The organism is Pseudoalteromonas sp. SG45-2 (genome assembly GCF_014164115.1).
Taxonomy (GTDB): domain Bacteria; phylum Pseudomonadota; class Gammaproteobacteria; order Enterobacterales; family Alteromonadaceae; genus Pseudoalteromonas; species Pseudoalteromonas distincta.
Genome location: NZ_JACJEO010000012.1, coordinates 57672 through 142591 on the forward strand (window position 1 = coordinate 57672; position 84920 = coordinate 142591).

An 84920-nucleotide genomic window follows, 5' to 3' on the forward strand; every position below is an offset into this window, starting at 1 on the left:
GAGGCGATTGTTGTAGGTGCTATAGGCTTAGTCTTTATTATGTTATTTAATTTACTGAGGCCGGGTGAGATTAGCATACTTGAAATATTTTTAGTGAGCTTGTGCCTTGTGGCTATTTTTATTGGATTTTTAAAATCTCAAGAACCATACCATAGCCTTATATTAAGCGAATCTGAGCTCGTTTATTGCCACAAGTACGGAGCTTGGTGTATGCCTCATAGTAACTTTCATCACAGTGGAATACCCAAAGTAGAAGATGGCTTTGACTATTTAGAATTAAATGCGGTTGGCGTTAAGGTAAATGATATAGACGACTTTTTATCAAGCATAGCGCCTAGAATTGCAGGGAAATTATTAATAGAGCAGCGTAATTTATTTATGCAAGTCGTTCAAAAACATTGCAAAAATGGCAATTGCCCATCAGAATGGTTAATAGAAGATACACATTACACATCCCATAAAGGGATAAGCTATACTGGGCTTATAGCCATGTTTGCTAATAGAACTAAGCACCTTCAGCAGCTAACAGGTTACGATTTATTATTGCCTGCCAGCGTGTTAGATAGAGATATTTGGGCATTTAGTGCTAACTTAAATAAGTGGAAGCGCGAGCCTAGTCAGTTTATAGCGTCGCAGCTTAGTAATTAAGCTACGACTGTAGGAAAGAAAAATGAGTCAAGAGAGAGCCTTTTTAAAAAGTGGTCGAAACACCATAATACATAAAGATAAAAAGCATGATTTAGTGATTGTAAACTCTGAAATTCATCCTCGAATTAAAGTAACGCAACATGGTCTGGAGCCATTTAAAGAAGAATTACCTAAAAACCGCCGTGATGCAAAAGAGCGTTATTTAGAAATGGTTTATGTAAGTAGCGCTGATGTATTTGGCGAAGAAAAGCAGTTGCTGTTTATTCAAGCTCTAGACGGGCGTGAATACAAAATAGATTACAGTAAAATCGGTACGAAGTTGTTTGTACGTATTCATCAAGACACATATATGTAGTACTTTAATGGCATCTTTATTGCTAGTGATTACACTATAGTAATTATTTGACATAATAAGGTGCTGCGTATGAAAGCGTTTGCTTTAATCCCCCTCATTTCTTGTAGTTTACTGAGTGCGTGTGGAGGCGGTGGCGGTGATAGCGATAATACAGTTGTTGAAACGTCTGTTAATGCTGGAGCCGATTTACAAATTATCGAAAAATCTGAATTTACCATCACAGCACAAGGTTCCCCCGCTGATGGTACGTTTTCATGGCAACAAGTTAGTGGCCCAAGCATAGAAGGTTTCCCCCTTGAAGGCGCTGAGCAAACACTTACTGCACCTGACGTAAAAACTGATAGTGAAATAATATTAAGAGTGAGCTATCAAAGTACAGGTAGTAGCGCTGTTAGTGACGACATTTCTATTTCAGTGAGCTCTAATAACCAACTACCTCTTGCTGTTGTTACACAAACATCTCCTGAAACACTTCCCTCTGTATACAAAGATACAGTGACTTTGAGTGCCCTAGAGTCGAGCGATCCTGATGATAATGGCCAAATTGATAGTTATTTGTGGCAATTGCTATCGGGTCCTGATTTAGATATTGAGAGTTTTAATGAATCAACTCTTAGTTTTTCTCATCCATTACTTGAAAGTAACGTGAATTTATCTTGGCAGCTAACTGTCACTGATGATGAAGGTGGCGAGGCGAGCACTCAATATTCAATGACACTCAACAAAACAAATGAGTTAGTGGATGCAAATGCAGGCGCTGATCAAAATGTCGAAGAGTTTGAGCAAGTAACGCTTGATGCTACAAATAGCGAAACAGTTACCGATACCTATAAGTGTGAATGGCAACAACTTACCGGTAATAGCGAAACATTAAGCAATAGCGACCAATGTACAACGACATTTTTTGCCTCAGATGTTGATACTGAGTCTACATTGAGCTTTGAAGTCACGGTAACCGACTCAAAAGGACGCACAGATACAGACTCCTTATTTGTTGATGTATCACCCAAAGCACTTGGATTCATCAACGATAGTGGTGTTGGTGAGTGTTATAACAATACTCAACGTATTAATTGTGAGAGTGATGACTTTCCAGCGCAAGATGCAGAGCTTGGACGCGATAGCTATGCAAACCGCTTAGATAAAGTTGGCAAAGGTAATTTAGCGTTTGATTACACTAAACTTAATCAGTTTGCTGATGAAGTTGGTGATGATAGTAGTGACTTTACCTGTATACGCGATAATGTTACTGGGCTTGTATGGGAGGTGAAAAGTGTGGCATCTGGCACGGTACCAAATACTTCGCTACGTGATGGTCAAAATCATTACTTTTGGGATGTAGGGAATACGACTTTTACCGATACCAGTACAGCCAATTCAACGTGTCCGGACAAAACAAGTTGTGGAGTACAAAGTTATATAAACGAAGTTAATGATTTAGATTTTTGTGGTGGTACTAACTGGCGATTACCTACATATACAGAGCTTTTGGGCTTAATTGATTACGGTAAACAAGGGCAAAGCATATTAATTGATGAGGCATTTTTTCCTAATATGCCAAGTGAAAGTGCATTAAGCCATTTACGTTACTGGACCTCACAAACAGCAGCTGATGGTACCAGTTTATCTCAAGCGTATATCATTGATATGAGTGATGGTAACGACCTTGCTTATCCAAAAGAAAATACTGCTTATGTACGTTTAGTTAGAAGTCGTTAGGAGAAAATAATGAAATTTAAATTACTCTATGCACTAGCAACTATAAGTTTGAGCTTTAATATTGCAGCGGCGCAAACGTGTTACGACGGTGCAGATACCACAACACCGACAGATAGATTTACCATAAATGCAGATGGCACAGTGTCTGATAGTGAAACAGGCCTTATGTGGCAACGCTGTAGTTATGGGCAAACTTACAATACAGAGACACAACTTTGTGAAGGCTCAACACCTTCTCTTACTTGGCAAGAAGCACTTCGTGGTGCTAAAAATGATACAACCGCAGATTACGATGATTGGCAAATGCCTAACATTAAAGAATTGGCGAGTATTTTAGAGCACAGTTGCACAGAGCCGAGTATTAATGAAGACGTATTTTTGGGCACTAAGCTTCAAAACTATTGGTCAAATACATCGGGTGTAAGCACAATGAGCTCAGCGTGGGTTTATCAATTTGATAGTGGGTTGAATAGCTTACATGCTAAAACCAGTAATGTGTATTTACGGTTAGTGCGCTACGAAGAGTAAAATGCATACTAAGATTAGACAGACAAAAGTGCAGCCTTAAAACAGCTGCACTTTTTTTGTTTTACATAAATTTACGTTATTTCAATAATAAAGCGCTTACAACGTTGTCACTCAGCGCATTTTTTTGCCATTATAGGCCGTGATTTAATTACGAAGGAACATCACGGTGTATTTAAGCTATTTTGGCCTGAACGAAAAACCTTTTTCGATCTCGCCCAACCCTCATTACTTATTTTTAAGTGAACGACATAAAGAAGCCTTAGCACACCTTACCTATGGATTAGGTGAAGACGGTGGTTTTGTATTATTAACAGGTGAAGTAGGTACAGGTAAAACTACAATTACCCGCAGTATGTTAGAGCAGCTTCCTGAAAACACTCAAGTAGCGATGATCCATAATCCAGCGCTTTCAGAGCTGGAGTTATTAGCCAGTATTTGTGATGAGCTCAACATTAGTTACGATGTTCATAATGCGACGCTTAAAAGTCTTACCGATATTATAAAAAAGCATTTAGAGACTAATAATAAATCGGGCGGGCACACTATACTTATTATTGACGAAGCACAATTACTTGCCCCTAACGTGCTTGAGCAATTACGTTTGCTGACAAATATAGAAACCGATCATAAAAAATTATTACAAATAGTATTGGTTGGTCAACCAGAGCTGCAAGAACTTTTGAAGCGCAACGAATTAAGGCAACTTGCCCAGAGGATAACGGCTCGTTACCATTTATTACCACTTACGCAAGGCCAAACAGTCGCTTACATAAAGCATCGGTTACATATTGCAGGGTGTGATAAAGGAATCTTTTCGATGGATGCCATGCAAGCTGTTCATCAATTAACTGGCGGTGTGCCACGATTAATGAACTTGGTCTGTGAGCGTGCTTTAGTTGGGACTTTTGCAAAGCAGCAGTTGATAGTTGATAGCGATATAATAAAAAAATCAGCCCATGAGTCATTACCCATGGATTTTGTCGCACCGGTTAACGAAGCTAACAAAGCAACGTCATTTGTACCCTATAGCCTTGCATTCGCTGCTTTATTTGCCGTAGGCATTGGGCTTTCATTTATTTTATAGTTAGGTAAGTTATGTCTTATTTATTAGATGCGCTAAAGCAGTCGCAGCAATCAGATATGAGTGCTGAACAGTACGACTTACAATCTGAGCAGTTAAAGCAACAGCAAGCACTTAAGCGTTATAGACGATTAGCATTAGTATTTGGTACAAGCTTAGCTGCTTTTATTGCGGTAGCGGGTGGCTTTACCGCCGGAAAGTGGTTTCAAAGTACGACTTTATTAAACGCAGCGGAACCCGCTGTAATTAAGGTGGTGGAAAGCGAAAAATCATCGCCTAACAAAGACGTTAAAGAGGAAGATGCTGAAGCTGAAGCTGAAAAACAGCAAGTAGCTAAGTTGGAGCCTGCTAAAGTAGCTCCAACAAATACTGCAACGATTGAAGGGCAACTTGTGCATGTGCAAACCCCCAATGGTGTACAGCAAATGTTATTAACCCCAAATGGTCAGTATATTCCTATGCCGTCGAGCCAGGTCACGAGCGCAGCAGGTTATAATCAGCAAAACATGCAACAAGTAATGCCTGTTCAAAATTATAATCAGCCAGCGTTTAACCCACAAAGTAATTACAATCCAAATAATGCACAAAACACTGCGGTATTTGGGCAAAATCAAAATACCGCATCGGCTCAACTTGATATGAGTAAATATAAAGTATTGGGTAAGCCAATTAATGGCAGCACCCAATCTCAACAGACGAGTGACCCTGAGCTTGATGCTGTGCCTACAACTCTTAAAAATGCATTTGCGCAAGCTATACAAGATGTCGAAAAAAACCAAGATTATGAAGTTACTCAAGCGTCAAAAACGTCATCACGTGTTGAGCCTGTTGAGTTATTACCTGATGGTTTGCAATCAATGTTACCTAGTATTAAATATCAAGCGCATATATATTCATCGAGTGCTGATAAACGTTGGATCAAGCTAAATGGCCGAGAATTACACGAAGGAGAAAGCATAGGAGCTCTAACAGTCACAGAAATTACACCTGAGCAAAGTGTGCTAGATTTTGATGGTTATGAGTTTAGCTTAAAAGCTTTGCAAGACTGGCCGCAGTAAGCGCTTAGTTATCATGTTGAGAGCTCGGTAGAATATTGAGCTCTCAATAGTGCTTAGGATAATATTGAATTTTTATAAAAGCGTTCTAAATCAATGTTATATTCTTTAGGTTTAATCGCTGACTCAAGAGTGTCTACAGTTTTTTTATTAGATAAATCAATATCTTTTACTTCGGTGTAGCGGCTATGCTTAGCGCTGTAAAATGTTTTAACGACAGGTTTTAGTGGTGCCCCCGGATTACTCTCGGTGACCAAACCCACTCTTTGACTCGATAACCTTACAAGCGTTCCTACCGGATGGATGCCAATACATTGAATAAATTTATTAAGCAGCACAGGATCAAAGCTATCAGGGCACCCGTCTTTTAATATTTTAAACGCCTTTATTGGCTCCATGCCTGCTTTATAAACACGTTCTGCGGTAAGTGCATCATAAACATCTACAATTGACGCCATACGCACATACTGACTTATCTCGTCACCTTTTTTACCAAACGGGTAGCCTTTACCATCGAGTCTTTCGTGGTGCATACCTGCAATATCTACCGCGATTCCTGTTAAGCCAGAGTCTTCTAATATCTCTTTACTGAAAAGCGAATGCATTTTCATTATTTTAAATTCGTCGTCTGTAAAGCGGCCAGGTTTGTTTAGCACTTCATCAGGGATTTTTATTTTACCAATGTCGTGTAATAGTGCGCCGGTAGTCAGCTCAACAATAGTGTCTTTCTCTATATTTAAGTGTTTTGCAAAAATACCCATTAATATTGATACATTAATTGAGTGCTCAAGTAGGTAGGCATCTTTTTGGCGCATTTGGGTAAGGCAGGCTAGGGCATCTTGATTTCTAAAAACAGAATCCATAAAGCCACTTGCCAGTTCTCTAAACGGCCCTATATCTATATCACGGCCAGCTTTTATATCTTTAAATGCTTTTATTTGCAGTGTTTTTGCTTCGTCATAAAGCTTTTTTGCTTTTCCCATTTCTTGCTCAGCGCTGTTTATTTTTTGCCAAGGATTACGCTTTATTTTTGTTGTAGGTGTAGCGATAGGATCTTTTTCAGGGACTGAATCAATGAGGGTTTTATCTGGGTCGATTTCTACTTCTAAAATACCTGCTTTTATCAGGTTATTAATACCAGCTTGAGTTTTAACCCAGCCTTGGTTTTTAATTTTAATGCTGCCAGTTTGTTTGGTAACGCTTTGCACAAACATACCTGGGACTAAGTTAGTAATAGGAATGGTTTTCAATTTCACGGCTTCAGTTGTTAATCTACTTTTAAACTAACAAACTTATACGTAACGACCAAATAAAAAAGGCACTTTACAGTGCCTTTTTTTATTTTTTAGTGAAAAACTATTAGCTTAATTATTCATCATCTTCAACAAGCGTCATTAGCGAGGTATTACCGCCTGATGCTGTTGTATCAATACTAATTGTTTTTTCAGTAATTAAGCGCTTGATTAATGTATCGTAATACTCAGAGCTAATTACCGGTAAAATTGCGCCTTTACGCTGTGCAAGCTGTTGGCTGAAGTAGCCTAAACGAGACGAGCGAGCGGCAACTACCGCACCAGCTAAATGAGGGTGAGCTAAGATAGCTTGTAACTGATTAGGTTTAGCTACTTGGAAAACACCTTCAGCAACACCTGTAGAGATAAATTTATCTTTAAAGGCAACAGCTTCATCGTAAAACAGCTCAGACGCTACAGTAATTACCGTATTACCTGCGGCAATAGCGGTAATGATAGACAATGCCCAGAAGTTAAATGATGTGCTCTTATCTGCATAACACACTACACAACCACGCGCTTCTAGATGAAGTGTATTAGACTCACCCGTTGGCCCTGGCAGGGTAGTAAATTTACGCATGTGCTTTTCAAGGCGGTTAAGCTGTGCACGAGCTTCTGATAATGTTAATGCTAAATCGTCTGCTAAATCGTCGATAATTTCTACCGTCGCGATTTTAGCAAGCAACTGACGTACAGCCGAAACTCGGTCGTTTAGTGGTGTTGCACGCCAGATTTTTTCATCGCGCATTGAGTTAGCCATTAGCTTTTTAACTTGCTCATTTGCACCGCTGTAGTGGTGTAAATCAAGCTCATCTGGCGTCAGGTTTGTCATTTGCACGTTATCTGGTGATGCCTTTTCTTTTACTAAACGTTGAAGGTAGTTAGGGCCACCGGCTTTAGGGCCAGTACCTGATAAACCACGGCCACCAAATGGTTGCACACCAACAATAGCACCAATCATGTTTCGGTTAATGTAAACATTACCCGCACGTGACATTTTAGCAAGGTACTCACAGCGCTCTTCAATACGTGAATGTACACCCATTGTTAAGCCATAACCTGTGTTGTTAATTTGATCCATCACATCATCAAGTTCGCTCGATTTAAAGCGAACAATATGAACACATGGGCCAAATACTTCACGCTTAAGTACTGATAAGTCTTTGATTTCGTATAAACGAGGAGCAAAAAAGTATGCGCCATTTTGCGTGTTATCCGGAATTTTACACTCGTAATGAAGTATAGAATTACCTTTTAAGTACTCAACGTGCTCGTTTAAGTTTTTAAGTGCTTTTTCATCAATTACAGGACCAACATCAGTTGATAGTAACGATGGATCGCCAATGTGTAACTCAGCTAGCGCACCTTTAAGCATTTCGATAATGCCATCTGCTACGTCATCTTGAATGAATAAAACACGAAGAGCAGAACAACGTTGCCCAGCACTTTGAAAACCAGAACTGATCACATCGTCAACTACTTGCTCAGGAAGCGCCGTTGAGTCAACAATCATACAGTTTTGGCCACCTGTTTCTGCAATTAACGGTACTTGAATATCGTTACGTGCAGCAAGTGTTTGAGAAATTAATGTGCCTGTTTCAGTAGAGCCTGTAAACATAACCGCTTGAATGCGTTCATCAGGAACAATTGTTTTGCCTACTTCAGAACCACGAGCAATAACCGGTTGAACAACATGCTCAGGTAAACCAACAGACAGCATTAGTTCAATAGCACGAAGGGCGATTAAACTTGTTTGCTCAGCAGGCTTTGCAATTACAGTGTTACCTGTAACAATCGCAGCGGCAACTTGGCCTAAGAATATTGCAAGCGGGAAGTTCCACGGGCTAATACATAAAATAACGCCACGGGCTTCAAAACGCTCATCTTGCGATAGCTCCTCAGCGCGCGCCGCGTAGTAACGGCAAAAATCAACCGCTTCACGTACTTCATCAATACCATCTTGAGCTACTTTACCTGCTTCTTTAATACAGATGGCAACAAGTTCGTCGTGATGACGTTCTAATATGTCAGCAACTCGACGCAGTAAGTTAGCTCGCTCTCTTACTGGTGTTTGTGACCATGATTCAAGTGCAGCTTCAGCGTTAGCTAGTAATACTTTCATCTCTTCGCCAGTTTGCAATTTAACGTGGCCGATGATTTCTTTGTGATTTGCTGGGTTTTTAACAGCTAATGAGCCTTCAGGTACTTGGCTTTGCTCAATTAAGTGCTCGTTAAACCATGTTTCAAGATTCTCTTTGAAAGGGGTAATAACGTTAATGTCGGTTAAATCCATGCCTTTAGAGTTAGCACGTTCTTCACCGTATAAATCAATTGGCATTTTGATTTGCGTATTGTACTTGTTACGCAAGCCTTGCAATGTTTCTACAGGGTCTGGAAGTAATGATTCAACAGGTTTTGTTGTATCAACAATTGCGTTTACAAATGATGAGTTAGCACCATTTTCTAATAAACGACGAACAAGGTACGCAAGGAGGTCTTCATGTTGACCAACTGGGGCATACACGCGGCATTGAATTTTTTCTTCGTTAACGATTTGGTCGAATAATGACTCACCCATACCGTGCAAACGTTGAAATTCGAAACCTGTGTTGTCGCCTTTGGCTACTTCTAAAATAGTCGCGGCAGTGTAAGCGTTATGTGTAGCAAATTGCGGATAAAGCACATCGCGCGCTTCAAGCATTTTAATAGCACACGCTTTGTAAGAAACGTCTGTTGTTGCTTTACGGGTAAATACTGGGTAGTGATCTAAACCATCTTGCTGTGTGGTTTTGATTTCAGTATCCCAGTATGCGCCTTTAACTAGACGTACCATCATCTTGCGACCAACGCGGGTTGCAAGGTCAGTAAGCCATTCAATTACAAAAATAGCACGTTTTTGATACGCTTGAACTGCTAAGCCAAATCCTTGCCAATCACCAAGATCTTCATCACTGAATACCGCTTCAATTACATCTAATGAAATATCTAAACGGTCTGCTTCTTCTGCATCAACGGTAAAGCCGATATCGTATTTTTTAGCGGCAAGAGCAAGTTCTTTTAACTTAGGGACTATTTCTTCCATCACACGGTCTTTATGAGTGAACTCATAGCGCGGATGAATAGCAGAAAGCTTAACTGAAATACCAGGGCTCTTAATTGGACCACGACCATTGGCCGCTTTACCAATTGAGTGTATAGCATTCATGTAGCTGTCAAAGTAACGCTTCGCATCTTTCATTGTGCGCGCGCCTTCGCCTAGCATATCGTAAGAATACACATAACCTTTTTGCTCTGTTTCGGCAGCACGTTCAATTGCTTCGTCAATGGTACGACCCATTACGAATTGCTTGCCCATAATTTTCATAGCAAAGTTTACAGACTTACGAATAACTGGCTCACCTAAACGACCAATGGTCTTTTTAAGCATGCCGAACTGTTGTTCTTTAGTTTTGTCTGTGTAGTTAACCATTTTACCAGTAACTAATAATCCCCAAGAAGATGCGTTTACAAATAAAGAATCGCTGCTTCCTAAATGAGAGCTCCAATCACCTTTGGCTAATTTGTCACGAATAAGTACATCTTGAGTTGCTTTATCTGGTACGCGAAGCAGTGCTTCGGCCAAACACATTAATACAACGCCTTCTTCACTAGAGAGTGAAAATTCATTTAAAAGCGCATCAACACCGCCTTGCCCATCTTGCTCTTTACGAATGTTCAAAACAATCTGGCGGGCTCTTTCCCAGGCACGACTTCGTGCTTTTACGCCTACTTCTGCAAGCGGTAAAATATGATCAATAACTGCATTTTCATCTATGCGGTAAAAGTCACGGATTCTTTGTCTGATAGGACAAGTAGTAGTTAAATCGCCGTTGAATAACATAAGCAACCCTCAGGATGTTAAGAATTAAAGTAAAATTAATTACCAATAAATTACCAGTGATATTGTGAGTGCATTCTAATTAAAATTCAGCAGAATATGCTGGTTAAATTTCGCGATTTACGATAATTTACAGGGTATAAATTTAACTTATCCGCATAAAATTCTGTTATGACAATTCCAAATAGATTACGCATGCTAGATCGCATTGATTTAGCCATACTAGACGTTCTTCAAAAGAACGGCAGAATTTCTAATGTTAACCTCGCAAAACAGGTTAATTTGAGTGCCAGCCCGTGCCTAGATCGGGTTAAACGATTAGAGCAAGAAGGGTATATTGAAGGCTATTATGCCAAGCTTAGCGAAGCTAAACTTAATCAGAGCTTAGTAGCGCATGTTCAAGTATCGCTTGTTGCTTCAAATACAGCTGTATTTAAAGTATTTAGAGAGCACATATTAAGGATAGAACAAGTAGTCGAATGTGACATGGTTGCTGGTGGTTATGATTACTTATTAAAAATTCGCGTTTCTAATATGGAAGAATATAGACAAGTTCTTGGCGACTTAGTAGATATTCCCGGCGTGGGTACTCATCATACTTATATGGTGATCGAAAAGATTAAAAAGGATGAAGGATTGTTAATCGATATTTAAGCTTTTCTCAAGTCATAAAAAAACCGCAATTGCGGTTTTTTTATTTTAGTAGATAAATGCTATACCAAATAGTTAGTACATCACCTTATACATAATTTATTACGACCTTCCGACTTCGCTCTGTATAAGGCAGTATCCGCCGCGCATATTAATGCCTCAGATGTTCTGTATTGATTATTGTATTCACACGCTAAACCCTGACTTACACTTATTTTTACATTCGCTGGTAAACCGAGATCTCTAAAATTAATGTTGAGTATTTTTTCTTGAATACGCTTAGCAATCATTTGTGCATTTGAAATGTGCGAACGAGGCAGCACAACAGCAAACTCCTCACCACCATAGCGTGCTACTAAACTGTCTTTAGATGGTAAGCACTCTTCAATTGTACGAGCGACTTTTTGAAGGCACTTATCACCTTTTACATGGCCAAAGTTATCGTTAAATAATTTAAAGTAATCAATATCAATAAGTATAAAGCTAAGAGGCTGCTTGTTAACTATGCACTCTTGCCAATTTTTAATGATGGTTTTTTCTAAAGTACAGCGATTAGCAATACCAGTGAGATGATCAAGTCTGGCTACGTTTTCCAGTACTTTGTATTTTTTAACGTGCTTTGAAATATCATGCATTATACAAATAAAAAGTGGGGTACTTGCGACTACCGATTCGGGTAAACATGATATAGATAACTCAACATCTAAACAGTTACCATTGTTTTTTCTTATTTTAACTTCTTTCGGACCATGATTGAGTGGTGTTTGATAGTTGTTTTTCCAACTTTCAAACATGTATTTATAGTCATCGCGATACTGTTCTTGTAAACAATCTTGCCATTTTTTACCTATTAATGAATCAGACGTTACATTGAAAAAACGTGCTGCTACGGGATTTACTGATTCAAACACCCCATCTGCATTAACAATAAAAATAGCATCGGCCATGACATTAGTGACATTAATAATTGCGCTTATTTTTTCATTGTTAACGGTATTAGAAATGCTGCTGATTAATGCAGATACAGCGCTGTCGGTGTTGTTTGCTTTGCTATTTTCATTATTGTTAGACATGGTGTTGCTCATTTTTATTGTTAATGAAACTTTATGTCTAGCAGTTTATTCAATTTATCGTTTTTAAACCTTTCGGTAACCTTCTGATTTAAGTTGTTGTTATTTAAGTTTATTTAAGGGGCGTTTTTAAATAAATTACACCGCAATTAATATGCCTGTGCAATTTAAAAATAAGCATTACTAATTAGAGTTCTTTTTCATTCTTAACTTGAGGATCAGCGCTTTCATATTTATTGCCATTACACTCAACGTTAAAGATTAAGCATACAGAGCCATTATTTTCATCTGTGTCGGTAATGATAATTGTGTGGCCGTTGTCACTTACTTTATAGCTGAAGTCTTGGGCGCATGGTTTTTGTGTGTCGATATCGGTGATAGTAGCGCCAGTAAATACGAAACCATTTTGAATTGTGGCATCGTCTAAATTGTAGTTGCCAGCGGTTTCAGTTCTTACAACACCACCGCCAGTAGCGGGTTCGCCATTTTTTGTATAGCTAAAAATAGCTTCACCGTTGTTAAGTTCAATATTTACTTGAAAGTCGACATTTTCTAGGGTGTTATTCATATCATTTCCTTTATGAGTAATTATAGTTGGAAGTTCGTAATGCCTAATTTAACTAGGCTTGTTTTTATTTCTGATATCTCGTCTTCTCTGTTTAAACAGGTATAAGCTTGTACTAGTGGGTATGTTATTTTTACGCTCTGACTTATTTTTGCAGCTTCAGAAATTGCTTTGATAGCACTTAAGCAAAATTGCTCTCGCTGTTTATTAGTTGTAGCTAAGTTTGCTTTGATTAAGTTTATTCTTGTATATACTAAGTAATCACCAGTTTTAGTTAGGCTGGCTAATTGATGTTTGTAGTTTTCATTATTCTCAAGCTCAGTTAATAACTCCTGCGCTTTGAGTGGTGATTGTCTATTTATAAAATATTGAATCAGTGTAATTTGTGTATTAATAGTGCTGGTATTTTTAAAATTTTGAGATTTTAAAAAATTAATTATTTTTTCAATTGTTGAGTCAGTAGCTTCATCAGTAGATAGCATTAGTGAATGTGCTAAAGAGCGATAATACATAAGCTGAAATTTATTGTTTTTTGGATCTTGTACTAAAGCTTCATTGATAACTTGATTAGCCAAGCTGGCTTTTTTATGGGCCATCCGTTTATCACTCAAATAGCTCAGTAAATAACTTTGTTGCATATATAGGTTTGCTGACGTGTAAAAAAGGCTTGCATCACTAGGGTAGTCAGCAATCAATTTTGTGATTACGTCAACTGCACCTTCCAATATATTAACTGCTTCATTAAAGTTACTTAGCTTCTCTTCTGTTTTTGCAAGCCAACTAATCGTATCGGATTTATCTCGAAGTAAATCTTTGTTATTGGGTTTCAGTTCAAGCGCTTTATTTTTAAGTAAAAGTGACTCTGCAAAGTTCTTTTTTGCAGCGCTGTAGTTGGATTTTTCTATGTATAAAGAACCTAAAGAATTAGATGAATACGATAATTCCATAATGGAGTTAAAATCATTGGCTGCCAGCGCATACATTTTTTTACTGTAAGCGTGGTATTTTTTAAACATTTGCTCAGTAGCTTGATGATCATTTTGATCATAAGCTAATTGACCAAGCCAAAAGGCATTGGCACCTGCAAGCGTTAGTAGTTCTAAGTTATTAGGCTGTATTTTTAATAATGCCTCAAGGCGGGTGCGGGCGTTTTCAAAGGCGGTAAAGGCTTCATCAGTTTTACCTCGGGAATAAGCTACTTCACCCATTGCTTCGAGGGTTTGTGCGTACTGAAAACGGTTGTTAAATTGTGCTTTATTATCGCTAAAGCTAAAAAGTGAACTTGAATCGTCAGTTTGATTAGTAAAATACTCAAGTGCTTTATTACTAATACCATCAAGTAAGTCCATACGTTCAACGCTACGTAATTTATCGGCAAAGTCGCCGACCATAAACCCTAGTAAGCTTTCGGCCTCAAGCTGCTTGTTTTGCGCATGCTGTTGGGCTTTAAAACTAATGAAGCTCATCAATAACGCGGTAAATGTAAGTAAGCACAATAAAGTAACGGTCACTCGTTTTGCTCTTATTTTTGTTTTTATTTTGTTTACAGAGCTTTTGATAAGAGCATGCTCGTTATCATCTAATTTAAACAGTTTGTCGTTAAGTAATAGCTGCGCTTCTTGTAGTGGTTTACCTGGCGCTAGGAGGTAAGCACTACTTTTGCCTTCATCTACCCAATTTCGTGTTTGATGTTGTAAACGACTTTTTATTGCTAAGGCATCTTTATGGTCATTAATCCATTGTTTTGCGCGCGGCCATTGACGCAATAATGCCTCGTGAGCAAGACTAAAACAGGCTTCTTGGTTTTGTAAATGCGATACAAATAAACGGCTATCGACCATGGCTTGCACAAGCTCTTTTTGACTTGTGTTGGTTAATGTTTGCCAGCGGGCAGCGCGGCTCGTAATGGTTTTACCATCTGGGTTTAAAGTGATCAGTTGTGATAATACGCTTTTTAGTTGCTGCTGTTGCTCATTACTAAGGTCAATAAATATATCTTCTGCTTTTTTGCCTATGGCGCCCTCAATACCCCCGAGTTTTGTGTAAACACTGTGCAGTAGCTCGTTATTATCACTGCGCTGTAAGTACAGCTCTTGCAATGTGTATTGCAGCATGGGCAATGCATCGGGGTTATTGGCGGTATCGGCGCACAATATTTCATCCAGTGGTGTTTGGGTTTGTGGGTCATTGGAGAACGTTAAATTAGCGGTTAACGCTGGCAGGCGAATAATTTGTTGGAGTTCTTGGCGGTTTGGCGGTGTTAAATCGTAGTGCGCGCCATGAGCTTTGCCTGCCATTAAACTTGGTTGTTCAACCACTAAAGGATAAAAGTCGTTACGACACGCACTAAATACAATCACAGCTTTAGAGATTGCTAAGCGTTCAATAACCGATAAAAAATGGCTGCGTGTTTCGCTACTAAATATAGGAGAAGAAAGCAGTACTTCTAAGCGGTCAATAAATAAAAATAACTGGGGTGTTTTAAGTTTTGTAGAGGCTTTACTAAGTGCAGCTTGTATGGCGTTAATTACGCCATCTATTGCCAATTCTAGTTGCTCTGCAAGTGTTTGCGCGCTTAATCCTTCAAACACAGGCTGGTCGTTTATATCCCAATCAAGTAATGCAGAAGCTAAGTCTAGAAAAAGTCTATTTTTATGCACATCTGCAAAGTCGATCTGGGTGTAGGAAATAACACCGATGCCATTATAGCCTCGCTCATCTAGCAGTTTTGGTAAAATTCCAGCATTAACAAGCGAGGATTTACCTGTACCACTAGGGCCAAGTATTAAGCAAAAAGCACGACCGTAATTTACCTGGCTAGATATCCTTTCCAGCAGGGTAGCTATAGATTGGGTACGGCCAAAAAAAACGTGGGTATCATTTGGGTTATATGCACGCAGGCCTAAGAAAGGGGATCCTCCCTGCCATGTACTTTTAGTGCTTGGGATAGGATCTGCTAACGGAAAAGATAATTTTGCAATAATGCGGTAGCCACGTTTACGGATAGTTTCAATATAATGTGGTTCATTGGCTTTATCACCGAGCGCTTTTCTTAGCTGAGTGATAGTTTTATGTAATGGATTATCGCCAATATCAGTATTTTTCCAGCATTTATTGAGCAATTCATCGCTGCTTACAATGTCGCCATTTTGTTGACACAAATGCAATAAAACCTCCATCGCTTTGGGCTCTAACTGTTTGGCTTTACCAGTGAGTTGAATTGAGTTAGTTGAGGGTGTTACTTGCCAATCGCCTAGGTAGAAGGGGTTGCGCATCATCATTACTCATTATTGTTTTTTTATTATTAAAATTAAGTGCGTATTGATATTTATTAACACTATTTATATGGCAAATAAATCTATAACACAACTATTTGAGTTTATTCTGAGCAGAGGGGGGTAGTAAAGAATGAGCTTGCAGATATGCAAGCTCACTATAAAAATAAATTAGCTTTCTAGGTCGGCTTTGTTAATTGTAATGACGCGTTGAGGGAATGGAATTTCAATATCAGCGTTATTAATTGCTTTATAAACACCACCGTTAATAGCCAGTTTGGTTTCGATAATTTTAGTAGTAGGCACCCAATATCGGTAGCTTATTGTAACACCGCTATCGGCGAAGCGTTCAATACCCACTTGTGATAACGGATTTTGTGCGACTAATTCATGTGCTTTAAGTACGTCTTCAATGAGGCTAATCGCGTTATCAGAGCAAGCACTATAGGCTATGTCTATTTCACCTTTGACCAATGAGTAACTAAATGAGTTATGAAGTATTTCACCCACTATGTGCTTATTTGGAATGGTGATTTCTACTTTTTCTTCATTGATTAAAATAGTGTAGCCAAGCTCAATTGTTTTAACTTGGCCGCTTACATTTTTAACTTCAATAGTATCACCAACAACAAAAGGTCGAGTGGCTATAATGGCAAGGCCTGCACCATAATTAGAAAGCATTCCTTGCAGCGCTAAACCAGCACCTAAAGATGCAGCACCAATGGCTGCTACAAATGGCGTAACGCTAATACCTATTTTGCCAAGTGCAATAATTATAACCATTACAATGAGCAGTACTTTTACCACGCTACTGACAAAGTTTGTGAGCGTAATATCAACGTTATGACGGGTCATTAACGCGGCTACAAATTTGGCAAGCTTTTGTGCTATCCACAAACCAATGAGGACGATAAAAATAGCGCCAACAATTTGCATACTGTAGGTAACCATATACTCAGTAAGCATGGTGTAATATTTTTCAAACTGTTCGATTTCAGAACTGATCATAAAGCGCTCTAAGTTAGGGCTATGTTGTATTTTTCCAACTATAGCAAAATGTTGACTAAAAATGGATATAACAGCGGCACTATAATCGCTGTTAATAAAGCACTTAGTGCCATTGCAACTGATGAGTAAGCGCCTACTTTTGGATGCTCAGCAATAGCAGCAGCTGTCCCAATTGCATGGCAAGCTGTGCCCATGGCAACGCCTTGAGATTCGTGATTAAAAATATTAATGAGTTTAAAAAGCATAAAACCAAATAAAGCGCCTAGTAAACCAATAAAAATAACTAAAGCCGCAGCAAGTGAGCTAATCCCTCCTAACGAGTCGGTAACAATTAAAGATATTGGGGTCGTCACACTGAGTGCGGCAACAGATGCACTTAGCTGCGCTGGCGAATTAAATAATATGCTTAGCAAAAATGCCACAACGGTTGCGTTAACAATGCCTAAGCTACATGTTGCGACTATAAGTAATAGATTTTTTCGTACGTGTGTAAACTGCTGATATAAAGGAAGCGCTAGAGCCACAATTGCGGGCTCTAATAACCAGCTTAGTAATTTGCTGTGCGTGGCAAATTGCGTATAAGGCAAATTTAGATTAACGAGTAATAAAGCAATAATACTAATACTTAAAAATACGGGGTTGGTGAGCGATTTAAATACGCTGCTTTTTATACTTTGGTTTACGGCCCTTAGCGCTAAAAATAATACAATAATAAAAGGAATACTTAGCCACCATAAATTAGGTTGTAGCTCTGAAATAGCGGAAAAAGTAAGATTAGTCATTATTTTCTTTTCCCTTAAAGTACGCAATTACACTGCTAACAAGCAATAAGGTAGTTATAGGAACAAGCACCACAACTGAGGCTAAAAATGCCCAGTGCGATTTTATAAGACCGAGATGCTCAATAAATCCCACACCCGCTGGAATGAAAAAGATAGGCATAATATTTAAAATAGGGGAGGCGCATGGTTTTACATGTTGCTCTCTTACAATACCCGATAAGAGTAAAACTAATAAAATAACCATAGCGAGTAACGGCGCAGGAAAGCTTCCACCAATAAAATGCATAATGAGTTTAGCGCAGGCTAAACATAGTAAAATAATAGCGCTACTGAGCAGGTATTTCATCAAAGTGGCTCACAGAAAAGATAAGAGCTTAACTTTAACAAATCAAACTCTTTTATGCATTGTGCAATAGTCTACCAGTGCTTTGTATTTGCGTAGGTTATATCCGCTTTTCCTTTTGCTTTAGCAATTGCTTTTTTAGTGTTTGGGTTTAGCAGTAAGCGAATTTGGCTGAAAGTTTCTTTAGCGAGTATTTTTCGTTGGTTTGGTTTATAGCTAAGTTGTGTAACACGTTTAATAGCAGCAAGCGTATCGGGTGAGCGCTCAAGTAATGTATTGAGCATGTTTTGCGTGGCTTGTTGAGTATCATCGGTAAGCTGAGTAACTAAACCTAGCTCATTTGCTTGTTGTGCTGTGATTGGGTTTGCGTGGCTTGCAAGCCAAAGTGCTTGGTCACGCTTAACTAAACCGCTCATCATTACATTTGCGCCCATATCGGGGCACAAGCCCCAACGCGCTTCCATAATGGCAAGCTTGGCATCAATATGAACAATCCTGTAATCAGCACCCAGCGCTATTTGTAATCCTCCCCCTAAACAGTTGCCATCAATTTGTGCAATAACGGGCACACTCAGTGACTGCCAGCCTAATACTACTTTTTGCGCTAAATTTTGATTGCCAGGTAACCATTTAAGCAATAATTTTATAATATTCAATGGTGCCGCCATTACGGCTGATATATCAAGCCCTGCACAAAAATGCTCGCCATCGCCTTTTATTACTACAGCACGAATACTGCGATCTCTTTTTATGTTTTTAATGGCTTTGTTTAGCTCTACAAACATTTCAAAGCTTAATGCGTTTTGTTTTTTTGCTCTGCTAAGCGTGACGGTTGCAATGCCATTTTGTTTTTCTAGTTTTATCATTACACACTCCTCTGACCTGTTAGTTGAGCTTATGTTGTTATAAGAATTAAGTAAAGTGACGGTATTTTTTAAATAAATGGAATTTATTGCTAAAGCTGTAGTCTTAAAGGGTTAGATTTAGATGAGAAAAAGCTAAACAATTAGAACTTGAGATAATAAAATTTTTTACGTTGTTATTTTAAGCTTAAATTAAAAAAGTAATCTTGATATTCAATGGGTTAGTTAAATTGTTATTTATTGTTTGAGCTGTATGCTGAATAAAGCATGACTCAGTTACAAAAAAGTCAGTGTTTTACGCTTTTTTTTATCAAAATGATGATGAGATTTGATAATATAGCGCAACTTAAAAGCTTAAGGTTAAGCACATATGTCGGGTCCACGTTTATATACGGTAGAAGAAGCTACTCACCAAGCTTATGATATTTTTTTAGAGCTAGCGCCAAATAACTTGAGTGATAAAGATGTTGAAGACTTTAATGAGTTCAGAGAAGACCTAGGCTTTATCGAAGAAGACGAGCCAGACGATCAGTGGCAAGATTTTGTTGCCCTTGAGATTGAGCCAGAGCACTTTATTCAGGTGCTAGTTGGTTTAGAATTTGAAAATGATGATGTTTTGTTTGCTAAAATTTTGATTAGTCGTGATAAAGATGCTCCGTTTTGTCATATTTTATGGAAAGAGAGTGAATAAGCAATACCGCTTATTTTTATAATTGTGTGCAGAGAGAGTGTTGTGCGTAAGTATTTATTTTTAATTTTTTTAATAATTAGCTGCCCAAGTTGGGCTGTTGATCCATTTGAAGATTTTCATGAATATGGCAAGCTCTCTGATGAAGAAATTCATGAGTTACACAAAGGTGATATGCTTTACGGTGATACTGAATTTGGTTTTATTCTAAGTAAAGGTAACACCAATTCGACCAGTTTTAAGCTCAAAGGTAATTTATACCAAGATTTTGAAAAGTGGCGTAACCAATTTAAAATAGACTCTCTTTATAAGCGTGATGAAAACGATGAAAGCGGTGGCACTGATGTTACAGCTAATCGTATTTTTGTATCAGCGCAAGGTAACTATAAAGTAGGTGTTAAAAACTCCTCATTTTTTATTTACGGTGATTACGAAGAAGATGAATTTAGTGGACTTGATTTTAAAAGCACGGTGGCGACAGGCTATGGTGCGCGTGTATATCAAGGCTCTAAAAACAAAGTAGATATTGATATAGGACCTGGTTTATACCGTTCAGTCGCCGATGAAGATTCGGATGTGAGCGAAGATGAAATTGATAAAACCGGTTATTTAGTACGTGTTGCAATGCAGTGGGAACGCTTGGTTTCTAAGCGCACTCGTTTTAATCAAGATGTGAGTATAGAGCAGTCGCTTTCAGGTCTTAATTCTCGCTTAAAATCGGAAACCGCACTGATAAGCCAAGTGATTGGCGCGGTATCACTCAAATTTACCTACATGTATCGTTATAATTCAAAACCCGAAGATGATAAACTCAAGTTTGACTCAGAGCTGAGTGCTACATTGGTATACAGCTTTTAAGTATTTATTTAATTTAGAGAATATTATGTATCAGCATAAACAGTATGCGGTGTTTATCTTTTTTGTATTAGCGTGGATTGGCGGTTTTGTGGCGCTTGCGTGGAACTTGTTAGGCGCTGATGGACCTTTAATAATATTTACTGGGATTTTAGTGCTGGTGGGCTTTTTGTTCAATGGCCTAACAGTAAAAGTAGATGATAAAAATATTAGCTGGGCGTTTGGTCCAGGCGTTGCTGGGCAAAGTATTGAGCTTAGAGAAGTAGCAGAAGCAAAAGCAGTTCAAAACTCTTACAGGCACGGTATTGGTATGCGAATTACTCATGATGGTTGGGTGTATACAGTATCTGGCTTTAGTGCAATACAGTTAACGCTCAAAGATGGCACCTTGTATAGAGTTGGTACAAACGATCAAAAAGGTTTACTAGCTGCTTTAAAAGAAAAAAACGTATCAATCGCGCTGCCTAGTAAGCCAAAAGCTGAAACGGTTAAGCGTAACAATATGATATAAAAAAAGCGCCTTAGGCGCTTTTTTATTTGTTTAGCAGTACATTAGTGGTCGTGACCACACCCACCTTCGCCATGTACGTGGCCGTGAGTTAATTCATCTTCTGTAGCATCACGTACTTCTAGTATTTCTACATCAAAGTTAAGTGTTATACCTGCAAGTGGGTTATTACCATCTACAATCACTTCTTCATCTTGGATATCGATGATCATTACTGATTGGTCACCATCATCTGTTGATGCACGAAATTGCATGCCAACTTCAATTTCCATACCTTCAAACATTGATTTAGGTACTGTTTGCATTAGGTTTTCGTGGCGCTCGCCGTAACCTTCTTCAGGTTCAACCTTTACGCTAAGCGTGTCGCCTGGTTGCTTGCCCAGCAAAGCATTTTCTAGGCCTGAAATTAAATAGCCTGTGCCAATGATAAAGTGTAGTGGCTCACCACCGAACGAGTTATCAATGCTATTGCCATCATTATCCATTACTGAATAATGCATTTTTACCACTTTGTTTGCCGCAACGATCATAGTCATTCCTATTTATTCATCTTCAAGAGAGTAAGGTAGAGGCAGAATGCTTAGCTCCACCTGAGGTGTGTGTTTTGCACGAAGTACCTGAGTTACATCAGTATCGTTTGGCAACACAACGAGGCCTGTTAATTTATTTGTTTGCTCATCAAAGCTTTGTGCAATAAGTTTACCTGCACGGCGCCAATTTTCGCCTAATTGGGTTTCTAAATCAGGCTCTGAAAGAATCCCTTCGCTTTGCCCTGAAACGATATACATTGCACGTTTATTTTTACCAAGGTACTTCATACGGGCTACTGTTTCTTGACCGGTATAACACCCTTTTTTGAAACTTATACCGCCAATAGCATGTAGGTTTACCATTTGAGGAACGTACTCGCCAATTGCATCTGCACTTAGCTGAGGCTCACCGGCAAGCATCGCTGCTTGTTGCCAAGGGGCTTCGTTATCAAGTGTGGATACGTTATCAGGCATGCTAAATTGGTTATCAACCATTATTAAAACACGGTTATCAGCTAATTTTAGCGCTTTACCATTCGTAAAATCACACGCGCTTGCATCGCCTTCAAAGCTAATATCAAGTTGTGCCAGTACATCCGATAAATCATCACCAATTAAACCAATTAAACGCTTTGAGCATTCAGTAATATCAACTTTTGCAAATACAGCGTATTTTTTAAGTTCAGCTAATGATTTTTCAACTTCAGCTTGGCTACCCGCAAGGTAGTAGTTATCTTGGTAAGAAAATAATTTAAATACACCCCAAAGTTTACCTTTGGCGCTGCAATGGCCAGCCCACAAATAATTACTGCTGGTTAATTTATTTAGATCTTGAGTGATTTGTCCGTGCAAATAAGATAATTTATCAGCACCGCAGAGGCTAATAAGTTGATGAGATAACGGACATGCATAAACGCTCGACATAAAAACCTTCTTTGCAATATAAATGAAGTGACATAATAACGCAGTTGTTACGTATGGTACAGACAAGCGCTTATTGGTGCGGGTTTATTATTTAATGAGAGATTAATAGCTGCTAAATAGGCTTGTGTTTGTTAAACTCGAGTCAATTAAGTATGAGGTTTAAAATGGTTGAAATTCATAGTAAAGCACGTATTCGTTGGGCTTGTCGTCGTGGCATGTTAGAGCTAGATGTTTTGTTTATGCCGTTTGTAGAAGAAGCATACGACTCTTTGAGCGCAGAGCAACAGGCTATCTTTCAGCGTTTGCTAACAGAAGAAGACCCTGACTTATTTGCATGGTTTATGGGTCATGAAGAATGTAAAGACGAGCAGTTAAACGGTATGGTTTCGCTGATCTTAGACCGAGTTCGTGTATAGGTTTACGGTTACAAATAATAAAGCTGACCACAAACCAATTGTGGTCTTTTTTTGTATGCTCAGTTTTATATTATGTTTATTTTTAGATTCACTATTAGCCATGCTTTTTTGTTTAATACTAAATGCACTAGCTGGCTTGATAATGTGGCGCAAAGTATTAGCAATTCACCCAAATGAGGGAATTATAATATTAGAACCAAAGTTATTTAGATTTGAGGGCGAGAGCTTAAAAATTCAGGGTGAAATAAGTAACAAAAGCCGATTTTATGGTAATAATATATGGCTTCATATTAAAGGTTTTAGTAACAACCATTGGCTTATAATTTCAGCCAATGGTGTTAATGAGCAAAGTTATGCGCGTCTAAAACGTGCCACTGTCGGCGCAATTAATTGCGTTTTGGAGTCAAAATAGTCGGCGTTGGGTTTTCACTTTGTTCAGGGTAATCAATAGTGTAATGCAAGCCTCTGCTTTCTTTTCGCTCCATAGCACTTCTAATAATTAGCTCTGATACTTGCACTAAATTACGAAGCTCAAGTAAGTTGTTACTTACTCTAAAGTTTGCATAGTAATCGTGTATTTCTTGCTGTAGCAACTCAACTCTATGCAGTGCTCGTTCTAAGCGTTTAGTAGAGCGTACAATACCTACATAATCCCACATAAATAAACGTAGTTCATGCCAGTTATGGGTAATAACAATTTCTTCATCTGAGTTACTAACACGGCTCTCATCCCAATGAGGAAGCGCTATCGGCTCTGGTGCATGTTCAATTTTACTTAAAATATCTTTAGCTGCAGCGTGGGCAAATACAATGCACTCTAATAGTGAATTACTTGCCATACGGTTTGCACCATGTAAGCCTGTGTAAGCAACTTCACCTACAGCATATAAGTTATCGAGATCTGTTTTGCCGTTAAAGTCAGTCATTACACCACCACAGGTGTAATGCGCAGCAGGCACAACTGGGATTGCTTCTTTCGTTATATCGAGGCCTACACTTAAGCATTTTGCGTAAATAGTAGGAAAGTGCTCAATAATAAAGTCTTTATCTTTGTGGCTAATATCTAAATAAACACAATTGGCGCCTAAGCGCTTCATTTCAAAATCGATTGCGCGTGCCACTATATCGCGTGGAGCAAGCTCTTCACGGCTATCAAAGTCTTTCATAAACCGAGTTCCATCAGGGCGCTTTAAATAAGCCCCTTCACCGCGCATGGCTTCGGTAATTAAAAAGTTTTGTAGCTCTGGATGATAAAGACTTGTTGGATGAAATTGATTAAATTCCATGTTGGCAACTTTACAACCTGCACGCCAAGCCATTGCAATACCATCACCACTTGATACGTCTGGATTAGATGTATATAAATACACTTTACTTGCACCACCGGTTGCAAGAGCAACAAATTTAGCTGAAATGGTTTCTACCTTTTTAGCTTTTTTGTTCCACACATACATGCCTTCAATGTGTGAGCCTGTTTTACCGGCGCTTTTATCTGTGATTAAATCAATGGCGTTGTATTGCTCTAAAAGCGTTATATTTTTATGAATTTTAACTTGGCTGATAAGTGTTGTTTGCACCGCTTTGCCTGTTGCATCGGCTGCATGCAATATACGACGATGGCTGTGACCACCTTCACGTGTTAAGTGAAAACGCTCTTTTCCTTTGCTATCAAACTCCATATCAAAGGGTACGCCTTGGTCGATTAACCACTGTAGGCAATCGTGAGCATTGCTGGCGGTATAATGAACAGCGTCTCTATCGCATAAACCACCGCCTGCATCGAGAGTATCTTCAACATGAGATTCTATGCTGTCGTTTTGTTTATCAAATACAGCAGCTATACCGCCTTGGGCATACAAAGTAGAACCTTCGGTAAGCGCTCCTTTACTGATCACGGTAACGTTACAATAATTAGCTAGAGATAATGCAAGTGATAAGCCTGCTGCGCCGCTACCTATAATAGCGACATCTGCAATGTGATGTTTATTTTGGTTCATGTCAGAGGTACTTTGCGGTTACAATGCTCATATAGAGCAATATTTGTTTTTAATATCTGTAGTTGTATCATATTTGTCATACTACTACGTAGTGATTTTAAAGGCTTAGCGCCGTTATTATCATCTATTTTATAAAAAAATAATATTAAGCAGAACTTTTTATTCATAAAGAGGTCAGAGTATTTGTGAACAATGACGACAATATGAATAACAAGCAAAAATCAGACATAGGAGTACCGGCTCGAATGAGCGAGCAGGAATTAGATTTAGTGCTAGTAAAAAGGGTCCAGCAAGGAGATAAAAACGCCTTCAACCTATTAGTAAAGAAGTATCAAAACAAAATAGCAGGTTTGATCTCACGTTATGTATCTAACCAAGGCGATATTGCTGATGTAGCACAAGAAGCTTTTATTAAAGCTTACCGTGCACTTCCTAACTTTAGAGGTGACAGCGCCTTTTACACGTGGTTATACCGTATTGCCGTTAATTGTGCTAAAAATTACTTAGTAGCCCAGGGGCGTAAGCCGCCAGCAAATGATATAGACGCTGAAGATGCCGAGTTTTATGATTGTGCAGATTCAATGCGATCGAATGCATCTCCTGAAAACCTACTTTTAAGCGAAGAAGTACGCGCTGTTATTTTTAATACGATTGATAGTTTGCCTGAAGATCTTAAAACCGCAATCACCCTTAGAGAAATAGAAGGGATGAGCTATGAAGAAATAGCAGTGGTAATGGATTGCCCAGTCGGGACTGTGCGTTCGCGTATATTTCGTGCCCGTGAAGCAATAGATAACAAATTAAACCCATTAATAGGCGAGTCTTAGTATGACAAAAGCACACCTTAACAAGTTAGATAACGAAGCGTTATCGGCATTACTTGATGGCGAGCAACATCTAACTGATGCAAAAATTGCAGAGCAAGATGTAACTACGTTTGGCCGTTATGCGTTAATTGGTGATGCGATGCGTGCTCAAAAAAATAATAACGACATACATATTGATATTAGCGATCGCGTTGCATTAGCACTAGAAAGCGAGCCTGTTTATGCTGACTTTAGTCAGTCAAAAACACAGCCTCAAGCAATCACTGAAACAGTACAAGATAATAAAGTAGTCGCTTTTAATTGGCGCAAACCAGTTGCCCAATTAGCTATTGCAGCAAGTGTAGCGATGTTTGCTATTGTGGGCGTTAATACGCTTCCTCAAAGTAACAATGAGCAGCAAAGTGAAATTCCATTACTGCAAACCACACCGCTAGCAGGTATGGCCTCGCCAGTAAGTTATTCGTCTGAGCCTGCGCTTGAAAATGCTGAGCAAGGTTTACGTGAACTACAGCAACAGCGTATTGGTGCGTTAGTTCTTGAGCATCAACGCCAAGCACGAGTTGCGAATTCTTTAGAAACAGCGCAAACTAATACCAAAGCGTCTGAGGAAAAAAACTAATTAAATGAAAGTAATCACTTTTGTTCTGTCGTTGGTAGTAAGCTTTAATGCATTTGCCAACGACACAAATCCTGCCAAAGATTTATTACTCAAAATGGCTAATGCCGTTCACACCCGTAATTTTGACGCCTCGTTTGTGGTTGTCAAAGGTAAAACAATGGAACCCTACCGATGGGTGCATGCTTTACAAGGTGACACCGAACTTGAGCATTTAAGTTTACTTAACGGTGCTGGGCTTGAAATGGTCCGTATCGATAATCAAGTTACTTATTTTGAACCTCAGTCTGAACCATATTCTCTAAAAACAGATTCAATAGCAGGTCCAATCCCTGAAGTACTATTTAAAGATATAGATCGCTTAAGTGCGCACTATGATTTTGTACTAGGCGGCAAAGGGCGTATTGCAGGGCGCGCAGCGCAACTTGTTCGCATTGAATCTAAAGACGAGTATAAATATAATTATTGGATTTGGCTGGATATGGAATCGTCGTTGTTGCTAAAAGCCGCGTACGTTAACCATGAAGGTGAAGCCTTAGAGCAGTTACAGCTTACACATATTAGTGTGACAGAGCAGCCAGCCGGTATGCTAGTTGAAGTGCTCAATCGAAACTTTCCAACGCCTTTGCCAAACGATGCACTTATAAATGAAGATAGTACTGCCACTAATTGGAAAATTAGCTGGTTACCAGATGGCTTTGAGTTGCTAAAATCAGACAGACATAAGCTCGATTTAAATAACGAGTTAACTGATTATTACTTGTTCTCTGATGGTTTTGTTGAGGTTTCTGTATTTATTCAGCGCCCATTACCAGGTAAGCGTTTAAGTGGAGCACTCACTTCTGGTGCAACGACAGTATATGTGCATAATGGCGGTAATTTTGATGTTTCGGTTGTTGGTAATGTACCGAGTATGACCGCAAAAGCGATTGCAGAGTCAGTTACCCGCGCACTATAGACGATTCCGTAAGGATTGTTATGATTGAACAAACCCTCACTGTTGTGGCCCTCGATGGCCACATTGCTCATTTAGAAGCACAGCAAAAACAAGCTTGTGAAGGCTGCAATGGTCGTTGCGGCTCACAAGTGTTTAGTAAATTATTTGGCACTGCAAAAAAAACCTTTCCTTATAAATTTGAATCCTCTGTAGAAATAGGGCAAAAGGTCACTTTGTCACTAGATGATAGTCATGTTGTTAAGCATGCTTTTGCGGTTTACATGCTACCGCTCCTTTTGAGTCTTGTTTTTGCATTTGTTGCGGCGCAATTGTTTATAGCTTCCGAAGGCTGGCAGATTTTAGCTGCTGCTCTAGGTGGCGTTACTGGCTTTTTTATAGCTAAAACTCGCGTGAAATCTCTAAAGCACGATATAAAAGTTATAAAAATTCACCCAATTAGTATCCCTTTAACTCAAATAGATGGTGATTGACGCCAATTAAATGTAAAATTGCCGTTTTATACCAAAGTAACTTGGAAATACAGGGAACCGTGGTTTTTTAAATTATTTTATCTGGCTGAATTATTTAAGTTAAGTAAATATAACTTATTGTTATTCAATACATAAAATGGTTGTAACCCATCTTAAAAAGCGTAAGTACAGTTTGTTATATACAAATTTAGCTTATGGCATCCTAAAGCAAGTATTTTCAAGTCACTTAGGTATTCATATTTAGTCCATTAAAATAGAAGTATAGAATCCAGTTTATGAAGCATATCCGTAATTTTTCGATCATCGCCCATATTGACCATGGTAAATCGACCCTTTCAGATCGTTTGATCCAAGTTTGTGGCGGTTTAACCGACCGTGAAATGCAAAAACAAGTTTTGGATTCAATGGATATTGAGCGCGAACGTGGTATTACCATTAAAGCGCAAAGTGTAACGTTGAATTACAAAGCGAACGACGGCGAAACCTACCAACTTAATTTCATTGATACTCCAGGACACGTTGATTTTACGTATGAAGTTTCACGATCTTTAGCTGCTTGTGAAGGCGCGTTGCTTGTTGTTGATGCAGGCCAAGGCGTTGAAGCACAAACACTAGCTAACTGTTACACCGCTATTGAAATGGAATTAGAAGTAATTCCAGTACTTAATAAAATCGATTTACCGCAAGCGGATCCTTTACGTGTTGCAGAAGAAATTGAAGAGATTATTGGTATTGATGCCCTTGATGCAGTGCAGTGTAGCGCTAAAACAGGTGTAGGTATTGCCGAAGTTCTTGAAATGATTGTTAAAGATGTACCGCCGCCAGTAGGCGACAAAGATGCACCTTTACAAGCACTTATTATCGATTCTTGGTTTGACCCATACCAAGGCGTTGTATCACTAGTGCGTATTAAGCACGGTGAATTACGCACTGGCGACAAAATAAAAATAATGTCGAACGAGCATATACATACTGCCGACCAAGTAGGTGTGTTCACTCCTAAGCAAACCAACACCGGTATTTTAAGAACAGGTGAAGTAGGGTTTGTTATTGCTGGTATTAAAGAGATACATGGTGCGCCAGTAGGTGACACTATTACTCATCAAAAAAATGCAGCTCCACTTCGCTTACCTGGCTTTCAAAAAATTAAGCCTCAGGTTTATGCGGGTATGTTCCCAATTGCATCAGATGAGTATGAATCGTTCCGTGATGCACTTAATAAATTAAGCTTAAACGATGCGTCGTTATTCTTTGAACCAGAGAATTCAACTGCACTAGGCTTTGGTTTCCGCTGTGGCTTTTTAGGTATGCTACACATGGAAATCATTCAAGAGCGTTTAGAGCGTGAATACGATATTGATTTAATTACAACAGCACCTACGGTAATCTATGAGATAGTTACTAAAGAAGGTACATTTCAGATTGATAATCCATCTGATTTGCCTGCAGTAAACGATATTGTAGAGATTCGTGAGCCGATTGTTGAAGCTAATATTTTGGTACCACAAGAATACCTAGGTAACGTTATTACTTTGTGTATTGAAAAACGTGGTAGCCAAACAAAAATGACTTATCACGGAAAGCAAGTAGCTGTAACGTACGAGCTACCTATGGCTGAAGTGGTGATGGATTTCTTTGATAAATTAAAATCAACTAGCCGTGGTTTTGCGTCGCTTGATTATAACTTTAAACACTTTCAAACATCAGATATGGTGCGTGTTGATATTTTAATCAATGGTGAGCGCGTTGACGCACTTGCGATAATTGTTCACAGAGATGGTGCACAGTCTCGTGGTCGCCAGTTAGCTGATGCGTTAAAAGAGCTTATCCCACGTCAAATGTTTGATATAGCGATTCAAGCTGCTATCGGACAACATGTTATTGCCCGTACCACGGTAAAACAATTACGTAAAAACGTAATTGCTAAGTGTTACGGTGGTGATGTGAGCCGTAAGAAAAAGCTACTTAAAAAGCAAAAAGATGGTAAAAAACGTATGAAGCAAGTAGGTAATGTTGAAGTGCCTCAAGAAGCGTTTTTAGCTATTTTAAAAGTTGGCAAATAAAAACAAAGGATTATAAATGGCTGGTTATTTTTCAGTTTTATTGGTGTTATTAACTTTAGGCTCAGGCTTAATATGGTTAATAGATCACTTAATGTATGCACCTAAAAGACAGGAGCGCTTAGCGATAGCGCAAACGTCTGCTGGAGCGCCGTTAGATGAAGAAACGGCGGCATTAATTGCACCAGAACCAGTACTAACAGAAACAGCAAAGTCGATTTTCCCGATGATTGCAGCAATTACTATTTTTAGATCATTTATCTTTGAACCGTTTCAAATTCCATCCGGTTCAATGATGCCTACATTATTAGTAGGTGATTTTATTTTAGTACAAAAGTATTCATATGGAATAAAAGACCCTGTTTGGCGTACTCAATTAGTTGATATTGGGCAGCCTGAGCGTGGTGATATTGTTGTTTTTAAATACCCTTTAGATGAAAATGTTGACTATATTAAACGTACAATTGGTTTACCTGGCGATAAAATTGTTTATCGCGATAAACGTTTATATATTCAGCCAAATTGTAAAGAAGGCGAAACCCAGCAGGGTGAGCTTTTATGTAATGAATTCAATAAAATTGATTTTAAACTAATTAATGATAACGAATTTAAACAAGGCCCAATGCCTCTAGCTCGTGTAAATGAAAATTTAACAACAGTTACGCATGATATATTAATCAACCCACAAGCGCCTGAGAGAAAAGGGCGTTACTACCAGCAACCGGGCACGCCTTCTGATGAATGGACTGTTCCTGCTGATCATTATTTTATGATGGGTGATAACCGCGACAACAGCCAAGATGGTCGCTTTTGGGGCTTTGTACCAAAAGAAAACTTGGTGGGTAAAGCTGTCTTTATATGGATGAGTTTTGAATTTGAGAATGGCCCTGATGATATTTTACCAGGATGGGTTCCAACTGGTGTTCGCTTTGAGCGCCTAGGTAATATTCAGTAACGATGAAAAAAAATGTAACAGAATTATATAAAAAAATTGGCTATGAATTTGCCGATCAAGGTTTACTTGAGCAAGCAATGACGCACCGCAGCCACAAAGGCCAGCATAATGAGCGACTAGAATTTTTAGGCGACTCTATTTTAAGCTTTGTGATTGCCAATGCACTTTATGCCAAATTTCCTAAAGCGCGTGAAGGCGATTTAAGCCGCATGCGCTCAACGCTTGTGCGTGGTCAAACACTTGCCGAGTTTGGTCTTGAATTTGGCCTAGGCGATTATTTACGCTTAGGGCCGGGCGAGCTTAAAAGTGGCGGATTCCGTCGCGAGTCAACGCTTGCTGATGCAGTAGAAGCTATTATTGGCGCTGCATTTTTAGATTCAGGTATTGATAGCTGTGGCGATCTTATATTGTCATGGTACGAATCACGATTAGATGCTATTTCACCAGGGCTTAACCAAAAAGATCCGAAGACCCTGCTGCAAGAGTATTTACAAGCCCGTAAATTATCTTTACCGGGTTACACTGTGGTTGATACCAAAGGCCAAGCACACAATCAAACATTCACGGTCGAATGTATTGTTGATGGAATGGATAGCATAATTTCTGTAGGTAGCTCGCGCCGTAAAGCCGAACAAAAAGCTGCTGAAAAAGCATTGAAGATACTTAAAAATGAACCTTGATACCCTAATACAGCCTCATGAAGGTGATGTAGATACGTTTTGTGGAATGGTTGCTATTGTAGGGCGCCCAAACGTAGGTAAGTCGACTTTGCTTAATGAAATTATTGAGCAAAAAGTGAGTATTACCTCACGTAAACCACAAACCACGCGTCATCGTATTATGGGTATTCATACCGAAGATAAACACCAAGCGGTATACATAGATACACCAGGTCTACACGTTGAAGAAAAACGTGCGATTAACCGTTTAATGAACCGTGCCGCGTCTAGTTCTATCGGCGATGTTGAGCTTATTATTTTTGTAGTTGAGGGCACTCATTGGAATGCCGATGACGACATGGTACTTAATAAAGTATCGCAAAGTGGTAAGCCGGTATTATTGGTTATTAATAAAATAGACCAAGTTAAAGACCGTGACCTTGTGTTGCCTCATATGAAGTGGTTAAGTGACAAGTTTGATTTTGTTGGAATTATGCCAGTATCGGCAACGCAAGGTAAAAATGTTGATTTAATCAAAGCAGAAGTAACTAAACGCTTACCTCCTTGCGAATTTTACTTTCCGGAAGATTATGTAACTGACCGTTCAATGCGCTTTATGGCAGCTGAAGTAATTCGTGAAAAACTAATGCGTTTTATGGGCGAAGAATTGCCGTATTCTGTAACTGTTGAAATTGAGCAGTTTAAATGGCAAGACAACGGTATTTGGCATATCAACGGGTTGATTCTTGTTGAGCGCGAAACACAAAAACGCATGGTTATTGGTAATAAAGGCGAAAAGCTAAAAACCATTGGTCGTGAAGCCCGTAAAGACATAGAAGAAATGCTTGATAACAAAGTATTCTTAGAGCTTTGGGTTAAAGTTAAGTCGGGTTGGGCTGACGATGAACGTGCACTAAGAAGCTTAGGTTACAGTGAAGACTAGACCAAGCAGTAGCTTAGTGAATGGATAGCGACTTCTACACCGCGTATTTATTACATCGGCGTCCTTATAGTGACTCCCAAGTAATGTTAGATATGCTTGTAGAAGGCGTTGGTCAGTTAAGAATGCTGGCCCGAATTAGTGGTCGCCAGGCCACTAAACATAAAGCACAACTTCAGCCGTTTCAGGCACTGCTTGTTAATTACAGTGGCAAGTACGATTTAAAATATATCAATAAGTTTGAACTGCATGAGAACTCGCACTTTTTAAAAGGTGATGAGCTTTATTGTGGTTTTTATTTAAATGAGCTTACAAATCGTATCGTTCCTGTTAACGAGCCAATTGAACAAGTATTTGAGCTATATAAAACTCATCTATCAAACCTAAACAGCGGGGCTAATTTACAAGAGGTGCTTCGCTCATACGAGTTTCAACTATTGGAATTACTCGGTTATGGCGTGGATTTTAGTTTTGACGCCAGTGGTGAACCAATAGATGAAAAGCAGACGTATAGTTATTTCCCCGAACTTGGTTTTTTAGTACAAGAAGATACACGTTCTGGATTTAGTGGCAAACAACTCAACGCCATAGCAAATCATGACTTTAGCCAAAATGATGTGCTATATATGGCAAAGCAATTAAGTCGCTATTTATTAAAACCCTTATTAGGTAGTAAACCATTAAAAAGCCGCGAGCTATTTATGGCCTCTCAATAAACGTAATTTTACAGGTAAGAAAATGAAAGATATTCTTTTGGGTGTAAACGTAGATCATATTGCAACACTTCGCCAAGCGCGTGGAACAAGCTATCCAGATCCAGCTCATGCAGCCAGTGTAGCAGAGCATGCAGGCGCAGACGGTATTACGATTCACTTACGTGAAGACAGACGCCATATTCAAGATCGCGACGTTTATGTAATGGCTAAAACCATTCAAACTCGTATGAATCTTGAAACCGCTGTTACCGATGAAATGATAAAAATCGCGCTTGAAGTAAAACCTGAGTACGTGTGTTTAGTACCTGAAAAGCGCGAAGAATTAACAACCGAAGGTGGCTTAGACGTAGCCGGTAATATAGATAAAATTAAAGCAGCAACAAAAACGCTTACCGAAGCGGGTATTAAAGTATCGCTATTTATTGATGCAGATAAAGCACAGTTAGATGCAGCCAAAGAATGTGGTGCTCCTTATGTAGAAATACACACAGGCGCGTACGCTCATGCCACAAATGATACTGATTTACACAAAGAGTTAGAGCACATTCGTGAAGGTGTTAAATACGCAGCAAGCTTAGGTTTGATTGTTAACGCTGGCCATGGTCTTCATTATCATAACGTGAAACCAATCGCTGCAATGCCTGAGATTTATGAGCTAAATATTGGTCACGCTATTATTGCTCGTGCAGCGATAGATGGGCTCGATAAAGCCGTACGCGACATGAAACGATTAATGATTGAAGCAAGAATGTAAGATAAGCAAACATAAGTATTTAAAAAGCTTAATAAAAAAACGCGGTAAATACCGCGTTTTTGTATCTAAAATTCAAAGCTTATCTTTGCAGTTCGGTCACACTTGCATCTGCAAGTAGGTTTTCAAGCTCATCTTGTAACTCAAATAATTCAGGTTCAATATTCTCTAACAAGCATTTATTTTTAAGCGATGTTTCGATTGTTTCTGCGAGTGATTTAAGTTTTGGTACACCAGTGTAACAACATGCACCATGAAATTTATGAACAATACTTAACACTTGCTGGCAATCGTTACTCTCTATTGCTTTAGCAAGTAATGTAAGGGTCTCAGGGACACTTAAAAGTAGCATGTTAAGCATCTCTAGCGCTAACTCGCTCTTTCCGCCAGCACGCTGCAGGGCTTGTGCCCAATCAATTCTACTACTTTGAAATGGTGCAGGACTTTGTGGTATATCTGTTTTAGCTTTGTCACGATTAACAGGAGTCTGTGGACTATGGTCGCTAATAATTTGTTTAAGCATATCTTCATCAATAGGCTTAGTTAAATAGCCTTTAAAGCCATCTTTTAGTAGTTGCTCTTTTTCGCTTTGAAGGGCGTGTGCCGTTACAGCGATAATGGGTGTGTCTTCATTAAGTGATGATTCTTGTATAAGCTTACATGCGGTTATACCGTCCATAATTGGCATTTGTATATCCATAAAAATTATGTCGTATTTATGACTTTTACTTAAACTGTATGCCTGTGAACCATTATGAGCCGTTTCTATTACTTCAATCTGTTCACTTAACAAAGTATGGAGAAGTTTTAAATTAGCATCGTTATCATCAACAACCAATACTTTTAACGGCAGTAGAGCTTGATCGTTTTGTTCAATATTATGAGTCGGGTGGTCAAGTCTGTAAGGTGCTGCAAGTACTTCACATAACTTACGGTGATTAAGTGGCTTACTTAAACATGCATCAGCTCCGCTGCCTATAAAGGCTTCTCGCATATTGTGCGATACAGTATTAAGCATTAAATATAAGTAATCAGTAGATTCACGCACGGCTTTTACATAGCTTTTTAGTTGCTGCATATCATCAACTGATGCCATATGGCCAATTAAGCAAACGTCATATTTATGTTCAGTATTTTTTATAGCGTCTAAAAAGCTAGTTTCGTTAAAGCATGCCGTAACGTTTGATTCCCACTGGGTTAATAACGAAAGTACGGCATGGTGCGTATGCTCATGTGGCTCTAAATATAAGATACGCTTACCAATGAGCGATTTAGTCGGTAAGTCATTTGTAAATACGTGATTTGGCAAACTAAACACACTATTGAATGTAAAGCAGGTACCGTTACCAGGCGCAGAATTTAACGTTATACGACCACTCATTGCTTCAACAATATGCTTGGTAATAATAAGACCAAGGCCTGTACCACCAAACTTACGTGTAATGCTTGAGTCTGCTTGCCCAAATGGAGTGAATAAAGAGTCTTGCTTATCCATAGGTATACCCACGCCAGTATCTGTTACTGACACAAGTAAAGAAGTGCGTTCGTCGTCGAGTAACCGATGGCTTATGTCGACCTTAATAGAGCCTTTTTCGGTAAATTTAATCGCATTACTTAACAGGTTTATTAAGACTTGTTTAAAGCGAGTGGGATCGCCCGTTAAGTCATCCGGTACTTGTTGGTTAATGTAAATGGATAGCTCTAATTGCTTATCGTGTGCGCTAGGAGCGAGTAGCGTCATCACTTCATTTACAGCATCACGAAGTTGAAACTGAATCGACTCAAGTTCCATTGCACCCGCTTCTAGTTTGGAGAAGTCTAGAATATCGCTAATAATAGTCATTAAACTATTTGCTGAGAGCATAATAGTGTCGAGGTAATCTTTTTGATGTTTATTCAGCGGTGTTTTATAAAGCTGGCGTGTAAATCCAATAACACCGTTTAACGGAGTACGAAGCTCGTGACTCATTTTAGCTAAAAAGTCTGATTTTACACGGTTAGCATCTTGCGCTTCTTTTTTTGCAAACGAGAGCTCTATATTTGACGTTTCGTATTGCTCTAGTGTTTCGCGGTAGTCGCTTGTTGCTTGATCAATATTTTTTTGCATTTCATCTTTTTGCATCACCATAGTGTGAGCAATGGTGTTTAAGCCTTCTCGAAGTAACTCAAACTCACCAATCATGTTGTCGTTAAGGCCAGTACTTCTTTTACCTTCAACTAACTTGTCGGTTGCAAGTACTAACTTATTAAGCGGCGTCATAAACATGCGGCTTAACTTTAAAGCTAAAATAGCTGCAAACACCAATGATAAAATAATTACAATACCGCTAATTAATAAAGCTCGTTGTTGCCCTATAACAGCTTGGTCTTTATTTAGCTGTATAATAACGGTGCCCAGAGATGACTGAAAAGCCGACGGGTCCCATTTAGAATCGTGACTTGTATGGTTAATAATGGGTGTGAAAAATGTAACAAGCTCATCTGACTTTTGCACATGGGTGGTTTTTAAATTTATGAGCGTTTTTTGATTAATTAACTTTTCAAATGAGCGGTGATAATTACTGGTCATTAATAGCGCATTATTTTTATCAAAAATTGCAATCGACTTAATTGTAGGGGAGTGCTTGTTATGTGTGTAGCTTATAAGGCGATTCAATAGCTGTTTGTTTTTTTCGAGCATGGGTTGCTCAAGCGCAATAGCAAGGGGCTCAGAAATAGTAGTGCCTTGCTGATATAAAATTTCATCAAGCTCAATGTAACGATTTATTGTAAAATAGCCACCAAGTAGTAATCCTATGATCACCGTTGGGATCAGGGTCAGTGTTAAAACAGAATCGCGTAAGCCTAATTTGGTCATAATGAGAGCGTTTTATCGTTATTAGTATGACTTGAGTATATACGGTTCAACACGCATTCTAAAGCATCTAAATATAGGTGCTTCATAAATAAAGTTAAGGTAATGCCTAATGGCGCAAATTTTTAAAGCGAAAAAAAAACCGTTAAAGCAACAAACACTAGAATTGACTATAACGGGAATGGATCATCAAGGGCGTGGCATTGCTAAACATAACAATAAAGTATGTTTTGTAAGCGGTGCATTACCAAACGAAACAGTCAAAGCAACACTCGTCGAAGATAAAGCTAAATACAGTAGTGCAAAAGTAACTAAAGTTATTCAAGCGAGTGAATCAAGAGTAGATGCTTTTTGTGAGCACTATAATCAGTGTGGTGGTTGCCAATTACAGCATTTAGAAGTAAGCCAACAAGTTGTAGAAAAACAAACTGCAGTTACTCAGTTATTTAGTAAGTTTGCTAAATTAAACAGCTTAAACTGGCAAACCCCATTATTAAGTAAACCTGTGCATTACAGACGCAGCGCTCGTATAGCTGTTATGTTTGATAAAGCAGCTAAAAAAATGCGCGTGGGTTACAGAGCAAGTGGCTCAAAAAATATTGTGAGTATTAATAAATGTGCAGTACTTGATGAAGTATTTACAGATGTTTTCACACTTTTTGATGATTTAATTAATCAACACAAAGCACTGCACAGTATAAGCCATTTACAGTTATGCCAAAGTGATAAACAAAACTTTGTTGTTATTCGTCACACTAAAGCAATTAATGATGATACAAAGGCTTTGGTTGAGCACATAACAAAAAGCCAGCAGTTTAAAATTGTATGGCAAAGCGAGAGCGATGCAATAGAACATTCACACTTAGCCATGCCATTTTATTATCTTAAAGAATTTGATCTAAAATTTGAATTTGGTTTAGGTAATTTTATTCAGGTAAATGCGCAAGTTAACGAAGCTATGTTAAAGCAAGCTGCAAATTGGCTTGATTTAAAAGGTGATGAAAATTTATTGGATTTATTTTGTGGGATTGGTAATTTCTCATTAGTGTTAGCAAAACAAGCAAAATCTGTAATTGGTGTAGAAGGTGTGACTTCAGCGGTTGCAATGGCTGCTCAAAATGCGCAAACTAACTCTATTACCAATGCGCAGTTTCATTGCTTTGATTTAACCCAAAGCATACAGAGCGCCCCATGGTTTAGCAAAAACTTAGATGTGCTTGTACTCGATCCTTCGAGGACTGGTGCTATGGCTGTATTAGAGGAATTACCTTTAAAGCAGTTTAAAACTATTTTATATGTCTCTTGTGACCCTGTTACTTTAGCCCGTGACAGCGCAATTATTTCACAAGCTGGCTTTGATCTTAATAAAATTGGGCTAATGAATATGTTTCCTCATACAGGGCATATTGAAACTATGGCGTTATTTCAACGGAGGTAGAACGCATTATGGTAGCTACACGACAATCACATCAACAAGATGAGACAACAGATTTTAGCACTCGGCTTTCATTTCTTGCCTTGTCTGAAGAAAAAACAGAGCTACTTACTAAAGCCCAAGCGCTCTGCGTAAAATGTGATAGTGAAAGCAGGCAAACTACTGCAATCGAAATGGTTGAAATTTTAGCTGAGCTAAATCTCGACCCCGAATCGTTAGCTACTGCGTATTTAACCCCGTATTTTTTAAACGACTTAATATCGCTTGAAACCATCGAAGAGCAGCTTGGGAATAACATAGCCATGCTGTTAACTGGGGTTGCACAAATGGCCACTATTAGTACTTTATCGCATCAAGGTAAAGGCACTATGCAAGTTGATAATATTCGAAAAATGTTATTAACCATGGTTGAAGATGTGCGCGCCGTGGTCATTAAGCTTGCCGAGCAGGTATGTCATTTACGCAATGTAAAAAATGCGGATGAAGAAGACCGCGTCATTGCCGCTAAAGAAACGGCTGATATTTTTGCACCATTGGCAAACAGATTAGGAATAGGGCAATTAAAATGGGAACTGGAAGATTTATCGTTTAGATATTTGCACCCAGGCACCTATAAAAGCATAGCCAAACAACTTGACGACAAACGTCTTACACGCGAAGCCTACATGGAAGATATGGTTGAGCAAGTAAAAAATCGTTTAAGTGAAGCGGGCATAGAGGCCCAGGTTTATGGCCGTCCTAAGCACATTTACAGCATTTATAAAAAAATGCAGCAAAAAAACTACGAGTTTGATCAGCTTTTTGATATTCGGGCAATGCGTATCGTCGTTGAACGATTGCAAGACTGCTACGGTGCGCTGGGCATTGTGCACACCAATTGGCGTCATCTTAATAAAGAGTTTGACGACTATGTAGCAACCCCAAAACAAAACGGCTATCAGTCAATTCATACCGTGGTATTTGGACCTGAAGGTAAAACGGTAGAGATACAAATTCGTACCAGCGACATGCATCAAGATGCTGAGTTAGGGGTGGCTGCACACTGGATGTACAAAGAAGGTGCATTACCAGGGCGAGGCTCGGGTTATGAGCAAAAAATTAGCTGGTTGCGTAAACTACTCCAATGGCAAGAAGAAGTAGTCGATGGCGGCGATTTAGCAGAAGAGCTTAAAAACCAAGTAGTAGAAGACCGCGTATATATATTTACCCCAAGCGGCGATATTATCGATTTACCACTTGGCGCTACACCGCTTGATTTTGCTTACTACATCCACTCAAATGTGGGGCATCGTTGTATTGGTGCAAAAATATTCGGCAAAATAGTGCCGTTTACGCATCAACTTACAACAGGGGATCAGGTAGAAATACTCACCCAAAAACAACAAAATCCAAGTCGTGATTGGTTAAACCCGTCATTAGGATACATTAAGTCATCCCGTGCTAGAGCTAAAATCCACCACTGGTTTAAACAGCTCGACCGCGACAAAAACTTAAGTGCGGGGAAAGAAATTCTCGACAGCGAACTACAAAAGCTCAATTTAACATATAAAGATTTAGAGCCAGCCATTAAGCGTTTTAACTTTAAAGAGCTGGATGACTTAATGGTTGCGATTGGTGCGGGCGATGTTCGCCTCAATCAAATGCTTAACTTTGTAAGTGATCGGACAGAAGATGAGCCGGTTATTCGCATTAAAGCACCAAGTAAAGTAACTGGTGATAAAAACGGCATTGTGGTTGATGGTGTTGGCAGCTTAATGAGCCATGTAGCCAAGTGCTGTCGCCCAGTACCTGGCGATGAAATAATAGGTTATATAACCCAAGGTCGAGGAATAGGTGTTCATAAGGAAGACTGTGATTCGTTTAATAACTTAAAAAACCAGCATCCTGAGCGTGTTATTTCGGTAAGTTGGTCAGATGATATTAACGGCTCGTACGCACTAAGTATTAAAATAGAAGCCACCGATCGTTCAGGGTTGATACGCGATATAAGCTCAGTACTTGCTAACGAAAAAGTAAATGTTTTAAACATGAACGTAAATACGGTTGAAGATAATCAGTTAGCTATATTTACAATGCAAATAGAAGTACATGACTTATCGGGTACTAACCGTGTTCTTTCTAAATTACACCAAATTGAAGGTGTACATGATGCCAAGCGTGGTCATTAATCATGAGTGATAATACAGCGCTTACACAACTTCTTAGCATAATGAAAACACTGCGAGATCCCAAGGGCGGTTGTCCGTGGGATCTCAAGCAAGATTTTAAATCTATTGTGCCGCATACGCTAGAAGAAGCGTACGAAGTTGCCGACTGTATTGAATCAGGCAACTTAGATGAGCTTAAAGGTGAATTGGGTGATTTGCTATTTCAAATAGTTTTTTATGCGCAACTTGCACAAGAGCAAAATCTATTTGATTTTAATGATCTAGTAGAGCAATTAAACGATAAGCTTACCCGTCGTCACCCGCATGTGTTTGGTGAAAAAAAAGAGTTAACAGACGATCAATTATCGCAGCAGTGGCAAGCAATCAAAGCACAGGAGCGAAGTGCTAAAGCGCAAATCGAATCCCCTTCTTTTTGGCAAGATATCCCTGGCAATATGCCAAGCTTAAGCAAAGCCAAAAAAATTCAACAACGCGTGGCTTCCCTTGGCTTTGATTGGCCAACGTATCATGGTGCACTAGATAAAGTGAGTGAAGAAGTGCTTGAAGTAAAAGAAGCGATTGAGCAAGACCCGCTATCTGATCATACAGCGGAAGAGCTCGGCGACTTACTTTTTGCCACTGTTAATGTTGTACGCCATGTTAAACGAGATCCCGAACAACTGCTTCGTAGCGCTAATGATAAGTTTTCAGCGCGTTTTGAAAAGGTAAACGCTTATTTGCATGCGCAAGGTAAAAGCTTAGATACAGCAACCTTTGAAGAGATGGATAGTGCGTGGGATGCGATTAAAAAAGTAAAATAGGCTTAATGTTAAATAGTGCACATTTTTTGTGCGCGTATTAGCTAATTTTAGCTGGATTGATAAGCAGTGTTTTGGTACAATTTCGCCCCGTCTTGATGATATACCCTTAGGCTCTTCTTTGGGTGTTATATTCCTTTTAATTCCTGATATTCTAGGGTTCGCATGAGTACAAAATTTATCTTCGTTACTGGCGGAGTTGTTTCTTCGTTGGGTAAAGGTATTGCCGCAGCTTCACTGGCCGCTATTTTAGAAGCCCGTGGTTTAAATGTTACCATTTTAAAGCTGGATCCTTACATCAACGTTGACCCAGGCACAATGAGCCCAATTCAACACGGTGAAGTTTACGTTACAGAAGACGGCGCAGAAACTGACCTTGATTTAGGTCACTACGAGCGTTTTATCCGTACCAAAATGACTAGTCGTAATAACTTCACACAAGGCCGTGTATATGAAGACGTATTACGTCGTGAGCGCCGTGGTGAATACCTAGGTGCTACTATTCAGGTTATTCCACATATCACTAACGATATTAAGCAGCGTGTATACGACGGTGCTGAAGGTTATGATATTGCTATTGTAGAAATTGGCGGCACTGTAGGTGATATTGAATCACAACCGTTTATTGAAGCAATTCGTCAGATGGGAACTGAAATTGGCCGCGAACGCGCGCTATTTATTCACTTAACGCTAGTGCCATTTTTAGGCCCTGCCGGTGAAGTTAAAACAAAACCAACTCAGCACTCTGTTAAAGAGTTACGCTCAGTAGGTATTCAACCAGATATTCTTATTTGTCGTTCAGACCGTAAACTACCTAATAATGAGCGTGCAAAAATCTCATTATTCACAAACGTAGAAGAAAAAGCGGTTATTTCACTACCCGATGTAGACAGCATTTATAAAATTCCTGCGTTATTAAAAACACAAGAATTAGATAACTTTGTATGTCGTCGTTTTCACTTAGATCCACCAGAAGCTGATTTAGCTGAGTGGGAACAAGTACTTTATCAAGAGTCTAACCCAACGGGTGAAGTGACCATTGGTATGGTTGGTAAATATATTGAATTACCAGATGCGTACAAATCGGTTAACGAAGCATTAAAGCATGCGGGTCTTAAAAACCGCCTAACAATCAACATTGAATACGTAGATTCACAAGACTTAGAAAGCAAAGGTGTTGAATTACTTTCACACTTAGATGCTATTTTAGTACCGGGTGGATTTGGCGGACGTGGTGTTGAAGGTAAAATTTTAGCAGCTAAATATGCACGTGAAAATAAAGTACCATACTTAGGTATTTGTTTAGGGATGCAAGTAGCATTAATTGAATATGCACGTAATGTTGCAGGTTTAACAGATGCAAACTCTACAGAATTTAATGCAAATTCAGAAGCACCGGTAGTTGGCTTAATTACTGAATGGCTAGATGCTGAAGGTAATGTTGAAACACGTAGCGAAAAATCTGATTTAGGTGGCACTATGCGTTTAGGCGCACAAAAATGTCATTTAACGCCTGGTTCTAAAGTACATGGAGTATATGGCAGCGACGAAATTGTTGAACGTCATCGTCATCGCTACGAAGTAAATAATAACTTCGTAGAAATACTTGAAAAAGCAGGCTTAAGCTTTACTGGTTTATCAGAAGATAAAAAACTGGTAGAAATTATCGAAAATAAAGATCACCCATGGTTTATTGCCGCGCAGTTCCATCCGGAATTCACGTCAACGCCACGTGATGGTCATCCGTTATTTGAAGGGTTTGTAGCAGCTGCACACATCCACCAAAAAGCGAATTCGTAATTTTAAAAGCCGTGCATATTGCACGGCTTTTTTGTTTTAAGGGCTGACTAAGCTATATAAAACGTAGTAAAGTTAGCTGAACTCACCATTTTGGGAATATAGAGGAATCAAGATGTCAGAAATCGTAAAAGTAATCGGTCGCGAAATTATGGACTCGCGTGGTAACCCAACTGTTGAAGCAGACGTACATTTAGCAGATGGTTCTTGGGGTCGTGCAGCAGCACCTTCAGGCGCATCTACTGGTACTCGTGAAGCATTAGAGTTACGCGACGGTGATAAATCACGTTACTTAGGTAAAGGCGTATTAAAAGCAGTTGGTTATATTAATAAAGAAATTGCTGATGCTTTAGCTGGTCAAAATGCATTAGATCAAAACGCTGTTGATAAAGTGATGCTAGATTTAGATGGTACCGAAAATAAAGAAAAATTAGGTGCAAACGCAATCTTAGCTGTATCACTAGCAACTGCGAAAGCAGCTGCACAGTCTAAAAAAGTTGAGCTTTATGAACATATTGCTGACTTAAATGGCACACCAGGTGTTTACTCTATGCCACTTCCAATGATGAACATCATCAATGGTGGTGAGCACGCAGATAACTCTGTAGATATTCAAGAATTCATGATCCAACCTGTTGGCGCTAAAAACTTCCGCGAAGGCCTACGTATGGGCGCTGAAGTATTCCACAGCCTTGCTAAAGTGCTTAAAGCTGATGGTCATTCAACAGCGGTTGGCGATGAAGGTGGTTTTGCACCTAACCTTGCATCTAACGAAGCGGCTCTTGCTGCAATCAAAGTAGCTGTTGCAAACGCAGGTTACGAGCTAGGTAAAGATATTACTTTAGCGATGGATTGTGCTGCATCTGAGTTTTACGACAAAGAAGCAAACATCTACGATCTTAAAGGTGAAGGTAAAAAATTCACTTCTGAAGAATTTAACTTCTTCTTACAAGATCTTACTAATCAGTACCCAATCGTTTCTATTGAAGATGGTCTTGATGAGTCTGATTGGGATGGCTTTGCACACCAAACTAAACTAATGGGTGATAAAATCCAATTAGTAGGTGATGATTTATTTGTAACTAACACGAAGATTTTAAAACGTGGTATCGACAACGGTATTGCTAACTCAATCTTAATTAAGTTTAACCAAATCGGTTCTTTAACTGAAACTTTAGCTGCAATCAAAATGGCTAAAGATGCTGGTTTTACTGTTGTTATTTCTCACCGTTCTGGTGAAACTGAAGATTCAACAATTGCTGATTTAGCAGTGGGTACTGCTGCAGGTCAAATCAAAACAGGTTCACTGAGCCGTTCTGACCGTGTTGCAAAGTACAACCAATTGCTACGTATTGAAGAGCAATTAGGTGATAAAGCACCGTACAACGGTCTTAAAGAAGTTAAAGGTCAGTAATTCTATTTTACATAGAATATAACTTTTAATTTTAGATGATAAAATCCTCGCCTATGCGGGGATTTTTTATGCCTGATACTTTTTCCAAAGAGATGAAAATAAATTGTATGCTTTAAGCTTGTTGATGTACGCAGCACTAAAGAGTGGAGCACAAAAGTATAACGCTTTACTCATGCTTTAACTTCTTACGCACTCATAGCTGAAACTGCTGCTTTAAAATATCACCTGTAAAACTGGTTTTTAAATAAAAACCACGGGGTAGGGTTTTAATTATTTGCCCATTTGGGCCAATAGCATCAGTGACTATTTTACTATGAGCAGCTTTGGGGCGTATTTGCATAGCATCGCCTAAATGGCCTGATATTTCGTCGACTCTACCTAGCGCAATTAGCTCCATTTGCTCTTCCCAGTCGCGTTGTAACAAAGCGTCTTGTTCAGGTGAAGGCTGCCACAAAAAGCCGCTGCCGATAGTTCTGTCAAACGGCGCAATATCACGTTCGCTTAAAATTGGCAGCCATAAAACATGATTTAGTTTTTTACGCACAGAGCTGGTATGCCACGTCATTCCCGTTACGTTCATTAAAGGTGTAACCGATACAAACGTAGTTTCCAGTGGCCTACCTTTATAAGAAATAGGCAGTGTTTTTAGCTCAATTCCTAAATCTTCAAAATCGGGGAGGGGTTTTGAGCCTGCAGTAGCGCCTAGTACGTATTCAATGAGTTGCCCAGTCCAGCCTTTTTCACGTAGTAAGTCATCAGGTGTTTTAAAATGGTAGTGGTTTGCAAGTTGTCCTAGCGTTAATCCGGCAATACTGTTAACGCGCTGCATTAAGTCGTTTATTGAGTGTGGTTTTGTAGGTCGCATATTCTTAATTTCGGTTGTATAAATACCATAGCCATGATAGCAAATAGGCTAAGCCGTGGATATCTTTAGGGTTGTACGTTTTTTGCTCGCTTGTTGTTTGTGTTAATTTTGCACATATTGAAATTAAGCTACTTTACTTTAAGTTACTGACTCTGCAGGTTTTTTTAAATGTGCACGTTCAGTTTTGATTAAGCCATTTAAAAGTTGTAAGGATAAATACAACTATATGAACATGTTTATCCACAGAATCTGTGGAGAAGCTAAGTTTTAAGATCTAATATTGTGGATTTGTTTGCAAAATGAGCGTGTTTTACAAAAGTTATGCACAAACTGTGAGTAACTAGAGGAAAACAAGAACCGCAATAGCTTTGCTGAGTTATTTTCTAAATATTTACCTATTCTCTATTAATTTATCAACATACTAAAAGCTCAAACTTAGCTCACTAATTGGCTTGGGTATAATAGTATTTGCCGTATTGCGGCTAATGTGGAACAATCATTAAAAATCGACTTACAAATGAGGCACTAAGGTGATTGATGCCGAAGGTTTTCGTGCCAATGTCGGAATTGTGATTTGCAATAATCAGGGACAGGTTTTTTGGGCCAGACGTTATGGTCAACACTCTTGGCAATTTCCCCAAGGTGGTGTTGATGATGGCGAAACTGCAGAACAAACCATGTACCGTGAATTACACGAAGAAGTAGGGTTGCGACCAGAAGATGTAGAAATAGTCGCAAGCTCAAAACATTGGTTACGCTATAAATTACCCAAACGATTAATCCGCCGAGACTCTAGTCCGGTGTGTATTGGGCAAAAACAAAAATGGTTTTTACTAAAATTACGCTGTAAAGACGAAGATGTAAATTTACTTAAAACCCATCATCCAGAGTTTGATGATTGGCGCTGGGTAAGTTATTGGTATCCTGTACGACAGGTTGTATCGTTTAAACGGGATGTTTATCGACGAGTAATGAAAGAGTTTGCTCCTTTCGCCATGCCTTTTAATAAGAGAGAACAACATAAAGATCATTGGCGAAGTAAAAGGTAGTAATTTCTCGATACAATAAAGGAGCAGGGTATGCTGGCTACACTGAGATCTATTGCGGAGTCTGTATCGCGACAAGCGAATTTAGACAGCGCATTAGTGTGCTTTGTGCAAATGGTTAAAGATGCCATGAAAACCCAGTGCTGCTCCATTTATTTTGCAGATTACAGCCAAGACAATTTTGTACTTATGGCAACCGAAGGGCTAAACCCCGATGCGGTAGGTAAGTTTAGAATTGGTTTTACCGAAGGTTTAGTTGGCCTAGTAGCGCAACGCGAAGAACCTATTAATATTGCATTTGCTAAATCGCATCCTCGTTTTAAGCTCTCCCCCGAAGTAAACGAAGAAGGCTACAACGCTTTTTTATCTGTACCCGTTGTTCATCAAAAAAAAGTACTGGGTGTTATTGTTGTTCAACAAAAAATGGCACGTGTATTTAGCCAAGACGAAGAGTCGTTTTTAATAACGCTTTCTGCCCAGCTTGCTTCACAGTTAGCGCATGCTGAAATTAAAGAAATACTCCGCCAAGATGAGTCATCTCATCAAACGTCTGTTTTAAAAGGCGTATCGAGCGCGCCTGGAATAGGTATAGGGCAAGCATTTGTTGTATTACCAAAACTCGATTTTAAATCTATTGAGCTTTTAAAAGACAGTGACGTTACTGAGCAGCGCCGTTTGTTTACACAAGCTGTAGCTGCAACGCGCAAAGAATTTAATACCCTATCTATGACGCTAAGCGATTCTATTCCGCACGAAGCTCTTGCGGTATTTGATGTGTATCAACAACTGCTTGACGCTAAAAGTTTAGGGCATAATGTTGAAATGCAATTACAAGAAGGCTGGTGTGCTAAAAGCGCCCTAAAAATTGTAATAGAGCGTTTAATATCTCAATTTAATGCCATGCAAGACCCTTATATAAAAGAGCGTGCTGTTGACGTTAAAGACATTGGTCTTCGCGTATTACACCATCTTGTAAATACCGAGCACGCTGTTAAAAATTATCCGGCCAACACTATTTTAATTGCTAATACCTTAACACCCGCCATGCTAGCTGAGGTGCCAAAAGGTCACTTAACAGGCGTTGTAAGCGTAAATGGCTCTGCAAATAGCCATGCTTCTATATTAACGCGTGCGATGGGGATCCCTGCCATTTGGGGTATAGAAGATTTACCTCTACTGCAGTTTAATGGCAAACCGATGATTTTAGATGCATTTGCTGGGCGTTTATATATATCGCCTTCGCAAATGTTGATGGATGAATACACAGAGTTACAGCATCAAGATAACCTACTTAATAACCGCTTTTTAGCAGAGCAAGACTCTGAATCAATTACGCTTGACGGTGAGCATGTTAGCTTATTATTAAACGCAGGCCTTGAGCTTAATACCGAGCAAAGTAGCGCGCATATTTGTGACGGTGTGGGGCTTTACCGTACCGAAGCGTGGTTTATGCAAAAGGGCCAGTTTCCTTCGCAATCAGAGCAAGAAAATTGGTACCGAGAAGTACTAACTAGCTATCATCCTAATCCTGTGGTTATGCGTACATTGGATATTGGGGGCGATAAGGTACTCGATTACTTTAACATTACCGAAGAAAACCCATTTTTAGGTTGGCGTGGCATTCGTATTAGCCTTGATCACCCAGAGTTATTTTTAGATCAACTAAAAGCGATGCTTAAAGCCAATATTGGTTTAGGCAATCTAAAAATAATGCTCCCTATGATCAGCGGCACTGAAGAAGTTGATGAGTCACTTGCGTTATTTGAACAGGCTTATTTTGAGTTAAGTGAAAAATACCCAGAGCAAACCATAGAAAGACCCGACATAGGGATAATGCTAGAGGTACCTTCAAGTGTATTTATGCTTCCAGAGTGGTCAAAAAAAGTCGATTTTTGCTCAGTAGGTAGTAACGATTTAACACAGTATTTATTAGCAGTAGACAGGGCTAATGCACGAGTTGCCGAACTTTTTAACCCTTATCACCCGGGCGTACTCAGGGTACTAAATAAAGTAGCGTGTGAATGTGAGCAATATGAACTGCCATTTAGTTTGTGTGGTGAACTAGGCGGCGATCCTGAAGGGGCTATTTTGCTTATTGCCATGGGTTACAGGCGCCTTAGTATGAATTTATCATCGCTTAATAAAGTTAAATGGGTACTTAGGCGTTTAAATGTCAGTGACATGGAACAACTATTAAGTGAATGCTTAGCGCAATCCACAGCCAAACAAGTACTACGTTTAACGCGAAGCTTTATGCTAGAGCATAAATTAGGTGATTTGTTTTACACTCCCAAATAAGCTTATACGCCTAATTAATTGCAATACACAGATGCTATTAGTTTTATAATCCTTTAATATATAAACCTTAAAAGGGTATTTGAGATTACTATGTATGACTTAGGTTTGTTAGTCGCAAGCTGCGCACTACTAGGCTGTATTGTTGGGTTTTTAGCTGGGTTACTAGGCATTGGTGGCGGTTTAATTATCGTTCCAGTTCTAAGCACTCTGCTACTGTCATTTAATGTAACGTCAGCTGATCATGTATTAGTAATTGCTATTGCAACCTCACTCGCCTCTATTTTATTTACTTCAACGTCTTCAGCGCTGGCTCATCATAAAAATGATAACGTGCCTTGGGATATTGCCCCATGGGTTATGTCGGGCGTGGCTTTAGGTGCACTTATTAGTGGCTTTGCAGCAAGTTTAATCCCTGAACAAATATTGCGTACAGTGTTTGCTATAAGTGTTGTATTTATTGCAGCAAGAATGGTGCTATCCGCGCGTAATAAACCGATGTCAGATAAACCGTTACCAGCAGGTCCTATTTTAGGTGGATTTTCTGCGATAATGGGCGGATTATCAGGTTTAATTGGTATTGGTGGTGGTGCTTTAATTGTACCTATGCTTAATTATTTTTCGGTTGATATAAAAAAAGCAATTGGCTGCGCAGCCGCGTGCGGAATTGTTATAGCATTATTTGGCTCTATTGGTTACATCAGCGCAGGCTGGCATGTTACCGATTTAGAGCATGGTTTTGCTGGGTTTGTTTATTTACCTGCATTATTTGGAATTGTTATTACCTCGTGGTTTGTTGCGCCTATTGGCGCCAAAGCAACTCACTATTTACCTGTTAATACAATTAAGAAAGTTTTCGCGGTGCTGCTTGTAGTTATCGCAATTAAAATGGTTTTTAGCTAAAGGTTTATTTTTTATGGCACTTGAGTTTCCTCAAATTGATCCAATTATTTTTTCTGTTGGACCGCTAAGCGTACGTTGGTATGGCTTAATGTATTTAATAGGTTTTGCATTTGCGATGTGGTTTGCAAATCGTCAAGCATCAAAGCCAAATTCGGGTTGGACTAAAGAGCAAGTAAGCGATTTACTGTTTTACGGCATGTTAGGGGTAATACTAGGTGGGCGTATTGGCTACGTATTGTTTTACCAGTTTAGTTACTTTATAGAAAACCCACTGTATTTATTTAGAATAGACCAGGGCGGTATGTCGTTTCATGGTGGAACACTTGGCGTTATAACTGCCGTCGCAATTTTTTCGTGGACGCGTAAAAAGTCGCTTCTTCAAGTGGGCGACTTTGTTGCACCGCTGGTTCCTGTAGGGCTTTTAGCTGGACGTATTGGTAACTTTATAAACGGTGAATTATGGGGGCGTGTTACCGACGTGCCATGGGCAATGGTATTTCCAACGGGCGGTCCGCTTGCGCGTCACCCATCGCAATTATACGAAGCATTTTTTGAAGGCTTAGTGCTGTTTTTAATCCTGCAATGGTTTATTAAAAAACCACGTCCAGCAGGCAGCGTAGCCGGTGTATTTTTATTAGGTTATGGCGTGTTTAGATTCTGTATTGAATATTTCCGCCAACCCGATGCACAATTAGGTTTATTTGCCGACTTTATATCAATGGGACAAATACTTTCGTTACCTATGATTGTAGGTGGTTTAGGCTTATTAATTTGGGCATATAAACAACCTAAACAAATAACCACAGCTAAAGCATAATAAGAAGTAACGCATGAAACAATATTTAGAATTATGTCAGCGTATTGTTGACGAAGGGCAGTGGGTCGAAAATAAACGTACAGGTACGCGTTGTTTAACCGTTATCAATGCTGATTTAGAATACGATGTGGCTAATAATCAGTTTCCGATGATCACTACACGCAAAAGTTACTACAAAGCAGCGATTGCTGAATTGCTAGGCTATTTACGCGGGTACGACAGCGCTGCGCAATTTCGTGAAATTGGCTGTAAAACGTGGGATGCTAACGCAAACGATAACAATGCATGGCTTAATAATCCTAACCGTAAAGGTGAGGATGACATGGGGCGTGTTTACGGCGTACAAGGTCGTGGTTGGCAACGACCAGATGGCTCAACGCTTGATCAGCTTTCCAAAGTTATTAATAACTTAAAAAATGGCATTGATGACCGTGGTGAAATAATCACGTTTTATAATCCAGGTGAGTTTGAGCTTGGTTGCCTGCGCCCGTGTATGCATACACACACTTTCTCCTTACTTGGTGATACGCTATATTTAACGTCATACCAGCGAAGCTGTGATGTGCCACTTGGCCTTAATTTTAATCAAATTCAGTGTTTTGTGTTGCTTGCGCTAGTGGCTCAAATTACCGGCCACAAAGCGGGTAAGGCGTATCATAAAATTGCTAATGCACATATTTACGAAAACCAACTTGAGCTGATGCGTGATGTGCAGTTAACGCGTAAGCCATTTGCATCACCTCAGTTAAAAATTAATCCAGAAATTAAATCATTAAAAGACATAGAAACGTGGGTAACACGAGACGACTTTGAAGTAACAGGCTATCAATGCCACGAAGCGATTCAATATCCATTTTCAGTATAATAAAAGATTAAGGAAAACATAAAATGAAAGCAGTGATCCCAGTAGCAGGCCTTGGTACTCGTATGTTACCAGCCACTAAAGCAATTCCTAAAGAAATGCTGCCAGTGGTAGACCGTCCTTTAATTCAATATGTAGTAAACGAAGCCGTTGCTGCAGGCATTAAAGAAATAGTGTTAGTAACTCACTCAAGTAAAAATTCAATCGAAAATCACTTCGATACGAGCTTTGAACTAGAAGCTACTTTAGAAAAGCGTGTAAAGCGGCAACTACTTGCCGAAGTGCAAGCAATCTGCCCTAAAGACGTAACCATTATTCACGTACGCCAAGGTGAAGCAAAAGGCTTAGGCCATGCTATTAGTTGTGCTGCGCCTATTATTGGTAACGAACCGTTTGTAGTTATTCTACCGGATGTAATTATTGACGATGTAGAGAGCGATCTTAAAAAAGATAACTTAGCAGAAATGATCGCTAATTTTGAGCAAAACAAGCATAGCCAAATAATGGTTGAGCCAGTACCAATGGATGAAGTAGATAAGTTTGGTGTGGTTGATTTAGGCGATGTTGACTTAAAACAAGGTGAAAGCTCGCCAATTTTTAACATGGTAGAAAAACCGCCAGTAGACGAAGCGCCATCTAACTTAGCTGTAGTGGGTCGATACGTATTAAGCGAAAACATATGGCCGTTACTTGCAAAAACTCCGCAAGGAGCAGGCAATGAAATTCAATTAACTGACGCAATTGCGATGTTAATGGAACACGAAAAAGTAGATGCATACGCTATAAAAGGCCGTAGCCACGATTGTGGAAGTAAAATTGGTTATTTAAAAGCGACTATTGAATTTGCACTTCGTCGCGATGAATTTGCTGATGAATTAAAGTCATTTATTAAAAAACTGATTTAACAGTTAATGTAAATCATGAAAGGCGCCTATATCGGCGCCTTTTTTATGAGTTTTATCAGGCCTGTTTATCTTTCGAGGCTAAATTTGCAGCAGGCTGTTTGGTATTTAGGCAAGGCAGAGCCTATGTAGTGTGGTTATTCCCCATAAATAGGTGATAACGTAGTATAGATGCCAAACATGCGCTGCCCGAAGGGTTCTGCCTCGGGGCAATTTACTCTTTGTTGCCTACATGGATGTAGGTAAGGGGCGTGAGCAGGACGCGGAAGCTTTACTCGGTTTTTACTTATTCTTACAGGGATGTAAGTCAGTAGAATAACGCAGGAGCAGTTATCGAGCCCACTAGGTTACAAACCTCGCGCCGCGATTAAATAGCCCCTAGATTGAACAAGTTTTAATCCTGAAAGGTCAACAGGCCCTAGAGTAAAATAAGAAAGGAGCCTCTTTAAAAATAAAATTTTTAGGTCATTACAGACATATTGTTATTTATGTTGTAAAGTTTGTGTTAACTGGCATTAAATTTGTATTAAATAATGCTCTCAAGGAAGGGTGGGAGTATGCAACGTTGTGTTTTACAAAACACTGACAAGCATGCGAAGAGCTAAGTTTTATAGCTCACAGCTTAAATAAAGTTAAACGCTTTCTTGTGAGAATGTTTAACTGAAATGTAGTGTAAGAACACTGCTTTCAGGACAGCAAATACATGTTTATATATAAAAAAAATAACATTGGGTTTTTATTCAGCTTGCTAATGCTTTTATTTGGCACAGCATGCAGCGTTACGCCTGAAATAAAAACTATTGATGAACAGCCTCAAAGTAACTCGCCTGACTACGTATCAATTACAGCCTTGGAGCTTGCTCAGCTAAAAGATGCCGCAATGCAGTGGCAACAAGCTCGTGAAGGCATAGAGCGAATTTTAAGGTTAGAAAAAGAAATAACTTATCTCGTAAATCATATTGATATTATAAACAGCAAAGCAATTGCGCAGTCTAATCAAGGGTATAGCAGCAAGTCTGTACGTTCACCACGAAACACACGCAATGTTAAGTCACGCCAACAAGTTAAACAAAACTACAGTAATAAAAAACAAGCTGTAAAATTAAATAAACCAAAACATGTATTTGCTTTGCAAGTAGCTTCGGTTGATTCAGAGCAAGGTGTGGCTAAAGCATGGCAAGAGCTAAATACTAAAGCAGCACCGTTATTTAGAGACAAAATATTGACTAACGTAGAAACCGCCAAAATAAACGACAAAATGTTTTACAGGCTAAAACTTGGCTCTTACCAAAACTTTAAAAATGCAAAAGCAGATTGTGACGTATTCAAGCTGTATAAACTCGATTGCATAGTAAGTAACTACACCGATAAGCCAGTAAGGCTGTAGTTAAGAAACTTGCTTAAAAATTGTTTATCCATAAAATACACCCTTCATAATTAAATACGTTTAGGGGATAAATAACCCCCTAAACAACGTCATTTTAGGGAAGTTAAATGTTATTAAAATGGAGTTTAGAATGCATGATGCTAATGGGTGTACTTGTTTTATCTGCATGTAACTCATCTCAACAAGTTAAAATGACTCAAGCAACCCCGCAACCGATTCTTATTGAAAAGTCTGATTTAGAGCAGCTCAAAATCTCTGCGGCACAATGGGAAAGCTCTCAACCAAAAGTAGAGGAGCTACTCAAGTTAGAAAATAAATTAACGCAGCTTGCTACTAATCTAAAACAACTGAATGATTCTGATTCTCTAAATAGTCTTGTAAATTATGTAGTTAATAACGAAAGTATATTAAAAACCGACTCGGCATTGTTTGCTTTACAAATTGCCGCTTTTAAAAATAAAAATGCATTGCATAAGAAGCTCAGCGAATTCCAAGAAAAAATACCACAAAATATTATCTCACCCACTGAGATAAATGTAGAAACCGTAAGTGTTAATAACACAACTTTTTATCGATTGAAGTTAGGTGCTTATAGTAATTCAGCGGACGCAAAAAGTGATTGTTTAGCCCTTATAAAGCAACAAGTAACATGTTTTGTTAGCTATTATGTTCAACAACCTTACAGAAGTACGATATAGGCATACAAATTGCTTTATCCTCAGTATGTTTTGAAGAGGATGGCAATTATGCGCCTTTTACTGCCTTTATTATTTTTAAATTTAGCTGCTTGTAACTTGGTGCCACCACCAGAACCAAGTGTGCCTACAAATGCACCTAAAGCGGCCATGGCTCCTTTTACGGTTAATGACTATGTAGTTAATTTAACGTCGCAACTTAACCACCTAAATGGAGCGTTAAATGCTAATGCACGTGTTGGCGTTAGTAGCTTCTTTTATGCAGATGCACTAGATACAAAATTAGTGACAGGGCAGGCCTCAGGCTTAAGTCAGCAGATCCAAGAAAGTCTGCTTACGCAATTTACTCAACTAGGTTATCACACCGTTGAGTACAGACTTGGGAATAACCTCTCTTTATTAGAAAACTCAGACAGTATTTTAAGTCGCGATTTAAGTAAATTACGTAATCGCCAAAATATTGACTTAGTTATCACAGGAACAGTGACTCGCCAGCAGCATGCATACATAGTTAATGCACGGCTTGTGAATATAGAAAATAAACAGGTGCTCTCTGCGGGAAGTACCGAGATCCCAATTAATGTAATGTGGGGCAATGAGAAAATTCAGCAGCGTGACGGACTTTTATACCGAAGCGAATACTAATTTGGAGCACAAAATGAAAAACCTATTAATTACATTATGCTTACCACTGGGCTTTGGTTGCTCTCAAATACTAGGCACAATGAATACAGACACCGCAACACCACAAAGTGAGCAAAGCAATCAACTGGTGAGTAACCAACGCGACGTTGCAGCGCCTGTTTCTGACGATAACTTATTTCAGTCAGGAATGGCTCCACAAGATAACTACACAAAAGCAACACCGCCAATGCGTAAAAATATTAACCATTATGTGCGCGGCATAATGCAAGACATGGTTGAAAACTTACAGTACGTAAGTGAACAAACACCATTAGCTGTTTCGAGTTTTATTTTTTTAGATGAAGACTACAACGATGGTAGCTTACTAGGGAATCAAATTGCAGAAAGCTTCATGCATGAATTACACAGCTTTGGTGTACCCGTTATTGATTTTAAAACAACTGATTATATGCGCGTTACCTCAACAGGCGACTTTGTATTTAGTCGCGACTATTTAGAGCTAAATCAAGATCAAAACTTTAAGTATGTACTAGCCGGTACGCTTGTAAACCATCAAGGTGGTGTACTTGTTAATGCACGTATTGTTGGGCTAGAAAGTAAGGCCGTAGTCGGTTCTGCACAAGGGTTTATTCCACAGTCGGTTGTTGATGCGCTTAATAGTAGCTATCGCACTGATGGCATAATGTTAAAACAAGCAAGCAAGTGAGATAATTATGTATAGTAAATTATTAAACCGCTTTATCGTTTTTTTTGCTTTAGCTAATTTAACTGGTTGTGCCTTTACTCAAAATAATGAAAGTGCTGAAATGAATGCATCTTCAACCACACAAGTAAATTATGACTTAGCAAGCATGCTTAAAACAGCCGAGCAAAAATCAACTCAAGACGATGCTAACGGCAATCAATTTACACCACTTCAGCACCATAAAACACTTTCTAACTATGTAGAGCAAATGGCACTTGATTTGGTTGATACGCTTGAGTATGAAAGTGATACCGACACCAACATTAATATTGCTGTTACTACTTTGGTCGATCTTGATTCATCGCTTACTAAAAGTAATCAATTGGGTAATCAAATTTCTGAAACATTAATTCATCAGTTACAAAAGTTTGGTTATGGCGTGGTTGATTTTAAGACAACCCAAACAATAGATGTAAATAGCCGTGGTGATTTTGCTTTCTCGCGTGATATTGAAAAGCTTAGCGAAGAGCAAATGGCGAGCCATGTATTAGCGGGTACATTAATTTATCGCAGTGATGCTGTTGTTGTAAATACACGTGTAATTAACGCGCATACAAAAAAAATCGTCGCGAGTAGTCGAAAACTAATCCCAATTTATGTACTAAATAAAGAAGATATATACTTATCAAGTAATTAAGTTCAGTTGTCGCTTGATATAAAAAACCAGATGCCGTTATAATTCACACCTCTAAGCACACAGCTTATTTGTGGCCTCTTAGTTAAATGGATATAACGGCCCCCTCCTAAGGGGCAGTTGCAAGTTCGATTCTTGCAGGGGCTACCAATTAAATCAATGACTTACCTCTAAAATCAAGCCAAGAATAATTCCTGTTTAGCATATATGTAGCTTGGTTTTCAGTAAATAACTATTTTATTTTATGAATTAGAGTGGAGGGTCCAGCTGTGGGTTTAATCCAGTTACATAATCCGAATCTGTCTAATTTAGCTTTTACTTAGAATATCCACCAATGCTCTTGGTGTGATTTCTGTTAGTTTTTCGTTTTTTAGGAAATAATAATTCGCTATATAAACAAGTGTATTAATATTAATAGGTATGTTTATGTTTTTATTTAAAATAGTTAATATTATTTTTACGCGATTTAATCTGTAGATTGCTTTGCCTAAATTATTTTCATTAATAGCTTTTTCAATATCTGAATTTAGTTCATTCCCAGCTCTGAGTCTAAATTTATTTCGTATCATTGGAGCCCACTCACTAGATTTATAGTGTCTATATGTTAGATCTTCAAACAATCTCATCATTGCCCATTCAGATGTCTCTAAACTAGCAAATACACCATTTAAAGCGCGACTGAGATCATCGTGCTTGCCCCAATCATCTTTACACTTATATCTTAAATCATGCTCAACCTCATGCCAGCCCTCTGATAGCACTGTCCTAAATTGCACCTCAAAAGTATCATCTACAAGTGAATTACAGTTTAGAATGCTACTGTCTGACGATATATCTAAAGGGAGTTTGAATATGTAGTTACACCTTGTCGCTTCAAATAAGCTTGTATTGGGGCTATCAACTTCTTTAGATATTAATTTAAATGATTTTTCTAGAGCTCTTTGAGCAATTTTTAAGTCATCAGGAAAGTATAAAGCAACTCTTAAACCATAAAGATCCTGAATTTTTTTTCCTTGAGGTGAATAGTAACCGTCACCTTTTTTATTGATTTTACTAGTTATTGATTGTTCTGTTTTTGAGCGAGAAAAAACACGAAAAAGTAAGCCTAATCTAGATAGTTCAGCTTCGACTCTAACATGCAATTTTTTTAACAAAACTTGTTCATAATTATCATTCATTGGGCTTTCCCTAGTACTGTTTTAATATCACCAATTAGTTCTATGTTAATCTCTAGAAAAGAACGTTTATCTGGAACCGATAAATACGATAATTTTTTTAACTTTTCAATTGATTGTAGAATTTCATAATGAGGATACATTTTATTCTGTGAACAGATTGCTCCTATAGCTCGATGTTTATGAAAAGTTTGGCTCCCTCGAGGATAGAACTTCTCCAAAACATAAATATCAGATTTATTTAGTACTTCTTCGTCTTCTTCAGTGCTAGTGACAAGCTCAGGGTTGATATTAATAATAAATTTATTATTATCACTACAACTTACGAAATATATGTTTGCTTCTTCTGAAACTATTTTATCCGTCTCACAATTATAGAAGTCGCAGTTAATAAAAGTTGTATTTTTTATTTTTGGTATATGGAAATGACATGAAGTAAATTTACAACCTATGAATACAGTGTCTTTAATAGTAGCTAAGTTTCCTAAGTGGATATTGCTCACGACTAATTCTTCAACAGTTTCACCAATTAGATCTATTCTCATTTGCCCTGTTAAATCAAAGTTATATTTAAGTTTGTCGAAGCCACTAATGAATTCAAGGACAAATTTAAGTGATTCCCAAAGAATCTCTTTTTCTTCTATGCTTCTTGGTAGATAAGATTGAATAGCTGGTGCGATAAAGCGTTTATCGCCATCCCACTCCATATCCAAGTTATCAATAATATTATCTGCACAAAAATTACCTAATACAAATTCATTTACAAATCCTATTCCTTGATTACCTTTACCTTTTCTATCTAACAGAGCATGGCTTGTTAATTTATTTATAAGCTCATCAGTTGTAGGTCTTATTTCTGGCTGGTAGCGTTTTCTCGCTTTTTCGATTAATTCCTGATTACTTTCAAAGATTAAGCTATAAATGTACTCTCTTGTTTCACTGGTATAATCAAACTCTATCATATCATCTGCAATAGATCTGAGTATTGAGTATTGTTCATCAGGCTTCATCATAAGATCTTGCCTTTTCCTTTCACGCTCCATCATAGAGTTGAAATATTTATCCACTAACTGGGTAGAGTCCTCAGTCACCTCACTAAACTCTTTATCAGAAATACATCTCAGAAATGACAATAAGACAGGATTTGAGAGATTTTCGATTGGAAAGCCTGCTTCAATGATTTTATTCAGCCTTTCTAATGGTAACCAATCTTCAATACAAGGTTCTTGGATTCTTAATCGAATGACATCAAAGTCATTTTCATGATTATTCATCCATTGGTGGAACTGGTCACCATCTAAAATAGCGGTTCTTCTTGTGGTTAAGACAACCTTTGCTCGATCTGTTAATAGTTCACTGATAGTTTCTAGCATTGGCTCAGTGGTTTCAAAGCTGTTGTTATCATCTGTAGCTGATTCATGCAACAATTCGTCGAAGCCATCAAGTACAACAGGAACTTTACCTGTTTTAATTTCTGAACGAACTAATGAAGAGCTTAGTAGGGGAAAGCTTCTATCAATTTCATCTAAAAGGACATAACGGAAAATCTTGGCTTGCCTATTTCTTGATAACTCGGAGAAGAGTGGTAATAATTCTGTTCTTGTTTTAGCTATTTCTTTAACCAATTCATAGGCAGAACAAGTTTTACCAAAACCAGCTGCTGCCTCAACTAGAAAAAGTGTAGGCTTTGGGTTATCTAGTCGGCTTAGAATTTCTTTTGTTACACTGAGCTCGCCTACTTTATTATTCACGTAGTATTGAGTTTTAATGTAGGAATAATTAGCATTGTCAGAGTGTATTTTAACAATAGAATCAGTAAACTCTTTGTAGTCGCGAAGTAGTCTACGTCTAGTTGCATCTAAATTAAAAAAGCCACTAAACAGTGCAAATTCTACTTCAGCAATTGAGGAGTAAGTCTTAGTTTGACACGCAAAACCTAACTCTTGATATTCATATATAGTTTTAGTAACGTTTACGTCTGATCCTAAAGGGATTATATCGGCATTATGATAGTGCCCAGTTCTAATTGAAAAAATAACTATATTTTCATCTGCAGTTGCGTGTTCTTCAAACCCGTACTTTTCGTAAGCTTTCTTTAACTTTGCTTTGTTAAGCATATCTAATTACTTCCCTATTAATAAGATAACCAGAACCCTAAAATAAGATATTATTTTAAAAGGATATTTTCAGTAACTAAAGTTTAACCTGTTAATCCCCATATTCCAATTAAGTTATAGTCCAGTACTCTTTTGTTAGATTATTAAAAATAAATTTATCATTACTATTTTTTTTTAGTACGGTTATTTACAGAATTCCAAGTCAGACCCTTTTTGCCATTCTGGCAATTAGATAGCTAAAGGTTATTTTTGGCTTTGTGTTGGTGTTTGATATGAGCTAAAGCTTAGTTTGGAGCTTTAGCTATTTGAAAAATTGTATTTAACTGCAATTTTATTTTAAGTTTTAGCTTTAGCTCTTATTAGATAATAGGGAGCTTTAGCTAACTCGTTTCAGCTTTGGGTTATGCTTTTTCTACCTTCCATAAATAGTGCCTTGTGTCATTACCTTTTTACAAGCGGTTTTACCCGCGAACCATAAACCTTTTACTTCGAGTATCAGTCCACCATTGCAATGGCATTGGTATTTGCCTGCTTAATTTTTAATTTGTTTATATTCTTGGTAGGTAATATAAAACAACTCTTTTAGCGTGCTTTGTGCTGCCTGGTTTAGCGGGTCTGATTGATTACTCGCTATGTTTAATAGCAGTTCTTTGAGCTGATTTGAGCGAGGTACAATGCCAGTGTGAAGCCCACTTAAAATCTCATGGCGTGTTTCAATATCATAGTTAGAATCTATAAATTGGCTTGCCATATGCTCTCGTTCTTCGTTGTTGCTAAATTTTAATGCGTTATTAATAAGTTGGCTGCGGTTAGTAGTATTGCTAGTAGCTAATAGGTTGTTTATTCGCGTTAATATTTGCTCTTTTTCGTAGTTATCCATATGAAAAGGTTTTAATAAAGTTAATGCATCTAAAACAATGTGCTCAGAGTCTTCAGCGTAAATTGCGATATCAGCAAGGGCAGTTTGAATACGTGGATTTTCAATATTATTATTTAGGTTTGCGGCAAGTAATAAGAACTGTTCTTGTGATTTAATATCATCATTTTGACTAAGCTCAAGCGCAACACTCGTTAAGGCAAGGCCACCTTGGTGTTCAGGTAGTTCTTGTAAAATAGATACAATATGATGAAATTCTTTTGATTCAAAACTGAGTGTCCTCATATGATCAATTAAGTTAGCTTGTTCATAGGGAGAGGTGACGAGTAAGTTTTTAAATGAATCAAGTGCTTCTGCTATTTCACCTTGGTCAGCATAATTCCCCATTTCAGATAATATAATCACTTTGTTTAACATTGATATGGCATCGTAGGTGTCACTGCTTTGAAAGTTAGCCTCAACAGGGTTAACAAAACTTTCGTTGGTATGGTTTGGAATAACCTTTATTTTGCTTTCTGGCGGCTTGTTTAGGTTTTTATTAGCTAGGCGAGTATCTAATTTTTCGTGGTTAGTAAGTGTGAGTTGTTGAATGTTTTTTACTTCATACGATTCAACTTCTTCCGTAAATGAGTCAAATACATCTAATGAAGCAGTAGAATAACCACATAGAAACGCGAGGGCCATCAACGTTAATGTAGTTGATTTACTTTGCCATTTTGTTGCTTTGTTTTTGCTTTTTGTCATAATTGTGCTTATTCATAATTTATTTATATTAGCGCTAAGTAAAGCTCGTCGTATATTTGACGAGCTATACATATTACTAACGCTTAATAAAACTTTAAGTTTTTAGTTGCTACTTTTGCGCTACCATCTGTGTTTATGTAAACACCTGTTTTGAGGTAGAGTTTTTTATCTTTCCAGTCAGCGTTATTTCTTAAATCGATAGAGCTTCCAGTTTTTACTTCTGATTTATTGCCATCACCGTCTTCATCGTAAATATCATTACGTGGCAAGTTAATATATGAGTCGTTAACCTTCAATCTTAACTTTCCGTTGAATAAACCTAGTCTATAAGTTTTAAATGTTTCGTCGTAATTGCCTACATAAATATGTGTGAAACAATCAGTTCCTGAGCAGTTCATGGTTCTGCGAAGTGAAAGGTAGATCCCTTCAGGCGAGTTGTTGTATGCATCTTTTTGTTCGCCAGCTGCAGCCCACTTAAGTGCGGCTAGTGGCCCTTTTTGTCCGCTTTCATCTACGTGCACTTGTGCAAAAATGGCTTTTCCTAGGTTTGATGATTTAGATACAAACTTTGAATTAATTCGGATGTAGCGGCTTGATGATGTATTTTCGCTAATTTTAAACTCGCGTTCCTCACGAAGCTCTGATCTATTACTATCACCCGATTCATAAAAGTAAAGAACGGAGCCATCTGAAGTTGTATAAAAATGGTCGTTTTTCGAACTGCTGTTTTTTATTTGGCTTTGTGAGTAGCAAGTTGTTGAGCTTGGACCAACCTGTAACTTAGCTTTTCGTACTTCTGTACGTTGATTGCCAGAAACATATCCTGGTGCGTAAGAGCCGCTAGGGGCGTTACCACTGTAGTTACATGATGCCATTGCTTTGCCAGATGAAGCACCTAACAAAAGCACGGCGAGTACCGATATTGCAGATATAGTTGTTGTGTATTTGTGTTGCATTGTATTTTCCATAATTGGTAATAAGTAATTTTTATTTTTGGTAAGGCTTCAAGTGAAAACCTTGCTGTCCAATATGTTAGCTTCTCATTTACAAATTGGCAACAACAAGTTGTTCTTATCTTTGGTACTAAAAATTTTTTGTAAACACGAGTTCATTTATGGCAGGTAGGCAAGGTGCTTGGTCATATTGTACAAAAGTGAGTAAAGTAGGGAGTATACAAAAACAAAATGAAGGAGAAGTAATTGATATTAAATATTACAAAAAAAGCGAGTAAACGTTAATTTACTCGCTTTTACATAATGAAATATTAAATCCTAGCCATCACTTGTAATAGTATCAATTAATTCACTAAGAACAGCTTCTGCTTTACTTGTTTCTACTTGGCAAGTGCCTGCATTTAAATGACCACCACCGCCGTATTTAAGGCATAGTTCGCCAACATTGGTGTTTGAACTGCGGTTAGTGATTGATTTACCTATGGCATACACTACATTTTGCTTTTTAAGGCCCCACATTTTATGAATCGAGATATTGCAGTCGGGGTACATGGCATAAATAACAAATCGGTTTGTGGCGTAAATTGTTTCTTCCTGAGTTAAATCAAGGACTACTAAGTTTTTATGAACGGTAGCGCATTGAGAAATTTGCTCTTTGGCTTTTTCGTTATGCTCGTTATATAAAGCAACACGTTCGGCTACGTCTTCCATTTGCAGGATTTCTTCGATGCTCTGATCTTTACACGCATCAATCAGTTTCATCATTAATTGGTAATTTGAAATTTTAAACTCGCGAAAACGGCCAAGTCCAGTTCGCGCATCCATAATAAAGTTCATTAATACCCAATCGGTTGGGTTTAATATTTCGTCTTTTGAAAACTGAGCAGCATCGCCTTTGTCTACCGCGTCCATCATTTCAACAGAAATATTTGGAAGTTTTTCAGCGCCGCCATAATAGTCATAAACTACGCGAGCTGCTGATGGGGCTTTTGGGTCAATAATATGGTTTTTTATGTCGCTTGAGTTGCGAACGGTTTCGCTAAGGTGATGATCGAATGCTATATGACAGCCTGCAACGTAGGGGAGGTTGGTCGTAATGTCGTTTTCGGTAATGTCTATTTTGCCATCTTGCATGTCTTTTGGATGAACAAATAAAATATCGTCAATTAGGTCTAAGTCTTTGAGCAATACGGCACAAACTAAGCCATCAAAATCGCTGCGAGTGACTAGTCTAAATTTATTATTGGGCATAGCTATTCCATCTTTTTAATTGAATTATCAATTAAGTGTAACAGCTAAATTTTTTTTTGAGAGGTTAGCTTAAAAAAATTATAAAAAAAAGCCAAAACGTTAGTTTTGGCTTTTACTTAGCAAGTTTGTATGTGTGGTAAATAGGTTATGCGCCTGGGCCACATTCCATACATGAATTTACAATGTCTGGGCCAAATTTAAGTTTGGCGTTTAAGTCGCGAAGAGCGGTGCGTAACCCTTCTTCAATTACTGGGTGGTAAAATGGCATATCAAGCATTTCTGGTACGGTCATTTTGTTTTGTACAGCCCAAGCTAATAAGTGAGCGATGTGTTCGGCTTGTGGGCCAATAAATTCTGCACCTAAAAATAAGCCTGTGCCTTGCTCTGCATATACACGCATATGACCTTTGTTTTTAAGCATTACTCGGCTACGGCCTTGGTTTTCAAAGCTTACTTCGCCTACTTCAAAACAACCGCATGGGCCTAATCGGTCAGTAATTTGCTTGTAGCTTTCGCCTACCATTGCTATTTGTGGGTCGCTAAATACAGCTGCAATTTTTGCTCTGCGCAGACCTATACGTACATCTGGGAAGCGCCCTGCATTTTGACCTGCAATAGCACCTTGGTCAGATGCTTCGTGTAACAGTGGTAGCATGTTACTTGCATCGCCTGCTATAAATATGTTCGACTCACCACACTGCATTGTATGTGTGTCTGCGTGCGGTACGCCGCGTTCATCAAGTTCAATGCCTGTGTTTTCAAGGCCTAGTTTATCTACGTTAGGTACTCGGCCTGTGGCTGCAAGTACGTAGTCAAACTGTTCGGTGTGTTTTTCACCTTGTTTGTCGGTGTAAGTTAGCTGTGCTTTGTCACCAACTTGCATCATGTCAGATACGTTTGAGTCGGTATCTACAAAAAATTCTTCAGCAAAAACAGTATTTGCGTAGTCTTTTACTACTGGATCTGTAAGTGGGCCAATTGCGCCGCCTACACCAAATAGTTTTACATTTACGCCTAGTCGGCTAAGTGCTTGGCCAATTTCAAGACCTATTACACCAGGGCCAAATACAGCGACTGATTCTGGTAGGTCATCCCAATCAAATACGTCGTCGTTTATAATAAGTTTGTCACCAAAGTTATTAAATACGCCAGGGTATGAAGGGCGTGAACCGGTGGCAATTACAAAGCGTTTTGCTGTAATAATTGTATGGTCGTCTATTTGTACGCGGTTTGCGTCTAAAAATTTAGCGTAACCACGAATTTTATCACCATCTGGTAATTCATCTACGGCTTCTACTACGAACCCTGCAAAACGATCTCGTTCACTTTTAACGCGTGCCATAACTGCTTTGCCATCAATGACAGGCTTTGAGCTATGAACACCAAATGCAGGTGCCATTTCAATTGCGTGTGCGGCTTCAGCGGCTGCAATCAATAACTTGCTTGGCATACAACCAACACGTGCACATGTGGTGCCGTATGGGCCTGATTCGATCATTAATACATTTTGTGTGAACTGTTTAGCATTACGATAAGCACTTAAACCAGCAGTGCCAGCGCCTATAACAACAACATCGGTTTGCAATTCTTTCATAGTGGTATCCTTTATTATTTTCAATCTAAGCGATGAGATTGATATAGAGGGGCGCGTACGCCCCTGCTATTTTTTACTTAATTAAGCAAAGTATTTTTCTAAGTCGTCTGAACCACCGATGTGCTTACCACCAATGAATATTTGTGGAACAGTGTCACGACCAGATACAGCTTTTAGACTTGTTAGTGATGCGCCTGCACCCATAACAATCTCTTCATATGCGAAGCCTTTTTCTGCAAGAAGCTCTTTTGCTTTTTTACAAAAAGGACAGCCAGGTTTAGTAAAGATGCTTACAGGTTCTGGTTTAGCTTGCTTAGGGTTGATGTAATCAAGCATTGTGTCTGCGTCAGATACTTCAAACGGGTCACCTGGTAAATCTGGTTCGATGAACATTTTGTCAACCACGCCATCTTTAACAAGCATAGAGTATCTCCAGCTGCGCTTACCAAAGCCTAGATCGTTTTTGTCTACTAACATGCCCATGCCGTCAGTAAATTCGCCGTTGCCGTCTGGTAATAAAGTAATGTTTTGCGCTTCTTGATGCTCAGCCCATGCGTTCATTACAAAGGTATCGTTTACTGATAAACATACAATTTCGTCAACGCCGTTTTGCTTAAGTACGCCTGCTAATTCGTTGTAACGTGGTAAGTGAGTTGATGAACATGTTGGTGTGAATGCACCAGGTAGTGAAAACACTACAACCGTTTTACCTTTAAAAATTTCATCTGTTGTTACTGATTTCCATTCGTTATTTTGACGAGTTGCAAATGTAACACTTGGGACTGTTTGACCTTCGATATTGTTTAACATAGTTTTTTGTTCCTCTTGATTTGTTGATAGCCATTATGGCGAACAATTAAATATAGTTCCAATCGTTTGTTTGTATTAAACTGATAGTTATAAACTATCATGCGGAGCTGAATATGAACTTAAAAGATTTTGAATATGTAAAAGCAATAGCGCAATACAAGCACTTTCGCAAAGCTGCCAATGCATGTTTTGTAAGTCAGCCTACATTAAGTGGCCAAGTAAAAAAACTCGAACATGAGCTTGGCGTTACTTTATTTGACCGCTCAACTAAACAAGTTACGTTAACAGCAAAAGGTGAACGTTTGTTGACGCAAATAGAGATTATTTTAGAACAAACGCAAATACTCAAAGAACTTGCTGCTACTTCTAATGAGCCCCTACAAGGTAAATTAACTATTGGTATTATTCCTACCATTGCGCCTTACTTGTTGCCTGCGTTATTAACATCAATGAAAGCGGCATTTATTGATAGTCAGTTTTCGTTTATTGAGATGCAAACAGCAACAATTTTAGAAGCTTTAAATAATGGCGAACTCGACTTTGCTATTTTAGCCGATGTGCCAGAGCTTATTAATTACCATACGGTTGCTTTATACAAAGAAGATTTTTTAGTGGCGGTATCACAAGATAACGCGCTTTCTAAGCATAAAAAAGTGGCGTTGAGCGACCTTCAAGGATGCAGCCTACTAATGTTAAGTGATGGTCATTGCTTTAAAGATCAAGCCCAAAAGTTTTGTTTTTCTGCGGGAGTCGATATATCTAATCAGTATAAAGGTAATAGTTTAGAAACATTATTAGCGTTAGTGGCCATGGATGACGGTATTACATTTGTACCAAAACTGGCATGTACCGACCGTGTAGGGATTGATTACTTGCCTATATTCCCTAATCAGCAGCGTAATGTGGTGTTTGCATGCAGAAAGCATTATCCGCATTTATCGGGTGTAGAACAATTGGGCAAGTGGTTATCGGCTCACCCTAATTTAAAAGCTAAATTAACTAAAGATCTTGGCTGATTATTTCTACTACATCGTTAATTTGCACGCCAGGTAGTGGTTTGTCATCAATACTGACAGCTACTGCAGTTTGCTGATAAAGCTGCTCAACGCGAATTTTATTAAGCGTGGTGATGGTGTGTGGCATAACATTACCCGCTGCGTCGGTTAAATAGTTATGGTGCGCAATGCTTAGCATCTGGCCTTTTTTTAACCCATGAGCTTTACCTAAATTAATAACGATTTTGCTATTTTCCATGTGCATTATTTTGCCTTGAGTTGGCAAACACGCCATGGCTGCTTGAATGTCATAACTTACTGCTTGGTTGATATCGGTTATGCTTTGCCCATAAGGCGATTGCCAAAACCTATCACTATTAACGTCAACTATGGTTGTTTTTTCAAATGGCCAAATTGCTTGAGTATGGTAACTATTTTGCCAAAGTTGCTCATAGGTAGTGCCATCAAATAATACAAATTCAATGTTGTAACTGCGCTCGTACGCCTCGTCTTGCCAAAATGCATAATCGTTATTGAGTTTGTCGCTAGTTGAAAGGCTGGTTATTTGGCTAAGCAGAACATATTGAGCGTTACTGCGCGAAGATATTTCTTCTAATTGGGCATTTGAATAGTCGTGCTGTTGCGAAAAGTACTTATCAACGCTTATTGCATTATTATAGTAAGCAATAGGTACTGCGCTCATTTTTGATTTTTGCAGGGAAGTAAAAATATTTTTGCTAATCGCTTTGCTTACGTCAAATATTTGACCCATTTTGGCGTGTTCACGATGAACAAGTTGGCTTTGTGTAACGGCCACAAATTTATTAAAACTATTTTGTGGGCATTGCTCTGTTTGAGAAAAAATATCGAGCCGTAATGTAACGGCAAATTTATTGTCGTATTTATTTTCGCTGACCAGTTCAATTTTTTGAATTTCGCCGTGGCTGCTAATTTTTAGCTGATCTTGCATCAACACGCCATCTACCAAGGTTTGCACAGAGCTAACCCGTGCGCCAGAGAATACTAACGCCTGTGTAATCGCATCTTTTATAGCGGCAGATTTAGCAGCGCTTGTATCACCATTTTGGACGTTTGCGTGACCCGTTGATTCATACCACTGTGCTTTAGTAAAAGGGGAGAACGTTAATAATGCCGTTGCACTTAACCCTGCAAATGCCAATGATAAAAACGACTTCATACCTTTACTCCAATTAAACGTTAGCTATTAACTAGGTAGAGCAAGGACTGTACCAATGTTATTTGGTAATTATTAGTAATGCTATAAATGGCATTAAACGTGCATATGTACTGCTAATTACTATACAAGGGCTAAATGCTATGCGAGCAATTTCATTACTTATCACACTTGGGTGTTTAACCTTAGGTGGTTGTAGCAGCGTTTTTGATAAGCATGTTGAATATAAATATGTAGAGCCAAATAATTACCCCGTTTTAAAAGCGATAGGGTATGCACCTATTAGCTTGCAAAAAGGTGCTAACTTGTCGCAAAAGCAACTTATGGCCATTAAGGCTTCTAAGCTTGAAGCTTACCGGGAGCTTACTGAGCAAGTCTATGGGCAAAAAATTACCGCAGGAATAACGGTGGAAGGCTCAATTGCTCAAGACGATTACTTAGAAAGTAAAGTGCAGGGGCTTATTAAAGGTGCACAAATAATTAAAACTTACGCAGTAGATGATACTTACGTGACCGAGCTTGAGCTTAATATGAAGCGTGTGCACGATTTATACATAGGTGAAGTAAAACCACGCGAAGTTAAAAAAGTAACGTACTACTAAAAAAGTTATTCAAAATATCTCATCCTCCTATATTGAGTGCTATGCTGTTGTTAGGATTAATTTTAAGCAGATTGCGTAGTGCTCAACAGATGTATTTTATTGCCACTTATATTAACAGTGGCTCTGTAAATGGCGATTAAGCCAAGTCATTTAAATCCTCAATTATTTATATGGTGCAAAGCCAATTTGCGCTACCTATTGCTGTTTTTTGTACTCTCCAGTGGTGTGCTTGCAAGTCGACTAACTATTCAATTTAATACCTTTATAGAGCTCATGGGTCAAAAATATGGACCTGCGCGAGCGGCGGTTGCACGCAACTGGCAAAGCATGTTGGTGCAAACTCAAAACAAGCCAGAGCAACAACAAATTCTTATTGTTAATGATTTTTTTGCGCGTAATTTACGCTACCAGACAGATATTTTGCTATGGAAACAAAACGATTATTGGGCAACCCCTTTAGAAACATTAGGCAGAGGCCTCGGTGATTGTGAAGATTACGCAATAGCAAAATATATCAGCTTAAGAGCGTTAGGTGTGAGCGACGACAAGTTACGCCTTATTTATGTAAAAGCAAAAATTGCGGGCACTAACAAAACGCAAGCGCATATGGTGTTAGGTTATTTTGCTACACCAAACGCTCAGCCACTTATTTTAGACAGTTTAATAACAAAGGTTTTACCTGCTGCAAAACGTGTAGATTTAAGCCCTGTTTTTAGCTTTAACAGCCAAGGTTTATGGGCTAATAATTCAACCAAAAGTGTAGCCAGCCCAACAGCAAGACTTTCACGCTGGCGTAAAATTTTGGAGCAGACAACCCAAGAAGGAGTTATGTGGTAATGGCATCATTTTCCTTATCTAAGTATCTTAAAAAACGAAAAATAACACTCAGGCAAGAGCTATGGATTGCATTATTAATTGTTATTTTTGTGGGCTTTATAAGTAGTGTTTTAATTAGTACTAATTCGGCTAAAAGTTATTTTTCGACCCAGCTGTACTTAAAAAATGTAGATAACGCCAGCTCACTTGCGTTGATGATCAGTCAATTAGACAAAGACCCCGTTGAGCTTGAATTATTAGTTTCAGCCACATTTGATACCGGTCACTATAAGCGAATAGAGCTACAAAACCCGAATGGTGAGGTGATTGTTAAACGCACATTTACCGATGAGCTTAAAGCGACGGCTCCTAAGTGGTTTAGGGCAATGTATGGATTAAATGTTCAACCAGGAGTTGGGCAAGTAAATAATGGTTGGCAGCAATTTGGAACTTTGTTTATAGAAAGCCATAGTCAATATGCTGAGCAAGCCTTATGGGAAAGTGTGCTTAAACTATTTTTTAGTTTTTTAATTGTCGCTTTTTTTGCTTGTATAGTTAGTGCTTACTTTTTAAGTAGGATATTAAAACCGCTAGATGATGTTGTGTATCAGGCTAATGCATTTGGTGAAAAACGTTTTATTAAATCCACCGTCCCTCGTACATTTGAGTTTGCACGTTTAGTGCAATCTATGAACCAATTATCTACCCGTTTTAGTCGTATTATTAAAGAAGATAGTAAACGTTTAGAAGAGCTTAGATTTAAATCACAACATGATGAGCTAACTGGTTTAGCAAATAGAGAATACTTTGGTGCAACGCTTGAGGCCCACTTACAAAAATCGAAAGATCATGCCCATGGCGCCTTGTTTTTATTTCGGGTTGTAAACCTAGATAAAATGAGCGAACAAATTAGCCGTGTAGAAATGGTTAATTTCTTACGTCGTTTTTCGCAGGTTTTAATCGAGTTTTTAGAATCAAATGAAGCACACTTTTCAGAAAACTACATAGCCCGAATATCACATAATGACTTTACTGTACTGTTTAGTGATACTGATGATATTGAACTATTGAGTAAAAAAGTAGTTAGGCTTCATGAATCTTTTATTGAAGAGTATAAAAATATTGAATTAGCTATACCGCATAGTTGCACTTACATACAAAAGAATGACACGCGGTTTGATGTATTAAAACGAGCCGATGAACTTTTAAAATCAGCCGATAATAAACCAGGTGTTCAAGCAAAAGTAAGTGACAATAAACAAAAAAGCGAGTTATTTGATGATGCAACGAGTTGGCAAAATGCAATAGAAGAAGCTCTAGATAACAAAGCGCTAGAAATTAACACATACCCAGTAACGAGTTTTACGGGGCAGTTGATGCAAAATCAATTAGGACTGAGCCTAGAGCTTGGCGGGCAAATATATCGGGCAAGTTATTATTACCAATGGGCTAATCGCTTAAAGTTATTAGCGCGTTTAGATTGGGGATTAATTAAGGCGTTGGTTGCTCAGTATAGTATTGAGCCACCAAGTGAGCTGATTTCGGTTGAGTTATCTGCCCAAACATTACTTGATGATGCTGCGCTTGCTTCAATTCTTACCTATCTATCGGCATTTCCTGATTTAGCCTCTAAAATTTGCTTTGATATACGAGAAAGTATTGCCGTCAGCGAAATTAAAATATTTAAAGGCTTTTGTGAAGATGTAAGGTGTATGGGCGCTAAGGTGGCGTTAAAACGTGTAGGTCCTGAATTTACTAAAATTGAAAAAATTCAGGAGTTTGGGCTTGAAATGATTAAGATTGATAGCGTTTATGGGCATAATATTAGTTACAGCCAAGATAACCAAACATTCCTGCGAGGGGTTTGTACTTTAGCGCACTCTATTGGTATTAAAGTGGTCGCACAAGGTGTTACCAGTCAAGATGACCTCGATACACTTATTAACTTAGGCTTTGATGGGGTTATTAAAGAGTAAAAGGGCATTAACCGTGCGGTTAATGCCCTTTTACAACTAACATTAATTGGATGCGGTCGCGTACTTTTAGCTTATTAAATATAGAACCCATATGCTCTTTAATCGTACGCTCTGTAATATTTAAAGATTCTGCAGCCTGTTTATTAGTAGCGCCAGTTACAACAATATCAACTACTTGGCGTTCTCGTTTTGTGAGTAACTCAAGCTCGCATGTACTCGCATATTTAAACGGTGTATTTGATAAAGCTCCCACTAAATTAGATAGTAATTGTCCTGGTAACCATATTCCGCCAGAACAAATAGTCTCAAGTACTTGTTCAATAATTACTTTAGTGGCGAGTGCTTCTACGTATCCTTTAGCTCCTGCTTCAAGCGCACTCCTTAGTTGATTTATTTCTAGTTCGTTGGTCATAACAATAACGAGTAAACGTTGTTGCGAATACTTTTTAACGAGCTCAAGCCAGTTCGGTGTACCGGCTAAAACCCAAATAATACTTGATGCCGTTACTCTGTTTGGTTCTTTTGTGCATATTAAACAACCAGGAAACGCTGCACGCCAGTGCTTCGATTCAAATTCAGGCTGTGTAATAAAAATACTTTGGCGCATTATTTCTCCATTTATTAAATGCTTAACGCTCTGTCATTGCTTGCGATGTAGCTCTAAGAACTGGTTTTAAAAGATACTCAAGTACGGTTTTTTTACCGGTAATAATATCCACTTGAGTGGTCATACCTGGAATAATAGTCAGCTCTTTTGAAAAGTTATTTTTGGTGGTTTTTAGTTGCACCAAATAAAAGGTATTCTCACGATCATCTGTAATGGTATCGGCGCTAATATGTAAAACCTCTGCCTCAAGGCCTCCATATACGGCAAAGTCGTAGGCACTAAATTTTATCATCGCAGATTGCCCAGGGCGTAAAAATGCAATGTCTTTAGGAGGAATTTTTGCCTCTACTACAAGTTGATCGTCAAGCGGGACAATTTCCATAACATCGCTACCGGGCTGTAAAATACCGCCAACAGTATTAACTAATAATCGCTGTACAGTGCCTTTAACAGGAGAACGTATTTCGGTTTGTGTTACTTTATCGGCCAAGCCAGATTCAGTTTCTTTAATTGAATCTAGTCGAAGTAGCGCTTCGGATAGTTCATTGTTCCAACGGTTAATCATAACGAGTTCAACTTCGGTTACTTTATTTTTAGCTTCGTTAATGGCCGAAAGGCTCCTATTTATAACTGCCTTGGTTCTGTTTATCTCGCCGTTTAGATCAACTATTTGGCGCTCTAAACGAATAATATCTATATCTGAGATAGCGCCCGTGCGTAACAATGGGCGAGTAACAGAGAGCTCTCTGTTTGTTAAGCGCAGCGCGCTCGTATGCTGCTCAAGTGCCGCTTTGGCTTCAATGTAATCTTGGTGTCGCTGCTCTAGTTGGCGTTTGTGAATACTTACTTGTTGCTCTAATTCTTGGCTGTTACTCAAATAAAGAGAACGCTCATGTTGCACAACTCTAGGCGCATTTTTAATAACAGACTCACTAAATACGAGCTCCTTTTTTTGAGTGAGTGCTCTGAGTCTCGCTACTTTTGCGCTTAACGACTCAACTTTGGATTGGTTTTCTCTAAAGCTAGAAATAAAGCGGGTAGGGTCTATTTTAATGAGTACATCACCCTCATTTACTATTTGCCCCTCTTTTACATTTATTTTTTCGACCATACCACCATCATAAGATTGAATAAGTTGTAATTTATTGGAGGGAATAACTCGCCCCTCACCACGAGCAACTTCATCTAAATTAGCAAAACCAGACCACACAATAAGGCATATAAACGTTAAACAAATTAAATAGAGCAATAACCTAGCGCTTGCTGGCTCCTGTTGCATTTTTTCCCACTGCGCATCGACTACCCAGTCTTGGCTATTAGGCGGAGAAATCCATCCTTTAAATAGTTTATTAAATATTGATGGCTTGCCTTGTTTTCTTGCTTCTATTGCTCTGCTAACAGATTCAAAGGAGCGCTGTTCAAGTGGTTTTTTATTGTCACTCATGAGGCTTGCTCCACTGTCTTATTATTTAACGCTGCAATTACTTTTTGTTTTGGTCCATCAGCAACTACTTTTCCGTTATCTAAAACTATAATTCGGTCAACAAGCTCAAGTAATGATGAGCGGTGAGTCACCACGATTAAGGTTTTATCTTTAGAATAACCCTTTAAATTATTAATAATTTTACTTTCACTATTATGATCTAGTGATGATGTTGGCTCATCTAGTAATAGTATCGGAGGGTCGTTAATTATGGCTCTTGCCATACCTACAGCTTGGCGCTGCCCACCTGATAATTGACGACCTTGCTCGCCTACTTGTAAATCAAATCCGTCTGGGTGCGAATTAATTAAATCAAATAATTGGCTTCGCTCACAGGCTTCAATAATTTGCTCGTCTTTGGCATGCCAAGCACTCATGGTGAGGTTGTCTTTCAAGGTTCCATAAAACAGAGCAACGGTTTGTGGTAGGTAGCCAATATTATGACGAAGCTCAGCTGGGTCAATTTGATGTATATCATTATTGTCCATCAAAATTGATCCTGAACAGGGGTCGTATAGTCCTAAAATAAGCTTTTCTAATGTACTTTTACCTGAGCCATTACGTCCTAAAATGGCGACTTTTTCACCGGCTTTAATTTTAAAACTAACGCCGTTGAGCGCATTATGAGATTCGTCAGAGTATTTAAAACATACATCTTTAAATTCTATATCACCCTTTAAAATAGGGTGGCTTAACCAATGCTTACCAGGTGGACGCTCGACCTCTTTTTCCATAATCTCGTTCAGTGATTGCATTGCTATTGCGGCATGATGATATTGTGCTAAAACAGCGGCCGACTGCCCGATTGGGCCCATAGCACGAGACGATAATAGGTAGGCTGCAATTAACCCGCCTTGAGTTAGCTCACCTTCAATAACGAGGTGTACGCCTATTATCATTATTATTACGCCTACGCATTGCTGTATCCATGATGCTGTATTTGATATAGAGCTTGAAACGAGTCGGCTATGTGCGTTTACTTGTGCAATGTAAATGGTAGACTTTTCCCATACAGACTGTGTTTTACACTCTGAGTGAAAGCTCTTTACATCTTCAATATTGGTTAAGCTTTCGACTAATACTGCATTTCGCATTGAGCTTGCTTTCATTGTTTGTTCTGAAAGAGCCTCAAGTTTGCGGTGTGCGGCTATAGCGTAAGCTAATAATATAAGTGCGCCCGCGATAATAGGTAAACTTAGAGGTACGCCAATAATGGCAATAACAATTAAATACAAAACTACGAATGGCAAGTCTACTAATGCGACAAGTGTTATGGAGCTAAAAAAGTTACGTACAGCTTCAAATGATTGAATGTTGCTAGCAAAGGAGCCTGCGGACGATGGGCGGTTTTTTAGTTTCATACCTAATACCCGCTCCATTATTACAGCCGATACTTTGACATCTATTCTACTGGCAGCAAGCTCTACAAAGTAGCCTCTTACTAAACGCAAAACAAAGTCAGCAGTGAGTGCTATTAAAATGCCAATGGCAAGTACCCATAAGGTTTCTGTTGCGTGGTTGGGCACTACGCGGTCATATACGTTCATTACAAATAAAGGCATAGCAACCGACAAAAAACCCAAAGCAACAGCCGAAATAATTACGTCCTTATAAAGTGAGCGGCATTCTTTAATTACTCCCCAAAACCATCCGTCTTTTGATAGTTTTTCAAGTACAGGTGTTCGCTCATCAAATGCAAACTCTGGTTGAGTATAAATAACTAAACCTACACTGTTAGCAGCTAACTCATCAATGCTTTGTTCGATAACTGATTCTGTAAGTTCTGGGTAAATTACACTCACCAACTGTTTATCGTAATCAATAGAATTAATAACACAGGCTTGGTTATCTTTTAAAATTAAGATGGCAGGTAGCAGTGCTGTATTAATTTTTTGTAATGGCTTATTAACTACTTTTGATTTAAAGCCGATGCGCTTTGCTGCGCGCGAAAAACCTGATGGAGTAAGATTTCCATCAGTTAGAGGAAGTCCATTTAATAGTGCTTCTCTTGAAAACTCTTTACCATGATGACGACATAAAACTGCTAGGCAGTCAACGAGGATGCCACCATGATCAAGTACATCGTTTAATTCCATACACCATCCAATGTTATGTAGAACTGCATAGGATTGTTACTAGTAAACCTAAACTCGACTTAAATATTTCATGCCGAGTTTAGGTTATTTACATAACGTTAATTGTCTTTAGGTATCAGTAATTACAGCTTCGATACGTCGATTCGCAGCATTTGCTCTTACTGATATTTCGTTTACACGTGGTTGATCGATGCCATACCCGAACGATTTAACACGTTTAGGTTCTACATCGAATTGCTTAATCAGAATTTCAGCTACGGCAAACGCACGTTTTTCTGATAGTTTACGGTTATATTTACGGTCTCCATCTAAAGAGGCATGACCTTGTATTTCAACCTGTTTAGTTGGGTTCTCTTTTAAAAAATCTGCAAGCCGACTAATTTCTTGAATATATTGAGACCTTACATCGCTTGAGTCAGCAGAAAAAGGAATACCAATTTCTATATTCGAGGTTGATGCGCTATAAATTGTGCAACCAGATAAATCTACATTTGTACTCAAAGGTGTGCTTGGGCAAGTGTCTTGCTCATTTGGTACGCCGTCACCATCATCATCGGTAAAGCTGCTTGCTGTCGTGTCGGTTTCCAGCGGTATATCTAAGTACCTTGGCATAGCCGTTACACTCATGTATGCATTATCTTGCTTAGCTTTTTTTTGAAGAAATGCCTTGCGGCTAAAGGTGGTTGCTACATCGTAACTCGGACAGATATTTTGTGCGTTATGAACAATAGGGTCGTCAGTTAGCTCTTTTAATGTAGGGTATTTATCTGACATCACGTTAAGTGCTGGCAGTAATTTCCCCATTTCTTTTAGCATAGTTAAAATAGCTGATTGACGGTCGTAAAGCGCCACTATGTATGAACGTGTTGATTGAAATGACTCGTTTTCGGCATCAAGTACGTCTAGTAGAGTTCGTTGGCCTATATCGAATTGATCCTTATATGCAATTTTAACTTTAGTTGATGATTCGCGGTGTTGATCAAGCGCCGGTAACTTTTGCTCTAATATAGTGACGTTGTAATAAGCAATTTGCAGACTCTGACGAATATCAATACAAGACTGATCGCGTTGATATTTTGCAATGTTTATATCCTGATAGGCTTGTTCTAAATTGGCATTATCAAGACCACCATTATATAAATTATAGCTAATATCGATGCCGACTCGCGCTTCTGTTCTGGTTTCATTTTGACCAAGTTCATCTCTATCTTGGCTACCGTAGCGGGCAGATAAATCTACGTTAGGATGAAACGCTGCTTTTTGTGCTTTTGCGTTCGCTTTTTGTGCTTCAATATTATACAAAGAGGCGTAAAATGAAGGGCTATTTTTGTAAGCGACGTCTAGCGCTTGATTAACTGAAATTGGTATATTTTTTTCATCAAGGTCAGCTTGCTTTATATCGTTCATAGGAAGCTCTCCTACAACCCTTAAGTAGCGAGCGCTTACATCATGTAAATTTGAGTACTCCGTTAATACGTTAGATTGTGCTAAAGATAAGCGCCCACTAATTTGTTCTAGATCGGCAGCGCGCGCTACACCAGCTCCTACACTTTGTTCTATTTGTTGATATACAGACTCGTGCTCTTGTAAATTTGCTTCTGCAAGTTGTACTAACTCTTTGAATTTTTGTACGTCGAGCAGGGCTATTGAGGCTTCAAGTGCTGTTTGTTCTGTTTGAGAAATAAGCTCAAAGTACCTAATGAGTTGAATGCGTTTAAAGCGATCAACAGTATTCGAGGTTCTAAAACCGTCGTAAAGCATTTGAGTAACACTTAACTCGGCTGTATTACGGTTATATTCTTCTTCAACACCGTAATTTCTTCTTTCATAGCCCGCGCTTGCTGATACATCAACACTTGGTAAATAACCTGAGCGGGCAGCATCTACTCCATAAATCGAAGATTTAAAAGCATGCCATGCTTCTTGTACTTCAGGATTGTTTTCAATCGCTTTACTTGAGACATAGGTAAGTGGCATTGCTGATTGTTCATTTGCATGCACATAGTTTAGTAGAGTTGCGGCTGTAATCGTTAGTCCGATTAACATAGTCTCTTGATGTTTCTTAAAAGTGTTTTTTGTAATCATTTCTTCCTCTTAGATCCTGTTAAGACCGTAAATACTCCCTTAAGTATTTAGTAAAGGAATACTATTTTTGCAAGTAATCGTTTTGGTTAGCATAAAAAAAATTTTCTACCACTTTCTTGTTGATTTTTTATTTTTTGAATTTTTCTTTTAAACCTGTACTTGAGTACAGTATCTATGTGGCTTTTTTGTCCTACCTTTAACTTATTAGATTGTTATTTTAAAAAGTTTGAGGGTACCAAAATGGAAGCAAATCAACTGGTAGTTATTGATATTCAAGGTTCGGCAGGTGTGGTGCTGGATGATGGGTCAATAAGAGCATTAAATGTTGGTGACATTATCACCGTGGGTGATTTAGTTGTTACTGCTATTAAATCGTCTTTACAAATTGATGTGCAAGGTGAAACCTTATCTATACCCGCAAATCAAAAGGTAAAAATAACACCAGACTTATTAGCGAAAGAAGCCAGAGATTCTAGCGAAACAACTGTTTTTGATGAAAGTTTAGATGAAGCAATTGCAAGCTTAGATTTAGGGGCAGAGCAAGACCCATCAACAGCGGCTAATTCTGATGTAACAGATTTTTTAGATGCGTTAGAAGGTGATGGGGACATTCTAGATAATTTAGAGGCAACAGCCGCTGGTGGGGGTAACGCTGCGGGTGCAGATGGAGGCAGTTCGTTTGTACAGCTAACCCGAATTTCTGAAAGTGTTGATCCTAGTAGTGTTACTTTTGATTCATCTTTTGAGCAAGGCGCTACTGAAGCTTTTAATTTAAGAGATACCTCTGACGGTATTGTGCCTGATTCAACTACTGCATCTATTTCACTTAATGAGCTAGGTATTACTAACTCATCACAACCTACAATCACCGGTACGAGCGAAAACTTAATCGGCGAAACGGTTAATGTAACGGTAACTGATGTTGATGGAAACTCTCAAGTAGTTAGTGTTGTAATTGGCCCTGATGGTACCTTTGAAATAACCCTACCAACACCAATTGCTGATGGCCCTGTAACGGTTGTTGTTGAAGCGACGGATCCTGTTGGTAATCCTATAAACGACACTATTTCAATTGAGGTTGATACAACACCTCCACTTATTGCTATTGATCCTGTTGCCGATTCTGCTTCGCAAACAGTGACAGTGACAGGGACAGTATCTGGTTTGAATACTGGGGATAATGTATCAGTCACGTTAACGGATAGTGCAGGTACGGTACAAACAATAGTTACTCAGGTTGATGCTCAAGGAAATTGGGTAATTACTACCACCTCACCTTTATCTGAAGGGGAGTTTAACGTAAGCGCTGTTGCGATTGATGCAGCTGGAAATCAAGCTATAGACCAAGCTTTAGCGAATGTAGATTTAACTGCTCCGGTAATCACCGTAAATGTAACTGATGAAACAAATAACTCAACACCACCACTTGTTGGAACAACAAATGGTGTTCCTGAGGGCACTCAAGTAACAATTACTGTTACAGATAGTGCAGGACAAATACAAACATTAACTGCAGTTACCCAAGCCGATGGAAGCTGGAGTGTAGAAGTAGGGACTCCTTTACCTGAAGGTGATTTTACTGTTGATGCACAAGTAAGCGACAGTGTAGGAAACTTAGCATTAGCAAGTGATTCAGGAGTAATTGATTTAACGGCGCCTTCGGTACAAATTAATAATATTAACGACACTCAAGACACCACGCCAACGATTACAGGTAACGCGCAAGATGTACCTGCAGGCTCTATTATTAGTGTGGTTATTACCGATTTTGATGGTCAAACTCAAACATTATTAACCCAAACTAACGCTGATGGGGATTGGTCTATCGACGTAACTACGCCATTGGCTGAAGGGCAGTTTGAGGTTGATGCAAGTGTAAGTGATGCTGCAGGTAATCAAGCCCAAGCAAATAACCAAGGTGTTGTTGATTTAACAAACCCTGATATTACCGTTACTGCAATTGCTGATACTAACGATACTACACCAACATTTGTAGGTAGGGTGGAAGACGCTCCTGCGGGCTCTGTTATTACAGTATTAGTAACCGATATTAACGGTAACGTACAAACTTTAACTACTTTATTAAATGAAGATGGCACATGGAGTGTTGATGCTAGTGAAATCTTGCCAGGTGGTGAATTTACCGCAACTGCGTCAGTAACCGATGCTGCGGGTAATGAGGCATCTGCTCAAACAAACGGTGAAATAACGTTTGCTCCTATCTCAATTCAAATCGATGCAATTGCTAATACTAACGATACCACTCCATTTTTAAGTGGTAACACCGGTAATGTGCCTGCTGGTACAACCATTACTTTAACTATTACTGCAAGCGATGGCAGCACATTTACATTACTAGCAGTGACGCAAGAAGATGGTTCGTGGTCTGCACAAGTAACAACCCCTCTGCCTGAGGGCGACTTTACTGTAGTTGCAGCGGTTATAGATGACTCGGGCAATGAAGCGCAAGCAAGTGCAGTAGGTAATGTTGATTTAACTGTAAGTATTAATTTTATTATTGATACTAACGATACAACACCAACAGTTAGCGGCTCTACCCAAGACGTAGATCCTGGTGCGGTAGTAACCGTTACATTTACAGGAAGCGATGGCGTAGCAGAAACCGTGCAAGTAGTTACTGGTGCTGACGGAAGCTGGTCAGTTGAGGCAAGTAATGAATTAGTTGAAGGCCAGTTTAGTGTGGTTGCAACTGTAACTGATGCTGCGGGTAATACAGCTTCTGCAAGTGAAACTGGAGAAATTGATTTAACAGATCCTGCAATCACGATTAATCCTATTGAGGATACGAATGATGTAACCCCATCTGTAAGCGGTAATGTAATTGATGTACCTGCAGGGACCGAAGTTACATTAGTAATAACTGACAGTGAAGGTAATGAACAAACACTTACAACAACTACAAATACAGATGGTACATATACAGCGGATATTATTGCAGATCTCAGTGAAGGTGATTTCACAGTAACAGCAAGTGTTAGCGACACTGCAGGCAATAGCAGTACGGCAACTGTTACAGGTACGGTCGATTTAACCGCACCAAGTGTAACTATTAACAATATTGCTGATACAAACGATACAACACCTACTCTTACAGGCTCTACCCAAGGATTAGCATCGGGCAGTGAAGTAACTTTAATTATTACCGATAGTCTAGGGGCTGAGCAACAGTTAGTGACTACTATAAGTGCTGATGGTACTTGGAGTATTGAGATTCCAACTGCTTTAAGCGAGGGAGATTTTACAGTAACAGCTAATGTATCTGATAATGCGGGTAACGCAGCTCAAGATTCACAATTAGGCTCAGTTGATACCACCCCTCCTTTAGTTGCAATAAATGACTTTGCTGATTCAAACGATACAACGCCTACATTTAGCGGAACAACGAGTGATGTAGCACCGGGTAGCCTTGTTAGTGTTTTAGTTACTGATGCAAATGGTGAGTCACAAACATTGACGGCGGTTGTGTCAGAAGATGGAACTTGGCAAGTAGGTGCAACTCAAGCTGTTGCTGAAGGCGATTTTACAATTACAGCAACGGTAACAGACGCTGCGGGTAATGAAGCAAGCGATACTGTTAGTGGAACAATTGATTTATCAGCTCCAATTATAGCAATTAATACAATCCCAGATAGTGCCGATACTACTCCAACAATTTCAGGTTCTGTACAAAATGTACCAGCCGGAACAACTGTTACGTTAATCGTTACAGATGCTGGTGGTAATACACAAACAATTACAACACAAACGCTAGCTGATGGTAGCTGGACAGCCGATACTACTAATGAGTTAGTTGAAGGTGACTTTAGTGTTAATGCCATCGTTAGTGATGAAGCAGGTAACCAAAGTGAAGCTTCTGCACAGGGAACTATCGATAATACCGCACCAAATATTACGATTGATGCACTGGCGGATAGCAACGATACAACACCAACTATTTCAGGCACCGCAACGGGCGAACCAGAAGGCACGGTTGTTACTATTATAGTTACGGATGAAGCAGGTAACCCACAAACCATAACCACAGAAGTACAAGCCGATGGCACCTTTAGTGTTGATGTACCAAATGAATTAAGTGAAGGTGAATTTACCGTTGAAGTATCGGTTACCGATACCGCAGGTAATGAAACTACCGCAACAACAACAGGCGAAGTCGATACTGCCGCGCCAACAGTTATTATTGACCCAGTAGGTGATACTAACGACACCACCCCAACCATTTCAGGCACCGCAACGGGTGAGCCAGAGGGCACAGTTGTTACTATTACCGTAACTGATGAAGCAGGTAACCCACAAACTATCACCACTGAAGTTCAAGCTGATGGTACCTTTAGTGTTGATGTACCAAATGAATTAAGTGAGGGTGAGTTTACGGTTGAAGTATCGGTTACCGATACAGCAGGTAATGAAACTACCGCAACAACAACAGGCGAAGTTGATACTGCCGCGCCAACAGTTATTATTGACCCCGTAGGTGATACTAACGACACCACCCCAACCATTTCAGGCTCCGCAACGGGTGAGCCAGAGGGCACAGTTGTTACTATTACCGTAACTGATGAAGCAGGTAACCCACAAATAATCACCACAGAAGTACAAGCCGATGGTACCTTTAGTGTTGATGTACCGAACGAATTAAGTGAAGGCGAATTTACTGTTGAAGTATCGGTTACCGATACAGCAGGTAATGAAACTACCGCAACAACAACAGGCGAAGTTGATACTGCCGCGCCAACAGTTATTATTGACCCATTAGGTGATACTAACGACACCACCCCAACCATTTCAGGCACCGCAACGGGTGAGCCAGAGGGCACAGTTGTTACTATTACCGTAACTGATGAAGCAGGTAACCCACAAACTATCACCACTGAAGTACAAGCCGATGGCACTTTTAGTGTGAATGTACCAAATGAATTAAGTGAAGGTGAATTTACTGTTGAGGTATCGGTTACAGATACTGCGGGCAATGAAACCACAGCAACTACGACTGGCGAGGTTGATACTTTAGCACCGGTGATCACGATAGATGCACTGGCTGATAGTAACGACACCACCCCAACTATTTCAGGCACCGCAACGGGTGAGCCAGAAGGCACAGTTGTTACTATTACCGTAACTGATGAAGCTGGTAATCCACAAACTATAACCACAGAAGTACAAGCCGATGGCACCTTTAGTGTTGATGTACCAAATGAATTAAGTGAAGGCGAATTTACTGTTGAAGTATCGGTTACCGATACAGCAGGTAATGAAACTACCGCCACAACAACGGGAGAAGTTGATACCACAGCGCCAATAGTTACTATTAATGCACTAGGCGATACGAGTGATACAACACCGACCATTTCAGGCACGGTTAGCGGGGAGCCTGCTGGTTCAACCATAACTTTAACAGTGACCGATGCTAATGGTGCAGTACAAACAATTTCAGCACAAGTAATTGCAGACGGAAGTTGGACAGTAGAAGTACCTGCGGCTTTAGCTGAAGGGACCTACTCTGTAGATGCAAGTATTAGTGATAGCGCTGGTAATGAAGGCACAGCAAGTGCTTCAGGCACAATTGATACAAGCGCATTGACTATTACCATTGATGTTATTGGCGAAACTAACGATCAAACACCTCAAATAAATGGTGATACTTTTAATGCACAAGTTGGCTCTCAAGTTGAAGTTCAGATCACTGACTCAGCGGGTGGAATAATTACTTTAACTACGGTTGTTGATGAAAACGGACTCTGGAGTGTTACTCCGCCAGCCGATTTGGTTGAAGGCACCATTTTAATTAGTGCGACAGTAACAGACATAGGTGGTGGAAGCGCAAATGCAGAGCTTGATGCTGTAATTGATATTACGCCTCCAACCATACAAGTAAATGAACTAGAAACAAGTAATGATACAACACCGGTTATTTCTGGTAACACAACTGACGTAGTTGCAGGCACAGTTATAAATTTAACGGTTACTGATTCTCAAGGGGTTGTTCGCACATTTAGCACAACAACAGATGCAGATGGTAATTGGAGTGTTGAACTTTCCCAAGAGTTGGCCTCGGGCGATTATTCTGTAGAAGCTGAAGTATCTGATGCTGCTGGAAATAGTGCTTCAGATACTGCTACAGGCATTATAGATACATCAGGGCCTAGCTTAACCGTAAACTTTGATACTGTAACTAACGACTCAACACCTACCATTTCAGGCACTAGTGATGCAGACGTTGGTACCAGTATCACGGTTGTTATTACTGATGATAACGGGGTTGAACAAACACTTACCACCACAGTAGATGCAAATGGTAACTGGGAAGTAACTCCACAAACAGATTTAAATGAAGGTGATAACACCATCGAAGTGAGTGTATCTGACGAAGCAGGAAATACGACAACAGTTACAGATACAATTACGTTAGACACGCAAGCGCCAATACTCACCATTCAAAACGTAGGCGATGTCAGCGACTTAACACCCGAGCTGCAGGGCACCAGTAATGAAATTGGTGGCACTGTTACACTCACCATCACCGACAGCGCAGGCGCTGTGCAAACCATTGAGACCCTAGTTGGCAGCGATGGCCACTGGAACATTGAGATTCCAGGTGCCCTTGCACAAGGTGACTTTACTGTAAGCGCGAGTATTACCGATGCGGCAGGCAACGAGAGCACCGCAAACAGCAGTGGTAATGTGGATACTATTACGCCAATCGTCACCGTTGATGCACTGGGCCTTGGCAACGATAGCACCCCAGTTGTTAGTGGTACCTCAACAGAGCCTGAAGGCACCGTTGTAAACATTGTTATTACTGACAGTAACGGTGATGAACACCCAATCACCGCCACCGTGGATGCAAACGGTGATTGGCAAGCAACCAGCCCTGAATTACCAGATGGAAGCTACACCGTGCAAGCCAGTATCACCGATGATGCAGGCAACACCGGCGGCGCGACACAAACGGGCAACCTAGATACCTTAGCGCCAACACTGACGTTAGACACAGTCGGCGCAACCAACGACAGCACGCCAACAATCAGCGGGACATCAAACGCGCCAGTAGGCACGGTTATAACGATTAACGTCACGGATGCAGATAATACAGAAACGTTTACCGCGACAGTGCAAGCCGATGGCAGCTGGTCAGCAGATGTACCGAACGCGTTAACTGATGGTCCACTCACTATTGAAGCAAGCGTTAGTGATAACGCCGGTAATACCACTACATTAAGTGAAACCGCAACACTCAACACCACGGCCCCAAGCATTAGTATTAATGCACTGGTTGACACCAA

The 84920-nt window shown here is 39.1% G+C and carries 69 protein-coding genes and 1 tRNA gene (1 of these 70 only partly in view); 44 read left to right on the plus strand and 26 right to left on the minus strand.

Features of this window, described 5'->3' with window-relative positions; genetic code table 11:
- The 6 genes from H5116_RS10455 to H5116_RS10480 form a co-directional block, all read left to right on the plus strand.
- Window positions 1-648: the 3' portion of a DUF2982 domain-containing protein gene (locus H5116_RS10455; protein ID WP_024596874.1), read on the plus strand. 57 nt of this gene lie to the left of the window's left edge; 648 of the gene's 705 nt are visible here — the last part of the coding sequence; the start codon falls outside the window, past its left edge; the stop codon is at window positions 646-648.
- 22 nt (window positions 649-670) lie between these two features.
- A complete protein-coding gene (locus H5116_RS10460) occupies window positions 671-1003 on the plus strand; it encodes a hypothetical protein (RefSeq protein WP_024596875.1) in 333 nt (110 codons plus the stop codon).
- Window positions 1004-1072: 69 nt separating this feature from the next.
- A complete protein-coding gene (locus H5116_RS10465; protein WP_182716090.1) occupies window positions 1073-2722 on the plus strand; it encodes a DUF1566 domain-containing protein in 1650 nt (549 codons plus the stop codon).
- A 9-nt stretch (window positions 2723-2731) separates the two neighbouring features.
- Entirely contained in the window at window positions 2732-3250 is a 519-nt protein-coding gene (locus tag H5116_RS10470; protein ID WP_024596877.1) for a DUF1566 domain-containing protein, read from the plus strand.
- 166 nt (window positions 3251-3416) lie between these two features.
- On the plus strand, window positions 3417-4334 hold the full coding sequence (locus tag H5116_RS10475; RefSeq protein ID WP_024596878.1) for an ExeA family protein: 918 nt from the start codon (window positions 3417-3419) through the stop codon (window positions 4332-4334).
- Window positions 4335-4345: 11 nt separating this feature from the next.
- On the plus strand, window positions 4346-5389 hold the full coding sequence (locus H5116_RS10480) for a general secretion pathway protein GspB (RefSeq protein WP_182716091.1): 1044 nt from the start codon (window positions 4346-4348) through the stop codon (window positions 5387-5389).
- Between the two features lie 53 nt (window positions 5390-5442).
- Here H5116_RS10480 and H5116_RS10485 read toward each other — a convergent pair whose 3' ends face one another.
- Both H5116_RS10485 and putA read right to left on the minus strand, forming a co-directional pair.
- Window positions 5443-6636, minus strand: a complete 1194-nt coding sequence (locus tag H5116_RS10485) for an HD-GYP domain-containing protein (RefSeq protein WP_182716092.1) — start codon at window positions 6634-6636, stop codon at window positions 5443-5445.
- Window positions 6637-6754: 118 nt separating this feature from the next.
- The gene (gene putA, locus H5116_RS10490; RefSeq protein WP_024596881.1) at window positions 6755-10558 is read right to left on the minus strand and encodes a bifunctional proline dehydrogenase/L-glutamate gamma-semialdehyde dehydrogenase PutA; all 3804 of its coding nucleotides are present in this window, start codon (window positions 10556-10558) and stop codon (window positions 6755-6757) included.
- Between the two features lie 168 nt (window positions 10559-10726).
- On the opposite strand from putA, the gene H5116_RS10495 reads away from it, so the two are divergent.
- The gene (locus H5116_RS10495; protein ID WP_024596882.1) at window positions 10727-11209 is read left to right on the plus strand and encodes a winged helix-turn-helix transcriptional regulator; all 483 of its coding nucleotides are present in this window, start codon (window positions 10727-10729) and stop codon (window positions 11207-11209) included.
- A gap of 80 nt (window positions 11210-11289) precedes the next feature.
- On the opposite strand, the gene H5116_RS10500 is transcribed toward H5116_RS10495, so the two are convergent.
- From H5116_RS10500 to H5116_RS10530, 7 genes are all read right to left on the minus strand, one after another.
- Window positions 11290-12279, minus strand: coding sequence for a sensor domain-containing diguanylate cyclase (locus H5116_RS10500; protein ID WP_182696568.1), 990 nt, complete (start codon window positions 12277-12279; stop codon window positions 11290-11292).
- 184 nt (window positions 12280-12463) lie between these two features.
- A complete protein-coding gene (locus tag H5116_RS10505; protein ID WP_182716093.1) occupies window positions 12464-12844 on the minus strand; it encodes a DP-EP family protein in 381 nt (126 codons plus the stop codon).
- Window positions 12845-12864: 20 nt separating this feature from the next.
- Entirely contained in the window at window positions 12865-16119 is a 3255-nt protein-coding gene (locus H5116_RS10510) for a winged helix-turn-helix domain-containing protein (protein ID WP_182716094.1), read from the minus strand.
- A gap of 168 nt (window positions 16120-16287) precedes the next feature.
- Window positions 16288-17124, minus strand: coding sequence for a mechanosensitive ion channel family protein (locus tag H5116_RS10515; RefSeq protein ID WP_002958733.1), 837 nt, complete (start codon window positions 17122-17124; stop codon window positions 16288-16290).
- A 38-nt stretch (window positions 17125-17162) separates the two neighbouring features.
- The gene (locus H5116_RS10520; RefSeq protein ID WP_182693411.1) at window positions 17163-17906 is read right to left on the minus strand and encodes an LrgB family protein; all 744 of its coding nucleotides are present in this window, start codon (window positions 17904-17906) and stop codon (window positions 17163-17165) included.
- Window positions 17899-18252 (minus strand): CidA/LrgA family protein, encoded by a 354-nt coding sequence (locus H5116_RS10525; RefSeq protein WP_182716095.1) that lies wholly within the window; start codon window positions 18250-18252, stop codon window positions 17899-17901. The genes H5116_RS10520 and H5116_RS10525 overlap by 8 nt, the downstream gene beginning before the upstream one ends.
- Window positions 18253-18323: 71 nt before the next feature.
- Complete coding sequence (locus H5116_RS10530; RefSeq protein WP_024603617.1) at window positions 18324-19115, minus strand: crotonase/enoyl-CoA hydratase family protein; 792 nt, start codon at window positions 19113-19115, stop codon at window positions 18324-18326.
- A 367-nt stretch (window positions 19116-19482) separates the two neighbouring features.
- Here H5116_RS10530 and H5116_RS10535 point away from each other — a divergent pair, with 367 nt between their 5' ends.
- Genes H5116_RS10535 through H5116_RS10545 form a run of 3 tightly spaced genes read left to right on the plus strand, consistent with a single transcriptional unit; the run spans window position 19483 to window position 21166 of the window.
- Window positions 19483-19803, plus strand: coding sequence for an HI1450 family dsDNA-mimic protein (locus H5116_RS10535; RefSeq protein ID WP_002958729.1), 321 nt, complete (start codon window positions 19483-19485; stop codon window positions 19801-19803).
- A gap of 42 nt (window positions 19804-19845) precedes the next feature.
- On the plus strand, window positions 19846-20658 hold the full coding sequence (locus tag H5116_RS10540; protein WP_024597159.1) for a DUF481 domain-containing protein: 813 nt from the start codon (window positions 19846-19848) through the stop codon (window positions 20656-20658).
- A gap of 25 nt (window positions 20659-20683) precedes the next feature.
- The gene (locus tag H5116_RS10545) at window positions 20684-21166 is read left to right on the plus strand and encodes a hypothetical protein (RefSeq protein ID WP_182716096.1); all 483 of its coding nucleotides are present in this window, start codon (window positions 20684-20686) and stop codon (window positions 21164-21166) included.
- Between the two features lie 41 nt (window positions 21167-21207).
- Here H5116_RS10545 and H5116_RS10550 read toward each other — a convergent pair whose 3' ends face one another.
- Together H5116_RS10550 and H5116_RS10555 are read right to left on the minus strand one after the other, a co-directional pair.
- Entirely contained in the window at window positions 21208-21693 is a 486-nt protein-coding gene (locus H5116_RS10550; RefSeq protein ID WP_182716097.1) for a peptidylprolyl isomerase, read from the minus strand.
- A gap of 12 nt (window positions 21694-21705) precedes the next feature.
- On the minus strand, window positions 21706-22617 hold the full coding sequence (locus tag H5116_RS10555) for a folate-binding protein YgfZ (protein ID WP_182696104.1): 912 nt from the start codon (window positions 22615-22617) through the stop codon (window positions 21706-21708).
- Window positions 22618-22781: 164 nt separating this feature from the next.
- On the opposite strand from H5116_RS10555, the gene H5116_RS10560 reads away from it, so the two are divergent.
- Window positions 22782-23033, plus strand: coding sequence for a succinate dehydrogenase assembly factor 2 (locus tag H5116_RS10560; RefSeq protein WP_002958724.1), 252 nt, complete (start codon window positions 22782-22784; stop codon window positions 23031-23033).
- A 55-nt stretch (window positions 23034-23088) separates the two neighbouring features.
- A complete protein-coding gene (locus H5116_RS20350) occupies window positions 23089-23445 on the plus strand; it encodes a hypothetical protein (RefSeq protein WP_024597157.1) in 357 nt (118 codons plus the stop codon).
- Here the strand turns inward: H5116_RS20350 and nadB are convergent.
- A complete protein-coding gene (gene nadB / locus H5116_RS10565) occupies window positions 23420-25030 on the minus strand; it encodes an L-aspartate oxidase (RefSeq protein WP_154903488.1) in 1611 nt (536 codons plus the stop codon). The two genes, H5116_RS20350 and nadB, sit on opposite strands and share 26 nt — an antisense overlap.
- A gap of 245 nt (window positions 25031-25275) precedes the next feature.
- Here nadB and rpoE point away from each other — a divergent pair, with 245 nt between their 5' ends.
- The 10 genes from rpoE (at window position 25276) to pdxJ (ending at window position 33985) form a co-directional block, all read left to right on the plus strand.
- Window positions 25276-25857, plus strand: a complete 582-nt coding sequence (rpoE, locus tag H5116_RS10570; protein WP_002958721.1) for an RNA polymerase sigma factor RpoE — start codon at window positions 25276-25278, stop codon at window positions 25855-25857.
- A gap of 1 nt (window position 25858) precedes the next feature.
- Window positions 25859-26476, plus strand: a complete 618-nt coding sequence (locus tag H5116_RS10575; protein ID WP_002958720.1) for a sigma-E factor negative regulatory protein — start codon at window positions 25859-25861, stop codon at window positions 26474-26476.
- Between the two features lie 4 nt (window positions 26477-26480).
- On the plus strand, window positions 26481-27431 hold the full coding sequence (locus H5116_RS10580; RefSeq protein ID WP_002958719.1) for a MucB/RseB C-terminal domain-containing protein: 951 nt from the start codon (window positions 26481-26483) through the stop codon (window positions 27429-27431).
- Between the two features lie 20 nt (window positions 27432-27451).
- Complete coding sequence (locus H5116_RS10585; RefSeq protein ID WP_024594973.1) at window positions 27452-27901, plus strand: SoxR reducing system RseC family protein; 450 nt, start codon at window positions 27452-27454, stop codon at window positions 27899-27901.
- 275 nt (window positions 27902-28176) lie between these two features.
- The gene (lepA, locus tag H5116_RS10590; protein ID WP_002958717.1) at window positions 28177-29964 is read left to right on the plus strand and encodes a translation elongation factor 4; all 1788 of its coding nucleotides are present in this window, start codon (window positions 28177-28179) and stop codon (window positions 29962-29964) included.
- Between the two features lie 16 nt (window positions 29965-29980).
- Entirely contained in the window at window positions 29981-30916 is a 936-nt protein-coding gene (gene lepB, locus H5116_RS10595; protein WP_002958716.1) for a signal peptidase I, read from the plus strand.
- Between the two features lie 2 nt (window positions 30917-30918).
- On the plus strand, window positions 30919-31596 hold the full coding sequence (rnc, locus tag H5116_RS10600) for a ribonuclease III (protein WP_002958715.1): 678 nt from the start codon (window positions 30919-30921) through the stop codon (window positions 31594-31596).
- Window positions 31586-32518, plus strand: a complete 933-nt coding sequence (gene era / locus H5116_RS10605) for a GTPase Era (protein WP_182696102.1) — start codon at window positions 31586-31588, stop codon at window positions 32516-32518. Before rnc ends, era begins: the two co-directional genes overlap by 11 nt.
- 20 nt (window positions 32519-32538) lie before the next feature.
- Window positions 32539-33231, plus strand: coding sequence for a DNA repair protein RecO (recO, locus tag H5116_RS10610; RefSeq protein ID WP_182716098.1), 693 nt, complete (start codon window positions 32539-32541; stop codon window positions 33229-33231).
- 22 nt (window positions 33232-33253) lie between these two features.
- A complete protein-coding gene (pdxJ, locus tag H5116_RS10615) occupies window positions 33254-33985 on the plus strand; it encodes a pyridoxine 5'-phosphate synthase (RefSeq protein WP_182716099.1) in 732 nt (243 codons plus the stop codon).
- A gap of 79 nt (window positions 33986-34064) precedes the next feature.
- Here pdxJ and barA read toward each other — a convergent pair whose 3' ends face one another.
- Entirely contained in the window at window positions 34065-36839 is a 2775-nt protein-coding gene (gene barA, locus H5116_RS10620) for a two-component sensor histidine kinase BarA (protein WP_182716100.1), read from the minus strand.
- 109 nt (window positions 36840-36948) lie between these two features.
- Here barA and rlmD point away from each other — a divergent pair, with 109 nt between their 5' ends.
- The 5 genes from rlmD to eno all read left to right on the plus strand — a co-directional run bounded on the left by rlmD (window position 36949) and on the right by eno (window position 44447).
- Window positions 36949-38274 (plus strand): 23S rRNA (uracil(1939)-C(5))-methyltransferase RlmD, encoded by a 1326-nt coding sequence (gene rlmD / locus H5116_RS10625; protein WP_182711524.1) that lies wholly within the window; start codon window positions 36949-36951, stop codon window positions 38272-38274.
- An 8-nt stretch (window positions 38275-38282) separates the two neighbouring features.
- On the plus strand, window positions 38283-40439 hold the full coding sequence (gene relA, locus H5116_RS10630; protein WP_182716101.1) for a GTP diphosphokinase: 2157 nt from the start codon (window positions 38283-38285) through the stop codon (window positions 40437-40439).
- Between the two features lie 2 nt (window positions 40440-40441).
- The gene (mazG, locus tag H5116_RS10635) at window positions 40442-41239 is read left to right on the plus strand and encodes a nucleoside triphosphate pyrophosphohydrolase (protein WP_182716102.1); all 798 of its coding nucleotides are present in this window, start codon (window positions 40442-40444) and stop codon (window positions 41237-41239) included.
- A 162-nt stretch (window positions 41240-41401) separates the two neighbouring features.
- Window positions 41402-43036, plus strand: a complete 1635-nt coding sequence (locus tag H5116_RS10640) for a CTP synthase (protein ID WP_033020682.1) — start codon at window positions 41402-41404, stop codon at window positions 43034-43036.
- Between the two features lie 112 nt (window positions 43037-43148).
- Window positions 43149-44447, plus strand: coding sequence for a phosphopyruvate hydratase (gene eno, locus H5116_RS10645; RefSeq protein WP_002958706.1), 1299 nt, complete (start codon window positions 43149-43151; stop codon window positions 44445-44447).
- 193 nt (window positions 44448-44640) lie between these two features.
- On the opposite strand, the gene mutH is transcribed toward eno, so the two are convergent.
- On the minus strand, window positions 44641-45312 hold the full coding sequence (mutH, locus tag H5116_RS10650) for a DNA mismatch repair endonuclease MutH (protein ID WP_165723564.1): 672 nt from the start codon (window positions 45310-45312) through the stop codon (window positions 44641-44643).
- 530 nt (window positions 45313-45842) lie between these two features.
- On the opposite strand from mutH, the gene rppH reads away from it, so the two are divergent.
- The 12 genes from rppH to H5116_RS10710 all read left to right on the plus strand — a co-directional run bounded on the left by rppH (window position 45843) and on the right by H5116_RS10710 (window position 56393).
- Window positions 45843-46361: an RNA pyrophosphohydrolase gene (gene rppH, locus H5116_RS10655; RefSeq protein ID WP_002958704.1), complete on the plus strand. Its 519-nt coding sequence runs from the start codon at window positions 45843-45845 to the stop codon at window positions 46359-46361.
- Window positions 46362-46391: 30 nt separating this feature from the next.
- Window positions 46392-48656, plus strand: coding sequence for a phosphoenolpyruvate--protein phosphotransferase (gene ptsP / locus H5116_RS10660; protein WP_182716103.1), 2265 nt, complete (start codon window positions 46392-46394; stop codon window positions 48654-48656).
- Window positions 48657-48746: 90 nt separating this feature from the next.
- Window positions 48747-49556 carry a sulfite exporter TauE/SafE family protein gene (locus tag H5116_RS10665; protein ID WP_002958702.1) on the plus strand — a complete coding sequence of 270 codons (810 nt, stop codon included), beginning with the start codon at window positions 48747-48749 and terminating at the stop codon, window positions 49554-49556.
- Window positions 49557-49569: 13 nt separating this feature from the next.
- Window positions 49570-50373 carry a prolipoprotein diacylglyceryl transferase gene (gene lgt / locus H5116_RS10670; protein ID WP_002958701.1) on the plus strand — a complete coding sequence of 268 codons (804 nt, stop codon included), beginning with the start codon at window positions 49570-49572 and terminating at the stop codon, window positions 50371-50373.
- Between the two features lie 13 nt (window positions 50374-50386).
- Entirely contained in the window at window positions 50387-51238 is an 852-nt protein-coding gene (locus H5116_RS10675; RefSeq protein WP_182716104.1) for a thymidylate synthase, read from the plus strand.
- 23 nt (window positions 51239-51261) lie between these two features.
- The gene (galU, locus tag H5116_RS10680) at window positions 51262-52140 is read left to right on the plus strand and encodes a UTP--glucose-1-phosphate uridylyltransferase GalU (protein WP_002958699.1); all 879 of its coding nucleotides are present in this window, start codon (window positions 51262-51264) and stop codon (window positions 52138-52140) included.
- Between the two features lie 700 nt (window positions 52141-52840).
- Window positions 52841-53524: an SPOR domain-containing protein gene (locus tag H5116_RS10685; RefSeq protein WP_182716105.1), complete on the plus strand. Its 684-nt coding sequence runs from the start codon at window positions 52841-52843 to the stop codon at window positions 53522-53524.
- A 107-nt stretch (window positions 53525-53631) separates the two neighbouring features.
- Window positions 53632-54222, plus strand: coding sequence for an SPOR domain-containing protein (locus H5116_RS10690; protein WP_182716106.1), 591 nt, complete (start codon window positions 53632-53634; stop codon window positions 54220-54222).
- Between the two features lie 48 nt (window positions 54223-54270).
- Window positions 54271-54864 carry a FlgO family outer membrane protein gene (locus tag H5116_RS10695; RefSeq protein WP_182716107.1) on the plus strand — a complete coding sequence of 198 codons (594 nt, stop codon included), beginning with the start codon at window positions 54271-54273 and terminating at the stop codon, window positions 54862-54864.
- A gap of 13 nt (window positions 54865-54877) precedes the next feature.
- Entirely contained in the window at window positions 54878-55570 is a 693-nt protein-coding gene (locus H5116_RS10700) for a FlgO family outer membrane protein (protein ID WP_024589981.1), read from the plus strand.
- Window positions 55571-55577: 7 nt separating this feature from the next.
- The gene (locus H5116_RS10705) at window positions 55578-56246 is read left to right on the plus strand and encodes a FlgO family outer membrane protein (protein WP_182716108.1); all 669 of its coding nucleotides are present in this window, start codon (window positions 55578-55580) and stop codon (window positions 56244-56246) included.
- A 72-nt stretch (window positions 56247-56318) separates the two neighbouring features.
- Window positions 56319-56393: transfer RNA gene (locus H5116_RS10710), tRNA-Arg, on the plus strand.
- 158 nt (window positions 56394-56551) lie between these two features.
- On the opposite strand, the gene H5116_RS10715 is transcribed toward H5116_RS10710, so the two are convergent.
- From H5116_RS10715 to H5116_RS10745, 7 genes are all read right to left on the minus strand, one after another.
- Window positions 56552-57421, minus strand: coding sequence for a RelA/SpoT domain-containing protein (locus tag H5116_RS10715; protein WP_182716109.1), 870 nt, complete (start codon window positions 57419-57421; stop codon window positions 56552-56554).
- Window positions 57418-59535, minus strand: coding sequence for an NACHT domain-containing NTPase (locus tag H5116_RS10720; RefSeq protein WP_182716110.1), 2118 nt, complete (start codon window positions 59533-59535; stop codon window positions 57418-57420). The genes H5116_RS10715 and H5116_RS10720 overlap by 4 nt, the downstream gene beginning before the upstream one ends.
- A gap of 532 nt (window positions 59536-60067) precedes the next feature.
- On the minus strand, window positions 60068-61156 hold the full coding sequence (locus H5116_RS10725; RefSeq protein ID WP_182716111.1) for a hypothetical protein: 1089 nt from the start codon (window positions 61154-61156) through the stop codon (window positions 60068-60070).
- Window positions 61157-61239: 83 nt separating this feature from the next.
- Entirely contained in the window at window positions 61240-62112 is an 873-nt protein-coding gene (locus tag H5116_RS10730; protein WP_182716112.1) for a polysaccharide lyase family 7 protein, read from the minus strand.
- A gap of 315 nt (window positions 62113-62427) precedes the next feature.
- Window positions 62428-63360 carry an exopolyphosphatase gene (locus H5116_RS10735; RefSeq protein WP_182711531.1) on the minus strand — a complete coding sequence of 311 codons (933 nt, stop codon included), beginning with the start codon at window positions 63358-63360 and terminating at the stop codon, window positions 62428-62430.
- 145 nt (window positions 63361-63505) lie between these two features.
- Window positions 63506-64954, minus strand: a complete 1449-nt coding sequence (locus H5116_RS10740; protein ID WP_182672506.1) for a dihydrolipoyl dehydrogenase — start codon at window positions 64952-64954, stop codon at window positions 63506-63508.
- 81 nt (window positions 64955-65035) lie between these two features.
- Window positions 65036-65764 (minus strand): glutathione peroxidase, encoded by a 729-nt coding sequence (locus tag H5116_RS10745; protein WP_182692706.1) that lies wholly within the window; start codon window positions 65762-65764, stop codon window positions 65036-65038.
- Window positions 65765-65877: 113 nt separating this feature from the next.
- Between H5116_RS10745 and H5116_RS10750 the strand changes: the two genes are divergently transcribed.
- Complete coding sequence (locus tag H5116_RS10750) at window positions 65878-66780, plus strand: LysR substrate-binding domain-containing protein (protein WP_182711533.1); 903 nt, start codon at window positions 65878-65880, stop codon at window positions 66778-66780.
- On the opposite strand, the gene H5116_RS10755 is transcribed toward H5116_RS10750, so the two are convergent.
- A complete protein-coding gene (locus H5116_RS10755; RefSeq protein WP_182692704.1) occupies window positions 66764-67957 on the minus strand; it encodes a flagellar assembly protein FlgT in 1194 nt (397 codons plus the stop codon). The genes H5116_RS10750 and H5116_RS10755 overlap by 17 nt on opposite strands.
- Before the next feature lie 140 nt (window positions 67958-68097).
- Here H5116_RS10755 and H5116_RS10760 point away from each other — a divergent pair, with 140 nt between their 5' ends.
- From H5116_RS10760 to H5116_RS10770, 3 genes are all read left to right on the plus strand, one after another.
- A complete protein-coding gene (locus H5116_RS10760) occupies window positions 68098-68556 on the plus strand; it encodes an LPP20 family lipoprotein (protein WP_182692703.1) in 459 nt (152 codons plus the stop codon).
- Between the two features lie 129 nt (window positions 68557-68685).
- A complete protein-coding gene (locus tag H5116_RS10765; protein WP_182692702.1) occupies window positions 68686-69393 on the plus strand; it encodes a transglutaminase-like cysteine peptidase in 708 nt (235 codons plus the stop codon).
- The gene (locus H5116_RS10770; protein ID WP_182716113.1) at window positions 69393-71348 is read left to right on the plus strand and encodes a LapD/MoxY N-terminal periplasmic domain-containing protein; all 1956 of its coding nucleotides are present in this window, start codon (window positions 69393-69395) and stop codon (window positions 71346-71348) included. The genes H5116_RS10765 and H5116_RS10770 overlap by 1 nt, the downstream gene beginning before the upstream one ends.
- 19 nt (window positions 71349-71367) lie before the next feature.
- Here H5116_RS10770 and H5116_RS10775 read toward each other — a convergent pair whose 3' ends face one another.
- The 4 genes from H5116_RS10775 to H5116_RS10790 form a co-directional block, all read right to left on the minus strand.
- Window positions 71368-71955, minus strand: a complete 588-nt coding sequence (locus tag H5116_RS10775; RefSeq protein WP_138488691.1) for a response regulator transcription factor — start codon at window positions 71953-71955, stop codon at window positions 71368-71370.
- A gap of 22 nt (window positions 71956-71977) precedes the next feature.
- Window positions 71978-73399 (minus strand): HlyD family type I secretion periplasmic adaptor subunit, encoded by a 1422-nt coding sequence (locus tag H5116_RS10780; protein WP_182693280.1) that lies wholly within the window; start codon window positions 73397-73399, stop codon window positions 71978-71980.
- Window positions 73396-75534: a type I secretion system permease/ATPase gene (locus tag H5116_RS10785; protein WP_182716114.1), complete on the minus strand. Its 2139-nt coding sequence runs from the start codon at window positions 75532-75534 to the stop codon at window positions 73396-73398. The genes H5116_RS10780 and H5116_RS10785 overlap by 4 nt, the downstream gene beginning before the upstream one ends.
- Window positions 75535-75642: 108 nt before the next feature.
- Window positions 75643-77619, minus strand: coding sequence for a TolC family outer membrane protein (locus H5116_RS10790; RefSeq protein WP_182693282.1), 1977 nt, complete (start codon window positions 77617-77619; stop codon window positions 75643-75645).
- 240 nt (window positions 77620-77859) lie between these two features.
- Between H5116_RS10790 and H5116_RS10795 the strand changes: the two genes are divergently transcribed.
- Window positions 77860-84920: Ig-like domain-containing protein (locus tag H5116_RS10795; RefSeq protein ID WP_182716115.1), on the plus strand; the 7061-nt coding region annotated here is incomplete at its 3' end.

Excerpts from the sequence above, each read along its gene's own strand:
- H5116_RS10730 (WP_182716112.1), bottom strand. The coding sequence starts at position 62,112 with ATGCAACACAAATACACAACAACTATATCTGCAATATCGGTACTCGCC.
- H5116_RS10695 (WP_182716107.1), top strand. The coding sequence starts at position 54,271 with ATGCGCCTTTTACTGCCTTTATTATTTTTAAATTTAGCTGCTTGTAAC.
- H5116_RS10510 (WP_182716094.1), bottom strand. The coding sequence starts at position 16,119 with ATGATGCGCAACCCCTTCTACCTAGGCGATTGGCAAGTAACACCCTCA.
- putA (WP_024596881.1), bottom strand. The coding sequence starts at position 10,558 with ATGTTATTCAACGGCGATTTAACTACTACTTGTCCTATCAGACAAAGA.
- eno (WP_002958706.1), top strand. The coding sequence starts at position 43,149 with ATGTCAGAAATCGTAAAAGTAATCGGTCGCGAAATTATGGACTCGCGT.
- H5116_RS10740 (WP_182672506.1), bottom strand. The coding sequence starts at position 64,954 with ATGAAAGAATTGCAAACCGATGTTGTTGTTATAGGCGCTGGCACTGCT.
- H5116_RS10745 (WP_182692706.1), bottom strand. The coding sequence starts at position 65,764 with ATGTTAAACAATATCGAAGGTCAAACAGTCCCAAGTGTTACATTTGCA.
- H5116_RS10665 (WP_002958702.1), top strand. The coding sequence starts at position 48,747 with ATGTATGACTTAGGTTTGTTAGTCGCAAGCTGCGCACTACTAGGCTGT.
- mutH (WP_165723564.1), bottom strand. The coding sequence starts at position 45,312 with ATGCGACCTACAAAACCACACTCAATAAACGACTTAATGCAGCGCGTT.
- rnc (WP_002958715.1), top strand. The coding sequence starts at position 30,919 with ATGAAAAAAAATGTAACAGAATTATATAAAAAAATTGGCTATGAATTT.
- H5116_RS10575 (WP_002958720.1), top strand. The coding sequence starts at position 25,859 with ATGACAAAAGCACACCTTAACAAGTTAGATAACGAAGCGTTATCGGCA.
- H5116_RS10535 (WP_002958729.1), top strand. The coding sequence starts at position 19,483 with ATGTCGGGTCCACGTTTATATACGGTAGAAGAAGCTACTCACCAAGCT.
- H5116_RS10530 (WP_024603617.1), bottom strand. The coding sequence starts at position 19,115 with ATGATAAAACTAGAAAAACAAAATGGCATTGCAACCGTCACGCTTAGC.
- rlmD (WP_182711524.1), top strand. The coding sequence starts at position 36,949 with ATGGCGCAAATTTTTAAAGCGAAAAAAAAACCGTTAAAGCAACAAACA.
- H5116_RS10460 (WP_024596875.1), top strand. The coding sequence starts at position 671 with ATGAGTCAAGAGAGAGCCTTTTTAAAAAGTGGTCGAAACACCATAATA.
- H5116_RS10780 (WP_182693280.1), bottom strand. The coding sequence starts at position 73,399 with ATGAGTGACAATAAAAAACCACTTGAACAGCGCTCCTTTGAATCTGTT.
- H5116_RS10770 (WP_182716113.1), top strand. The coding sequence starts at position 69,393 with ATGGCATCATTTTCCTTATCTAAGTATCTTAAAAAACGAAAAATAACA.
- H5116_RS10690 (WP_182716106.1), top strand. The coding sequence starts at position 53,632 with ATGTTATTAAAATGGAGTTTAGAATGCATGATGCTAATGGGTGTACTT.
- H5116_RS10545 (WP_182716096.1), top strand. The coding sequence starts at position 20,684 with ATGTATCAGCATAAACAGTATGCGGTGTTTATCTTTTTTGTATTAGCG.
- H5116_RS10550 (WP_182716097.1), bottom strand. The coding sequence starts at position 21,693 with ATGATCGTTGCGGCAAACAAAGTGGTAAAAATGCATTATTCAGTAATG.
- H5116_RS10480 (WP_182716091.1), top strand. The coding sequence starts at position 4,346 with ATGTCTTATTTATTAGATGCGCTAAAGCAGTCGCAGCAATCAGATATG.
- mazG (WP_182716102.1), top strand. The coding sequence starts at position 40,442 with ATGAGTGATAATACAGCGCTTACACAACTTCTTAGCATAATGAAAACA.
- era (WP_182696102.1), top strand. The coding sequence starts at position 31,586 with ATGAACCTTGATACCCTAATACAGCCTCATGAAGGTGATGTAGATACG.
- galU (WP_002958699.1), top strand. The coding sequence starts at position 51,262 with ATGAAAGCAGTGATCCCAGTAGCAGGCCTTGGTACTCGTATGTTACCA.
- H5116_RS10755 (WP_182692704.1), bottom strand. The coding sequence starts at position 67,957 with ATGAAGTCGTTTTTATCATTGGCATTTGCAGGGTTAAGTGCAACGGCA.
- H5116_RS10640 (WP_033020682.1), top strand. The coding sequence starts at position 41,402 with ATGAGTACAAAATTTATCTTCGTTACTGGCGGAGTTGTTTCTTCGTTG.
- H5116_RS10685 (WP_182716105.1), top strand. The coding sequence starts at position 52,841 with ATGTTTATATATAAAAAAAATAACATTGGGTTTTTATTCAGCTTGCTA.
- lepB (WP_002958716.1), top strand. The coding sequence starts at position 29,981 with ATGGCTGGTTATTTTTCAGTTTTATTGGTGTTATTAACTTTAGGCTCA.
- H5116_RS10560 (WP_002958724.1), top strand. The coding sequence starts at position 22,782 with ATGGTTGAAATTCATAGTAAAGCACGTATTCGTTGGGCTTGTCGTCGT.
- lepA (WP_002958717.1), top strand. The coding sequence starts at position 28,177 with ATGAAGCATATCCGTAATTTTTCGATCATCGCCCATATTGACCATGGT.
- H5116_RS10720 (WP_182716110.1), bottom strand. The coding sequence starts at position 59,535 with ATGCTTAACAAAGCAAAGTTAAAGAAAGCTTACGAAAAGTACGGGTTT.
- H5116_RS10520 (WP_182693411.1), bottom strand. The coding sequence starts at position 17,906 with ATGACTAATCTTACTTTTTCCGCTATTTCAGAGCTACAACCTAATTTA.
- barA (WP_182716100.1), bottom strand. The coding sequence starts at position 36,839 with ATGACCAAATTAGGCTTACGCGATTCTGTTTTAACACTGACCCTGATC.
- H5116_RS10505 (WP_182716093.1), bottom strand. The coding sequence starts at position 12,844 with ATGAATAACACCCTAGAAAATGTCGACTTTCAAGTAAATATTGAACTT.
- H5116_RS10585 (WP_024594973.1), top strand. The coding sequence starts at position 27,452 with ATGATTGAACAAACCCTCACTGTTGTGGCCCTCGATGGCCACATTGCT.
- H5116_RS10705 (WP_182716108.1), top strand. The coding sequence starts at position 55,578 with ATGTATAGTAAATTATTAAACCGCTTTATCGTTTTTTTTGCTTTAGCT.
- H5116_RS10500 (WP_182696568.1), bottom strand. The coding sequence starts at position 12,279 with ATGTCTAACAATAATGAAAATAGCAAAGCAAACAACACCGACAGCGCT.
- H5116_RS10525 (WP_182716095.1), bottom strand. The coding sequence starts at position 18,252 with ATGAAATACCTGCTCAGTAGCGCTATTATTTTACTATGTTTAGCCTGC.
- H5116_RS10675 (WP_182716104.1), top strand. The coding sequence starts at position 50,387 with ATGAAACAATATTTAGAATTATGTCAGCGTATTGTTGACGAAGGGCAG.
- nadB (WP_154903488.1), bottom strand. The coding sequence starts at position 25,030 with ATGAACCAAAATAAACATCACATTGCAGATGTCGCTATTATAGGTAGC.
- H5116_RS10735 (WP_182711531.1), bottom strand. The coding sequence starts at position 63,360 with ATGCCCAATAATAAATTTAGACTAGTCACTCGCAGCGATTTTGATGGC.
- H5116_RS10700 (WP_024589981.1), top strand. The coding sequence starts at position 54,878 with ATGAAAAACCTATTAATTACATTATGCTTACCACTGGGCTTTGGTTGC.
- H5116_RS10515 (WP_002958733.1), bottom strand. The coding sequence starts at position 17,124 with ATGATCAGTTCTGAAATCGAACAGTTTGAAAAATATTACACCATGCTT.
- H5116_RS10760 (WP_182692703.1), top strand. The coding sequence starts at position 68,098 with ATGCGAGCAATTTCATTACTTATCACACTTGGGTGTTTAACCTTAGGT.
- H5116_RS10580 (WP_002958719.1), top strand. The coding sequence starts at position 26,481 with ATGAAAGTAATCACTTTTGTTCTGTCGTTGGTAGTAAGCTTTAATGCA.
- rpoE (WP_002958721.1), top strand. The coding sequence starts at position 25,276 with ATGAGCGAGCAGGAATTAGATTTAGTGCTAGTAAAAAGGGTCCAGCAA.
- ptsP (WP_182716103.1), top strand. The coding sequence starts at position 46,392 with ATGCTGGCTACACTGAGATCTATTGCGGAGTCTGTATCGCGACAAGCG.
- recO (WP_182716098.1), top strand. The coding sequence starts at position 32,539 with ATGGATAGCGACTTCTACACCGCGTATTTATTACATCGGCGTCCTTAT.
- H5116_RS10555 (WP_182696104.1), bottom strand. The coding sequence starts at position 22,617 with ATGTCGAGCGTTTATGCATGTCCGTTATCTCATCAACTTATTAGCCTC.
- pdxJ (WP_182716099.1), top strand. The coding sequence starts at position 33,254 with ATGAAAGATATTCTTTTGGGTGTAAACGTAGATCATATTGCAACACTT.
- H5116_RS10725 (WP_182716111.1), bottom strand. The coding sequence starts at position 61,156 with ATGACAAAAAGCAAAAACAAAGCAACAAAATGGCAAAGTAAATCAACT.
- H5116_RS10765 (WP_182692702.1), top strand. The coding sequence starts at position 68,686 with ATGGCGATTAAGCCAAGTCATTTAAATCCTCAATTATTTATATGGTGC.
- H5116_RS10495 (WP_024596882.1), top strand. The coding sequence starts at position 10,727 with ATGACAATTCCAAATAGATTACGCATGCTAGATCGCATTGATTTAGCC.
- H5116_RS10775 (WP_138488691.1), bottom strand. The coding sequence starts at position 71,955 with ATGCGCCAAAGTATTTTTATTACACAGCCTGAATTTGAATCGAAGCAC.
- H5116_RS10470 (WP_024596877.1), top strand. The coding sequence starts at position 2,732 with ATGAAATTTAAATTACTCTATGCACTAGCAACTATAAGTTTGAGCTTT.
- H5116_RS10790 (WP_182693282.1), bottom strand. The coding sequence starts at position 77,619 with ATGATTACAAAAAACACTTTTAAGAAACATCAAGAGACTATGTTAATC.
- H5116_RS10785 (WP_182716114.1), bottom strand. The coding sequence starts at position 75,534 with ATGGAATTAAACGATGTACTTGATCATGGTGGCATCCTCGTTGACTGC.
- H5116_RS20350 (WP_024597157.1), top strand. The coding sequence starts at position 23,089 with ATGCTCAGTTTTATATTATGTTTATTTTTAGATTCACTATTAGCCATG.
- relA (WP_182716101.1), top strand. The coding sequence starts at position 38,283 with ATGGTAGCTACACGACAATCACATCAACAAGATGAGACAACAGATTTT.
- H5116_RS10715 (WP_182716109.1), bottom strand. The coding sequence starts at position 57,421 with ATGAATGATAATTATGAACAAGTTTTGTTAAAAAAATTGCATGTTAGA.
- H5116_RS10465 (WP_182716090.1), top strand. The coding sequence starts at position 1,073 with ATGAAAGCGTTTGCTTTAATCCCCCTCATTTCTTGTAGTTTACTGAGT.
- lgt (WP_002958701.1), top strand. The coding sequence starts at position 49,570 with ATGGCACTTGAGTTTCCTCAAATTGATCCAATTATTTTTTCTGTTGGA.
- H5116_RS10750 (WP_182711533.1), top strand. The coding sequence starts at position 65,878 with ATGAACTTAAAAGATTTTGAATATGTAAAAGCAATAGCGCAATACAAG.